This window comes from Kribbella soli, assembly GCF_004331345.1.
GTDB lineage: Bacteria > Actinomycetota > Actinomycetes > Propionibacteriales > Kribbellaceae > Kribbella > Kribbella soli.
Map to the genome: position 1 here is coordinate 672,261 of NZ_SJJZ01000001.1, position 112,500 is coordinate 784,760.

Consider the following 112,500-nt stretch of genomic DNA (forward strand, 5'->3'; position numbering starts at 1 on the left):
TCAGCTTGTCGCCGGTGAACCCGAACCGCTCGAGCAGTTGCGACGACGTCAGCTCACCGCCCCGCCCGGCGAGCGCCGCCGTACGACGGATCGCGGTGATGTGGTCGAGGACGGTGACCGAGGTGTCGATCTCCTCGAGGGTCTGCGACAGGTTGGCGATCCGGACCGTCTTGCCCTGCTTGACCAGGCCGCGGTCCGGCGCGAGCTGCCCGGTGAGGACCCTGAGGAACGTGGTCTTGCCGGCGCCGTTCGGGCCGAGCAGCCCGATCCGGTCAGCCGGACCGAGCCGGAACGTCACGTGGTCGAGCATCTTCCGGTCGCCGAAGCTCAGGCTGACGTCCTCGACGTCGAACACGTCCTTGCCGAGCCGCGCGGTCGCCAACTGCGACAGCGCGAGCTTGTCCCGCGGCGGCGGCACGTCCTCGATCAGCGCGTTCGCGGCGTCGATCCGGAACTTGGGCTTGCTGGTCCGGGCCGGAGCACCCCGGCGCAGCCAGGCGAGCTCCTTCTGCAGGAGGTTCTGCCGCTTGGCCTCGGTGACCTGCGCCGTGCGGGCCCGCTCGGCCTTGGCGAGGACGTACGCCGCGTACCCACCGTCGTACGACGTGACACGGCCGCCCTGCACCTCCCACGTGTTGGTGCAGACCGCGTCCAGGAACCAGCGGTCGTGGGTCACGACGATCAGCGCGCTCGCGTGGTCGACGACGTGCTCGGCGAGCCAGCTGACGGCCTCGATGTCGAGGTGGTTGGTGGGCTCGTCGAGAATCAGCAGGTCGACCTCGGTGAGCAGGAGTCTGGCCAAGGAGGCTCGGCGCCGCTCGCCACCGCTCAGGCTGCCGACCTGCGCCTGGTGGTCGACTTCGCCGAGAAGATGCTCCATCACCGAGCGCGCTCGCGGATCGGCCGCCCAGGTGTAGGTCTCGACATCACCGAGCACCGCGTGCAGCACGGTCTGGTCCGGGTCGAGATCGTCGCCCTGACCGAGGTACCCGAGCCGCAGGTCGCGATTGTGGGTGATCCGGCCGCTATCGGGCTCCTCACGCCGGGCCAGGACCTGCAGGAGCGTCGACTTGCCGTCGCCGTTGCGCCCGACCACGCCGATGCGCTCACCACGGCCTACGCCGAGACTGACCGAGTCGAGCAGTGTGCGGGTCCCGAAGCCCTTCGAAACAGCTTCCAGATTGACCAAGTTAGGTGCCGCCATAACGCGCCCAAGGGTAGCTGACGCGGACACCGTTCCCGGGATCGTGCCAGGATCGTCCAGGTGTTGACTCCCGCCTGGCTCGAAGGACTGTCCCTCGGCGACGCGATCGCCGCCGATCCGCTGGAAGGTGGCTACGCCAGCAAGACGTTCCGCGTCCGCACGACGCTGGGCGAATCGGTGGTCGTGAAGACGCAGGACGATCTGCCACCGGACCTGTACGCGCTGGAGGCCGACGGTCTCGACGCGCTGCGTGCACCTGGCGGGTTCGCCGTACCAGAGGTCCTTCGGGTGACGCCGGCGTTCATCGTTCTGTCCGACCTCGGTACGCCGGAACCGTCGCCGACGTACTGGGAGGACGCCGGGCGGGCGCTGGCGCTGCAGCATCAGCAGACCGCGGACAAGTTCGGGTACCACCAGGACAACTACCTGGGCACCCTCCTGCAGCGGAACCCGTGGACGAGCGACGGGCACGCGTTCTTCGCCGAGCACCGTCTGCTCCGTTACCTGGAGGAGCCGAACTGCCACAACCAGCTCCCGGAGGCTGATCGGCGCCGCCTCGAACGCGTCGCCAACCGCCTCCCCGAGCTGATCCCGCCGCAGCCTCCGTCCCTGCTCCACGGCGACCTGTGGCACGGAAACCTCCTCCCCGCCCCGGACGGCGGCCCGGCCATGATCGATCCCGCCGTCCACTACGGCTGGCCCGAGGCCGAACTGGCCACCCTCCTCATCTATGGCCACTTGTCGGAGACCTTCTTCGACGCCTACGAGGAACTCCACCCACTAGCCCCGGGTTGGCGTGACCGCCTCCCCTTGCTCCACCTCCGAGAGCTCATCTGCATCACCGCCCATTGGCCCGACCGCCCCGAAGCCGTCACCGAAATCAGCGCGATCCTCAAACAACTCGACTGAGGTTCAGGACGTACTGCTTCTCGTTGAGGGGGTTGCCGTCCGTGCGGGTCCGGCTGGGGGCTGGGCCTGGGACGGGGCTGTAGCTGTCGAAGCTGGTGGCGAGGAGTGCCTCACCTCGGCCGAGGGTGGGGAGCATCAACTCGAAGAGGTGCGTGGTGGCGGCCGGGATGGTGCCTTCGATGTGGGCCTGGGTCTCGGTGAGCGTGGTTTGGGAGACGATGCCGCGGTGTTCTGCGACGTGAGCCAAGACTCGCGAGACAGTATCGGACGGAACATCGAGCTCGAAGTGGTTCACCGGCTCCAGGACCGTCGTACCGGCCTCGGCGATCGCCTGCAGGAGGACGAGCGGCACCAACCGGCGGAAGTCGGCGGCCACGGTGACCGGGCTCCAGTACGCCGTGTGCGTCAGATCCACCCGGATGTCCGGGATCTCCCACCCGAACAGGCCCTGGTGCAACGTCTGCCGAACCGTCTCCTCGATCGCCGTGTGGAAGGCCCGCGGCAGCGCCCCGAGCTCCACCTCCAGGTTGTACTCAATGCCATCGGCAACCGGTGAGACCCGGAAGCCGACCCCCGCCGCCCACGGGCCCTCCGTGATCTCGCGGGTCGCGGCACCGACCCCGATCAACCGCTCGACATGGATCGGCGTCGTCTCGCTGAAGGTGACGCCGACGCCGTACTCCGACTCGAGCAACGACGCGATCACCTCCTTCTGCACCTCGCCGTACAGGCTCACGGTGATCTCGTCGGCCTTCCGGACCCGGATCAGCGGATCCTGCTCGGCGAGCTGCGTCAACGCCTGGAACAACTTCACCCGGTCCCGCGCACTCACCACGGTCTCCAGCGTGGGCGGCGCGAACAGCCGCCCGACCTGCGCCGTCCGGACGCCGAGCTGATCGCCGATCCGGATGCTCTTCAGTCCCCGCAACGCCACGATCTGACCGGCCTCGGCCCGATCCACCGAGTGCCGGCCGCCATCCTCGAACACGTCGATCCCGCTCGGCCGCACCTGGTACGCCGGACCGTCGACGGGATGCACCGGGACCGTCGTACGCGCAGCCAGCGTCCCGCTGACGATCCGTGCGGACGCGATCTTCTGCCCGGCCGCACCCCGCTCGACCTTGAACACCCGCGCCCGCAGCTGGTCCTCCGGTGCCGCGATTGCCCGCGGCAACCAGGTGCGGATCCCCTCGATCACCTCGGCGATTCCGACGCCGGTCATGGCGGATCCGAAGTACACCGGATACATCTCGGCCTTCGCGACCTGACGCCGCAGCTCGGCCGCCTGGTCGACCTCGGCGCCCTCGAGGTACAGCTCCAGGAACGAATCATTGCGCTCGGCAAGCATCTCGCCGACCTCGCCGCGCTGCACCGGCAGCGATACGACCGACGCCGTGCGCAGACCGAGATCCGCCACCGACTCCATCGGTACGGCGGCCGGCGTCAGCAACCGCCGGATGTCGGCGAGCAGCTCGTCGTACCGCGCGCCCACCCGGTCGATCTTGTTCACGAACAGCAACGTCGGGATCCGCAGCCGGTCCAGCGTGCGCATCAGCAACCGCGTCTGCGGCTGCACGCCCTCGACCGCGGAGATCACCAGCACCGCGCCGTCCAGTACGGACAACGCGCGCTCGACCTCGGCGATGAAGTCGGAGTGTCCCGGGGTGTCGATCAGGTTGACCGGCAGGTCACCGAGCGCGAACGACACCACCGCGGAGCGGATCGTGATGCCGCGTTTCCGCTCGAGGTCCATCGAGTCGGTCTGCGTGTTCCCGTCGTCGACCCGGCCGACCCGGTCGATGACTCCGGCGGCGAACAGCAGCCGCTCGGTCAGGCTGGTCTTACCGGCGTCGACATGCGCCACAATGCCCATCGTCAGAGAGTTCAAGAGTCCTCGCGAATGCGTCGAAACGATCAGTACCCATGGGGTGGATCGATCCGCGGCGCATCCCGGTCTCCTGTCGGTGTCGATGGGGTCTCTTCCCGGACGGTAACACCACCCGAGTCCGGGGACGAGCGATTTTCAGGCTCTTGTGATGCATGTGCGGGTGAGGAACTCGTGTCGTGAGACCTGAAATACGCATGCGACTGGGGAACCCTGCTGAACCTTCCAGGTGCATTGCATTCCCCACTTCGGCGGCTCGCTCATAAGATCTGCTACCGATTCACGATCGCCGGAAGGATCCGGGCGCCCGGGACGGGCCCCTCGGCCTGGCGGACCATGCGGCAGCGGCCGGATTCGGCGAGCTCCACGGCCAGGTCGACGGCGCTGCGGCTGTCGGCGGCGAGGAAGAGGCAGGTAGGGCCGGAGCCGGAGATCTGCGCGGCCAACGCACCCTGGTCAAGGCCGAACTGGAGCGTCTCGCCCAGCTCGGGACGCAGCGACAACGCCGCGGCCTGCAGGTCGTTGCTGAGCGCAACGGCAAGTGCGCCGGGCTGCCCGGACAGCAGCGCGGACATCAACTCCGGACGGACCTGCGGCGACTCGACGCGCCGCAGCGGACGCATCCGGTCCAGTTCGCGGTAGACGTCCGGCGTCGACAACCCGCCGTCAGCGATCGCGAACACCCAGTGAAATGTCCCGCGGGACATCACCTCGGTGACCTGCTCGCCCCGTCCCTGACCGAGCGCCGTGTGGCCGACCAGGCAGAACGGCACGTCGCTGCCGAGCTCGGCCGCATGGTGCTGAAGCTCGGTCTGGGTCAGTTGCAGGCCCCACAACCGGTTGCACGCCACCAGAGTCGCTGCCGCGTCAGTCGAGCCGCCGGCCATCCCGCCGGCCACCGGAATCGTCTTGCGGATCGTCAGGTCGACGCCCTCGTCGACGTCGTACTCCGCCTGCAGCAACTGCGCCGCCCGCACCGCGAGGTTGGTCTCGTCGGTCGGTACGTCGTCCGCGAAGTCGCCGGAGATCTCGACCGAGACCTCCCCGTCGTCGTCCCGCAGTACCGCGGTCACGTCGTCGTACAGGGCAACGGCCTGGTACACCGTGGCGACCGGGTGGAACCCGTCCGGGCGCGGCGGACCGACCGACAGACCGAGATTGATCTTGGCCGGCGCCCGCACCGTGACCTCAGCAGAAGGTGGCACGTCGCACAGGCTAGGGCATTACACAGTCCGACCTGCACCTGCGAGTGCAGCGAATTCTGTGATCCCGAGCATCTCGCCGCGCACTCTCGGGTCGATCCCGGCGGCGCTGAGCACCTCGTCGAGCCGCGCACGATCCGGCATCCAGCGGGCCAGCGCGGACCGGATCGTCTTACGGCGCTGCGAGAACGCGGCCTCGATCACCGCGAACACCTCCTCGCGGCTCGCCTCCGTCGCCGGCGGTTCGCGGCGCTCGAACGCGACCAGGCCCGAGTCCACGTTCGGAGCCGGCCAGAAGACGTTCCGTCCGATCGGCCCGGCGCGCCGCACCTCGGCGTACCACGCGGCCTTCGCCGACGGTACGCCGTACGTCCGCGAACCCGGTCCGGCCGCCAACCGGTCCGCGACCTCGGACTGCACCATCACCAAGCCGTGCCGCAGCGAGTCCGAGACCTGGAGCAGGTGCAGCAGCACAGGTACGGCGACGTTGTACGGCAGGTTCGCCACGCAGGCGGTCGGCTCGCCGATCTCCGCGGGCGTCACGTCCATCGCGTCCGCCTCGACCACGGTCAACCTGGATGCCTGGTGTGGCGCGTACGACGCGACGGTCGACGGCAGCGCCTGCGCGAGCAGCGGGTCGATCTCGACCGCAGTGACCCGGTGCCCTTCCGCGAGCAGCGCGAGCGTCAGCGACCCGAGACCCGGCCCGATCTCGAGAACCGTCTCGCTCTCCGTCAGCTCGGCGGCGCGAACGATCCGGCGCACCGTGTTCGGGTCGATGACGAAGTTCTGGCCGCGCTGCTTGGTCGGACGGACCCCGAGGGACGCGGCCAGCGAACGCACGTCCGCCGGACCGAGAAGTCTCGGTCCGGCGGACGTGGATGAATCAGACGAGGTCACCCCGTCAGTTTGGCAGGCCGAAACCTTCTCCCGCCCCACCGCCCCAGTCAGGCGCGCTTACCGCAGACAGGCCATGCGCCGTAACCACCGCGGTCGGCCTTGACCTTCTCCGCGATCGCGATCTGCTGCGCCTTCGACGCACCGTTCGCGTTGTCGGCGTACGCCGTACCGCCGTAGGCAGCCCAGGTGCCGTGGTCGAACTGCAGACCGCCGTAGTACCCGTTGCCGCTGTTGATCGACCAGTTGCCGCCCGACTCGCACTCGGCGATCCGATCCCACGCACCGACGTTGCTGCTGGTCGGCGTGTCGGTCTCGGTGGTCGTGGTGGTCGGCTCCGCCGGCTTCGGCTTGGTGCCGACGACGACCTGCTCGTCGACCGCCTTGGCCACCAGCTTCGACCCGACCACCTTGGTGGCCGACAGCTTGCCATCCAGGTAGGTGTACAGGTACGTGACGGTCTTGGAGCCGTCGGTGCCCTTGGTCGTGGTCTTCTTGGTGCCCACTTCCAGCGTCGCCGACTTGGTCTCGTCGGTGCCGTGCGCGACTGCCTCGGTCTTGGTGACGGTCTTCTGCAGGACCTGCACGAAACCGATCTTGTTCACGCCGAGCTTCAGCGGGGTCGCGGCGGCCGGGGTGATCCGGTCGTCGGAGTCCCAGCGAACCTTCGCCTCGGTCAGGGCCTGACCGACGGTGCCGGCCAGCGACTTGATGGTCACGGTCTTGCCGAGGTGCACGATCTGCACAGTCTTCGGCGTCGTGACGGTCAGCTCCAGACCCTGGCGGCCGAGCGGAGCGCTCCGGCTGGTGGACAGCTGGGCGCCGTCGTAACGGAGACCCAGATCGGCCAGCGCCTCGTTCACGCTGTCGGCGGTGGTCCAGTAGGCCTTCTTGGCGCCGTCGGCGTTGACAGTCAGCGGCCGCCCGTACTGCACGGCGATCTCCTGCCCGTCCTTGAGCTTGGCGTCCACGCCGGGCGCGACGACGTCGTGCTCACCGACCTGAACTTTCTCGGCCTTCAGGGCGTCTGCCACGGTGGAGCCGAAGGTGTGAACCTTCCGCACCTGGCCGTCGACGGAGAGACTGACCGTCTTGCTCTTCGCGGCATACGCCACGGAGCCGCCTGCGACGGCGAACGCAGCCGTCGCACCGACGGCCACGATGATGGACTTACGCACTAACGCTCCCAGGTAGGGCTACCCGGGCACGGGGTGGGACAGCACAGGCACTGGCCGCGAGCGCCAGGCTGGAGGCCTGGAGCCTGTGGTCAACGCCGAGGGGCGTGCTGTTCCCGGAACCTTCCCCGATCCCGGCCAACATCACGGGACCATAACGAAGAAGTAGCGGAAGCGCCAATCCCCTGGTCGGCGAGTCGTAAAAAGGTGTAACGGCTTCCTTACACCGTGTGATTGCCCCATTGCCCCCGATGCACCACTTCGGCGGTCGTCCGGCGCCCCCGTTTCAGCGACGGCGAACGCTTGTCCGGGGCCCGGTGACCGACCGACAGCACCCCGACCAGATCGAACCCCTCGGGTACGCCGAACTCCTTCAGCAACCGGCCCACCTTGTCCGCAGGAGGCCCGAAAAAGCAGGCTCCCAGGCCTTCGTCGACGACCGTCTGCAACATCAGCAGGACCGCCATCCCGGTGTCGACGTACCAGTACGGCGCGGTCCAGCGACCCTCGTCGCGATCGGTCCAGCCCTTGTCCGCTTCGGTGTACCGATCGAGGTACGCGTCCTTGTGCGCGAAGGCCAGAATCAGCAACGGCGCCCGGCGCAGCCCTGTGACCCATTCAACATACTTAGGATCCGGATCCTCGGCCGCGATCCGCCAGTACCGCTCCCGCTCCTCCCCCTCCAATGTCAGGAACGCCCACCCCTGGCTGAACCCACCCGAAGGCGCCCGCAACCCGTTCTCCAGAATCCGCTCCCGGACGTCGTCCGGCACCGCCCGATCCGGGTCGTAGTTCCGCACCATCCGCCGCCGCCGTACGACGTCACTGAACTCCATGACGCCCTGTTTATCAGGCGGGAATCAGCCGAGGCCGGGCGCGTGCGGCCCAGGGCGTGGCCGGGTGGCCTCTTGGCCGCGGGAGCCGTCGTCCGGTCGTGACGGCGCGTGGTCGGTGACACCCGCGCGACGCTTGGGCGCGCCGGCCGCGGGCGCCTGGGGATCGGACAGGGCCCGCAACCGTTCGAGGTCGGGCGAGAGATTCTCCTGGGCGTGGCGAACAGCTTGGTTCAGCCGCGATTCCGGACGCTGGGACTCCGGCTGAACTCGCTGCGCATTCTCGATGCGGTACTTGCGTTCGATGCGCTGGAGTTCCGTGTCCAGCCCGGCGACCGCGTTCTGAGCGGCCGTGGTGGCTTCATCGGACTTCTGCTCGCTCCCGAGCGATTCGTCGGCCTGGACCGCCTCCAGGCCGGACAGCGCATCGCGTAGGGGAGCGACCAACTGTCTCCGCACCTCGGCACGGTGCGCCTCAGGCATGAGGCCTGGCTCGGCAAGATGCTTGTCGATCACCAGGTCGACCGCGACGTTCCAGCGTTGACCGTCGTCGGCACACAGCAACTTCTGGGTGACCTCGGCGCTCGTCAGCCCGCTGCGCTCGGCCAACGCCTGGTCGAGGTGCCGGGTAGCGGGGGTGTAGGCGGGAAGGGTATCGAGATTCGGCTGTGCCAGGACCGCGTCCTCAACGTGGTCCAGCCCCGCGTCCCTGAAGACATCACTGATGACGTTGTCGAGGTTGCGCTTCGTCCAGTGCTCGGTACGACCCTCGTCGAAAGCAGTCGCAGCGCTGTCGTACGGATAGGTCTCCGGTGCCGTCTCGTCTCTGAGAGGGGCCATCAGGTGCGCGGCTTCGTGAGTCAGCGTGTCCATCGCATCGCGAACAAGCCAGGCCTCGTAGTCGGTCAACGGCCGATCGAGGTCCCGTGCCTCGCGCAACCGATCAAAGACATGCCGGACGGAAACCGAGATACTGCCGTCACTGAAGGCGCCGCCGACGTCGTCCGGGTCGGTCTCCGCCAGCACTTCCCCGTTCCACCGGGTTCGAGGACCGCCGGCGCCGCCACCGACCCGCTGCTCGACCGCGTACACCACGGCGGCCACCAGCCGGTACTCCCAGGACTGCGGTGAGATCTCGATGTCGTCTTCGTCGGTCACGATCCGCCCTCCACGCCTTCGCTTCGGAGGCGCTCGATCAGCCTGACCAGGGTGGAGTTCATTTTGAGGATCGTCATGGACTCGCGCGCAGGGGCCCGCTTCGACAATGCGGCGATCTCGGATTTCGCGCGTTCGGCGTGGGCGATCCGATCCGCCGCCGAGCCCTTGTCGTTGACTACCTGCGCGAGCAGGCCGGCAGCACGCCAATACTCCGGGCTGGTGCCAGGCTTCGGCCCGCTGATGAACTCGGGCAGCTTCTGCACCCTGATCAGCGCCAACCGGCGGGACCTCTCGTCCGCGATCTGCTCCGCCGACGCCTTCATCCGGACGGCCTCGGCAGCCACCGTGGTCTCGTCCGCACCCTGCAACGAGTCGGCGAGCTCGAGCAACCGCGCGTCGAAGGTCTCGAAATCCACGAACGCAGCGTATCCGCCCGAATGGTCAGTCGCGGGCCGTTACCAAGGCCCTCCGAACGCCCGGTTCGCGTTGTCGTTCAGGGCTGTGCAGAGTTCTGGGACCGAGATGTTGAGGACGTCAGCCATCTTCCGGACCGTGTGCGGGATCAGGTAGGACGCGTTCGGTTTGCCGCGGTACGGCGAGGGCGTCAGGTACGGGGCGTCGGTCTCGACGAGGATGCGGTCGAGGGGGGTGACGGCCAGGGCGTCGCGCAGGGACTGGGCGTTCTTGAACGTGACGACGCCGGCGAAGCTCAGGTACGCGCCGCGGTTCACGCACTCGCGGGCGAACTCGGTGTCGCCGGAGAAGCAGTGCATCACCAGCCGGTCCGGCACGCCTTCGCGATCCAGGATCCGCAGGATGTCGTCGTGCGCGTCGCGGTCGTGGATCATCAGCGTCTTGCCCAGCCGCTTCGCCAGCTCGATGTGCGCGGCGAACGACTCGTGCTGCGCGGCCTGCCCGTCCTCACCGGTGCGGTAGTAGTCGAGCCCGGTCTCACCGATCACCCGGACCTTGTCGCTGCTCGCCGCGAGCCGCTCGATCTCGGCCAGTGCACTGTCCAGCTCGCCGGCTGCTTTCAGCTTCGGCGCCTCGTTCGGGTGCAGGGCGACGCCGGCGATCAGGTTCGGGTGCTGCTCGGCGGCCTCGACCGCCCACACCGCGCCCGGCAGATCGCAACCCACCTGGACGATCCGGGTCACGCCGACAGACTTGGCCAGCCGGATCGCCTCCGCCGGACTCAGCCAGTCCCCGTCCTCGCCATCGGCGATATCAAGATGACAATGCGCATCGACCACACTCATCGGCAACGGATCAGGAACCGCCGGCCGACTCCGATCCCGCGACCGCCCGTCCTCCCCCACCGCAGCCCGCTCCCGAGTCGGCCGACCCACCTCCACACCATCACCCATACGCCCCAGATTACTGAGTCACTAGCGGGTTGCTTCACAGCTGGCGGATTGCAGCAGTTCAGCGAACCAACAACCCGCCACCGGCAGTTGTCCACAGGCGCCAAAGACGGGCGGCGGCGAGGACCGGTTCGCGGCATGTTCTCAGGCATGAATCTCAAACTGGAAGTGGCGGCTGCGGGGCGCGGTGGGTGGTTCTCGCGGCGGGACGCGATTGTTGCCGGGTACTCCGATGCAGATCTCCGCAGACACGTCGCGTCCGGGCGGTGGGTGCGGCTCACACGCGGTGCCTACGCCGAACGCGGGGCTGCCGTCGAGGAGATGCCGTCGTGGGAGCGGGCTGTCTGGCTTCATCTCCGCACGGCGCGAGCGGTCTACCACCGCCTCCACGGTCGCGCGGTCGTGAGTCATCAGTCGGCGTTGCTGCTGCACGGCGTACGGGTCTCGGAGCTGGATCTGCGCCGGGTACATGTGACCAGGTTGCTCGGAGCCGGGCGGTCCGACAGGGCAGTCTGCCAGCATGCCGCTCGGCCATCGGTCGACGTGGTGTGCGAGATGGACGGCGTACGGACGACATACGCCGCGCGGGCTGTGGTCGAGACTGTGCGAGCGACCAGTTACCCAGTGGCGGTCTCGGTTGTGGATCAGACGCTGCGGTTGCGGGTTGCCACGCCCGAGCAGCTGGCGGATGCGCTCACGCCGTTCGCCGGGCGCGGCGGGATCCGCCAGGCCACCCGCGCGGTCGAGTTCGGCGACGGCCGGGCCGAGTCGGTCGGCGAGTCATGGCTACGAGTAGCCCTGGCGGATTTCGGCTTCCCGCCACCACTACCTCAGGCGGAGATCCGCGACGAGTACGGCGTACTCGTCGCACGCGTCGACTTCCTGTTCGAGCGGTACGGCGTGATCGTCGAGTTCGACGGCGCCGTCAAGTACGGCGAAGGCGGCCGTGCTGCCCTGATCGCGGAGAAGGTCTCGCTCCGGTCCGGTGGCGGGTTATGTCACCGCTAGCGCGATGTAACCCGTCAGTGGTGAAACAACCCGCTATTCGGAGCCTTCGGCGGCGGCCTTGACCTTGGCTACGAGCATCTCCCACATGTCTTGGGAGTGTTTGGCTTCGTCTTCTGAGGAGTTGTTGTCCTGCTCGAGTTTTAGGTGGGTGTTGGCGGTCAGGGTGTAGGTGAGGGTGTGGTAGTTCTCCGGTACGTCGGGTTGGCCCGTCAGCGGACTGAAGTGGGTCAGCTGTAGTAACCGCTCCGGCTCTATGGCGAGGATCTTGCCCTTGTCCTGGTAGGGCTTGCCTTCCCATTCGCCGGTCCAGGTGATCGGGCTGCCTACCTTCCAGTCGGTCTCTACCTCGGCGCCGAACCAGAGCTGTTTCAGCTGGTCCGGGCTCGTCAGTACGTTCCACACTCGCGCGGCCGGCGCGTCGATGTCGACCTCGGCCACGGCCAGATACCCAGTCATCGTGTAACTCCTTTCCTGCCCCCGACCGTACGGTTCCCCTCCCCCATGCGCTTGTAGAAAAGCGTCAGCCGGATCGTGCAGGAAGTCAGCACTCGAGGCCATGTCCTCCGCGGTACGGCGGTTAGTACGTTGCAGCGAGGTTCCGCCCCGACCGACAGGAGCAGCCGATGTCCCGGATCAGCTCAGTTCTCGCCCTTCTCGGCCTGGTGGTGGGAACCACCGCGCTACCGGCCGAGGCCGCCGCACCGATCCCGGTGCAGATCCTCAGCCTGACCGACCTGCACGGCTACCTGTCCGAGACCGAGAACCTGACGATCGCCGGCCCGTCCGGCACCCAGCAGGTCGGCGGCGCCGGGTACCTGAAGGCGCACCTCGACCGGCTCCGGAAGCCGAACAGCTTCCTGATCGGCTCGGGTGACCAGTTCAGCGGCTGGCCCGACTACACGCAGGCGTTCGCGAACGAGCCGACCATCGAGGTGCTGAACGCGTTCGGGATGGACTTCGATGTCGCGGGCAACCACGAGTTCGACCGCGAGTTCCCGTTCCTGCGCCGGATGACGACCGGCGCCTGCTACGGCAAGCCCGGCTTCGACAGTTGCTTCAAGGACTCCACCGGCCGGAACTTCCACGGCACCGACTACGCGTACCACGCGGCGAACATCGTCGACCCGCGGACGAAGCGCCCGGTGCTCCCGCCGTACTGGATCGCGAAGGCCGGCTCGCAGCGGATCGGGTTCATCGGGCTCGGCTTCCCGGGGACCCCGACCGAGACGCTGTCGATCGAGGGGTCGGGGTTCGAGTTCCAGGGCCTCGTCGACGCGGCGAACCGGGCCGCGGCCGAGCTGAAGGCCCAAGGCGTGAACGCGATCGTGGTCAGCATGCACGAAGGCGGTCAGCAGGGCGGCCTGTACGACGAGTGCAAGAACCCGACCGGTCCGATCTTCGACGCCGCCCGGGCGATGTCCCCCGACATCGACGTGATCCTCGGCGGCCACTGGCACACCGCGTTCAACTGCATGATCCCGGACCCGAACGGCGTACCGCGGCCGGTCCTCGAGGCGAGCAACCACGGGCGGGTGCTCGGCGAGGTGAACCTGGAACTCGATCCGGCGACCGGTGACGTGATCCGCTCGAAGACCACGGCCACCAATCACGCAGTCACCAAGGACGTCACGCCGGACCCGGGGATCCAGAAGATCGTGAAGTACTGGATGGACAAGTGGACGGCCCGGCAGCAGGAACCGCTCACCAAGCTCGATCGGGACCTCGACTTCGCGCGGACCGCGGAGAGCCGCACCGGCAACCTGGTCGCGGACCTCTACAAAGCGGAGGCGGACGGCGACTTCGCGCTGGTACCAGCCGATCTCGGGATCGACGTGATCGCCGCCGGTCTGGAAGCCGGCACGGTGACGTACGGCGAGGCGTGGCCGGTCGCCGGGATCTCGCCGATCACCACGCTGTCGATGAAGGGCTCGACGGTCGAAGCGGTCCTGGAGCAGCAGTGGATCCCACCGGCGTACGGGTGCAGCAGACTGTCCGCGCTCGCGACCTCGGCCAACTTCCGCTACATCTATGACCTCGGCCGGCCGGTCGGCGACCGCGTCGATCCGGCCAAGGTCCTGATCAACGGCAAACCGCTACAGCTCGACAGGACCTACCGGGTGACGACGAGCGCGGCGATGCCCTTGCACGGCGCGCAGTACGGCTATCCGGGGTTCCAGCAGTTCACCGCTCTCGACCGGGCGCCGCGCATGGGCCAGGAGGTCTTCCTCAACTACTTGCGGACCCATCCGTTGCTCAAGGCACCCGATCTCGGCCGGGTGACCGCGATCCCGGGTACGCCGCCACCGGCCGACGGACCGTTCGGTCCGCTGACCCTGCTGCCGCAGAACGAGATGACGGCGACTGCCACGAGCCAGGGATCGTCCGCGTACAGCGCATCCGCCGCGATCGACGGCAGCTGCACGACCATGTGGCACTCGAACTGGAGTCCCCATGCCCCGCTCCCGCAGTACATCACCCTCGACCTGAAGACACCCCGTGCGATCGAAGCGCTCATCTACACGCCGCGCCAGGACGCCGACGTACCGAACGGACGCATCTCGTCGTACGACGTCCAGACGAGCACCGACGGCACCACGTTCACGTCGGTGACGAAGGGATCGTGGGACGGCACTGTCGACGCGAAGATCGCCCGGTTCCCGGCGGGTACGACGGCACGCTACGTGCGGCTCGTGGGACTGGCCGGCGGGGCGGACTACGCCGCGGCGACCGAGCTCAATATAGCTCTAGCTCCGGCTTCCTGACGGCAGCGCGATGGGCCGTCGGGGACATGCCGTACCGGCGGCCGAACTGGCGGCTCAAGTAGTGCGGGGAGTCGAACCCGACCGCCGCCGCGATCTGTACGACGGACATGTCCGTGGCACCGAGCAGCTCGGCCGCGCGCTGCAACCTGAGCGCGAGCACGACGTTCATGATCGAGTCACCGACCTGCTCCTTGAACAGATGCGCGAGGCGGGACACCGACACCTGCGCGAGCCCGGCCAGTGACGTCAGGGTGTGCGGCCTGGCCGGGTCGGCGGTGATTGCCTCGAGCACCAGGTGCACGCGGGCGTCCAACTGCTGCGTCTCCCGGCGCAGGCTCGCGACCGCGGTCAGCAGCACCTGCTCGATGCCGTTCATGGTCAGCTCGGTGGCGACGCTCTTCTCCAGCAGGTGCAGCTCGGTGTCGCCGGTCGGGGACAGCCCGGCGCGCTGCGCGTCGCGGTGCAGCCGATCGAACGCGGACACCACGCGGTCTGTCTCCGAGGATCTGGTCAACCGCACGTAGGACAGTCCGGGCATTGCCTGTGGCAACGACAACCACGAGTGCCACTCGCGCCGCGGCTGGAAGTGCGCCCACCAGGACTCCCAGTACGTCCCGACGGTCCCGTAGTCGTGCGGCGTCCCAGGACTGACCAGTACGACGTCCCCGTGCCGCAGCGTCAGCGTGTTCTGGCCGATCACGTAGCGCCCCGTACCGGACGCCGTGTAGAGCAGGTACCAGCTCCCCACCCCGTCCGGCCGTACGACGCGATAGTCGCCGCCGCTGTGGAAGTGGCCGGTCACCAACTTGCTCGGCGGCGGGATCTCGCTGTACAGCTCGATGAGCACCTGGGTAGCAAGATCGTGCTCGAAGTCAGCAGGCTCCGTCATGGTGGATCTCCTCGTAGGCACCCCAAGATTAGCGGAACGTCAGCAAGATCCTGCACCCGAGGGAAACGAGGGATCCGTGCCTTTCAGCACCGTCGCCGAGCTCGAGTACGACGCTTCCACGCTGCTCTTCGAGCATGGATGGCAGTCGTGGAGCCCGAGCGGCTGGTACCGGCTCGACGCGCATCCGCCGCGTCCGACGGCGCCGAATCATCACGTGATGGCCTACCGCCCCGGCGTCGACGCCGGCCGCTTCCAGGGCGAGGGCCTGCTCGCGGTTGCGACCGCCGACGAGGTCACGGTCATCGCGGCAACCAGTCCCGACGACGTCCCGTCGATCCGTGCCGACCTTCGCGGCGATCGGCTGGTGATCTCAGCCGATGGCGCCGTACAGCAGACAACAAGTACGCAGGCCAACCCCAATCAGGCGCTTGCCGACTGGGCCGACGCCTTCGCGGCCGGCGCGCCGCCGGTGCGCGTGTTCGGTCCGTCCTGGTGCAGCTGGTACGCGTACTGGGGCAAGGTCACCGAGCGCGACGTGATGACCGACGTACGCCAGTTCGACCAGCACGATCTGAGCGTTGATCTGGTCCTTCTCGACGAGGGGTACCAGTCCGCGATCGGCGACTGGCTGACACCGCGGGACGACTTCGGATCGACCGTCCGGCTCGCCGCCGACATCCGCTCGAGCGGTCGTCGCGCAGGCATCTGGGTCGCGCCGTTCCTCGTCGCGAGTGGCAGCGAGACAGCGCGCAAGCACCCGGAATGGCTGGTCCCCGGGATCAGCGCCGGCACCAACTGGGGCCAGGAGCAACTGGTTCTGGACGTGACGCACCCGGGCGCCGCGCACCACATCCAGGACGTCTTCACCGAGCTCTGCCGCCAGGGGTACGACCACTTCAAGCTCGACTTCGTGTACGCCGGCGCGATCGACGGACCGCGGCACGAGCAGATCGACGGCGTCGGGGCGTACCGGCTCGGAATGCGGCTGCTACGCGAGGCCGTCGGGCCCAACCGGATCCTGCACGGGTGCGGCGCTCCGATCCTCCCGAGCCTCGGACTCGTCGACTGCATGCGGATCTCGCCCGACACCGATCCGTTGGTCGACCCACCGTCCGGCGACATCAGCCAGCCCGGTCAGCGCGGTGCCCGTTCCACCTCGGTGGCGCGTGAGTTCCTGCACGGCCGCTGGTGGGCGAACGACTCCGACTGCCTGATCGTGCGGCCCGACGTCCAGGAGCGCGAGCTCTGGGCACAACACATCTCTCAAGGTCCAGGTTTGCGGATGTCGAGCGACCCGATCGGCGAGCTCGACCGGTGGGGGCTCGATCGCACCCGCGAACTGCTCGTCCCGAGCTCGCCGCGCCCGCATCCGCTGAAGGATCCTGATGCTTAGGCGAGCGCCCCGGCGTACCAGCCGGATCGGACGCGGGCGGCAGACAGCGGTGGCGTACGCCCTGCTGGCGCCTAGCCTGGTCGGCGTCCTCGGCTTCCTGCTCGCGCCGGGCGTGATCGTGCTGGTGCTCAGCCTGTTCGACTGGAAGTTGCTCTCGACCCCCGAGTTCGTTGGACTGGCCAACTACCAGAAGCTGTTCACCGACTCCGACGTCTGGCACTCGCTGCTGGTCACCGTGTACTACGTGGTGATCTGCGTGCCCGGTACGACGATCCTCTCGCTGCTCCTGGCCCTCCTGGTCGACCGCAAGCTGCGCGGGATGAAGTACTTCCGGGCGCTGCTGGTGATCCCGTGGATGGCGACGCCGGTCGCACTCGGCCTGGTCTGGAGCTGGATCTTCGACCCGGGCCGGGGTGCGCTGAACCAGTTCCTGGGCGTGTTCGGGATCGACGGTCCGGCGTGGCTGTCGTCGCCGGTGCTGGCGATGCCGAGCGTCGCGGCGGTGCACATCTGGCAGTTCGCCGGGTACAACATGCTGTTCTTCCTGGCCGGACTCCAGAACATCCCTCGGTCGTTGCGCGAGGCCTCGTCGCTGGACGGCGCGTCCCCGGTCGCGCACTTCTTCACGATCACGCTGCCGCTGCTGCGGCCGACGATGCTGTTCGTGCTGATCACCAACGTGATCGGCTCGTTCCAGGCGTTCGACACGATCTTCGTGATGACCGAGGGCGGCCCCGGTGACAGCACCGAGGTGGCGACGTACCTGATCTACGACGAGGCGTTCCGCAAGTTCGACTTCGGCTACGCGTCGACGATCTCGGTGCTGCTGTTCGCGGTGGTGCTGATCGCGACGATCTCCCAGTTCGTCTACTTCGAACGCCGTACGACCTACGAGGTGTCCGGATGAGACTGCGCATCTTCACGTACGCCGTCCTGGTGGCCGGCTGTCTGTTCGCGATCTTCCCGTACTTCCTGACTGTGCTCACCGCCTTCAAGGGCCCCGGGCAACTGTCCGAGACGATGCCGTGGGAGCCCGGTCTGCCACCGAGTACGGCGGCCTTCGAGAGGCTGTTCAGCTCGGGCTTCGGCGGCTACCTCGTCAACACCGCGCTGGTCACGGCCGGGATCACCCTCGGCCAGGTGGTGTTCGCGATCCTCGCGGCGTACGCCTTCGCGCGGCTGTCGTTCCCGGGCCGGGACGCGCTGTTCTGGGTGTATTTGTCGACACTGATGGTGCCGCCGGTGGTCACGATGATCCCGCTGTACCTGATGATGCAGAAGCTCGGCCTGGTCGACACGTGGGCCGGCCTGATGCTGCCGACGATGCTCGGTACGCCGTACGCGATCTTCCTGCTCCGCCAGTTCTTCCGCGGTATCCCCGCGGATCTCGAGGACGCGGCCCGGATCGACGGCGCCGGGCGGGTCCGGACGCTGGTGTCGATCGTGCTGCCGTTGTCGAAACCGATCCTGGTCACCGTCACCACCCTGGCCGTGGTGGCGAACTGGAACAGCTTCCTGTGGCCGCTGATCGTCACCAGCAGCGAGGACAAGCGGCTGCTCTCGGTCGGGATCGCCTTGTTCAAGGGGGAAATCGGCGTCGACTACAACGCCGTGATGGCCGGCAGCCTGATCGCGCTGGCGCCGCTGCTGGTGCTGTTCATCGTCTTCCAGCGCTTCATCGTCCGCTCGGTCGCGGTTACCGGGCTCAAGTAATGCGGAGGTTCTGATGTCTCGAAGCGTTTCCCGGCGGACATTCCTGATCGGCGCCGGCAGTGTCCTCGCCCTGGCAGGCTGCGGTTCGTCGAACGACAAGGCGAGCAGCGGCGGCGGCAAGGTCGAGCTCGTGTACCGCCTCTGGGACGAGCAGCAGGAGGTCGGCTACAAGGCGGTGTTCGCGGAGTTCACCAAGCAGAACCCGGACATCACCGTCCGGATGGAGGTGCTGCCGTGGGACCAGTACTGGACCAAGCTGACCACTGAGCTCGCCAGCGGCAAGGCGCCGGACGTGTTCTGGCTGACCGTCGACTACTTCCCGGACTTCGCGAGCAAGGGCGTTCTCGCGCCGCTCGACGACCTGATCTCGAAGGCCGGACTGAAACTCGACTCGTACCACCCGAACGTCGTGCAGTCGTACAAGTTCGAGGACAAGCAACTCGGGATGCCGAAGGACCTGGGGATCGTCGGACTGCTCTACAACAAGGACCTGGTCGCGAAGGCCGGGGTCACGATGCCGGCCGAACTGACCTGGGCGCCGGACGGCTCGGGCAGCTTCCTCGAGGTGGCTCGCAAGCTGACCGTCGGCAGCAAGCAGTGGGGCTTCTGCTCCTGGAACCACAGCCAGACCCAGTGGCTGAACTGGATCGCGTCGAACGGCGGCCACGCGATGGACAAGCCGTACGGCGCCTTCGACTTCGCCGGCCAGAAGTCGGTCGAGGCCCTGCAGTTCGCGCGGGACCTGGTCTTCAAGTGGAAGGTGTCGCCGGACGGCACCCGGACCAACCCACCGACCGGGCAGGCGACCGAGATGTTCTACCGGGGCGAGGTCGCGATGTTCCCGGCGAACAATGCACTGCTGCCGTTCGCGCTGCCGGAGGTGAAGTTCCCGATCGGCGTCGCTGCGATGCCGGCCGGCCCGGCCGGGCGGACGGTGGTGATCAACGGCCTGTCCGAGGCGATGTTCGCGAAGACGAAGCACCCCGACGAGGCCGGCAAGCTGGTCGCCTTCCTCGGCTCGGAGAAGGCGCAGAAGCTGATGGGCGACGCGGGGTACATCATCCCGGCGCTCAACAACGCGGGCGCCGGCTACCAGGCATTCTGGAAGCAGAAGGGCATCGACGTCCAGCCGTTCATCGACTCCGCCGCCGGCAGCACCGTCAACCTCCCGATCGCCGAAGGCTGGACCGCCAAGTCCCCCGAGATCAACAAAACCGTCAACGACCTCTACCTCGACAAGGTCGCGGTCCCCGATATCGCAGCGGCCATGGACAAGATCGGAAACGACAAGTGAAAGAACTGACCGACTCGCACGACGACTTCCAGGACGCCGCCGTACTGCGTGAGCGCCTGGCGGGCGACGGTTACCTGTTCTTCCGGGGGTTGCTGCCGCGGGACGTGGTCGCGGACGTTCACGAGCAGTTGGCACGGATCCTCTACGACAGTGACTGGTTGGCGCGGGATGCTGATCCGCGGGAGCTGGTCGCATCGGGGCGGGCCGTGGAGGAAGGGTCGGCAGGGTTCTTCGGGGCCTACACGGCGATCCAGAGCACCGAGGCGTTCCACCGGCTGGCGGTGCGGCCTGAGTTGCTGGAGCTCGCGGGCCGGCTGCTGGGTGAGGACGCGTTCGCGCATCCGGCGCACATCTGCCGGATCGCGCCGCCGTCGCCCGGGGCGAATCCGACCCCGATCCATCAGGACTACCGGTTCATCCAGGGGTCTGTGGACACGCTCACCACCTGGCTGCCGTTGAGTGCGGCACCGCCGGAGATCGGTGGGTTGCGGGTGCTGGCCGGGTCGCCGCGGCTCGGCGTACTGCCGGTGAAGGCGTCCGACGGACCGGGGATGATGCGGGCCGAGGCGGACGAGAACCATCCGGAGTGGCGTACGACGTCGTACCGGCCGGGGGATGTGCTGCTGTTCGGGAGTCTGACCGTGCACGGCGCGATGCCGAACCAGACGAAGCAGCTGCGCCTGTCGGCCGACTTCCGGTACCAGGCGGTGAGCGCGCCGATGGCCCGCGACCTGCTCGGCACCGGGAAGCCGCACTACCACCCGGAAGTTCCGGACTTCGCGACCCTCACCCGCGGCTGGACCTCGACGGAGTGCGTCGAGGTCCCGGCCGGGGTGCAGTTCGTGGATCGCTGGGACCCGCGCGTGGACGACGTACCGACACCGCCGTCCCGCTTCGCTTACATCTAAGGCTTCACCACGATCTTGCCGCGGGCGTGGCCGGACTCGCTCAGTTCCTGGGCCTTGGCCGCGTCCGCGAGCTCGAACGTCTGGGCGATCCGGGGCCGCAGCCGGCCGTCGGCCGCCGCCTGCAGCTGTGACTCCAGGCCGGACCGGATGGACTCCGGGTCGCCGCCACCGCCGGAGAACTCGACGCCGAGCGCCTCGGACGCCGCGTAATCCGCGATCGTGACGATCCGGTCAGTGCCGCCGCGCAGCTCGACCGACTCCGGTAGACCCCCCAGGCCAGCCACGTCGAACACCGCGTCCACACCCTCCGGAGCCGCCGTACGCACCCGCTCCAGCAGGCCGTCGCCGTACTCGACCGGGACCGCGCCGAGCGAGCGCAGGTACTCGTGGTTGGCGGGCGACGCCGTACCGACAACCGTCAGACCGGCCGTCTTGGCGAGCTGTACGGCGACCGAGCCGACCGCGCCCGCGGCGCCGTGGATCAGGATCGTCTCGCCGGACTTCACGCCGAGCTGATCGAGCACGCGCTGCGCGGTCTCGCCGGCCACCGGTACGCCGACGGCCTGCTCCCAGCTCACGCTCGCGGGCTTGCGCGCCACGTTCCCGCCGATCGCGTACTCGGCGTACGCGCCGCCGTCGGCCCAGCCGACCACCTCGTCGCCGACCGCGAACTCGGCGCCCTCACCGGCTTCGTCGACCACACCGGCCACCTCGAGCCCCGGAACGGCGGGGAACACCGGGTCGATGAAGCCCTTCGTCCAGCCGCGGCGCACCTTGAAGTCGATCGGGTTCACCCCGGCCGCGTGCACCTTGACCCGCACCTGGCCGGGACCCGCGTGCGGCTCCTCGACGTCCTGCACCTTCAGTACCTCGGGACCGCCGAACTCCTCGAACACGACCGCTCGCATAGCACTGCCTCCATGAATTGGTTGTCGCTTCAATAAATGCTGCAGGCTGCCGAGTCATTCCCGACTGGCCGATCGGACAGTTGTCCACCGTCCGAAAGACGGGCTCGGGTGGACGCGTCAACCGACGTACTCTGAGGGACATGGAGGCGGCGGAGGTACTGGCGGCGGCAGCCCAGGTGATCGACGGGCCGCCTGAGGAGCTGCTCCAGCGGCTGTCCCTCGCGACCGCGGACCTGGTCCCGCACCGCGCGGTCGCCCAGCTCGCCTCGCAGTGCGCGTCCACACCGGTGACGGCGTACGGCGATCCGGCCGTGAGCGGCGCGATCACCGGAGCCGACCTGGCCGGCCTCCTCGGTACGGTGACCGCCGGCCAGCCGTGGCAGGGCGTCATCCCGATCGCCGGTGCCCGGCATCCCGTCCTCGCGGTCTCGAGCGACCGGGCGTCGCGTGGTTCGGTGGTGGTGTTCCTCCGCACCGAAGACGCTCCGACGACCGCCGACCGGATGTTGCAGGCGTTGTGGGATCTCGTCACGGCCCACATGTATCGCCTGACCCTCGAACGTGAGCCTGGCGCATTGGCCCAGAACCGCGCGATTGCGGAAGCGCGGAACGATCTGGCGGCCGAGCTCGGGGAAGCTCACGCGGCAACGCTCGCGACAATTCTCGGCGTACTGCGGAACCAGCGGATCGACGACGCCGCAGCGCGGACGATGGCCGTCGAGATGGCGCTCAACGGCCTCGCCGATCTGCGGACCGACACGCAGCGGGATCGGGTGTGCAGCGGCGAGGAACCAGCCGGCCGCGCCTTCGACCGGCTCGCGGACTCGCTGCGGGCGCTGCTCCGGCACGGCCCGGTCGAGCTCGAACTGGATGCCCCGGGCAACGATCAGCTGATCCCGGCGGCCGTCGCGCACGCCGCCCGGGTCGCGGTCCGCTCGGTCGTACTGGCGATGCTGACCCAGGACGACGTACGCCGGATCCGCGTGGCCTGGCGCTGGGACGGGAAGGAACTGCTGTCCACGGTCCGCGACGACGGCCCCGGACGGTTGGCGAACGTCCTCGATCTCGGGCAATTGTCCGAGCGCCTCCGCCTGCACGAAGGCGACCTGGACCTCGACGCCGTACCCGGCTGGGGCCTCACGGCCCGGATCACCCTCCGCACGTCACAAGCACCACTCATCGTCACCTCCGACCCCCTGGCTGCCCTGGGCGCCCGCGAACTAGAAGTCCTCGAGCGCCTGTCCCAGGGTCACCGCAACCGCTCAATCGCCGACGCCCTCCACATCAGCGAATCAACAGTCAAGTTTCACGTAGCCAACATCCTCACCAAACTAGACGTAGCCACCCGAACCCAAGCCGCCGCCCTCTACCACGCAACAGCGGTCTAGGACTGAGCTCAGCAAGCCTGTCGATAGGGAACGCCGGGAACGTACTTCCGCCACTCGTCCTCGGTGATTCGATCACCGCCGACGGCGCAGACGAGGGCAGCGGCCCGAGTCGGGTCGGTTTCCCACATCCGCACTGTCCGGTCGGAACCACCAGTTGCCACCGTGTGCCCGTCCGGACTGAAGCCGACTGACCAGACGGCGGCACTCGACGCGGCGAGGATTGCCACGGTACTCGGATGGAGCGGGACCGCAACGTCCCACAGCCATACCTGGCCCGCTCGCGTCGTGGCCGCCAGCGTCCGGCTGTCGGGGCCGAAGGCAACAGATGAGACTGTGCCGTCCGGTCCTGTCAGCGGCTCGCCGAGCGGCTTCACCCGGTCGGGATTCGTCACGTCCCACAGCCGCACGGTTCCATCCGCGCTGCCAGTGGCCAGCGTATGGCCGTCGACGCTGAAGGCGACGGAGTACAGGAGATCCGCGGATCCCTTGATCGGCTCGAACGATATCGGCCGCCGTGGATCGGTCAGGTCCCACAGGCAGATCAGACCGTCCGCGGTCACCGCGGACAGAAGACGTCGCTCCGGGCTGAAAGCGATCATGTTGACGATATTCCCGGCATCGAGCCCAGCTGGCACGGCCCCTGGACGGCCTGTACTGGCCATTTCCCAGAGATGGACTTTGCCGGCGTCGTCGCCCGACGCGAGCAGCCGACCGTCAGCGCTGAAGGCCAGCGACTCGACGAGGGCTGTGGGCCCGGTCAGTGGTGCGCCGAGCCGACGGGGCCGCTTCCAATCCGTCACGTCCCAGGCGAGCACCGATGTCCCGAACGTGCCGGCAACCAGGATCTTGCCGTCCGGACTCAGCGTCCCGGCACCACTGATCGGATCCCCACCCGGCAGTGGCTCAAGAGCCTCCGTCTGCGGCACTGGGGCCTGGGGATCGGTGACATCCCACTGGGAGACTCGCCCGCCGAAGATCGCGAGAGAGCGGCCGTCCGGGGTGAAGGCGGTCGCGGCCACGGCTGCGGTCGCACCTGTCATCACTGGTCCGGGCGTTACCCAGAGCCGCGCCACACCGTCCGATCCACTGGTGACGAGCGTCCGCTCGTCGCGCAGGAATCTCACCGTAGAGACCGGCTCGGTGTGCGGAAGGGACGCGACGAGACGGCCGCTTGCCACTTCCCAGACCTGGGCCAAGTTGTCCGAACTGCCGACCGCCAGCATCCGGCCGTCCGGGCTGAACGACACCGCGTTGACCCAGTTGTCGGGCACCTTGATCGATGACCGGACCCGGACTGCCGTGCGAGGCTCGGTCACGTCCCACAGTTGCAGCAATCCCTTCGCACCACCGACGGCCAGGACCTTGCTGTCTGGCGCGAAGGCAAGCGTGTTGAGTTGCACCTGGCCGGTCTGTACCTGCCCGACAAGCCGGGGCCGGCGCGATTCCTTGGCGTCCCAGAGTCGAAGTACTCCGGTGGCATCGGCTGCGGCCATGACTGTGCTGTCCGGACTGAAGACGACCGATTGCACAGGGCCTGCTGCGGTGACCAGCGGCGGTCCGAGCGGCTGCGCATGCGTGGGATCAGTGACATCCCAGATCCGAAGGGTCCGATCCGCACTCCCCGCCGCCAGGCGCGCTCCGTCCGGACTGAAGGCCAGCGAATACACCGTGCTCGAAGGTCCGGACGGAACGACTCCGAGCGAGACAGGGTGCGCCGGGACAGAGATGTTCCAAAGTCGGATCGTCCGGTCCATCCCACCCGTCGCCAGTAGTCGTCCGTCGGGGCTGACTGCCAGTCCGAAGATCGGCTTGGTGTGGTCGGTCAACGGGGACCCCAGCGATCTCGGCGTCCGAGGGTCGGTGATGTCCCAGATCAAGATCGCCGTATCGCTCGGACCCGCACCGACTCCGATCATGGTGTGTCCGTCGGGAGTCAGTACGACGTTCTGTGGCCCTCTCGATGCTCTGACGATCCGCGTGGCCGACGGAGCCCCGGTCGAGTTCACCAAGCTTGACCGCGCCTCCATCGTGGGTGCTATCCGATAGGCCGACAAGGACAGCTGCGCCGCCAAGGCCGGATCCGTCGCCCGCAGTCGATCGGCCGCCCCCGCTACCTGACGGGAAAAGGCCAGGTCGCGTTCGCGGTTACTGGTCTCGCGTTTCTGGTACGAGTAGCCCGACAACGCAACGGCAACCAGGAACAAGACGGCCAGCGCGGCCACCAGTCGCTGCAGCCGCCGGGTCCGCCGCCGGCCCGACCGCTTCTCCGCCTCTTCGAGCTCGTTGCTCGCGGCAAGAAAATCCCGTTCCATCGGCGTGAGCTCGGCGTCGCGGCCCCGCTCCCGCGCCGCATCCAGCCGGCCGCCACGGTAGAGCGACCCGGGATCGCGGTCGTTGTCCTGCCACTCGCGCGCCGCGCTCGCGAGCTGACGCTGCAGCCGAAGGCCGTCACGATCCGCCTCGATCCAGCTCCGCAGCCGCGGCCAGGCGGTCAGCAGAGCCTCATGGCTGATCTCGATCGAGTCCGAGTCCGCGGTGAGCAGACGTCGTTCGACGAACCGTTCGATCACCTGTCGCCGCGCCAGATCCGGTACGCCGTCCCCGGAGTCCTCGAGTTCGGCACGGCCGACCTTCCGCCGGGTGTCGGCGGTCTCGTCCCCGAGGTTCACCAGACGGAGGAACAGCCTGCGGGCGATCACGCGCTCGGCATGCGTCAGTTCGCCGTACGCAGCATCCGCCGTACGGGCGACAGCGCCCTCGATACCGCCGGTCGACAAGTAGGAGTCAACGGTCAGCTGTCCGCGCCGGCGGCCCTCCCACGTAGCCAACAGAGCATGCGACATCAGTGGGAGCGCACCGACCTGCGAGGGGTCGTCACCCCGGGCCGCAGCCGCCGGTGCCAGGTCACGCAGTACGAGTTCGACCAGGCCGTCGGAGATGCCGAGGTTCGCCTTGTTGGCGGGCTCGACGATGGCGCGGCGCAGGTCGGGTTCACTCAACGGGCCGACGACGAACTGAGCCTCTTGCAACGTCCTGGCGAGATCGGGGTACGCCAGCGCGTGCGGGTAGAAGTCGGCTCGCATGCCGAGCACAATCACGGCCGCGACCGGCGGGCGCCAATCGAGCGCTTGCGCCGGCGATCCAGTCGCTGCCACCAGCGCCGCGATGAAGGTCGCCCGTTCCTTCTCGTCTGCGCAGAGAGTGAACAGTTCCTCGAACTGGTCCACCACGACCAGCAACCGGTCGGACTCCTCGGCCGCCGTACGGGTGCCGCGGACCATGCCTTGGACCGGATCGGACCTGAGCAATGCAGCCAGGTCGCCCGCCGACTCCGCACTGCGTGCAGTCAGCGCCACGGCTAGTTCCTGGATCGGATCGGCGCCGGGGGTCATGAGGATCAGCGGCCAGACGGGACGGCCGGGTGCCGCGTGGGTGGTCAGGGCCGGGATCACACCGGCCCGGAGCAGGGACGACTTACCCGAACCGGACGCCCCGACGACGATCTGCAGCCCGCCTCCCGCGGCGTGGAGCTCGGAAAGCTTCACCACGACTCGCTCGGTCAGGGCCTCCCGGCCGAAGAACCAGTCGGCGTCTTCAGGCTGGAAGCTGGCGAGACCACGGTACGGTTCGTGGCCACTGCGCGGGCCCGGAGCGCGCTGCACCAACTGCCAGACCTGCACCCACTCCGCGACCGCCTCGTCGCTGCCGACGCCGCACGCACGCAGTACGTTGACGAAGAGATCTCGCGAGGAGATCGCCGGCACACTCCGCCCGGCGAACCATTCCCCGATCGTGCTGGTCGCGTGCCGTGCATTGACCCTGCCGGCCAGCTCGCGGACACTCAGGCCGGCGCTCAGCCGCAGCGTTCTCAATTCGTGGGCAAAGTCGCTCCGGTTCCGCACCCGTTCCGGCAACGACAGGTCGTGCTCGTTCACCTGGCTCATCGCAGCGTCCCCCCAATAGCACGCTTCGACAGTGAGTAGTCATCACGTTACCCGTCCGAACCTAACGGCGCTGTACGTCGGCTGTACGGGCTTGTACGGACATCTCTACGTCTCTTCCCTGCACGCGCGTCACGGCCGAACTCTGGTCCTGACACAGCTCGATCACGAGCGGTGGTCCGGTCGGGGGGCCGGACCACGGATTTGGGGGAGCCATGACCAGCCGTCGTCCTACGTCATATCCGAACCGACCGAGGCGGTATCCGGCCGCTTACGTCCGAGCAGTGGAGGTCCGTCCGATCGGACTCCGTCCGACGGACCGTCCGATCCGGCTTGCCGTCGGGCCAGCACCCATCCGTCTTCTGAGGTCCATCTGGTCGATTGCCTGCCGCGTCTTCGGCATCCAGGCCGTACCGTCTCCGCAGTGCGTTCCAACTCCGAGCGGGCTGCAGCGGCCGCTCCGGCGATCGACGCGTCCGATGACTACTCGTCCGGCCGGCACACCGACACCACGGTGCCTGCACTGCAAGGTCGGCCTGACCGAGAAGCAGGCACTCACGCAAGAGCCGTACGGCCGGTGGGTGGTCTTCGGTTGCGCCACCGCGACATGTCCGGTCTGTGGCGGCGTCTGCCGGCACGAGGAGCGCGTCTTCCTGCCGATCCACTGGCAGGAAGGTCCGCCAGGCCAGATCTTTCGGATCTGACCAACGCGCGCGCCGGGTCAGGAGGATGGCGCGGCGCGCGCCGGGCGATCAGGACTCTTCGAGGCGGGGGAACAGGGGGTCGCCCTTGGTGAGGGTGGCCCCGGCGGGGAGTTGGCCCCAGGTGCCGGCGTCCTGCACTCGCTGGTCCGTCAGCGCACCCAGCTTCTGCTCGGCGCCCAGTAGCTCCCAGAGCTTGGCGGAGGCCTTGGGCATCGTCGGGTTGTGCAGTACGGCGACGGCGCGCAGGACCTCGGCGGCGGAGTAGAGGATCGTCGCCAGGCGGTCCCGCTGCGAGTCGTCCTTCGCGACCTTCCACGGCTCCTGCTCGGTGACATACCCGTTCACGGCGCCGACCAGCTCGTTGATCGCGGCCAAGGCGTCCTGGAACGCGAGCGTGTCCAGAGCCTTGTCCGCGGTCGCCACGGTCTGCGCGAGCTTGTCCGCGAGCGCCTGCTCGGCCGGTCCGTGGTCGGTCGGCTCCGGCAGCACGCCGTCGAAGTACTTGCCGACCATGGCCGCGATCCGGCTGGCCAGGTTGCCCAGGCCGTTGGCGAGCTCGGACGTGTAGACCGCGCTCAGGTGCTCCCACGAGAACGAACCGTCCGACCCGAACTGGATCGTGCGGAGGAAGTAGTACCGGAACGCGTCCGAGCCGAAGTGGTCGGTGATCTCGTGCGGCGCGATCGCGGTCAGCTTCGACTTGCTCATCTTCTCGCCGCCGACCAGCAGCCAGCCGTGCGCGAACACCTGCTTCGGTACGGCGACCTCGGCGGCCATCAGCATCGCCGGCCAGATCACCGCGTGGAACCGGAGGATGTCCTTACCGACCAGGTGTACGTCGACCGGCCACAGCTCCTCGAACCGCTCCGGGTCGGTGCCGTAGCCCGCGGCCGTCACGTAGTTGAGCAGCGCGTCGATCCAGACGTAGAGGACGTGGTCCTCGTCCCACGGGACCGGGATGCCCCAGTCGAACGTCGACCGGGTGATCGACAGGTCCTGCAGGCCCTGCTTCACGAACGCGATCACCTCGTTGCGTGCACTGGCCGGCGCCACGAAGTCCGGCTGCGACTCGTACAGCTCCAGGAGCTTGTCGCCGTACGCCGAGAGCCGGAAGAAGTAGTTGGTCTCGGAGACCGTCTCCAGCTCGGTGCCGTGGATGATGCACCGCTGGGTGCCGTCCTCGTCGGTGCGGATGTCCGCGGGGAGCTTGAACTCCTCGCAGCCCACGCAGTACAGACCTTCGTACTCGCCCTTGTAGACGTCGCCCTTGTCGTACAGCGTCTGCCAGAACTCGCGGACCCGCTCGGTGTGCCGCTGCTCGGTGGTCCGGATGAAGTCGTCGTACGCGATGTCGACGTCGACCCAGGCCGGCTTCCAGGACTCCTCGACCAGCTTGTCCGTCCACGCCTGCGGGGACATGCCCTGCGCCTCAGCGCTGCGCATCACCTTCTCGCCGTGCTCGTCGGTACCGGTCAGGTACCACTTGCGCTCGCCCCTCTGGGCGTGCCAACGGGTCAGGACGTCCCCGGCCACCGTCGTGTAGGCGCTGCCGATGTGCGGCGGAGCCGTGACGTAGTAGATCGGGGTGGTGACGTAATAGGCCTTCTCGGACATGTCAACAAGGGTAGTGGCGTGCGCCAGTGTTATTTACCGGGGTCCCGAGCAGCGAGTACGGCGTCGTACACGGTCCGTTTCGGGACGTTGAAGCGCTTCGCGACGTCGGAGATCGCCTGTTTGCGCGGCGTACCGGCCTCCTCGTCCTTGGCCACCTCCCGCGCCAGGTCCTCCGGGGTGAGGACCTTGTGCGGGTCCGCGCCGGCCACCACCAGGGTGATCTCGCCCCGGACGCCTTCCTTGGACCAGGTCACGAGCTCGTCGAGCGGGCCGCGTTTCACCTCTTCGTACGTCTTCGTGAGCTCCCGGCACACCGCCGTACGCCGGTCTGCGCCGAACGCCTCGGCCATCGCCTCGAGGGACTGCGTGAGCCGGTGCGGCGCCTCGAAGAACACCATCGTCCGCGGCTCGTCCTTGAGCTCACCGAGCCGTCGCGCGCGCTCCCCCGGCTTGCGCGGCAGGAACCCCTCGAACGTGAACCGGTCCACCGGAAGCCCGCTCAACGCGAGCGCCGTCAGCACCGCCGACGGCCCCGGTACGGCGGTCACCTCGACGTCGGCCTCGATCGCTGCCGCCACCAGCCGGTACCCCGGGTCCGACACGCTCGGCATCCCCGCGTCCGTCACCACAACGACGGTCTGCCCGTCCAGGAGCGCCTGCAGCAACTCCGGCGTACGCTCCCGCTCGTTCCCCTCGAAGTAGCTGACCACCCGCCCACTCAGCTGGATCGCCAGCCCGGACGTCAGCCGCCGCAATCGCCGCGTGTCCTCCGCGGCCACCACGTCCGCCTCCGCCAGCGCCCGCCCCAACCGCGGCGAAGCATCCGACACGTCCCCAATAGGACTCCCAGCCAACACCAGCCGCCCGCTCATCCGGTCATCATCCCAGCCGCTCGCACCGACGCGGGGAGGCGGTGGTACCAGGGCGTCCGTACGATGGCGGGCGTGGCTGCTGTGATCGAGGACGGAACGGTACGGCGGAATGACGCCGGCGCGGAGCGGGAGACGCTCGGGCGGGACGTGCTCGGGAGACGGCTGCCGCCGCTCAAGGAGCGGTTGTACCCGGCGATGCCGCGGGACTTCGACGGCGGCTGGATCGCCACGCTGGCGATCACCGTGCTGGCCGGCGTACTGCGGTTCTGGCACCTCAGCAACCCGGTGAAGTTCGTCTTCGACGAGACGTACTACGCCAAGGACGCGTACAGCCTGCTCAAGTTCGGCTACGCACGGCAGTTCATCGACCAGCCGGAGGGTGCCGCGGACAAGGCGATCCTGGCCGGCAACCTGGACGTCTTCAAGGACACCCCGAGCCTGACCGTGCACCCCGAGGTCGGCAAGTGGATGATCGCCGCCGGGGAGCAGCTGTTCGGGATGACCCCGTTCGGCTGGCGGTTCATGCCGGCGCTGTTCGGCACGCTGACCGTGCTGCTGCTGATCCGGACGGTACGCCGGATGACCCGGTCGACCCTGATCGGCTGCATCGCCGGACTGCTGCTCGCGGTCGACGGCCTGCACTTCGTGATGTCCCGGGTCGCACTGCTCGACATCTTCCTCGCGTTCTGGCTGGTCGCGGCGGTCTCCTGCCTGGTCGCTGACCGCGACTGGACCCGCCGCCGGCACGCCGAGACCCTGGACAAGCCGGTCAGCGACGGCGAGCGCCGTACGATCGGCCGCTGGCTGCTGATCCGGCCGTGGCGGATCGCCGCGGGGATCTGCTTCGGCCTGGCGCTCGGCACCAAGTGGTCGGCGGTCTGGGTGCTCGCCGCGTTCGGCGTGATGGCGTTCGCCTGGGACTTCGGGGCCCGGCGGGCGCTCGGCGTCCGGTTCGCGTTCGTGAAGTCGGCCCTGGTCGACGGCATCCCGGCGTTCGTCAGCCTGGTGCTGGTCGCGGTCGTCACGTACGTCGCGACCTGGACCGGCTGGCTGCTGCACGACAACGCCTACGACCACAACTGGGCGGCGAGCAACCCGGCGCACGGGGTGATGAAGGTCGTGCCGGACGACTTCCGGTCGCTGCTGGCGTACCACAAGGAAGTGCTCGCCTTCCACACCGGCGACTACATCAAGCACGCCACCCACCCGTACGCCTCGAACCCGGCCGGCTGGCCGATCATCGCCCGCCCGATCGGCTTCGACGCGGTCAACGACATCAAACCCGGTACGCCAGGCTGCAACGCACCGACCGGGACCAACTGTCTGCAGGTGATCTCTGCCCTCGGTACGCCGCTGTTGTGGTGGGGAGGTGCGCTCGCACTGATCGCGGCGCTGGTGCTGTGGATAGGCACGCGCGATTGGCGGCTCGGCATACCGATCGTCGGGTTCGTGACGTGCTGGGTGCCGTGGTTCGCGTTCGACGACAGGCCGATCTTCTTCTTCTACGCCGTCACGATGATCCCGTTCACAGTGATGGCGCTGGCGCTGATCCTCGGCAAGGTGCTCGGCCCGGCCCGGGCAGAGATGAGTACGGCGACCCCACGCCGGCTGATCGGCACCGCGGTGGTCGGCGCGTTCGTCGTCCTCGTGGTGCTGAACTTCGCCTACATCTGGCCGATCCTGACCGACGAGGTCCTCCCGCACCCGGACTGGCTCAGCCGCATGTGGTTCAAGTCCTGGATCTAGGACAGGTCCTAGCTAGTGGAGCTCGTGGTGGCCCTTGCCCTTGAGCTTCTTGCCGTGGCGTTTGACTGAGGACTGGCCGCCGACGCCGCCGAACAGGGCGAGGCCCTTGACCACGACGACGGGTGCGTTCGGGTCCGGGTCGTCGCTGCCGCGGGCGCCGAAGCCGCCGAAGATGCCGACGCCCTCGTTGCGAACCGTCACGCCTTCGGGGACGGTGATGTCGATGCCGCCGAACACCGCGAACGCCCAGATCGTCACCTCGCGGCCCTCGAAGACCGCGTTGGTCATGTCGAGGTCGTGCCCGCCGAACACCGCGAACGCGTTGGTACGCCGCTTCACCCGCCAGCGACCCTTCCGTTCGCCGCCGCCGAAGATCGCCACCATCGTGTCGAAGCTCTGCTCCGGGTCGGCCGGCTCCTCGATCGGCACCAGGCTGGTCGACGCGGCCGCGGCGGACTGCGCCACGGGCGTCGGCTGACCGGGTACGACAAGGTCGCGGGTGATCGGTTCGAGCTCGCCGAGGGTCTTCGCCTCCAGGGTCTGCTCGAGGCGTTCGGCGTGCTCGTCCTGCGTCAACCGGCCCGACATCAGGGCCTCCCGCAGTACGTCGACCACCTGGTCACGATCGATGTCGGACGCCCGCAGATGCGCGTGCGGGTGCGGGCGGTCGGGCAGGTTCTCCATAAGACGGAACGATATATCGTCGCGGGCTCGGTGAGGACCCCGATTAGTCCCGGAACCGACCCTGACGGACGCCGTCCTTGAGCACCCACCAACCGTTTTCGGGCGGCCCAAATGGTTGGTGGGTGCTCAAGGACGCGGTTCAGTGATGCGGAGAGCGAGGAGGACTGCGACGAGGGTGATGCCTGCGAACGTGATCGCCGTACCGGGGTAGCCGCCGAGGCCCAGGCCGAGGCCGCCGATCGCGGCGCCGAGGAACGTGCCGAGACTCATGCCGGCCGCGTTGACACTGAGCGCGGATCCACGGAGGTCACCGCTGCGACGGACCAACAGCGTGGTGACACAGGCCGCGACCGTCGCATGGCTGGCACCCATCAGAGCGGTGAGGAGCAGCGTGAGCGGGAGCGTCGGCGAGAAGTAGAACGCGGAGACCGCGAGCAGGGCGACGGTGATGCCGCCGACGAGCAGCCGTTCGGGGGTGATCCACGGGCGATCGGTGGCGAGGTACCGGCCGGAGAGGAGGTTGCCGAGGAAGAACGACGCGCCGCTGAGCGACCAGACCAGCGCGAACCAGCCCGGCGCGAGGTCGAACTTCTCGTCGTAGAACGCCGCCAGGTAAGCGAGGTAGCCCATGAAGGCAGCAGTCCGCAGCATCGCGATAGCAAGCAGCGGGAGCGCCCCAGGGATCCGACCGAGCTCGCGATACGTCGCCAGGTAGCTCATTCGCTCCCTGTTGGTGATCGGCGCCTTCCGCCCGCGCCCGCGCCAGAAGAAGGCCGCCGCCAGGACGAGCGAGATCGCTGCCGCCGCCATCAGGTTGCCTCGCCAGCCCCAGATGAGTCCCGGCCCGGCGAGGACCGGAGCGGCCAGCATCGCCATCGCCGACGTCGTCGCGGACACCAGCGTCGCCGCGCGACCCGCCGCTGCAGGCGACCTGAACCGGTCCGCGGCTGCAGCCCCGATCGACGGCGCGAGGATCGACGTCGACGCCCCGATCAGCAGGCAGAACGCGGCCAGCGCAAATACGTTGCCCACAGCCCCCAACGCCGCCGAGACACCCAGCAGTGCGAGCCCGCCCGCAGCGACCAGCTCCCGCGGTGCGCGGTCCATCAGCGGCGCCAGAACCACACCGACAGCTAGCGCCGCTAGCCCTCCGAGTCCGCGCAGTCCACCGATCTCCGCGACGCTCCCGCCGGCCGCCTCGGAGATCGGCACCAGATACATCCCGAACACCGTGAACGGGATCAGGCTCACCGTCGACGCCAGCAAGAACGGCCACAGCCGCCGGGCCATCCGAAGATCGCCCGGGACTTCCGCCGCGGGCGCGGTGAGGTTCTGCTGCGTGGTCATGTATCCGTCCTGTAGCGATAGAGGCTGCTCGGGCGGGAGCTGAACTGGGAAAAGGGAAAGGGTTCCGCGGACAGCGCGGTGACGCCGGCACCGAGGAACGCACGGGCCACCGCACTGCCGGTCTGAGCGTAGATGGCCAGCGGCTTCGATTGCTCACGGCAACGAGTCAGGAGTACGTCGAAACTGCCGTTGGACAGCGTCATACCAGTGGCTACGACCGCGTCGGCCGCGTCGATCACCTCGGTCATGTCGCGGGACACAGGCAGGCCGGAGGCGGTCTCGCGGAGGTTGAAGTCGCACGGGAGACAGCTCCCGCCGCGTTCCGTGATCGCGTCGACGAGCGGGTTCACGACCCCGATCAGCGCGACTTTGGTGCCTTCGGCAACGTCGAGCAGTCCGGCGACGGCCGCGTCACGGGCGCGGGCGCGAACGTCCGGCGTACCGGCGGGGAGGACGACTTCCTCGGCGTACGGCGCGGTGTGGTGCGGCTCGACCGCGGCCAGGTAGGCGTCGAGTGCGGCGATCCGCACGGCCAACGGGTCGTTGGAGGAGAGTACGTCGGCGAGCGTGCGGCCGGAGGTGTCGGCGCAGTACGCCGGGTCGAGCTCACCCGACTCGAAGGAGCAGGCGCCGAACACCTCTCGCACTCTCAACAGCACGTAGTAGTTCCGGTACGTGACGTCGGCGCCGGGCAGGCGGGTCGTGTGGTGCAGCCAGAACGCGCTGGTGATGTCGAGGTCGGCCGGTGACGGACCACGCGATCCGGCGAGTACCTCTGCGGTCAGATCAGCCACTGATGCGCCCATGGGAGATCGGCCAGCCTTTCGGGGTTGTACTGCAGGGCGGACAGTTCGGGGCGGCCTGTGGGCTGGAAGCAGTACAGGAGGGAGCGACGATCCGTGGCCGTCCGGTTCGGCGCGGAGCGGTGCACCATCAGGCCGGGGAACATCAGGACCGAGCCGGCCGGGGCCTCCACCGTCACCGCGCGGGCCTCGTCGACGGCCGTTGGATCCACCAGCAGTCCGGTCGGGTCCAGCGGATCACGACGTACCGGACCCTCCGAGGGACTGCCTGGGATCAGGGTCATCGCGCCGTTCGCGGCGGTGTTGTCGTCGAGCATCACGATCGCGGTCGCGATGTCGTACGCCGCCTCGCCGCAGCACCCGTACCAGTACGGGAAGTCCTGGTGCCACGCGAATTCCGACCCGACCCCGGCGCGCTTGAAGTTCAGCTTCGCCGTGAACCGCCCTGCCGTTGCCCCGATCAACGAACTCATGGGCTCGACCAACCGCGACACACTCCACAACGCTTCCAGCGCCGGATGCAGATGCGCCACCGGCGACAGACTGCGCACCGTCTTCCCAACCGCATCCGGCTCCCAGTGGACCGTTGTGCCGTGCACCGTCTCCAGTCGGTGGCCGTCCGGCCAGACGTTCACCGTCGTCTCGCCGGCTTCGGCCGCGGACACGACCTCCGCGTGCACCTGCTCGACCACGTCGCGCAGCCGATCCACCTCGGTTGCCGTGAACAACTCCGGAAGCAGCACATACCCACTCACAGGATCACATTAATGCGACGGAGTCGCAGATGGAAACTCCTCGCGCCGGACCTGCGCGGATTCCCGCCGGTCCCACGACATCGCCGACCACGGCACCGCGAGCTCGTCCAGCGAATCGATCTCCCGCGGCCGCATCGACGCCATCGGCCGCGCCTCGGCATGCCGGGCGAAAGCGGACTCGACGTACCGCGTCCCGGTGTCCGCAGCCAGGAAAACGTGTTTCCGCCCGCGGTCGCAGTTGTGCTCCCACAACGCCGACAGGTACGCCGCCCCGGCGGACAGCCCCGCGAACACGCCGGACGTGCGGAGCAGATCCACCGCCGCCGACATCGCGTAGTCGAACGAGACCCAGTGCAACCGGTCGTACAGCTCGTGCCGCACGTTCCGGAACTCGATCGAGCTCCCGATCCCGGCGATGATCATCTCCGGATCCTGCGTATGCCCGGCCCCGAACGTGATGCTCCCGAACGGCTGCACGCCGACCAGGTTCACGTCCCGTCCGCGCTCCCGCAGGTACGCCGCGATCGCGCCGGTGGAGGCGCCCGTACCGACGCCGCCGACCAGACAGAGCGGACCCGTCGGCACCAGCTCCGCGACGAGATCCGCGATCGCGCCGTACCCGAGGTAGTGGATGTCGTCGTGGTACTGCTGCATCCAGTGGTACGTCGGGTTGTCGCGGAGGATCTCGCCGATCCGGCGGACCCGGAGGTTCTGGTCGAGCTGCAGGTTGTTCGACGACGGCACCTGTTCGACGGTCGCGCCGAGGATCTCGAGCTGGATCTTCAGTGTCCGGTCGACCGTGGTCGAGCCCACGATGTGGCACTTCATCCCGTACCGGTGGCAAGCCAGCGCGAGCGCGTGCGCGTAGATCCCGCTCGAGCTGTCGATCAGCGTGTCACCGGGCCGGACCTGCCCGGTCTCCAGGAGCCGGCGGACGGCGCCGAGTGCGGAGTACACCTTCATGGTCTCGAACCGCAGGCAGATCAGGTCGTCCCCGGTGCCGGAACTGACGCGGATCGGGTCCGGGTCCTTGATGGCCTCCGCCAGGTGGTCGTGCAGTCGCGTCATCGGCGCGGTTCGCTCCTTGAGTCGGTGGTCAGCACGGGCGGAGAGTGGGGGTCGCCGATCCGGGCGGCTGTGACCAGCCGCCGGGTCAGCTCGTGGTGCGGTTCGGTCGTGATCGTCGCGGGCGGGCCTTGCTCGACCACCCGGCCGGCGTCGAGGACCAGGACCCGGTCCGCGACGGCTGCGACCAGGCGCAGGTCGTGGCCGATCCAGATCAGCGCCGTACCGCGATCCTTGAGCTCGGTCAGAAGGTCGAGGACGAGCGCCGTACCGTGGTCGTCGAGGGCAGTAGTGATCTCGTCGCAGATCAGTACGTCGGGGTTCGCCAGCACTGCGCGCGCAAGGGCGGCTCGTTGCAGCTCGCCGCCGGACAGGCGGCTCGGCGGGCGTGCGGCGGTGATCGCGGCGACACCGAGGCGCGCGAGTATGGCGACGGCTTCGGCGTGGGCCTGGTCCGGTGTGAGTCCGCGGAGGCGTTGCGCCGTACGGGCGACCTGCTGGTCGACGGGGCGGCGTTCGTCGAAGGAGCCGCGGACCTCCTGCCAGACGTACTGGACGCGGCGGTGCTGATCGCGGGTGCGCTTCCGCAGGACCGGGAGCGGTTCGTCGTCGAGCAGGATGGTGCCGGTGTAGCGCTCGTGCAGGCCGGCCAGGCAGCGGGCCAAGGTCGTCTTGCCGCTGCCGGAGCGGCCGACGACCCCGAGGCAGGCGCCGGCGCGGACAGCGAGGTCGGCCTCGTGCAGGACGACGTCGCGGCCGCGGGGACGCAGCGAGGCAGACAGGTTCATTGCCGTTAGCAACGGCTGCCCGGCGGCGGAGGTTCCCGCCGTCTCCAGGTCCGGTGCAGGTGGTAGTACGTCGGTGGCGATCACCTGACCTGCATCGAGCACGACGACGCGGGACGCGAGGGCGCGGACCAGGTCGAGATCGTGACTGAGCAACAAGATGCCGAGGCCGGTGGCGGCGAGCTCCCTGAGTTCGTGGACGAGTTGCAGCCGGGTGATCGAGTCGAGGCCGGTGCTGGGCTCGTCGAGCACGAGGACCTTCGGGCGACAGGTGAGCGTCTGCGCGAGTGCGACTCGTTGCCGCTGGCCACCGGAGAACTGATGCGGAAAACGTTTGAGGGTTGCGCGATCTCCGGGCAGCTGAGCCGCGCGGACGGCTTCGCGGGGATCGCCGTCGTGCAGCTTCGCGAGCTCCTGCAGCGTCGTACCGATGCGCCGGGCCGGATTCAGTGCACTGCCGGGATGCTGCGGCATGTAGGCAACGACTCGGCCGCGTACCGTCGACGCCGCAGCGGTCACTCCGTTGCCATCAACAACCAGTTGCCCGGCGACCTCGACCCGTCCGGCGAGTCGTACGCCGTCACCGTGTTCACCTAGCAGCGCTAGCGCCGAGGTTGTCTTCCCCGACCCGGAGACGCCGACCAGAGCGGTCACCTCCCCCGCGACGACCTCGAACGAGACCCCATCCACCAGCACCGCGTCCCCCGCGGTCGCGGACAGCCCAGTCACGCGCACCACCAGCGTCATCGCGCACTCTCCACGAGGCGGCGTGAGCGGTGGACGAGGCGGTCGGCGAGGAGGTTGAAGCCCAACGTGAACGACACGAGGAGAAGCGCCGGGGCGAGCACCGACCACGGTTGGAGGAGCAGGCCCTCGCGGTTGCGGGACACGCTGACCGCCCAGTCCGGCGCGGTCGGGCTCAGCCCGAGCCCGAGGAAGTTGACCGAGGCGACGAGGAACACCGCAAGCGTGATCCGCGTACCGAGATCCGCCGCGACCGGGCCGAGAACCGAGCGTCCGACGTACCCGAGCTGGATCGTGAGCCACGACTCCCGTTGCATCCGGAGCGCCTCGACCACCGGCCCGCTCGCCGCATCCAAGGCAGCCGCTCGGACGAGTCGTGCGACGGTCGGGACGTTCACCATCGCTACGGCGACGGTGATCGCCAGCGCGGACGCGCGCCAGCCGACGGCGACCACGCTGATCACGAGGAGGGACGGGAGCGGCAGCAGTACGTCGAGCGGCCGCATCATCCCTTCGTCCAACCACCGATGCCGGGTCGACGCGGCCGTCAGCCCGATCAGCCCGCCCACGACATACGCCAGCACCACCGCACCGATCGCCATCCCCAAGGCCGACCGCCCGCCCACGAGCAACAACCCCAGAACGTCCCGGCCCAACCCATCCGTCCCCAACACGCCCTCAGACGAGTAGGGCAGGCCGGGCCTCGCGTCGTACGGCAGGAATGGTCCCAGCACCGCAACAACCAACGGCACCGCAACCAATCCCACCGACACGCCCACCGCCGCGCCGCGCCGCATCCGCAGGCGTCGACTGCTGGCGACACCCTCACGCACGTTCATCGGAGCGCTTCCGTTCGAGGGACGAGGCGGTTGCACACGAGGTCTGCGGCGAGGTTGATGAGGAGGGCCGCGATGGCCAGCACGAGGGTCAGGCCCTGGACGGTCGGGATGTCTCGGGTTTCCACGCCGTCCACGAGGGCCGTGGCGAAGCCGGGGATGGCGAAGATGGCTTCGACGACCAGGACGCCGCCCAGGAGCGTGTCGCCGGTGCGGGCCAGTTCTTGTACGCCGGGAACTGCCGCGTTCGGGAGGACGTGACGCAGCAGGAGTTGGCGGCGCGGGACACCGAGCCGTCGAGCCTGCGTCACGTACTCGGCGTTCAGAGCAGCAACCGTCCCGGCGCGGACCTGACGCGACAACAGGCAGACGGTCCGGCCGAAGAGTACGGCGATGGGGAGGATCAACAAGGCCGGCGAGGAGAGGAGGTTGCCGCCGATCCATGTCGCCGGCAACCAGCCGAGTTTCAGCGAGAACACGGCCACCAGGACCACCGCGATCACGAAGTCCGGAATCGCCGACAACGCCAGCGTGATCGACGTGATCGTACGGTCGACGCGCCCGTTCTCACGAGTACCCATCACGATGCCGAGGGCAACGGCCAGCGGTACGACGATCGCTAGCGTTGCCAGCGTGAGTACGAGCGTCGCGCCGATCGAGTTCCGCACGATGTCGGCCACCGGTCCCCCGCTGATCAACGACGTACCCAGATCACCCGTCACGACATTGCCCAACCAGTGCACGAACCGCTCGACAGGAGGTTGGTCGAGACCGAGCTCCGCCCGAAGCGCAGCGACCTGCGACGGCGTCAGCGTCTCGGTGAACCGCAAGTCCGCCGCGTCCCCCGGCAGCAACGACGTCAGGACGAACACCAGCACCGAGAGCACAGCCAACTGAACGATCGCGAGCCCCGCGCGTTGAGCGGCGTACGACCGCATTCAGGCCAGCCACACCTTGTCGAACCGGCCCTGGTCCAACGTGTTCGGCGGCACCGCCTGCACCCCTTGCAGCTTCGACGAGACCGCGATCAGGTAATCCGGCAGACCCCACGCGAGGATCCCGCCTTCGTCTCGCACAGTCTTCTGCAGTACGCCGTACTTCGCCGACCGCTCGTCCTCGGACGTCACCGCCCGCGCCGCCGCGAACGCGGTATCGAACGCCGGCCGCCGCCAATGCGTCACGTTGAACGGCGAATGCGACAGCAACCGATCGGTGACGTACTGCGGAATCGGCATCGCCCCCGACCGATGGTTGCCAATAACACCCTTCGTCAGCAGGTCCTTCGCGTACGTCTGCGGGCTCCCGGTCGTCACCTTCAACCGCACCCCGGCCTCGGCGACCTGCTCCGCGAACAACGTCGCCGCCTCGACGAATCCGGCCGACGCGTCCGCGGTGAAGATCTCCACCTCCTTGCCCGCCAGCCCGGCCTTCTTCAGCAAGCTCCTCGCCTGGTCGACATCACGCTCCCGGGCCGGCAGATCGGCCGGGTAGTACTGATATCCCTTGCCGAACAGGTCGTTTCCCACCTCACCCCGCCCGGCGAGTACGACGTCCACCAGCCGCTGCCGGTCCGCGACCAGCTTGAACGCGAGCCGTACGTCGGGATTGTCGAACGGCGGCCGGTCGACCTTCATCACGAACGCCTGCATCGTGCTGGCCTTCGCCGCCACGATCCGCACCGTCTTCCCGGCCTCCGCGGTCCGCGCGAACGTCGCGGTCATGTCGTTGGCGTACTCCGCCTGACCACCTTGGACAGCGTTCGCCCGCGCCTCGGAATCGGCCGACAGGACGTGCAGCTCCTCGATCCGCGCGGGCCCGTCCCAGTAGCCGTCGTACCGCGAAGCGACCATCGAGCGGCCGGCCTCGAAGGACACGTACCGGAACGCGCCGGTGCCGACGGGCTTGGCCGGATCCTTGAACCCGTTCCGCACGATCTGCGTGCCGATTCCTGCCAGCAACGCGGGGAACTCCGCGTTCGCCTGGGTCAGCACCAACTCGACCGTCGCGGGCCCGATCGCCTTGCTGCGCTTGAGATCCAGCGTCGCGAGCGACGACTGCGCGACCCGCTCCGGTACGGCGGGATCCACGATCCGGGCAATGCTGTACAGCACGTCCTCAGCGACCAGTTTCGCGCCGTCGTGGAAGGTCGCGTCGCGCAGGCTGAACCGCCAGGTGGTCGCGGTCCCGTCGTGCTCCCACTTGGACGCGAGCCGCGGTACCGGCTTCAGATCCGGGCCGAGTTCGACCAGCTTCTCGTAGATCGCCTTGTGCCGCGCGATGTCCACGAACAGGCTCTGCACGTGCGGGTCGAGCACCTCCTTCGCCCCGCCACCGGCGTACACGGCACGTAACCGCCCGCCCTGCGTGGGCTGCGCGGCCGCACCCCCGTCCGCCCCACATCCGGTGATCGCCGCCAGCCCGGCAACCCCCGCCATCCCCAGAAACCCACGCCTACCCAAAGCCTCGGACACGCGCCACATCCTCACCTTTAGTGAAAACGATTGTCAAATCCAGCGCGCATCCGAACCCGACGCGATCATTCTTTCGGTCCCACTCCACCCACCGCCCGCCGTAACGGCGTGTCACCACCACACCGCACCCCGCCACCTCACCCGACCCGTCGAGGCTCCGCACGCACCGCACCACACGCACCCGGTGCGCACCGCCCAGTCCGTCCCGCCGGCCGGATGATCGGGTTGGTGGCTGCACGGCCCTCTCGGCGGTGTGATGTGCAAGCTCGACAGGTAGTGCACCGGTGAGACGGTGTACGCACCGGCACATTCACGCTCAGGTGCACTACCCGGCCATCCGACATGTCCTGTCGAGCTGCAGATCACACCAGGCCCGGCGCCGGGCGCCTCGCCGGAGTGCTGGGGCGAGTGGGCGGGCTACTCGTCGCAGTCGGGGGTGGCGCAGGTGTTGGGGAGGTTGGCCGCGATGCGGTTGAGGAGGGTGGTGAGCTGGGCCTGCTCGTCCGCGGTCAGGTGGTCGAAGAAGTAGGTGCGGACGGCGGCGACGTGGTCGGGGGCGGCGGAGTCGATCGCCTTGCGGCCGAGTGCGGTGAGGCGGATCATCGAGCCGCGCGCGTCGGAGGTGCATTCCTCACGGGTGACCAGGCCGCGCTTCTCCATCCGGCTGACCTGGTGCGACAGGCGGCTGCGTTCCCAGCCGACCGAGCGGCCGAGGTCGCGGGTGCGGAGCAGGCCGTCCTCGGCCTCGGACAGCGGGTGCAGCAGCGCGTAGTCGGCGCCGGACAGGCCCGAGTTCGTGATCATCCGCGCCTCGAGCGCCCGCATCAGTTCGCGATGCGTGTCACGGTACGACTGCCAGAGCCCCGCCTCCTGCGCCCCGAGCCACTCCGGTTCCTTCATCCATCCATTGTACGGACGGACGTTGACATGTCACCGACTCGCGTCAAGGGGTGCGCGAGAGGGCCACCGCGAGGCCGATGGTGCCGGCCATCACCGCGAGTTCTAGCACTGCTAGCTGCCGGAACGCCCCCGGGTCGCCAGTCGCCACGCGCGGGATCGTGCTGCGCCGATGCAGCCAGCCGATGAAGACCAGCAGCGCGAACGCGAGCGTCTTCCCGAGCACGAGAACGCCGTACCCGGTCGTCACCCATTGCGTGATCAGCCCCCAGCCGTCCTGCCGGCCGCCGAGGTGGATCTCCGCGGTAAGCAGCCCGGTGGTGCCTATCGTCACGGCGCAGACGAACGCGAGTGTGCTGAAGAGCTCGACGGCCTCGCGGGAGCGGGTGTAGCGCAGTACGGCACCTAGGCCGCCGATCCACGCGGTCGCCGCGACGACGTGGACGACGAGCGATGCGGTGGCGAGGACGGACCACAGGCTGGTGCGGTCGATCGCGCCGTGACCGGTGAGGAGCGGTCCGATAAGGGCAGCGATCGTGAGTACGGCGGCCAGTCGGGCGGTCCGCAATGTCTTGGTGCCGCTGAGAATCACGGCGAGTACGGCGGTGAGCACCACGGCGACTGCCAGCGCGCGGACCTGGCTCAGTTGGCCGGCCGGTTCGGCGTGCTCGGCAAGGTGTGAGAGCGGGATGCCGAGGATCACGGTGGCGGTCGCAATCAGTCCGCCGATGCTCGCGACCGCCCAGATCCCGGCGGCCAGGGCGGCATCCTGACAGGCGCGGATCGCTTTGTTACCGAGCTTTCCGTCCTTCGCGGGCAGGAACAGTACGACTGCCAGCACGGCTCCACCGGTTGCCACCGCGGCCGCATCCGCGAGGATCCGCAGTACCGGAACCGCCCAGGAAACAGCGAGACCGGCGCCGAGCAGGCCGTCCGCCGCCCGCTTCGGCGCACCGCCGGCGGCGAGCAGCGCGACCACCATCACAACGATGCCGGTAGCAACTATCCCCAGGGCACGCTTCATGACGCTGGACGGCGGCGGACGATCACCACGGCCAACGCGACGACCACGAGCATCACCAGGCACATCGCGACGATCGTCACCGTGTTCGAGTTGCCCTCGGGCTGCGCCGGAGCATCGGCCGGTTGGGTGGCGGGATGACCGGCGTGGGTGACCGTGAAGGCGCCACTGACCGTGATCGGGTGGCCGTCGGCCGAGACCACGCGGGCCTCGACCGTGTACTTGCCTGCCTCGATCATCGCGCCGACCGGCTGGGTGACCGTGTTGTCGACCACCTGGACGTCACCGTTCGCAACGTTCGTACCGCTCGGCGACTTCACCTGCACCTGCGTCCCGTTGGACCCGACCGGCTCGTTGAAGGTCAGGACCACCTTCGTCGGCGGCGCGGCCATCGACGAACCGTCGGTCGGCGTCATCGACTCGAGCTTGGCGTGCGCCGCTGCCACGCCGGCGGAAACCACCAGCGTGAACAGCGACGCGACCAGTACTGCGATCAATCGGCGCACGGCTACTGCTTCTCCGCAGAAACCGCCGGAACCGCCGGAACCGCCGCGGCGCGACGTGGCCGCAGCCCGAAGGCCAGACCGAGCAGCCCGACCAGCAGACCGCCACCGCCGAGCCAGCGCGCCAACGTGTCGGAGGAATCGGTGGACGCTGCGACTGGGGTGACTGCCGCCGCCAGCTTCAACGTGGGAGCCGGGTGTTCGGCCTCAGCACCGTCCGTGGCGACGTCGGCCCACTTCACCACCTCACCGTCGCTGTAGGTCTGATCCGCAGGAAAGCTCAACGCATCCACGCCCTCGGGCAGTTTCCCGACCGACAGCGAGAACTCGTCGAAGTCGTTCGGCGGGATCCCGGCCGCGGTCGCGGTCCAGGTGATGGTGGTGATCGCCTTGGTCAGCGTGACGTCACCGACCTTCACCGCGGCCGGCAGCTTCTCTTCCTTCTTCTCCACCTTCCATCCGTCCTTCACCTGCGCACCCACGTGCGCGAACGGATGGTCCTTGGGCAACGAGACAACGAGCTTCGTGGTGCTGGTGTTGTCCGACTCGGTCGGCACGCGGAACACCAGCTTGGCGTACCCACCGGGCTTGGCGTCCGGCGACGACACCGTGACGTGCGCCGACGCCGAGCTCGCGGCGCCGATCACGACGAGCGCGGAGGCCGCGACGATCGCGCCGGCGCGCAGGACGAATCTCTTGGGCATGAGAGAAACCTTTCAAGGCATACGAGTAGTCCGGCACGATCGGCCGGCTCAGAAAGCTGCAGGTACTCGTACGCCGGGAGGTCCGCGCCCGGAGACGCTCGTGCCGAGCCGGGATCCGGTCGGGGTCCACGACGTGAAGAAGCCGGGGGCTGCGGGGACGAGCAGCACAGGACGCAGTACCGGCAACTCCGGAAGCAGTCGCGCGAACACCCGCCGTACCCGATGGACCCAGCGATGCGCCTGCCCGATCGCGAGGACGCCCGCCAGCAACGCGCCCAGGTGGGTCGCCGTCATCATCAGGCTGCTGCCGATCGACATCCCGTGATGCATGGTGACCGAGTCCAACGTGACATGCACGAACAGCTGTACCCCGGCCAGCACCAGCCCCGTCAGCAACAGCTCCCCCGCCAGGTACTCGCCGAGCAGCCAGCAGACGCCGGCCAACGCAACCAGCGGAGGTACGAGGCCGAGCGGCACGCCGCCACCCCCGACGAGCGCGTGACCGACCACCGCCACCGCGACGCTCAGCGCCGCGACCGCGGACGTCGTCCTGCTCTCGGTCACGGGAAAAAGTGTGCCGTAGTCATGCAACCATTCATGCAGCCCACCACGTTTCACTCGGCATGACTGGGGAGGGCCGCGCGTGAGACCCGAGACGGAGCAGGACTACGTCGAGTTCGTCACGCATCATGCCAACTCTCTGTGCCGGACCGCTTACCTTCTGTGCGGGGACTGGCGGCGCGCCGAGGACGCGACCCAAGAGGCCTTGATCCGGCTCTACCGGGTCTGGGGCCGGATCCAGCGCAAGGGCGCGGTCGGTGCGTACGCGCGGAAGGTCGTCGTCTCCACCACGCTCGACGCGCTCCGCCGGAAATCCAGCCAGGAGGTCGTCGGCGGTGACGAGTACTTCGCCAACGAAGCCGAGGCCGACGTGTTGGGCGTCCTCGAGAACCGCATGGTGATCACCAAGGCCCTCGCCGAGCTACCGCCCCGCCAGCGCGCGTGCGTCGTACTGCGGTACTTCGACGAACTGTCCGTCGACGAGACCGCGATCGCCCTCGACTGCCGCCCCGGAACCGTGAAGAGCCAGACGCTGCGCGCCCTGGAGAAGCTGCGCACCCATCCGTCCCTGGCCGAGCTCTCCGACCTGGTGGGAATCAAATGACGGGCGAACTGAAGACCCTGATGGACCAGGCCACCGAGCGCGGTACGTCGTTCGCGCCCGACGTGACCGAACTGGTTGCGGCCGGCCGGCACCGGACCCGGCGCCGCCGCGTGATGCTGAGCGCAGCCACCGCCGTCGGCACCGCGACTGCCGTGGTCGCCGTACTGCTGGTGGGCCGGATCGGCGCGACACGGACCGAACCGCTGCCGGCCGCTACCGCCGCGGATCGGCCTGCCGCGATCACCGATCTGTGCGCGAAGTCCGACGACTTCTTCCGGACCGCGAACGACGACGCCTGGCGACGGCAGGTGGTCACCAACTGGACGGACAAGGTCGTCGAGGTGACCGATGCCGACGGCGCGATGACAGTCCGCCGGTCGCCGGACGGGTCGCAGTACGCGTACTGCGTGGCGGGGGTGCCGATCCAAGGGCAACCGCTGGGTGGGTTCGGCTCGGCGCTGCTCAACGTCGGCATCGTCACCCGCGGGTACCAGATCCAGCGCTACTGGAGCCTGGCGTGCGGCAACGCACCGGTGGAGAGGAGCTACAAGCAGAGCAGCTGTAGGGGTGTGCGGTACAGCTACGCGGGCCGGGTGCCGGAGGGAGTCACCCGGATCGCGTTCACCGGCCTCGGGCAGCGTGCCGACGCCGCCATCAAGGACGGGTACTGGGTGCATCGCGTCTACACCGACGACATCAGGAACTCGGACCCCGACCCGATCTACATCTCCATGTACGACGCCTCTGGAAAGCAGGTCTTCAAGGAGCGGTACTGACGTCCTGCGATGATGTGCGGATGGACGTAGCGGTGCTGGAGATCGGGGGAAGCCACGTCACGGCGGCTGTGGTGGCGCCCGGCACGTGGGACGTGACCGAGGTGGACCGGGCGAAGCTGGAGTCCCAGCAGGCGGCCGAGGTGGTGGTCGAGCAGCTCGCGGAGACGGCCCGGAAGTTGCCGCTGGCAAACGGTCTGGCGGTCGCACTGCCGGGGCCGTTCGACTTCGCCACCGGGGTCGCGTGGTACCGCGGGCAGGGCAAGTTCGACCAGCTGTACGGGTTCAACCTCGGCGCCGCGCTGAGCAGCGAACTCGGGATCGACCGGTTGCTGTTCATGAACGACGCGGAGGCGTTCACGGTCGGCGAGTGGACCGCGGGCGAGGTCCGCGGCGTCGAACGCTGCGTCGGCGTCACGATCGGCACCGGCATCGGTACGGCGTTCCTCGCCGACGGCCGTGTGGTCCGCGAGGGCGACATGGTCCCGCCGGGCGGTGAGCTCTACAAGACGACGTACGCCGGGAAACCGCTGGAGGACTCGATCTCCGCACGCGCGATCCTCCGCCGGTACGCCGAGAGCACCGGAACCGAAGCCCCCGGCGTCAAGGAGATCGCCGACCATGCCCGCACCGGCGACACCGCCGCGCAGGAGGTCCTGGCAGCGTGCTTCACCGACCTGGCCGCCGCACTGAACCCTTGGCTGGAGCGCTTCGGCGTAACGCAGACGGTCCTCGGCGGCTCGATCTCCGGAGCCTTCGACCTGGTCGAGTCAGTCCTGGACTTCCCCGCCTCCGCCACGCACGACACCGAGCACTCGGCTCTCGTCGGGGCGGCCGCCCACTACCTGCGGAGCGAATGACGGACCGCCAGGCCATCACAATCGCCCGAATCCGGCGACGCCCCGCGGGCGGCCGCTCCAACGCCGCAATTGTGATGGCCTGGGCGTCCGGCTGTTGTCGGTGGACGCCGCTAGGTTGACGCCATGCCATCCCGGAAACCCGCCCCGATCGCGGCGCCACGACTACGCGCCGAGCTCGAGTCCAGCCTTCCTGACGAGATCGAGGACGAGGAGCGGTTGCTCGATCTGGGGCTGGAGGACGTGGATCTGAGTGATCTGGAGGCCGAGCACGTCGAGATCAGCGGCTGCCGGTTCACCCGGAGCAAGCTGGCCGGGTCCGATCTGGAGAAGCTGATCCTGGTCGACACCGAGCTCGCCCAGTGCGACCTCGCGAACTCCCGCTGGTCCGACGCCGCCCTGACCCGGGTCGCGATCACCGGCTCCCGGATGATCGGGTTCGCCGGCCCGGGCGCGAACCTCCAGCACGTCACGGTCCAGGACACCGTGCTCGACTTCGCGTCGTTCCGGTTCGCGAAGTTCTTCAAGGTCGAGCTGACCGACTGCCGGCTGCAGAGCGCCGACTTCGTCTCGGCCGACCTGACCGGTGCCGTGTTCCGGCGCTGCGACCTGTCCGGCGTGGAGTTCTCCCAGGTCAAGGCGGCCAAGGCGGTGTTCGTGGACTGCACCTGGGACGGCGCCAAGGGCCTCGCCTCGCTGTCCGGTGCGACCGTGGCGGCATCCTCCCCGATCGACACGCTGGCGTTCACCAGCGCGGTCACCATCGCGGCCGGCATCACGCTGGCGCATCCCGACGACCTCGGGTGAGCGTGATCCGGCCCACGTAGGAGTACGACGTACGCCGGATAAGGTGGGCCCGTGACTGACTCGACGATCATCTACACCCACACCGACGAGGCTCCGGCGCTCGCCACGTACTCGTTCCTCCCTGTCGTCCAGGCGTACGCCGGCCAGGCCGGTGTCGGCGTGGAGACCCGGGACATCTCACTGGCCGGCCGGATCCTGGCGCTCTTCCCGGAGCACCTGAAGGACGATCAGCGGGTCGCCGACGCGCTCGCGGAGCTCGGTGAGCTGACGCACCACGCCGAGGCCAACATCATCAAGTTGCCGAACGTCTCGGCCTCGGTCCCGCAGCTGAAGGCCGCGATCGCCGAGCTGCAGTCCCAGGGCTACGCGCTGCCGGAGTACCCGGACGAGCCGAAGACCGACGAGGAGCGGGAGATCCAGGCCCGCTACGACAAGGTCAAGGGCTCCGCGGTGAACCCGGTGCTGCGCGAGGGCAACTCGGACCGCCGCGCCCCGGCCTCGGTGAAGAACTACGCCAAGACCCACCCGCACCGGATGGGCGCCTGGACCGCCGACTCGAAGACCAACGTCGCGACGATGGAGAACGACGACTTCCGCGCGACCGAGAAGTCGGCCGTGATCGAGTCCGCGGACTCGCTGCGGATCGAGCTGGCCGGTGACGACGGCACGACGACGGTGCTGCGCGAGTCGATCCCGGTCCTGGCGGGCGAGGTCGTCGACGCGTCCGTCCTGCACGTGGCGGCGCTGCGCGAGTTCCTGACCGCCCAGGTCGCCCGGGCGAAGGCCGAGGACGTGCTGTTCTCGGTGCACCTGAAGGCCACCATGATGAAGGTGTCGGACCCGATCGTCTTCGGTCACGTCGTCCGCGCCTTCTTCCCGAAGACGTTCGCGCAGTACGGCGACGTCCTCGCGAAGGCCGGCCTGACCCCGAACGACGGCCTCGGCGGCATCCTGCACGGGATCGCGAGCCTGCCGGAGGGCGCCGAGATCAAGGCCTCCTTCGACGCCGAGCTGGCCGACGGCCCGAAGCTCGCGATGGTCGACTCGGACAAGGGCATCACCAACCTGCACGTCCCGTCCGACGTCATCGTCGACGCGTCGATGCCGGCCATGGTCCGTACGTCGGGGCACATGTGGGGCCCGGACGGCGAGGAGCACGACACCCTCGCCGTACTGCCGGACCACAGCTACTCCGGCATCTACCAGGTCGTCCTCGACGACTGCCGCGCGAACGGCGCGTTCGACCCGGCCACCATGGGCTCGGTGCCGAACGTCGGCCTGATGGCGCAGAAGGCCGAGGAATACGGCTCGCACGACAAGACCTTCGAGATCCAGACCACCGGCACCGTCCGGCTGGTGAACGAGGCCGGCGACGTCGTGCTCGAGCAGGCGGTCTCGGCCGGTGACATCTTCCGCGCCTGCCAGACCAAGGACGCCCCGATCCAGGACTGGGTCAAGCTGGCCGTCAACCGGGCCCGCGCCACCGGCGACCCGGCGGTGTTCTGGCTGGACGAGACCCGTGCCCACGACGCGCAGATCATCACGAAGGTCCAGAAGTACCTGTTCGACCACGACACCGAGGGTCTGGACATCCGGATCCTGGCGCCCGTCGACGCGATCAAGTTCTCGCTGGAGCGGATCCGCCGCGGCGAGAACACCATCTCGGTGACCGGCAACGTGCTGCGTGACTACCTGACCGACCTGTTCCCGATCCTCGAGCTGGGCACCAGCGCGAAGATGCTGTCGGTCGTCCCGTTGATGGCCGGCGGCGGCCTGTTCGAGACCGGTGCGGGCGGTTCGGCGCCGAAGCACGTGCAGCAGCTGGTCAAGGAGAACTACCTGCGCTGGGACAGCCTGGGCGAGTTCTTCGCGCTGGCCGCGAGCTTCGAGCACCTGGCCCAGGCGACCGGCAACGCGCGGGCTCAGGTTCTGGCCGACACCCTGGACCGGGCGACCGCCACGTTCCTGAACGAGGACAAGTCCCCGACCCGTCGCGTCGGCGGTATCGACAACCGCGGCAGCCACTTCTACCTGTCGCTGTACTGGGCGCAGGAGCTGGCCGCCCAGACCGACGACGCGGACCTGGCCAAGGCCTTCGCGCCGCTCGCCGAGACCCTCGCGGCGAACGAGCAGACCATCGTCGCCGAGCTGATCGCGGTCCAGGGCAGCCCGGCCGACATCGGCGGCTACTACCAGCCAGACCCGGCCAAGGCAGCAGCCATCATGCGCCCGTCAAAGACCTGGAACGACGCCCTCGCCACGCTCTGAACTTAAGGCGAGGTAATGATGCCGTAGGTGGTGTTGCCGCCACTCTCCGTTCGCTCGGAGAGTGGCGGCAACTCACATCTGGAGGGCATCGTGGACACACGACGAGTCGTCAGCAACATCTTCAAAGGGTCACTGGGCAATCTGGTCGAGTGGTACGACTGGTACGTCTACACCGCCTTCGCGCTGTACTTCGCGCCGGTCTTCTTCCCCAAAGGCAGCGACACCAGCCAACTGCTCAACACCGCCGGCGTCTTCGCCGTCGGGTTCCTGATGCGCCCGGTCGGCAGCTTCCTGCTAGGCCGGTACGCCGACCGCTACGGTCGCCGCGCCGCGCTCACGCTCTCAGTGACCCTGATGGCCACCGGTTCCCTGGTGATCGCGCTGACACCGGGCCACGCGACGATCGGCCTCGCGGCGCCCGTGCTGCTGGTGACAGCACGGCTGCTGCAGGGCCTGTCCGTCGGCGGTGAGTACGGTACGTCGGCGACGTACATGAGCGAGGTCGCGACCGAGGGCCGGCGGGGCTTCTTCTCGAGCTTCCAGTACGTGACGCTCGCGTCCGGGCAGCTGGTCGCGCTCGCCGTACAGATCCTGCTGCAGCAGACGTTGTCGAAGCAGGCGCTGGCCGAGTGGGGCTGGCGGATCCCGTTCGCGATCGGTGCGGTCGCCGCGGTGATCGTGTTCTGGTTGCGGCGGACGATGGACGAGTCGGAGGCATTCGAGGCGCAGCCGGCCAACCGGCGGTTCAAGCAGGGGTCGATGCGGGAGCTCGCGAAGCATCCGGCCGCGATCCTCACGGTCGTCGGTCTGACGCTGGGCGGAACGGTCGCGTTCTACACGTTCACGACGTACCTGCAGAAGTTCATGGTCAACACGACCGGGTTGCCGAAGACGACGGTGACCTGGATCAACTTCCTGGCACTGCTGGTTTTCGTGCTGCTGCAGCCGTTGGGTGGCTGGCTGTCGGACCGGATCGGGCGGCGGCCGTTGCTGATCTTCTTCGGGATCGGCACCACGCTGCTCACCGTTCCGTTGCTCACGGCCCTGGAACACGCGACCGTGGTGGGCGCGTTCCTGCTGATGCTCGCCGGCCTGGTCCTGGTGACCGGGTACACGTCGATCAACGCGATCGTGAAGGCCGAGCTGTTCCCGACCCAGATCCGCGCGCTCGGCGTCGGGATGCCGTACGGCGTCACGGTCGCGATCTTCGGCGGTACGGCGGAGTACGTCGCCCTGTGGCTCAAGAACGCCGGGCACGAGGCGACCTTCTACTACTACGTCAGCGGGTGTGCGCTGGTCAGCCTGATCGTCTACCTGACCATGGCCGAGACCCGCGGCCGTGCGCTGCACGCGAAGACCGGCCAGCGGCCGGTCGGGGCCACGAGCGGCAAGCGGCGCGTTCCGACGGCACAATGACCCAATGCGCACTCTCATCGCCGAGGACGACGAGCTCGTCGGTCGGGCGTTGCGAGACGTACTGAGCGCCAACGGGTACGACGTCACACTCGTGACTCGCGGTGCCGATGTCCTGCTCCGGCACGGGGACGCCCAGGTCGTACTGCTCGACCTGGGCCTCCCTGACCTCGACGGGCTGGATGTGCTGCGCAAGCTCCGCCGGGTCGACGACGTGGTGGTCATCGTGCTGACCGCGCGTGACGACGAGCGGTCGGTCGTCCACGCGCTGCGGCTGGGCGCGGACGACTACCTGACCAAACCGGTCCGGCTGCCCGAGCTGCTGGCCCGGATCGAGGCGTCGGCGCGGCGGTACCGCAGGTCGTCTCCGGACGGTACGACGTACGACGCCGGCGGACTGCGCATCGACTTCGGGCTGCGGCAGGTGCATGTGGCGGGCGAGCTGGTCCATCTCACCCCGCTGGAGTTCGACCTGCTCGCCGTACTCGCGCGGCGAGCGGGTACGGCGGTGAGCCGGGAGGTGATTCTCGACGAGGTCTGGGGTGACGCGTACCTGACCAAGTCGAAGGCGCTGCACGTCCATCTGCACCAGTTGCGGATGAAGCTCGGGAAGCAGTTCATCGCGACGATCCGCGGCTACGGGTACCGGCTCGAGTCATGAGGACCCGGTTGATGAGCGTCCTCGCGCTGGTGTCGCTCGTGCTGATGGCTGCGCTGGTGATCCCGTTCCTGCTGGCGGTGTCGGACTCCCAAGCGCAGCGGTTGCAGTTGACGCGGAGCGCGGCGCTGGATCGGTTCGCAGGGCTGGCTGGGCGGTCCGCAGCGGAGGGTGACTACAGCGGGGTGCGACTGGAGGCGCAGCGGCATCAGGAGTTGTACGGCGAGTCCGTACTGGTGACGGACTCGGCGGGGCAGGTGATGGTGTCGACGGGTTGGCTGACGAAGGCGTCGCCGGGTGTCGGGCAGGTGGCCGATCTGGCGGCGCGGGACCTGCCGCAGTTGTCGATCGACCCCTTGCTGCCTTGGAGTTCGCCGCGGACGTTGATCGCCACACCGGTCGGATCCCCGCACGAGCCGGAGGGCGCGGTGGTGCTCGCCGTCGACGCGTCGTCCGCGATCGGTCAGGTACGGCGGCTGTGGGCGATCATCTGCGCCGCCGCAGTCGTGGCCGAGCTGTTGCTGCTGTTCCTGGCCGCGCAGACGAGTCGCTGGGTGATCCGCCCGGTGAAGCGGCTCGAGGACTCGGTCGTCGAGCTCGGCCGGTCGGCCACGTGGAACCAGCCCCTGGAGGCCGGCGGGCCGCCCGAACTGCGGAGGCTGTCCCGCGCGGTCGAGGAGATGGGCGCGACGATCCAGCGCTCGATCGACGTCCAGCGCCAGATGGTCGCGGACTCGTCCCACCAGCTCCGCAATCCGCTCGCGTCGCTCCGCCTGCGCATCGACGGGCTGGCCGCCGAGCTCCGCGACCCGGCGAGCCCTGGTTTCGCCCACGTCCAGCACGACCTGGAACGCCTGGAGGACGTCCTGGCCGACCTCCTCACGCTCGCCGCCCTCGAATCCCGCCTCACCGACCGCACACCTGCTGAACCTCAGGACTGCCTCCTGGACGCGGTGATCCACGATGCCGTCGAGACCTGGCTCCCCGCTGCGGACGCGGCCGGCATCACCATCCACGTGGAGACCACCGAGGGCCTGATCGCGGCCGCCTCGGAACACGACTTGCGACAACTGCTCGGCGCCCTCCTCGACAACGCCATCAAGTACGCCGGACAAGGCGCTCGCGTCACCCTCACAGCCCATCCGGGTGTCGTCGTCACCGTTTCTGATGACGGCCCGGGACTGTCGGAGGAAGAGCTGCGGTCCGCGACCAACCGGTTCTGGCGAGGCAGCGCGGCGGCGATGGGCACCGGGCTCGGACTGGCGATCGCCGAACAGACCGCACTCGCGGTGGGCGGCAGTCTCGAGCTCACCAGGACCGACCCGCACGGTCTCACCGCGGTCGTCCGGCTGCAGGAGGTGCCGTGAAACGCCGTACCTTGCTGGTCGCCGCTTTGGGGCTGACCGGGTGTTCCGGACGTGGGCCTGCTGTCGACCGGCTGACGATCGCGGCCGGGGAACCTGGTGGGTTCTACCTGGAGTTCGCGCAGTTGCTGGCGGGGCAACTGGTCGCGAGCGGGGTGGCTCGGGAGACTCAGGTGAAGTCGACCGGGGGAAGCGCTGACAACTTGAGGCTGTTGGCGAAGGGCGAGACGGATCTGGCGCTGAGCCTCGCGGATGCTGTGACCGCGGGTCCAGGCGTGCGGGCCATCGGGCGGGTTTATGAGAACTACTTGCAGTGCGTGGTGCGCGCGGACAGCTCGTACAAGTCGCTACGAGATCTTGGCGGTGCGACGATCTCGGCGGGGGCAGCAGGATCGGGTGCGGCGCTGACCGCGTCGCGGTTGCTCGTTTCCGCCAAGGTCGACGCGACCACCAGTCACCTTCCGCTGGCCCAGGCGGCGGACGCGCTCGCGAGCGGATCGATCGACGCGATGTTCTGGTCCGGCGGCGTCCCGACCGCGACGCTCGACAAGCTGAGCAAGCAGACGCCGATCCGGCTGCTGCCGTTGGACAGTTCGCTCGGCGCGCTTCGACGTACGTATGGCGCCGTGTACCAGGACGTTCGCGTGCCGACCGGCGTGTACGGCGCGACGGCGCCGGTGAGCGTGATCGGGATTCCGAACCTCCTGCTCTGCCGTCCGGAGCTGTCCGCGGACGTTGCCCGCGGCGTCGCGAAAACGCTTTCTCGCCAGGCGGTTCATCTCGTCCCGCCGTCCGCCGTCGGAGCGCAGTTCCTGAATCTCCAGTCGCTGGTCGTCACTGCGCCGATCCCACTGCACGACGGCGCGACCGAGGAGTACCGCCGCCTGTACGGCTAGAAATGCGTGGCAGTGCCTACGATCTCGTTCCTAGACTGGCAGGCATGACAGCGACCCGATCCGTGCTTGCCGCGCAGGCGACGGACTTTCCCCGATGGTTCCAGGACGTGATTTCCAAGGCCGAGCTCGCTGACAACGGGCCGGTGCGGGGGACCATGGTCGTGCGACCGTACGGGTACGGGATCTGGGAACTGTTGCAGGAGGCAATGAATCGCCGGATCAAGGCGACCGGAGCGCAGAACGCGTACTTTCCGCTGCTGATTCCGGAGAGCTACCTGCAGCGCGAGGCCGAGCACGTCGAGGGTTTCAGCCCGGAGCTCGCGGTCGTGACACATGCCGGCGGAAAGCAACTCGAGGAGCCCGCGGTCATCCGGCCGACATCGGAAACCGTTGTCGGCGAGTATCTGGCGAAATGGATCCAGAGCTACCGCGACCTCCCGCTGCTACTGAACCAATGGGCGAACGTCGTCCGCTGGGAGCTACGCCCGCGGCTGTTCCTGCGCACCACCGAATTCCTTTGGCAGGAAGGCCACACCGCGCACGCCTCCGCCGAGGACGCCCGCGCCTTCGCGACGAAGATCCTGTACGACGTCTATCGCCAGGTCATGGTCGACGTCCTCGCGATCCCGGTCGTGGTCGGCCGCAAGACGCGGCGGGAACGGTTCGCGGGCGCGGTGAACACGATGACGCTCGAAGCGATGACGGGTGACGGCAAGGCCCTGCAGATGGGTACGTCGCACGAGCTCGGGCAGAACTTCGCGCGTGCGTTCGACATCGGATACCTGTCGAGCGAGGGACGGCGTGAGCTCGCGTGGACCACGTCCTGGGGCAGCAGCACCCGGATGGTCGGCGGCCTGATCATGGTGCACGGCGACGACAACGGCCTCCGCGTCCCGCCTGCGGTCGCGCCGGTGCAGGTCGTCGTGCTCGCCGTGAAGGACGAGGCGATCACCGCGGCTCACGCCATCGCCGACGAGCTGACCGCGGAAGGTCTGCGCGTCACCGTCGACGACCGGGCCGACCAGCCGTTCGGGCGCCGCGCGGTGAACTGGGAGCTGAAGGGCGTCCCGATCCGCATTGAGGTCGGCCCCCGCGACCTGGCCGCCAACAACGCAACCGTCGTACGACGCCTCCGCGATTCGGCCAAGACCGCCGTCAACCTGACCGAACTCACCGCACACGTCGTCAATGCGATCGAGGCGGACCAGACACATCTGCTGGCCGAGGCGACCGCACGCCAGACCGCCCGCATCACCACCGTGTCCACCGTTGACGAGGCGGTTGACGCCGCAGCCACCGGGTGGGCGCGCATCCCGTACGACGCCGTCGGCGAACAGGGCGAGGACCGCCTGGGCGAGTCCGGCATCACGGTCCGCTGCCTACAACGCCCGGACGGCGGGCTGCCGGTGGAGGACAACGAGCCGGACCTGACGGCGTACGTCGCGCGCTCCTACTGAATGTCGTGCATGAAGGTGGTCACCACGCAGACCACCTTCCCCTCGGCATCCCGGCCGAGCCAGAACGGGTACATGCCATCGCCGGCACCCGAGTTCGTCACGGCGATGGCATGCCCGCTCACCGGATCGGTGACAACCGCCGGCACCGCCTTCCAGTCGTCGCACGCGCCCGCCAGGCGGTCCCAGGCTCCGTCCCCGAACGCCTCGTTCGCCGCCGCGTCCACGATGCACGCGAGGCCCGTGTCGACCGGGTAGCCGTACTGCTTGTCCGGGTCCTGCCCGTCCAGCATCGCCACCTCCCACGCGACCACCGGGGTGTCCCGGACCTCGACGCGCAACGCCGCGATCTCGGACCAGTTGAGCCCCGGATCACTCGTGTACGCCGTGGTGAGCCGAGCCGCCGAGGCCGGATAGGACCCTGGCTCCACCTGCTCGGCCAGCGTCGGCAGGTCGGAGTCCCCGACCATCGACGGGTCGCACACCACGAAGCGCCCGCTGGGCATCGGCAGCTCACCGAGCGACTCGACGGTGAGCGTCTGCTGGAAGTCGTACGGATCGCCGATGATCGTCGTACCGATGTCGCGGTAGGTACGGCCGTGGGTGAAGTAGCGGGAGAGGTCAGGTGCCTCGAGGGGCATACGCGCTCCAAGGTCGGGGAGCTGGTGACCTTAGCGGCCTAGCGGGCCAGGTATCTGCGGACGTCGTCGGCAACCTGGGAGCGGTACCGGAAGCCGTATTTGCGGAGGATCGCGCTGAGGTGGGTCTTGACGGTGTTGAGGCTGACACCGAGCTCCGCCGCCAGCTGGTCGTTGTCGAGACCGTCGGTCAGCAGGACGGCGACGGTCTGCTGCGCCTTCGTCAGGCTGGTGAACCGGCGCTCAGGGCCCTCGTCGGTCTCCATCAGCATCTCGATCAGCTCGGACTGGATGTGCTCGGCGGCGTCGACGATCCGCCCCAGATGCGTGTGTACGGCGGTACTCACGTCCGGCTCGTCCAGCGCCTCGGCCGCGATCTCCCGGATCGAGGCGACCCGGTGCGTCAGGTACTCCATCACGTGGTCGGACGTCAGCAGGTTCGGGCCGACGTCCCCCGCGGGCAGCCGGCGCAACGACTCCCGGTCCTCGCCCTCACGGGTCAGTACGCGCTCGACCACCTCGCACAGCCACTCGAACGCCCGTACCGCATTGTCGTCGTACGACCCGGATTCGTAGCTCTGCATCGAGAGCATCCCGAACAGCTGATCGGGCCCGTCCTTGGCCGGCCGGAAGATCGGCACGGTCACCGCGTCCTCGGACCGCCGCCGCAGGTCCCCCACCGGTACGCCGGCGTGCAGGGTGGAACCGTTGTCGTAGGCGAACCGGTACGTGTGCCGGTGCTTGAGCAGCCAGGCCGTCTGCCCGTTCGGCCCGAAGATGTGGGTGTCCGGGTTCGCGTACTCACCGTCGTCGTACCCGTACGGGAACCGCACCCGGCTGCTGCCCTGCAAGAACCCGACGTAGAAGGCGTCGACGCGCGCGATCTTCCCGGCCACCACCCGGACGTAGTCGTACAGGCTGTAATGGTCGGACCGGAACAACGCCTCGATCTTGTGGTACGCCTCGCGCAGGATGATCGCGGTCTCCGCGTCAACCCTCAGCGGGGCGACCTTGTCTGCCTCCACAACGTCGGCTCCCCACACATACCTCTGCTGTACCGATCACTCGACTATCGCGCTGTACCCAGCGACTTGCCAAGTGATGCAGTGGACATGTGGTGAAAAGACGATCGTGGGTGGTGCCTGCAGGCTCCCGAGTCGCCCTCCCAAGCCTCGGCCGAACCTCTGCACCACCCACGACCATGAGCAGGACACCAGTGACTGCTGAGCACCCGCGTCGATCGGTCCCGCCGCCCCCGGCGTGACCCCGACCCCCCGACGGATGGTTCGGTGCCCTTCCTCCCCCTGTTGCCTACACCGTGCCACCGATCGCCCAGCGTGACCATCGCCCGGCGCATGATCTTGCCGGGCTCGGAGCCTCACCCCGGGGATGAGGGCACTGCAGTCGATTACAGCCAGCTGGTGTCGAGCGGCTTGCCCTCGGCGTACCCGGCGGCCGTCTGCAGTCCGACGACGGCGCGCTCGTGGTACTCGGTCAGGTTGGCTGCGCCGACGTACGTGCAGGAGCTACGGATGCCCGAGACGATCGAGTCCAGCAGGTCCTCGACGCTCGGGTTCTCCGGGTCCAGGTACATCCGGGCGGTCGAGATGCCCTCCTCGAAGATGCTCTTCCGGGCCCGCTGGAACGGCGAGTCCTCGACGGTCCGGGACCGGACGGCGCGGGCCGACGCCATCCCGAAGCTCTCCTTGTAGATCCGGCCCTGGCTGTCCCGGTGCGGATCGCCGGGCGACTCGTACGTACCGGCGAACCAGGACCCGATCATCACGCTCGACGCCCCCGCGGCCAGCGCGAGCGCGACATCACGCGGATGCCGTACGCCGCCGTCCGCCCAGACGTACTTGCCGAGCTCACGCGCCCTGGTCGCGCACTCCAGCACGGCGGAGAACTGCGGACGCCCGACGGCGGTCTGCATCCGGGTCGTGCACATCGCACCCGGGCCGACGCCGACCTTCACGATGTCCGCGCCGGCGTTCACCAGGTCCGTGACACCTTCGGCGGTGACGACGTTCCCGGCCACGATCGGCACCCGCGGGCCAAGAGCCCGAACCCGTTCGACCACCTCGAGCATCCGCTCCTGGTGACCGTGTGCGGTGTCGATGACGAGGACGTCCACGCCGACGTCCAGCAACGCCTTCGCCTTCTGCTCGGCGTCGCCGTTGATCCCGATCGCGGCGGCGACGCGGAGCTTGCCGCCGGCGTCGAGGGCCGGTTCGTACAGCGTGGCGCGGAGAGCGCGCTGGCGGGTGAGGATGCCGACGATCCGGCCGTCCGCGTCGACGACCGGCGCGAGCCGGTGCCGGCCGTCGTGCAGCTGGTCGAACGCCGTCTCGGGGTCGATGCCGTGGGGAACCGTCAGCAGCTCGCGGGACATGATCGCGTCCAGCTGGGTGAACCGGTCGACGCCGGAGCAGTCGGCCTCCGTCACCACGCCGACCGGCCGGCCCTGGTCGACCACGATCACCGCGCCGTGGTTGCGCTTCGGCAGCAGGTTGAGCGCCTCGCCGACGGTCCCGGTCGGCGGCAGCGTCAGGGCGGTGTCGTGGACCGGATCCCGTTCCTTGATCCAGGCAACCACGTCGGCGACCACGTCGACCGGGATGTCCTGCGGAATCACCGCGAGGCCACCACAACGCGCGATCGTCTCGGCCATCCGCCGTCCCGACACCGCGGTCATGTTCGCCGCAACCACCGGAATCGACGCACCGGTCCCGTCCGCGGTCGCCAGGTCCACATCCAGCCGGGACGCCACCCTCGACCGATTGGGCACCAGAAACACGTCGCTGAAGGTCAGATCTCCCGCCGGCTCCCGATCATGGTGAAACCGCATGCCAGACCCCTTCCGCCCGTGTCCAAACCCAGCCAGCCTGCCACGCACCCGACCAGAATGAAAGCATTCTGAAGGTACGGCCCGCTGTACTGCGGTGGACAGGCAACGTCTACCGATCGGGACGAAATGACTCGAGGTCTGCAACCGAGGGTGGACCCTTGGCATCCCAGACTCTGGCATAGGCTCCTGCAACGAGCGGCCAGATCTGATGCAGGCCGTCTTCGACCGACTCGATCTCATCAGCCAAGTCTCCGGACACGACGAACTCGTGCGGGATGACGCGACCAGCCGAATCCTTCCGCCCCAACGGGTCGGGAAAGCGCAGAGCGACCTTCCCGGCTGTACGGCGCCACGTCGTCGGCTCGTCCTCGAGACCCGCGAAGCTACGTTCGTAGTCCAAAAGTGGGTCGGACCCCCCTCCGTTGAGGAGGAACCGAAACCCCCAGGAACGCCCTCGAGTGGCCCAGATGAGGTTCTTGAACGGGTTCCCAGGGCTCACTTGAGACTCCTGATGAGCAGCTTGTCCTTGACGCCTTGGTCCAGGTCCAACTTGAACTGCGTGAGCGTCGCGGTCAGGAAGTCGTGGTGGTCCCGGGCCTGGGCATTGATCTCCCTGAGTTGCGACCCGGCCATCTTGGCCGCTGCAGTCAGGACAGGGAGCGCGGCCAAGCTCGCGAGGGGGCCGACCTTCGGCAGGATCGCAACCAGCTTGTCGACACCAAGAGACTTCCCGCCCATCAGGACCGCAGCCAGGGTCTCGGCGCCGTCCGCCAGGGTGTCCAGCACCTGCCTCGGGATCTCCATCCGCTCGTTCCACTGCACTCGGCGCTCGAGGGGAAGTATTGAGGCGACCGGCAGGATGAGGTTGAGCCCGACCCGTTGGGTCACATCAATCTCCAACGGCTCCCGACCAGCCGCGGAGAGCTCGAACTTGGCCGAGGAGAGCAGCATGAAGTCCTCGCCCACCGATAGCGCGTCAGGCGTGTCCACGAGGTCCTTGAGCGTCGAGCGCAGGTCGTCGAGGTGACTGGCGGCCTTCTCGATCACGAGGTCCCGGAAGGAGTAGACGTCCCAGTCCGGGAAGAGATCCGCCTTGGACAAAGCCATGATCCAGATGCGCGGGAACTCGACCAGGCGGTCCTCGTCGTCCAGCAGGTCGTCCTTGAGTCGCAGCACGCCCTGGCGGAAGTTCGTCAGGAGCGACTTGAGGTACCGCTCCTCCTCGCCCTTGTAGTCCAGCAACTTCTGGCCATCCACCAGCAGGAACGCGACATCGGAACGCAGCAGCGACCGGAAGGTGTCGACACGGCGATTGGCCTCTTCCTCGCTGCTCGGAGACTCCTCGAACCACTCCCCCGGGTAGTCGTGCCATGCGAGTCGCAGGGCATCGAAAGGCCGCTTCTTCGCTGCGGCGTTGTCCCCGCCCTTGAGCTTCACCGAGAAGTAGTAGGTCGTGGCCTCGAACCGCGTAGGCATCGGCGCCCTCGCGCGGTCCCTCATGCCGAGGTAGTTCTGGTAGAGCCGGTTGCCCTGGCCGGTGTCGTCTGCGACGAGGTCCCAGAGATCATTCGAATACGAGCCCTCCTGCGTCGGGCCGAAGAACGAGGAAACAAGCACCGTCTTCCCGGAGCCGCTCTCTCCGAAAACCGCGATGTGCTGCTCGCGGGTCCTGGGGTATTTCGCCATGGCGCGAACGTACCTCAAACCCTCGACTCACACGCGGACAGGGAAGGTACAGCGCAAGGCCCTGTCCACCGGCGCTTCCCGGCCGTCGATACGGACGCCCAGGCCATCACAAGTGCCGCACACGACGCCCGCGCACGCTCACCCCGCGCGCCACGCCGCAATTGTGAGGGCCTGGACGTCCCACCCGGCCTCCGGGCCGCTTGCCGTCGTCAGCGGTCGAGGCTGTGGTTCTGTCGTGGTGGGAAGTTTGCGCGATGGTGTCCGGCTCCGGACGTCACCAATCGGCGCGAAGTTGCCAACGGCACCTGGCCGGAGAAGGCGTGCGCAATCGCGCGGTTGGCATCGAGTTCGGCCTGACGTTGGGCCTGGTTCTGTTTGAGGCTGGGCCGCGACCATGCATACAGCCGGAGGGCCGGCCCTCCGGCTGGTGTTTCGCGACGTCGGGTCGAGTTGGGGAGGTTTTCTTCCCGAATCGGGAGGGAAATCCTCCCCAACCCCTGCGCGGGCCGGTAGCAAAAGGTGCCGATAGGTCGGCGGACATGCGAACAGACTCCCCCTTGTGGGGGAGCCTGTTCAGGTTTGTCAGCGGTGGAGGTCGAAGCGGTCGAGTTCCATGACCTTGTGCCACGCGGTGACGAACTCGTCGACGAACTTCTGCTTGGCGTCGTCGCTGGCGTAGACCTCGGCGAGGGCGCGGAGTTCGGAGTTCGAGCCGAAGACCAGGTCGGCGCGGGTGCCGGTCCACTTGACCTCACCGTTGACGGTGGCCTCGAACGTCTCCTCGCTCTCGTCGGCGGCGTGCCACTCGGTGCCGAGGTCGAGCAGGTTCACGAAGTAGTCGTTCGTGAGCGTGCCGGGGTTTTCGGTCAGTACGCCGTACTTCGAACCGTCGTAGTTCGCACCGAGAACGCGGAGACCGCCGACCAGGACCGTCAGCTCCGGAGCGCTCAGCTTGAGCAGGTTCGCGCGGTCGAGCAGCAGGTACTCGGCCGGGAGCCGGTTGCCCTTGCCGTTGTAGTTGCGGAACCCGTCCGCGACCGGCTCGAGCGCGGCGAACGAGTCGGCGTCGGTCTGCTCCGCGGTCGCGTCCACGCGGCCGGGCGTGAACGGTACGACGACGTCGTACCCGGCGTTCTTCGCCGCGACCTCCACACCGACACCGCCGGCGAGGACGATCACGTCGGCCAGCGAGACCGGCTTCGCGAAGGACTGCTGGATGCCCTCGAGCGTCCGCAGTACCTGCGCGAGCTCGTCGGGGTTGTTGACCTCCCAGCCGCTCTGCGGCTGCAGGCGGATGCGGGCACCGTTGGCGCCACCGCGCTTGTCACTGCCACGGAACGTCGACGCCGACGCCCACGCGGTCGAGACCAGCTGCGCCACCGACAGACCGGACGCTGCGATCGCGGCCTTCAGTGCGGTCACGTCGTCGGCGTTGATCAGCTCGTGGTCCACGGCCGGCAGCGGGTCCTGCCAGATCAGCACCTCGCTCGGGACCTCGGAGCCGAGGTACCGGACGACCGGGCCCATGTCGCGGTGGGTCAGCTTGTACCAAGCACGCGCGAACGCGTCCGCGAACGCGTCCGGGTCCTCCTTGAACCGTCGCGAGATCGGCTCGTAGATCGGGTCGAACCGCAGCGACAGGTCCGTGGTCAGCATCGTCGGCAGCTTCTTCGGGCCGTCGTACGCGTCCGGGATGATCGCCTCGGCGTCCTTCGCGACCCACTGGTTCGCGCCGGCCGGGCTCTGCGACAGCTCCCACTCGTGGCCGAACAGGATGTCGAAGAAGTCGCTCGACCACTGCGTCGGCTTCGTGGTCCAGGTGACCTCGAGGCCGCTGGTGATCGCGTCCTTGCCCTTGCCGGTGTTGTACGTGCTCTTCCAGCCCAGGCCCTGCTGCTCGATCGACGCGGCCTCCGGCTCGGCGCCGACGTTCTCCGCCGGGCCGGCGCCGTGGGTCTTGCCGAACGTGTGACCACCGGCGATCAGCGCGACGGTCTCCTCGTCGTTCATCGCCATCCGGCCGAACGTCTCGCGGATGTCGCGGGCCGCCGCGATCGGGTCCGGGTTGCCGTTCGGGCCTTCCGGGTTCACGTAGATCAGGCCCATCTGGACCGCACCGAGCGGACGCTCGAGGTCGCGGTCACCGGAGTACCGCTTGTCGTCGAGCCAGGTGGTCTCCGGACCCCAGTACACGTCGGTCTCCGGCTCCCACACGTCCTCGCGACCACCGGCGTACCCGAAGGTCTTGAAGCCCATGGTCTCCAGCGCGACGTTGCCGGTGAGGACCATCAGGTCGGCCCAGGAGATCTTCTGGCCGTACTTCTTCTTCACCGGCCACAGCAGCCGGCGAGCCTTGTCCAGGTTGCCGTTGTCCGGCCAGCTGTTCAGCGGCGCGAACCGCTGCTGACCGGCGCCCGCGCCACCGCGGCCGTCGTGGATCCGGTACGTGCCGGCGCTGTGCCAGGCCATCCGGATCATCAGCGGGCCGTAGTTCCCGAAGTCGGCCGGCCACCAGTCCTGAGAGGTGGTCAGCACCTCGGCGATGTCCGCCTTCACGGCGGCCAGGTCCAGGGTCTCGAACTCCGCGGCGTAGTCGAACTCCTCGCCGAGCGGGTTCGCGACGGCCGGGTTCTTGGCCAGGATCTTCAGGTTCAGCTGGTTCGGCCACCATTCGCGGTTGGCGTTCCCGCTGGTCGGGTGCACGCCCTGACCGTGGTTCACCGGGCAGCCACCGGTCTCGCCGCTGGTCTCGCCGCGGCTCTCCGCGGTGGCCTCGCCGGGCAGGGGCTCATGGTTCTCGGACATCAGATTCCTTCCAGGACTGGACGTTTTCAAAGGAAGTCAGGTACGTCGTGCGCAGTCCGCGCACAGGCCCCAATAGATGACCTCGGCCTCGTCGATGACGAACCCGTGGTCGTCGGACGCGGTCAGGCAGGGCGCGTGCCCGACCGCACAGTCGACGTCGGCGATGGCACCGCACGATCGGCAGACAACGTGATGATGGTTGTCACCCACGCGCGATTCGTACCGCGCCACCGACCCCAACGGCTGGATCCGCCGCACCAGGCCCGCCGCTGTCAACGTGTGCAGCGAGTCGTACACCGCCTGGTGCGACGCCTGGGGCAATTCGTTGCGCACGGCACCGATAATCGAATCGGTATCCGCATGCGGATGCCCGTACACCGCGGCCAGCACTGCCAGCCGCGGCCGAGTCACCCGCAGCGAAACCCCACGCAACAGCCCCTGAAGCTCCTCCATCGTCGGCACGTTCCAGAGTCTTCCGCGGTTTCTGGAATGAGTCAAGATTAGCTGACGCGTTTCTCAACCTGAGACATCAGCGGGCACGGCCCCTACAGTGATTTCATGCCTGTGGTTGGGCGGCTCAGGGGTTGGAGGCTCACGACCGGCGTCGGCGTACTCGCTCTCGCCGCCGTCCTCGTCGCGCTGATCCTCACCCGAGGTCCGGACGCTCCACAGACCTTCGGCCCGTGGTATCCCCTCACCAACCAGGCCGGCGCCCGCGCGTCCGCGGACTTCGAGAACCACGTCCCCTGCAGTATCGACAATCCCCCCGTGGCCGACTGCCAACGAGTCAAGCTGGGCATCGTCCTCTACGGCACCCCCGCCGCGCCGTCGACGTACCTCATCTCCATCATCCGGGTAGGCACCGGCGACAACACCAGGGAAACCCACGAAGGCACCTGGACCGTCACTCGAGGCACTGCCCTCGACCCCGCAGCAACCGTCTACCAACTAGACGCCTTCGCCCCCGCACACCTCCGAGCCTTCTGGCCCGTGAGCACCGAGATCCTCTACCTCCTGGACCAAACCCGCATGCCCCGCCCCGGCACCGCCGCGTACGGCTACGCCCTCACCAACATCCCCATCGGCCAAACGGTCCAGCCCCCGGGCTGACAGCTACCGCGGATGGCTCCCCGGCTCGTTCCCCCCGAGCCACATCAAGCATCGAGCGGGGGTAAAGCTCAGTCAACGGCCTTAGGGAGCGACCTGGGTCTCTCTACGCCCGGGCCCCTGGCCGACGCCGGCGTTCAGGGCTTCTCGTGAGCTCAGGCCGCTGCTTTCGCTGGTATCGATGACGCCGAGCGTAAAGGCGACCACGGCGTCCGCGAACAGACTGGCGTCGTCCGAGCTGTACGCCTCCATCTGTTCGTCCTGTACGCGCGAGCGCAGCAGGAACCCGTCCAGCATCGACTGGATGGTCAGTCCGTAGCGCTCGATGGTCCAACCGGGTCGCATCCTGACACCGAACGCGGCGAACAGTTGCCCGTAGCCCTCGTACCACGGCGCCAACGCCTGCAGCATGTCCTCGACGATCGCGGCCTTGAGTTTCGGATGCTGCTCCAGCAGGGGCCCGATATGCAGCAGCAGGAACGACCGCGGGTACGACAGCAGACTCGCAAGCATCGCGTCACAGAATTGTGCAATCGCTTGAGCGACGTTGTCGGCCTCCACCAGACTCGCCATGTCGGCCAGCTGCAAGGACGGATTGGCGTTCGGCGCGTCGCGGTACAGCATCGTGTGAATCACCGCGTCGTTGACGAAGTCCTCCTTGGACTCCCACCGATTGTCGAACGACTTCCGGCTCACCCCCGGCTGCCCGCCGTCCCGGGCCAGCCGAACCACGTCCTCCTTCCGCAGCCACTCCAAGGTCGCCGGAAAGTCGATCGAACTCAACCGCCGCGGTCGCTCCTCCGGCGATGTCACGAACATCGCATCGATCAACTGAGCGGCGGCATCAAGAAACTGCTTTGCACTCGCATCATCAGTAACGGCTTTAGGTCGTGGCACCACAAACCCCCTCCCGCAGACTTCAGGACCACTACACCGCCCTCACTCCGCGCTGTCCATCATCCGAAGGATGGCTGCTTCGCCTGACGCGCAGAGCAGCCCGTCGGGGCGGATCAGGAGAGCGTCGTGTTCGCCGTCGGGTTTGACCTGTACGACGTTCACGCGCGAGGACCGGGCGGTTGGCCAGGTGCGGGCGCCGAAGTCGAGAAGGAGAGCGCGGCCGGGGTACAGCAGGGTGGAGAGCCAGGTCGGGCCGTCGTCGGTGATCAGCTCGAGGTCGGGGATTCGGTTCGGTGCGTCGAGACCGGACATCATGCCGGCGAGGTACCGGTTCGTGTCGGGCAACCGCATCAGGTCCGTGAAGATCTCGCGCAGCTCGACGACGTCCTCACTCGCGCCCGGGAGGGCGAAGACCCGTTGCGCGGCGGTGTGGCGCAGTACGCGCGCAGCCATCGGATGCCGCTCGGTCTGGTAAGTGTCCAGCAGGTCAGCCGTGCCATGGACCGCGGCGGCGAGCTTCCAGCCGAGGTTGAACGCGTCCTGTACGCCGAGGTTCAGGCCCTGCCCACCGAACGGTGGATGAATGTGCGCCGCATCCCCGGCGAAGAAGATCCGCCCGTACCGGTAGGACTCCAGCTGCCTCGTGGCATCACCGAACTCCGACGAGTTGAGCACCTCCGCAAGCCTGGTTTCCTCGCCGTACAAAGCGGTCAGCGCATCCTGCGTCTCATCCGGCGACGCGACTCCGTCCCGCCCGAAGGTGAACCGGTACTTCCGCTCGCCGACCGGCACGAGCATGCCCCAGTAGTCGTCTCCCTGCTTCGTCAACGTACTGAAGTGCCCAGCGGTCACCGGCACCTGATCGGACGCCGACGACAGCCGTACGTCGGTGAGCACCGCGCGGAACGTTCCGGGTCGGCCGGGGAACGGTACGTCGAGAAGCTTGCGAACCGTACTGTGCGCACCGTCGCACGCCACCAGGTACCGCGCCCGCACTGTGTCTCCTCCGGCGGTGACAGTCACGCCGTCGTCGTCCTGTTCGACCGCGCTGACCTCCACGCCTCGGCGTACGACGGCTCCTTGTCCGACAGCGGCGTACTCGAGCTCTTCCTCGACGATCCACTGCGGCACGGAGATCGGGTACTGATGCCGGGTGTTCCACGGCGATGCGTCGAGCGGGACCGGAAGTCCGGCGAAGTGCCCGCCGACCTGCTCGCGCGGCAGTTCGCGCGCCTGGATCGGGCCGAGCAGCCCGCGCATGTCCAGCACCTCGGCGGTGCGGGCCTGCAGCGCGCCGCCTTTTGTTTGCTCGAGCCGCGCGTCCAGCCGTTCGAGGACGGTCACGTCGACTCCGGCGAGCGCCAACTCGTACGCCAGCATCAGTCCGGTCGGGCCCGCGCCCGCGATCACCACGTCCATGAGAACTCCCCTCAGTGCAAAAGTAGACTAAGTGCAGAGTAGCACTGAGTGCTAAAGTCGCCTCATGACGTTGCGCGAGCGGAAGAAGCTGCGGACCCGGGCGGCGATCTCGGAGGCGGCCATCTCGCTGTTCATCGAGCACGGGTTCGACCAGGTGTCGATCACTCAGGTCGCGGAGGCCGCGGACGTCTCGCGGCGGACCCTGTTCGCGTACTTCCCGACCAAGGAGGACCTGGTCGTCCACCGGTTCGCCGACCACGAGGACGAGCCCGCGCGCGTGGTGCGCGCCCGTCCGGCCGGCCAGTCACCTCTGACCGCTTTACGCGAGCACTACCTGGACGCCCTCCATGCACAGGATCCGATGACCGGCCTCACCGACGTGCCGGAAGTGCTCCACCTGTACGACCTGCTGCGATCCACACCGCAGCTGATGGCCCGCATGCTGCAGTTCAACGAGACTTCCGAGACTCAACTGGCGGCGGCCCTGCACGAGACCGCGGACACCGCCGAACTCCCCGCCCGCCTGGCCGCCGCCCAGATCGTTTCGGTCCAGTGGACTCTCTCGATCGCCAACTACGACCGCGCCCTCGCAGGCGCCCGTGCCGACGACGCATACCCGGCCGCCGCCGCAGCCGCCAACCAGGCCTTCGATCTCCTGGCCGGCGGGCTGGGCGGCCTCTGGCCCAGCACCCCGTTGCCGTAAGCAACTAGTCGATGTTCTCCAGGTCCTCGAGCAGGCTCGGGTGCTGGGGGTGCCAGTTGAGTGCCTGGCGGGTGTGGGCGCTGGAGGACGGCTGGTCGGTTGCGAAGATCGGGCCGAGCGGACCGTACGTCGCCTCCGGGACAGACTCGACCGGCAGGCCGAGGCGCCGGCCGATGACCGCAGCGATGTCGCGTACGGCGTCACCCTCGTCATCCACTGCATGCCAGGCGGTTCCTGCCGGCGCGTTCTCCAGCACCCGCCGGAACAGGACCGCTGCATCGAGTGCGTGTACGGCGGGCCAGCGCTGCGTGCCGTCACCGGGATACCCGGACACACCGGTCTGGCGCGCGATCTGCGTGAGCAGGCCGGCGAATCCGCCATCACCCTGATTGTGGACGGTGCGCGGCATCCGCACAGCCGCACTCCGGACACCGCGCGACGCCAGGTCCAGCGTCGCCATGACGGAGCGGCTACGGCCGCCGACCGGTCCGTCGGTCGGCAGCGGGTCGGCTTCCGTAGACGTCCGGCCAGGCACCCACGGCGTACCCGACACCGTGACGAGCGGACGATCACTTCCCACCAACTCGTCCCCCAAGGTCCGGAGCGCGGCGCCTTCCTCGGCGATCCCCGCCGCCAGTGCCTCTGGGCTGCTGAAGTCGTTGCTGAAGGCAAGGTGAATCACGCCGTCGGACTTGGCCGCGCCGGTACGCAGGACATCCAGGTCGACAAGGCCGCCGCGAACGGTCGCAGCACCTGCCTCGCGAAGGACCGCCTCGGACGAGTCGGAACGGGCGAGCGCAAGCACGGAGTGGCCGTTGTCGAGCAACTCGCGAACGACGGCCGAGCCGATCAGCCCGGTACCGCCGGTGATGAAGACCTGCATGGGACGCTCCTCATAGGTGATGGGACCTTTGTCTCATCACCGTAGCACTCGACGGGACAAAGGTCCCATCACCTAGAATGGGTCTCATGGCTCGATGGCAACCCGGTGCGCGCGATCGGCTGGTCCTGGCCGCGGTCGACCTGTTCGCCGACCAGGGGTACGACGCCACGACCGTCGCCCAGATCGCCGAACGCGCCGGCGTCACCAAGAGCACGTTCTTCCGCCACTTCCCCGACAAGCGAGAGCTCCTGGTGGCAGGCCAGGAAACCCTGTGCCGCCTCTTGGTCGAAGGCATCACCACAGCCCCCGAATCGGCCACCCCACTAGAAGCAGTAGCAGCCGGCCTGGAACGCGCCTCGAACGCCATGGGCCCCCTGAACCGAGAGCTGGCCCCTCGCCTGAAAGCAGCCATAGCCGCCAGCACCGAACTCCAAGAACGCGACGCCCTGAAAACCGTAGGCCTAGCCAAAGCCATGTCAGACGCCCTGAAAACAAGAGGCGTCGCCGACCCCATCGCCCACCTAGCAGCAGAACTAGGAGTCCTGGCCTTCAAACAGGGCTACGCCACCTGGACAGCCCTAGAACAAGACGAAGCAGGCCTAGCCCCCCACGTCGCAGCAGCCCTAAAAGACCTAAGAACAGCAACCACAGCCCTCGGCTAAAGCAAACCCGACCCAACCCCAGCAGCCGAGCCAACCGCGAAACCCAACCACCGCGGCCGAGGTGACTGCCCAACCCGACCACGGAGCCGAGCGAAGCGAAGGCGCAAGGGGGTGCGGGTGGCGGAGCCCCCGCTGGCGGCAAGCGCAGCGCAGCCGCACAAAATGACGAAGGCGAGGCGGTCAGCGCAGGAACTGCGCGACACACCTCGCCTATCGGCTTCGTGGAGCTGAGGGGATTCGAACCCCTGGCCTCTTCGTTGCGAACGAAGCGCGCTACCAACTGCGCCACAGCCCCAAAGCTGGTCGCCTGGTTTCCCTGGCGACCGCGAAACTCTAACACGTAGAGGCCCGCAGACTAAAACCGGATATCAGTCGCCGACGGCCCGCTTGACCTCGATCTCTTCGGCCGGCTGAGGGGTCGGCGCTTCGGCGGCTGCGGGCTTCTCGGACGGGTCCGTCGTACGGGCGCTGGAGAAGACTTCGTCGTCGGTGAGGGAGATGGTCCGGACCGTGCGGTCGGGTGCCTTTTCCTTCATGACGTACGTCGGAAGCGTGACCGGCACCGGGTCCCACAGGCCCTCGGCGGCCGGCTTCTCCTCCTTCGCCGCGGCAGGCTTCGGAGCGGGCTCGGCGGGGAGCTTGACCTCGATGGTCATCTCTTCGTCGGGCGACGGCGCCGGCTTGCCGGCCGGGCCGCGGTCGTGGCGAGACTGCGCGCGAGCACGACGTTCGGCCGCGGTCTGCGTCCGCGTACGGGCCTGCCGCCGCAGCTGCACCCGGGTGAGTACGACGAAGCCGGCGATCAACGTGCCCGGGATCGCCACCGTCCACCACGGCAGCATCGCCAGACCGGCGAGCGCCACGACGGACAGCAGTGAAAGGGTCAGGATCGACAGCACCCGCCGACGGCGCATGGCGGCCACCCGGCGGGCTCGGTTGGGGACGTACCGCTTGGGTGGCGACGAGTCGTCGGCGGCGACGGTTCCGGCCGGGCGTACGACGTACCGGGTCCGCGACGAGTCGCGGGACAGCACGCGCGCCTCGTCGGACGACGGCACGACCGGACGGCGCCGCGCTTCTTCGCCCCGCTTCAGCCACATCGGGACGAGGTAGGCGGCCCACGCGGCGACGATCGCCACATAGATCAGCCCTGTCGTCCCCATGCGACGACGCTAAGGTGCGGATAGGGCCAGATGAGGTACGTGGGACGGTGTGTCGCAAGAAGACTCGTGTGACTGATGTGAATAGCACGCACCGTAGTCAGCCCAATCGCGAAATAAGACCGGGCCCGACCTCTTCGACATTGAGCGCGAAGATGCGGTGATCGCGCCAGTCGCCGTCGATGTGCAGGAACCGCGGCCGCTCGCCTTCGAACCGGAAGCCGAGCTTCTCGACCACGCGCAGACTTGCCTTGTTCTCCGGGCGGATCGCCACTTCGATCCTATGCAGGCCAAGGGTGAACCAGCAGTGGTCGGCAGCCATCGCGACTGCCGTGGGCACGATGCCACGACCCGCGTACTGCTCGTCGACCCAGTAGCCGAGGTTCGCCCAGCGCGCCGATCCGTAGGTGATCCCGGACACGGTGAGCTGTCCGACCAGCGGCCATTTCGATCGCGCGCCGGCGCCCGCCGCACCGCCGTACGTGATGACGAACGGCAGCATCCGTCCGTACCGTGCTTGCCGGTTCCAGTCGCGTGCCATCGCGCGGAACGTTCGCGCGCCGTCGTCCGCACCGGGTGGCTGGGTCGCGTCCCAAGGCCGCAGCCAACTGACGTTCCGTTGGCGCGCGGCGGCCCACTCGCTGCCATCGCCGGCTCGCAACGGCCGCAACCCGACCTGCCCGTGCTTCAGCTCCACAGGCCATTGCACGACCGCCATCAGTCGACGTCCGTCCGCACATGGTCCCCACCGTGCACTTGCTCGACCGCATGTCGCAGCAGTGGCTCCAGTACAGCGAGACCGTCCTTCACACCGCCCCGCGAACCAGGCAGGTTGACGATGACCGTAGTACCCGCGACGCCTGCCAGCCCACGTGACAAGGCAGCCGTCGGTACGCCGTTCGCCACGCCGTACGCCCGGATGGCTTCAGCAATCCCCGGCACCACCTTCGACAGCACACCAGCCGTCTGCTCGGGCGTCTCATCAGTGGGCGAGATCCCCGTACCACCTGTCGTCAGCACTACGTCGTACGACGCCTCGACCGCCGCACGTAGCGCCTCCCCGACCGGCGCACCGTCCGGGACCACGTCAGGCCCCGACACCTCGAAACCCCATTCCGCCAACCGCGCCGCGATCAGCGGACCTGTGGTGTCGGTGTAGACCCCAGCGGCCGCTCGATTGGAGACGCTGACGACGAGAGCCCTCACGGCCGCTCCCAGTGCCCGGTCTTGCCGCCTTCTTTCAGCTCCACCCGCACGTCAGTCAGCACCGCAGCCGGATCCAGCGCCTTCACCATGTCGATCACGGCGAGCCCGGCGACGGCGACCGCGGTCAACGCCTCCATCTCGACACCGGTCCGGTCGGTGGTCTTCACCTGAGCCTGGATCAGTACGGCGTCGTCCGCGACCTCCAGATCGACCTTGGCCCCGGTGATCGCGATGGGATGGCACAGCGGAACCAGGTCCGGCGTCCGCTTCGCGCCCATGATCCCGGCGATCCGGGCGACACCGAGCGCGTCCCCCTTCGGTACTCCATCACCGCGCAGCGCCGCCACCACCTCGGCGGAAACCAGAACCTTGCCGCTGGCAACGGCTCGCCGGACCGTGGTGTCCTTCGCGGACACGTCGACCATCCGCGCGGCCCCGGCCTCGTCGACGTGAGTCAGCCCACCGGCTCCCGGCGTACCGGAGCCGGCGGTCGTCGCGCCGGGGTCCTGCGTCATCCGGTCTCCTTATCCAGAAGCATCAGCTCGACCTGGTCGCCGGCGCGGACCGAGGTCACGTCCTCGGGCACCACGATCAGTGCGTTCGCCCGGCTCAACCCGCCGAGCAGGTGCGAGCCGTGCCCGCCGACTGTACTGGCCATCCAGCCCTCGTCGCCGGACGTGGCCGCAGCGCGGACGAACTGCCGCCGCCCCGCGGGCGAGCTGAACCCGTCCAGCGTCACGCCGGGCACCAGGACCCGCCGGTACGGCATCTGCCCCATCATCTTGCGCAGCGCCGGCCGCACGAAGACCTCGAACGAGATGTACGCCGAGACCGGGTTGCCGGGCAGCGTGAAGATCGGCACCTCGTCCTCACCGATCACGCCGAAACCCTGCGGCTTGCCCGGCTGCATCGCGACCTGCGGGAAGTCCACCGTGCCGAGCTTGGAGAGCTCCTCCTTCACGATGTCGTACGCACCCATGCTGACGCCGCCGGTGGTGATGACCAGGTCAGCACGCACCAACTGGTCGGACAGCGTGTCCATGATCCGCTTGGGGTCGTCGTCGACGATGCCGACGCGGTACACCACCGCCCCGGCGTCCCGCGCGCACGCCGCCAGGGTGTAGCTGTTCGAGTCGTAGATCTGCCCGTCGCCCAGCCGGCTCCCCGGCTCCCGCAGCTCGGCCCCGGTTGAGATCACCACGACCCGTGGTCGCGGACGCGCCCTCACCCGGGCCCGCCCGACCGCTGCGAGTACGGCGATCTGCCGCGGACCGAGGACGGTGTCGCGGTCGAGCACCTGTGTCCCGGCCGTCACGTCCTCACCCGCGCGCCGCACCGAGCCACCGAGCGGTGGCTGCTGCGTGATCCGCACGGTGACCGTCCCGCCGTCGGTCCACTCGACCGGCACGACACTGTCCGCCCCACGCGGCATCGGCGCACCGGTCATGATCCGCACACAGGTCCCGGGGGTCACGACGATCGGCTCACTGCGCCCGGCCCGGAACTCCCCGACCACCGGAAGGCCGATCGGGTTCTCGTCCGAGGCCCCGGCCAGGTCACCCGCCTGAACGGCGTACCCGTCCATGGCGGAGTTGTCGAACCCCGGAAGGCTCACCCCCGAGACGATGTCCTCGCAGAGCACCAGCCCGACCGCGTCCATCAACGGCTGGTCGAACGCCGGCAGGGCCGCCACCCGTCCGAGTACGACCTCTAGATGCTCATCCACACTCCGTCTCACGAGCTCGACCCTAATCCACCCATCCGCTGTTTCAGCGCCAAGTTCCGGACGGGTGCGCGAAGAAGTCCGGTTGAGGTCTAGGTGGGTTCCGATTCCGGGTGATTGCCCCAGACCATGCGGACGTCCGGGGCGCGTTCCTCGTTCGCCGAGCCGTCGGTACGGCGTACCTCACGGAAGTCGTGCCGCCGGTAGAAGGTCTGCGCGCGCGTGTTGGTCTGGAAGGTCCACAACGCCAGACCGCCGGGGCGAAGATCTTTGGCGAGGTCGACGAGCGCGGAGCCGATGCCCTGGCCGGCCGCGTCCGGGGCGACGTACAACTGGTCGAGGTCGTCACCGTCGAGGGTGAGGACCGCGACGATCCGGCCGTCGTCGAGGGCGACCCAGGTCTGCGCGTCCGGGAGCAGTACGTCGGCGAACCACGTGGCGACCTGCTCCGCGGTGTGGATCGCGGGCGGCAGCTGGGAGTCCTCTGTGTGCCGTGAGCGCCACCAGACCGCAGCGGCCTCGTCGGTGTCGTAGGGCTCCAGCGGGCGGACGAGCAGGTCGCCCACGCTCAACGCAGTTCGGTCCCGTCCGGAATCACCCGGCGCTCACCGTCGGGCGCTGTCACCTCGACGTCCCCGATCACCACCACATCTTTGCCGAAGGCAACATCGCCGCGGACCTCCAGCCGGTCGGCCCGGACCAGCGACGGCGACCCGGCCGGGAAGCGGGCGTCGAAGTCGGCGAGGATCTTGAAGTACTTCGGGTCCAGGTCGACGTACGGCTCGTCGCCCTCGTGCGTCGTGGTCAGGTCGCCGGTCTCGTCGAGCTCGTACACGTCCGAGCGCAGCACCAGCAGGTCGTTCGTCGTCTTCACCGGCTTGAACCGGCTGCGGTCCACGATCACCGCCTGCGACCCGTCGAAGGTCTCGATCGCGGTCCCCATCCCGGTCTCCAGCTGGATCACCTTCGGCGAGGACGGGTCGGCCGGGTCGACGGTCTTGCGGTTCACGAGGATCGGCAGCCCGAGAATCCCGTCGTGCCCGTCCATCAGCTCGGCGAGCCGGTCAAGATCGATCCACAGGTTGTTGGTGTTGAACATCCGGTGCCGGGTGACGTCCTGGAAGTACTGCGTGTCCTCGTCGGCCACCTGCGCGCTGTCCCGCAGGATCAGCCGCCCGTCGGACTTCCGCACCGCGACGTGCCCGCCCTTGCGGTCGGACCGCGTCCGCCGGCAGACCTCCATCCCGAACGGTACGTCGTGCTCCGCCATCCAGGCCGCGATCCGCGGGTCCGGGGTGGCACCGAGGTTGTCCGCGTTCGAGATGAACGCGTGCCGGAAACCGTGATCCCGCAGCGCGTCGAGGGTGCCCGAGGCAACCAACGCGGTGAACAGGTCGCCGTGCCCGGGCGGGCACCAGGCGAGCTCCGGGTCCGGCTCCCACTCGGCCGGCGTCAGGTCGTCGGCGAGCAGCTTCGGCTCCATGTTCTGCAGGAAGTCGAGCGGCAGGCCGTCCACCGCGAGCCCGTCGTACTCGCTGAGGATCTGCAGCGACTCGGTCTTGGTGCGGAACGAGTTCATCAGCACCAGCGGCAGCGGTACGTCGTACGCGCGCCGGGTACTCAGGATCTGGCGGGCGATGATGTCCAGGAAGCTCAGCCCGTCCTTGACCGGCAGCGCGGACTTCGGGCCGGTGACGCCCATCGACGTACCGAGGCCGCCGTTGAGCTTGATGACCACCGTCTCGGCCAGGGCGGCGCGGAGCGCCTCCGGGTCGGTGTCCAGGTGGTCCAAGTGCGGCAGGTCGCCCACCGGCTCGATGTCGTCCTCGCGGATCTTTCCCTGTTGTCCGGACTCGAGCAGCCGGTAGTAGTGCGTGAAGACACGTATCGCGACGTCGGCAGCACCGGCCGCGCGCATCTTCTCCTGCGCTTGTCTGAGACCCACCTCACCCATGCACCAACCCTAGGGGACGGCAGGCAATCCCAGTGTTGCGCGCGTCACGCTCCTACGATCAGAACGTGTTTCAGACGAAGGCCGCGGCGCGGCAGCACTTCCTGGAGGCGCGGAGGCTGCGGCCTCACGCGGCAGGACTGCTGGCGAGCGCCCAACAGGTGCTGCCCGAGGTGTACCGCGTCGCTCTCTACGTGTCCATGGGACCTGAGCCGCAGACCGGTGCGCTGATCGACTGGCTGCTCGCGACCAACCGCGAGGTGCTGTTGCCGATCCTGTACGCCGACAACGACCTGGGCTGGGGTGTTGCACCCGGTGCAGCCGACCTGGTGCCCGGTCGGCTCGGCCTGTCCGAGCCGCCGACCGACCTGGGCTCCGACGCGATCGCTACCGCCGATCTGGTCATCTGCCCGGCCGTGGCTGTCACCCATGACGGCGTACGCCTCGGCCGCGGCGGCGGCTCGTACGACCGTGCGCTCGCCCGCGTCCGCCCTGGTACGCCGGTCTGGGCCGCCGTGTACGACACGGAGATCGTCGACGCCCTGCCGTCCGACGCCCACGACAGGCCGGTGGACGCAGCGCTCACACCAAATCGCTTGATCCCACTGCGAGGATCGGGGGATGACTGAGACGGCGGTCCAAGCCGCAGCCACAGCCGCACGCACCCTCGGCCTCACGGTCACTGACCCGACTGTCCTCTACGAGGCGTTCTCGACGGTCGTGCACCTGCTGCCTTCACCAGTGGTCGCACGGGTACCGATGAACCTCCCAGGCGGCTTACAGGAACCAGAGCCCGCCGTACGACGCCAGCAGCGCGAGCTGGACGCGGTGAGCTGGCTGGCGGGACAAGGGCTTCCCGTGGTGCCGCCGAGTCCGCTGGTGCCGCTGGAGCCGGCGGAGCAGGACGGACTGTCCATGACCTTCTGGACGTACGTCGAGGTGGACAAGGCTGCTGAACCGGACTACGTCGGGGCAACCGCCCGCGTCGCCGAGTTGCACGCCCAACTCGCGAAGTATCCAGGAGAGCTGCCCTGGATGACTCCCCTGCGGCTGATCAGCCCGGGTCTGGCAGCCGCCGAGGCAGTACCGGGTCTGCTCGAGCAGGAGGACGTGGACCGGGCGAGAGCCGAGTGGAAGGTGTTGGAGCCGATCCTGACCAGCAGGGCCGGGTTCGAGGCGGTCTTCCCGTCTGCGACCGTGCAGCCGCTGCACGGCGACGCCCCGTCGTGGAACCTGATCACCACCGTCGACGGCCCGCTGTGGGCCGACTTCGAGGACGTGACGATCGGCCCACTCGAGTGGGACCTCGCTGGCTTCGGCCCCGACCTGTGCCACGCGTACGACGAGGGCGCGCGCTCCCGCGGCCTCCCGACGCTGGACCCGCAGGTCCAGCAGGTGATGGACCTGGCACGCGCACTGCAGGTCCTGGTGTGCACTCCCCTGGTCCCACAGTTCCCAGCCCTGGCCGACGGCATCCGCATGTTCGCCGCACAGTGGCGGGACATGCCGTTCGCGGGTGGCTGCTAGCTGCCCGGCTTGGTGAACGTCAGGGAGTGTTTGCGGGTCGCCTCCACGGCGCCCTTGGTGTAGGCCCACTGGAGGGTTTCGCCCTTGACCCACAGGTCGGTCTGATCGGTGTAGTTCGACGAGAACGCGTGGCCGGACACACCGGTCAGGTTGACCCAGCGGGACTTGTCGAAGTCCGACAGGTCGACGACCATCCGCATCGACGGGGTCGCCGTCACGTCGTACCCCTCCGCCGCGTCCCAGCCGGTGGCGTCCACGATCGACGTACCGCCGCCCAGTTCGTACGGCCCACGGTTGAAGATCTTCTCGACCGCTCCGATACCGGACTTGCCCAGTGTCTGGTTGGTCAGCGTCAGCCTGTGCAGCCGGCCCCACTGCCAGTTGGCCGGCTCCCGCGCCATCTTCTGGGTGATCTCGGTCCGCGCGTTGATCAGGGCCTCACGAAGGATGTCGTCCCGGCTCTCCCGTTGCGGCGTCCCGATGTTGTCCCACCAGCCGCTGTTCTGCTGCCCGATCAGCGTGTGGACCACCTCGAACCAGCGTGAGCCGCCGTCCGGCCAGGTGCCTTCGGGGAGCTGGTCGTGGAACGTCAGCGCGAGCAGGTTGCGCCAGACCACGTTGAAGTACGCCGCGGCCGCCGAGTCCGGCGGCTGGGTGAAGTCCCAGTTCCGCAGGACGTCCTGGCCCTGTTTGTCGAACGCGTCGTCGATGCTGATCCGCAACAGGTACGGCACCAGCATCTCGGCGGCCTTGCTCTTGGTGTCCAGCTGGATCGACGCCATCGCGTTCGCGTCCAGCTTCCCGGCCGCCTTGATCCGGTCGAGGATCTGCTGCGAGCGGTAGCCGTAGTCCCAGGAGTTGGTCAGGTAGTACGTGTACGTGTTCGGAACGACCGCCTGGTTCGCGGTGACGATGATGCCGTCCGGTGGGTCGAACTCACTCGGCAACGCGTCGAACGGGACGTACCCCTTCCAGGAGTACTTCGGGTCCCAGCCAGGGACGGGCCAGTCACCGCGGCCGGTGGCGCGGATCGGGATCAGTCCGGGCGCCTGGTAGCCGATGTGGCCGTCGGTGTCGGCGTACACCAGGTTCTGCGAGGGCACCTGGAACTGCTGCGCGGCGGCGCGGAACTGGCTCCAGTTCTGCGCGGTGTTGATCGCGAACAGCGCGTCCGCGGTCCGGCCCGGGTTCAGCGCGGTCCATTGCAGCGCGACGCCGTACGCGGTCGGGTACTTCGCCTGCGTCGCAGCCGACTCACCCAGCTTGCGTTCGTCCTCGTCGACGTCCGAGATGAGCGGACCGTGCCTGGTCTCGCGGACGGTGATCTTCACCGGCTCGTCCTGGCCGGCCACCTTGAACGTCTCCTCGCGGGTGGACATCGCGCGCCACTTGTTGTTGTAGAGGACGTTGTTGCCCTCGATCCGCTCCAGGTACAGGTCCTGGACGTCCGGGTCGAGGTTGGTGAAGCCCCAGGAGATCGCGTTGTTGTGGCCGATCACCACACCGGGCAGACCGGAGAAGCTGAAGCCGGAGACGTCGAACGGGCACGCCTCGCCGACGTTGTTGCAGTGCAGGCCGACCTGCGTCCAGATACCCGGCATGGTCGCGCCGAGGTGCGGGTCGTTGGCCAGCAGCGGCTTGCCGGTGGTGGTGTGGTCACCGGACACCACCCACGAGTTCGACCCGACGCCGTCACCCTGACCGAGCAGCTCGGGCAGACCCTTGGCGACCTTCTGCACCGAGTCCAGCGACTTGAGCAGGTCCTGGGTGAGCATGCTCCGCCGGACCTCGTTGCTGACCGGAGCGGTGGTGAACTTGCCGTCCCTGCCGATCGAGCCGGCGGACATGATCGGCTGGTTCCGGTCGTACGGGTACTGCGGGTAGAGGCTCTCGACGTTGCGCGCCGGCATCGCGGCCAGCAGCTTCGTCCGGGTGACCTCCTCGTCCAGGTTGCCGCCCAGGTCCCACGCCATCGCCTTCAGCCAGGACAGCGAGTCGGCAGCGGTCCACGGCTCCGGCGTGTAGTTCTTCGGCCCGCCGGGCTGGAGAGACAGCACGCCGTACTCCAGGCTGAGGCCGGAGCCGCTGTGCGAGGAGAGGTACGCGTTGACGCCTCGGGCGTAGTCGTCGAGGTACTGCCGGGTGGTCGGGCTGAGCAGCGGCAGCTCTTTCTCCGCCACCCGCCGCCAGCCGAGCGTCCGGACGAACTTGTCGGTCTCGAGCGCGGTCTCGCCGAACAGCTCGCTCAACCGGCCGGACGTGACGTGCCGGCGGAAGTCCATCTCGAAGAACCGGTCCTGCGCGTGCACGTAGCCCTGTGCCGCGAACAGGTCGGCCGGGGTGTCGGCGTAGATCTGGGGGATTCCGTTGGTGTCCCGGACCACGCTGACCTCGGCGTCCAGGCCGTTCAGCTCGATCGTTCCGTCGTACGTCGGGAACGAGTGGCGGACGACGAAGACGACGGTACCGGCGATCACCAGGAGGACCGTGGCGAGGGCGATTCCGCTGATGACGACGACTCGAAGCAGGCGTGGCACGGACCAACCGTAGAGAATCCCCCCGCCCTCCCCAAATGGGGTCCCTCACAACTTTGCGTTGCTCTGCGTCGGCTGGACAGGGACGCAGAGTTGAGGTAGGCAAGGGCGGGTTTGGAATACTTCGGTCGCCTGGCGCATTATTAGCAGTCGGGTAGTAGGAGTGCCAGCGGCTTGAAGGGAACCGACCGTGCCGACGTACCAGTACCAGTGCACCGACTGTGGTGAAGCGCTCGAGGTGCGCCAGAGCTTCTCGGACGATGCTCTGACCGTGTGCCCGAACTGCCAGGGAAACCTGCGCAAGGTCTTCAACGCCGTGGGCGTCGTGTTCAAGGGTTCCGGCTTCTACCGGACCGACAGCCGGTCGTCCGGCAAGAGCTCGGTGCCGGCGAAGTCCGAGTCCTCGTCCGGGTCGTCCTCCTCCGGATCGTCCTCGTCGGGCTCCACGTCCTCCGGGTCGTCGTCGAACGGCTCGTCCGGGTCGTCGTCCTCGGGTTCCTCGTCGTCCGGTTCGTCCTCGAGCAGCTCGTCCTCGGGCACCAGCGCGGCCTGACCGCACCCCCTGTGGATAACTGAAGGGCGGCGGCCGGCGAAACTCGTATCTTCTCCGGCATGAAAATCCCTTCCCTGCTTCGTGATCTGCTCCGTGCCGCCCGGTGGCACCGTCGGCTCCTCGCCGGCATCGCCGCCGCGGCCGCCCTGTACTTCGGACTTCTCGCCCTCTCCCCCGCGCCGCCACCGACGGTCGCGGTGCTGGCCGCCGCGCGCGACCTCACCGGCGGCGTCGCGCCGACACGCGACGACCTGCGGACCGTCGACCTGCCACCCGGCTCCGTGCCGGCCGGTGCGCTCAGACCCGGCAGCGAACTGACCACGCGCGTGCTCAGCGGACCGGTCAGAGCCGGCGAACCACTCACCGACGCCAGATTCCTGGCACCACCCGCCGTGCCGCCCGGCTCACTCGCCTACCCGTTCCGCGTCGACGACGCCGACATCACCGCGCTCCTCCGGGTCGGCGACCGCATCAATCTGTACGCCGCCGACAGCACGACCGCAGGCGCCGCGAGCCAACTCGCCCGCGCCGTGCCCGTGGTCGCCCTGCCGACGCCTCGATCGACGACGTCCGGAGCACTGATCGTCGTCGCGACCACACCGGAAATCGCCACCCGACTGGCCCAGGCCAGTTCGAACTCACGCATCACCGTGGCACTGACGCGCGACACGAGCTGATCACTCTTCGGGATTGTGTCGGCACGATGTGTCGCGTTCCGGCGCGGTCGCTCGCCCTGACGGGAGTGCAGCCCTACGTTGTCCGGGTACAACCACCCGCTTCGTGGAGGCACCACATGCTCAAGGGCTTCAAGGAATTCATCATGCGCGGCAACGTCGTCGACCTCGCGGTCGCCGTCGTCATCGGCGCAGCGTTCACCAAGATCATCGGTGCGGTCGTCGACGGGCTGATCAATCCGCTGATCGCGGCGATCTTCGGCAAGGCGGACCTCACCGGCGTCGCGAACTTCACGATCAACGGCGCTCAGTTCTCGATCGGCCTGATCCTGGACGCGGCATTGGGCTTCCTGTTCGTCGCCGCGGCCGTCTACTTCTTCATCGTGATGCCGCTGAACAAGCTGGCCGAGCGCCGCGCGCGTGGTCAGGAGCCCGAGCCGGACCCGCTGACCGCCGACCAGGAGCTGCTGACCGAGATCCGGGACCTGCTGCGCGCCCGCCAGTCGTAACCGCAGCAGGTGGGCGCACATCCTCAGCCCCTGAGCTCGCCGGCGCCCACCTGCTCACCGGCATAACGCATCCAGCGGTACGGGACCGGCTGGCCGTCGTTCCACTCCTCCATCAAGGCGGCGGGGACGTCGACGAAGCCACTGCCGTGATAGGCCCGGATCGCCGGAGCGTTCTCCGGACGGACCCTCACGAACACCTCCGAGTACCCGGCATCCAGCGCCGGCCCGAGCAGTGCCCGCACGAGTTCGCCACCGACCCCACGACCACGGACCTTCGGGTCCACGATGATCCGGGCGAGTTCGACCTCGTCCTCCTCGTCGTCGAGCCAGACCTCGCCGTACCCGACCGGCCGATCGCCGTCGAACAGCAGATAGGAGTGGATGTCCGAGTCGGCCGTCCGCCAGCTCGTCCGTAGTTCCTCCGGGAACGGGTAGGTCACCCGCCCGGACAGCAATGCCACTTCCTTCGCGTTCGCGGCCCACCCCGCGACCTGCACGCCGTACCCGTCGTCGAACCCCCGAAGCTCCACGCTCATCCCCTCAGTTGACGAACTCCACGATCGTTCGCAGCAGCTGATCCAGGTACGGCGGGTCGTTCTTCGTACGGAAGGCAGGTGTCGGCGGTTCGGGACACCCGGCCAGCTCACGACTCCCCCGGATCGATCGCAGCAAGGCGTCGACCGTCTTCCGCTGATGCGACGGATTCTCCGGTACCGACGGCAGGACCGCCACCCGAATTCGTGTCAGCGAAGCCACCTCCGCATCCGCTACGCCACGCAGGATGCCGCCCGCGAGCAGTTCGTCCGCGGCCGCCGGCGGGCACCCACGCTTCACCATTCCGGCGTGAGCGCGCTCGTTCGCGGCGGCGTCGTCGCCGGTTGCGGGCCACGCCAGGAGGAGGCGATCGACCAGCTCCGGAAACCTCAACGCCAGCCGCACCGCGACGGTACATCCATTGGAGGCTCCAACGATTCTTACCGGTCCGGAACGTTTCGCCAACTGTTCACCCAGCGCCGCGACCTCGATGTCCCACGCGCTGGCTCGCTGCGGCCGGTCGGGCGCCAGCACCTCCATGTCCTCCGGCGCGAGCGCCGCGGACAGTCCGTCGGTGATGCCCGTCGTACCCCAGAACGCTTCGGCGTCCATGGCGTCCCAGAGGCCGCCGTGGACGAGGAACGCCGACGCGGTCACCCGTGGTGCGGGGGGACCTCGTTCAGGATGCGCTCGTCGTCGTCGCTGCCGAAGTCGTTGTCACCCCAGGTCCGCGGGTCGTCGTCGCGGGTCTGCTCCGGCAACAGCGGCTCGTCGTCTTCGTACGGGCTCGTCATACCTCCAGATTACCGACTCGGCGCGGCCCTCCGGGATCGGCGCCGGTACATCGGCACCCGCAACGGAGGTGCGGCCGACCAGTGCGCGCACGTTACAGCTGTGCCACGGTTGGGGCTCGATCCCGCGGCGTGACCGGAAAGACGCGCCGCCGTGATGTTCCGGCACGCGCGGTGTGACCCCGTTCCACCATCATGGTGGACCTTGCCAACCCGGAAGGACCGAGTCGTGAGTGCACAACGGACACGGGGCCTGATCGGTGCGACGCTTGTCGTGGTTGTACTCGGAGTTGCCGCCGCCTGCGGCACCGAGGATGCCTCGTCCCCGCCCGCCGCCCAGCCCACCCAATCGTCGACCACCCCGTCGCCGAGCCCGTCAGCCAGCCCCAGTGGTACGCCGAGCACGGACTGCCCCGAGACCATCACGGCCGTCCGCACCGCCACCGACAAGGCGGTGTGGGGCCAGGGCGCGGCCACGTCGAAGTTCAACCCCGTCAGCGTGACGATCTGCCAGTACGACGCACAGGCGACCGGGCAGAACTACGCGACGATCACCACCAAGCGCATGGGCAAGCAGGCGACCGACCTGTTCGCCCTGGTCAACGCGGCGAAACCCGTCGCGAAGAAGCCGAGCATGTGCACCAAGGAGCTAGGCCCCACGTATGTGCTGCGGTTCACTGACAACGACCGCGGCGTCCTGTCGTTCACCGCTGAGTCCTTCGGCTGCCACCGTCTGGTGGCGACCTCGCTGGAAGGTCAGGGCAAGCCCGGCACGCTGCCGGCGCCGCGCCAGGTGACCGCCGAGCTGACGAAGTCGCTCGGCCTGCGCTGACCCTGCGCCGGACGCGCACCCCGAAGCCGTCCGAAGTGGGGTCTACCCGCGCCTGCCTTGCGGGTCCCTTTCGAGGTCGACCCGCGAGGCAGGTTGCGGCGGCCGCCGCGTGTGCCGCACCCTCGCACTGAGGGAGGGCGCATGCGAACGATCCGGCTGCTCTGCGCGCTCGCTCTCGCCTGCACCGCCTGCTCGGCTCCGGCAGCGGAGAACAAACCCTGTACGCCGGGCTTCACCTGCACGACGCTGCACGTCCCACTCGAGCGGCAACGCTCGGACGGCCCGTCGCTCGACCTCGCTGTCATCGCCGCCGACAACGTCGCCGCGTCTCGCGGCGTCCTCCTGCTACTCACCGGCGGCCCGGGCCAGCCCGGCGTACCGCTCCTGCCCAACCTGCGTCGCAACGTGCACCCCGATGTGCTGCGCGAGTACCGACTCGTCATGTTCGACCAGCGCGGCACAGGTCCTGACGGCATCAATTGCCCTTCTCTGCAAGAGACTGTGGGCGGTTCGGACTTCCTGACCCCACCGGCCACGGCTGTCGACGAGTGCGCCCAGCACATCGGGTCCGGCGCCGGGTACTACGGAACGCCTGACACCGTCGACGACATCGAGCAGCTGCGCCAGTTCCTCAAGGTCGACCGGCTCACGATCGACGGGACGTCGTACGGCAGCTTCACTGCAGCGCAGTACGGGCTGAAGTACCCCGGCCACGTGCAGGCGCTCGTGCTGGACTCCGTCGTACCGCACCAGGGATTCGACCCGATGGGCGTGGATCTGATGGCCGCGAGCGCTGGGGTGCTCGAGGCCGCCTGCCGCCAGGACCCCGCGTGCACGACGGATCCGGTTGCGGACGTGGCATGGCTGGTGCAGCACGGCGTCAGCGGCACCGACCTGATGGAGTCGTTGGCAGTCGCGAGCCTGAACTCGGTCAACCCGTCCCTCAAGGGCATTCCAGCCATCCTGCACTCCGCACGCAACGGCGACGACACCGGTCTGAAGGAGCTGTTCCAGCGGACCACCAGCAAGGGCCTTCCCTACGGCACGCTGTCCGCAGGCCTGCACATGGCCACGCTCTGCTCGGACCTCCGCTTTCCCTGGTCCGGCAAGCCCGACCGCAAGACCGCCCTCGACGACGCGGTACGGCGCCTGGACCCGAAGCAGGTGTACCCGTACGACGTGGCGACCGCACGCGACCAGCTGATGATCCAGGGCTGTCTGCGCTGGCCGGCCGACCGCGTGTCGACGTACCCGGCCGGACAGGAACTGACGCCGCGCACGCTGATCCTGCACGGGACCAACGACCTGTTCTGCCCGCTCGACTGGGCCAGGTGGGAGAAGGCGCATGCACGGGACGCCGAGTTGGTCGTCGTACCGGGAAGCGGTCACAGCGTGCAGCGGGACCCGCGTGGGAAGGCGGCGGTGCGGGAGTTCCTGCTGGACTAGAGATCGAACTGTGCGCGAACGGTTGCAGCACGTGGGCGACTGGATGCGTCTAATAGGTGTGAGGAGTTGTACGCCCAGCCAGGGAGTGGCGAGTGGAGTTCGAGGAGTACGTGTCCGCCCGTGGACAGGAACTGGTGCGGCTCGGGTTCACGGTCTCCGGCGACTACCAGCGTGCGGAGGACCTGGCGCAGATCGCGCTGATGCAGGCGTTCCGCTCCTGGCGGAAGGTGCGCAACGCGGACGATCCGCATCACTACGTCCGGCGGATCCTGGTGAACGAGTACTTGTCCATGACGCGCCGGCGCTCCTTCACCGAAGCGCCGACGGCCGACCTCGACCCGCAGCGCACCGTGCCCGACCACGCAACGCACGTCGCCAACTCCGACGACCTGTGGCGCGCGCTGGCGACGCTGTCCGCCCGGGAACGGGTCGTTCTGGTCCTGCGCTACTACCAGGACCTGGACGACCAGACGATCGCCGACGTGCTCGGCATCAAACCGTCCTCCGTGCGCGCGACCGCGAGCCGGGCGCTCGCATCGCTCCGGCGGCGGCCGGCCTATTCAGGGGCCGGCGAGTCCAACCATGTTGATGAGAGGTTGTCGTGAGCAACACCGATCTCGAGGATGACCTGCGAGGGACCTTCGAACGCGCCGCGGCCTCGGTGCCGCAGGCCGTGGACCTGACCGAGCGCGCCACCACGGGCGCCCGTCGCGCGCAGCGGCGTACCTGGATCGTCTCCGGCGCTGCCGCCGTCGCGGTGGCCGCGATCGCCGTCGCCGGGTTCGGGCTGGCCGGCTCGCGGAACCAGCCGACACAACCGCAGGTCGCATCCGGGCAGGCATCGGCCTCGGCCGTGCCGACACCGCAGGTGGTCTCGGCCCAGACCGTGGCCGGCACCTGGCGACCGGTGCAGATGGTCGGCGCCAAGACGCTCCAGGCCGCGCGCCCGGACGACCCGGTGCTGGTGTTCAAGGCGGACGGGACGTGGACGGGCTCCGACGGCTGCAACGGGCTGCAGGGGACGTACAGCATCGGTCAGCGTGGTGCGTTCAGCGCGACTTCCGGTCCGCAACACCTGGTCGGTTGCGAGAACGTGCCGCACACCGGCGTACTGCACGCCGCCAAGCGGATCGCGATCAGCGCCGACACGCTGCAGTTCTTCGGCGCCGACGGGCGTCAACTTGCGAGTTACGCTCGCGCACGGTAGTCAAATCTGTTCGCGGACGGTGACCAGGTCTTGACGGAACGGAGTCCTTGAACGGACCATCTAGTGGTTTGGTCCACCAATCTGGGGAGCTTTGTGCGACTCTCTGTCACCGTCCCGCTGGTCACACTCGGCTCCATCTCACTCTTCGCAGTCGCCCTCACCGCACCCTCCTCGGGCGCGGTGACGGGTGCCGCGGCGTGCTCCCACGCGCAACCGAGTGTGAGCTCGACCGAGGCGACACGGCTCGCGCAGCCGACGTCCGCGTCCGATGCGCGACCGCTCGGTGAGTCGCTCGGTGACGGCATCTCCGCCGCGGTCCGTTCCCTCGAACCGCTCGATGCGACCGGCCGCCCGACGTCCGGTCTGCCGTACGGGCTGAGCCAGGGCGTCATCGGCGTGGTCGGCTCGGCCACGACCGGCTACAAGGTGGTCGTGGACTCCGCGAAGCTGGACGCGAAGAAGTACGAGTCCGCGATGAGCCGCAACCTGCCCGCGGCCGGCAAGCCACTGGTGAAGGTGGAACGCAGCTGTCGCTCGGCCCAGTCGATCGCCGACGCCTGGAACGCAGTCGGCGACCGCTCATGGTCCTCAGACGCGTCGCGTACGACGTACGCCGCCGATCTCGACCCGGTGAGTGAGAACGTCGTCGTCGAGTACGACCAGGCGACGACCTCCCCCGCTTCGTTGGCCGGTCTCCGCGACCTGTCCGGCGTACAGCTCGTCGCCGGCTCACTCGCACGCACGTCCCGGCTGAGCGACACCCCGAAGGGCGGCCACTGGGGCGGTGCACGGATCACGTCCGCGCTCAAGAACTGCACCGCCGGTTTCTCCGTCGTACGGCGCTCCAACGGCCAGCGCGGATCGGTCACCGCAGGCCACTGCGGCGGCCCCGGCACGGTGTGGAAGTCGGGCACCAACTACTACGGCACCACGACGGTGCGCACGAACTACCCGGACTACGACCAGTCCCTGGTCACCGGCAGCGCGTACGGCGCCAAGATCTGGACCGACGGCCCCGGCGACACCGTCAACACGCGCACCGTCACCGGCGGCGGCGACCCCGGCGTCGGCACGGTGATCTGCCAGTCCGGCAGCTTCAGTACGTCGCTCTGCAGTCTCACGGTCCGCTCGACGTCGGCGAAGTACTGCGACACCGACGGCTGCACGACGTACGTCATCCGCGCCACCCGAGGCGGTCTGGTCGCGATCGTCGGCGGCGACTCCGGCGGCCCGGTCTACTCCCGCCGCGGCACCAGCTCTGCCACCGTCCGCGGCATCGCCTTCGCCGGCGCCGGCTGCGCCGCCTCCCGCTGCACCACGCTCTACGCCGAACGCTACAACTCCATCACCGGCCACCTCGGCGTCACCGCCCTGACCGGCTGAACCACCCCTCACGTCCGCTAAGCTGTCCCCGCGTGCGCCCCCGTAGCTCAGGGGATAGAGCGTCGGTTTCCTAAACCGTGCGTCGCAGGTTCGAATCCTGCCGGGGGCACCTGTCGCTTGCACCGCAGCACATGTCTGACGAACCAGGCCGGATGCCAAATGTCTGTCGGGCTGTCTGCTCAGTGGCTGTCGGGGGAGGAGATGCCGGTCATCGGCAGGGCACCGCCCTCAGCGGCCTCACGCTCCTCCTTGTCGGGGAGCCCGCGCACGGCTCCGATGATCGCCACGGCGATGGCGGCCCCGATCACCGGACCTGCGACATAGACCCACCAGCCCGTGTAATCGTTGCCGACGATGTCGGGCCCGAGGGTGCGGGCCGGGTTCATGGACGCGCCGCTGATCGGGCTGGCGAACAAGCCGAGCAGCGCCACTGTCGAACCGACCGCTATAGCCGCGTTGTGGCCGATGCTGCGGGCCCCGGTCGCAGTGTTGAGGATGATGCTGACCAAGATCGCGGTCAGGACGGTTTCCATCACCAGCGACTTCCACTCCCCGCCGGGAGTGTTGATCGGGTAGTTCCCGCCCGTGCTGACGTCGCCGAACATCAACTCCAGGAACAGCGCGGCACAGATGGTCCCGGCGAACTGGACCACCCAGTACGGCACCACCCACTTGGAGGGAAACACTCCCCGGGCGAAGAACGCGAAAGTCACCGCGGGGTTGATGTGCAGTCCCGACAGCGGGCCCCACGCGTAGATCATGGCCATCACCACCGCCCCAGGCGCGATCACCGCCGAGGTCCTGCTGATCGGGTCGTTGCCGACGTAATGATTGATCACACCCGATCCGGCCGCCACCGTCACCAGGACGAAGGTGCCCAGAAACTCGATGATCAACCGGATCCACAACGGCCGTTGCCGCAAGGTGTCTTCCTCGAACCGGACGAAGTACCGGCGCCCGAGTGACGCCCTGCGCTCAGCATCCGGATCGATGGCAGGCTCTACCATGGCGCGCTTCCCTTTCCTTCTCGGCCGTCCGGGCTGGACCGCCAGGTTCGGTTTCAGATGTCGGTGGTCGCTTCGGCTCTGCCGTCATTGACGGCACTCTGGAGCGCGGCGTAGTCGCGTTCGTTCTGGTCGGCGTAGGTTCGGCGAACTCGGCGATTGCCTGGTCGAAGGCGTCCGAGCCGCCGAGGTAGGCGACGCGGTCGCGGATCGCGCGTGGGCGCGGGCCAGGGTCGATCCGCACACGCGGGACCGCCATCGGCAGCGCAGCCTCCCGGTAGAACGTGAACGCCGACACCGGCATCCGCCCGTGCCGGATCGGCACCAGCTCCGGCACCCGCGACTTCGACTGCTCCAGCAACAGCCCCACCCGGATCCCGCGCCACACCAGGCTGGAACTCCGCATGCGACTCCCGCGGCGTGACCCTCCGGGCATCCTTCCCCAAGGCGACCCGGTCCGCCCGGCTCCACTGCCCGAGTGTCCCGGCCAGCTTCGAATCTCTACGCAACGACCGCGCGGCGGGGCTCGCCAATCTGCCATCCCCAGTCTTCACAGTCATAGCTCCCCCTTCCGCCCCACGCCATCGAGAGTGCCGAAGCAGATCCAGCGGATCGTGGGACTCTTGGACCAACCAGAGCATCGGGCACGTATCGCGCCCCAGGACCGGGAACCGCGGGGCAGCATCGTTCCCTGGACCGCGCCCCCCACCCTGATACCGAGAGGGGCAGCACGGCATCACCCCTGCAGGGTGACGAGAGGCAGAACTGGTGATGGCTGGCTACGCCTGGAGAGGCGTATGTGAGTGGGCGCGTCGGTTTCCTAAACCGATCACGGCCATGACCTCAACCGAGTTCGAGCATGAGCAGGCAAGGTCGCAGCGCCTGATCGGCCCGTGCCACGCCGGGTCGGCCCCACGCTCATCCGTCGTGGATGACGCGCAATGGTGACGCGCGCACCAGTGTGGGGCGCAGGCAAATGGATTCCTCCTGTCAGTACTCACGGACCGCTACCCGAGATGACTTTGCGGCTTTGAGCGGGTGCTAAGGAGAGGAGAGGGAGAGTGGAGCATGGCAATCGGGCCAGTACAGCTCATTGTGCTGGGGTTCCAGCACCCTGACTTCCACGGTGAGATCATCACCGAACTCGAACGACTCCGGGCGAGCGACACCATCCGCGTGATCGACTCGTTGGCGATCTACAAAAGCGCGGACGGCGACCTGGAGGCGGAGCATCTCAGCAACCTGTCCGAGCAGGAAGCGATCGAGCTGGGCAGCAAAATCGGGGCGCTGATCGGCCTGGGCTTCGAGGGCGAGGAGGGCATGGTGGCCGGCGCGGAAGCCGGCGCCGAGGCGGTTGCCGAGCAGGGCGGTGTGGGCGTATTCACCGCGGACGAGGCCTGGGATGTGCTTGAGGACATCCCGAACGACTCCGCCGCGGCGCTCATCCTGCTGGAGCACCACTGGGCTGTGCCGCTCCGAGACGCCATTGCCCGGGCCGGGGGGTTCCGAATCAGCGACGGCTTCATCAGCCCTCTTGACCTCATCGAGATCGGGCTGGTGTCGGCTGAGGAAGCCAAGGAACTGCACGAGATGGAAACAGCAGGCGCCGCCCGCTGACAGGGTGGCCGGCGTTGGCCACCGCACAGGGAGGAGGAACCCGATGCTTGGATCACGCAGGGTCGCGCGCCGAACCGCCCGCCGCACCGCGCGGCGTGTCTCCCGCCGGAGGTAACGGCTCACAACGCGTGGCCCGCATCGAGCGGGGACCGCTGTCCCACGCGCCCGGGCGAACTACCCGGGCTGTACCCGCCTGCAACGGTTCGTACCATGCACCGTGTGATGTCTGAAGTCGTCGGCGGCAGGTGGACCCCACGATTCGTGGGTTACCTGTTTCTCCTTGGTGGGTTGGTGGTCGCGGGCGGGTCGGGCCTGGCTGGATGAGCGCCTCACGAACGGTGCGGGCAGCTAGGCATCGCTGCCTGGACGGGCCCTTGGCTGTCGGCGTCGATCATCCAGCCTGGACGATGCGGTCGGCGACCGCGCCGAGCGCCTGCACTGGTGATCAACGATGCCTTCCGACGCCGAGGCCGCACCTCCGCCCCGACGCTCGATCACCAGGCGGCGAGCCATGACCGCGGTTCAGCGGCCGCCCGAGGAATCGCGGTCCTGGTCGCCCGCATCATCGGCGGCCTGACGTACCTGGACGCACAACTCCTCTGTTAGATGTCGGGTGTCCATCAACTGCGCCGGCGCGGCCTGCGCCGCGGTGTCGGGCTACTCTCGCGACATCATCGCGACGGCCTCGCGCTCGAGGTCGACGTAGGGGTCGCCGCTGACATCGACGGCTACACGCTTGATCGTCCCGCCGGTGAAGCGGTGCGGCGCTTCGCCGGGGTAGTCCTGGGTTACCGGGTCGCTGCTGTCGCGTCCGACGCACAGGCCGTCGCCGGCGAGCGAGAACTTGCCGGGCTGGGTCTTGATCCGGCCCTCGCCGACCTTGACGTCGCCGTGGAACAGCGACAGCGTTCCGACTGCGACGCCGGGCGGGTCCTCGCCGTCCTTCTCGAAGGCGGCGGACAGGATCAGCTCCTCCCCCGTCGGCAGTTGCTCGTCCGCGACGATCTTCTGTTCCAAGCTGCCCACGAAGCTGTAGACGTAGTGCAACCGGTTGTCCTTGACGTAGAGGGTGTGGCCGCCGAAACGCGAGCCGTGCGCGAACAGCACACCCTGAGCCCCGGACGCCGGGATTTCAACGACGGCTGCGATCGCGTAGGAGCGGTTGCGTATGCTGACCGCCTGCGACTCCGGCACGTCGGCGACGCCCGGGTAGTAGATGTAGCGGTTGCGCGCCGGCGAGAGCACCGGTCGCGGCGTCGTGATGAGCTCCAGGGGGCCGCGATCGTCGAGCGGGAAGGCGTCGTTGGCTCCGGCCTCGGCGTACCAGAGGTTGATCAGATCGCGGAGGCGCTCGGGTTCCTGGGCGGCGAGGTCGTGCAGCTCGGAGCGATCGACATCGGTGTGGTAGAGCTCCCAGGTGTCGTTGCCGAAGTTGCTCCAGCCGCTAATGGTCGGGTGGGTTGTGACGGCCTTCCAGCCCTGATGCCAGATGCTGCGTGAGCCGAGCATCGAGTAGAACTGCGTCTGCCGTGCACTGGGCAGCGGCGCGCTGTCGAAGCTGTAGCGCATGCTGACGCCGTCGAAGCGGCTCTGCTGGTGGCCGCCGATGGTGGCGGGCGGCTCGACCCCGAGCGCGTCGAGGATCGTCGGGACGATATCGATGGCGTGGTGATACTGCTCGCGCAGTTCACCCTTGGCCGCGACACCCCGCGGCCAGGAGATGATGCACGGGTCTGAGGTGCCGCCCTCGAACTCGTAGCGTTTCCACATCTTGAATGGTGTGTTGAACGCCATCGCCCAGCCGTTGGGGTAGTGGTTGTAGGTCGCCGGGCTGCCGAGCTCGTCGAGCTTGGCGAGATTCTCCTGGAGGTCGTCCGGGATCCCGTTGCACAGCTTGTTCTCGTTGACCGACCCGTTGGGTCCGCCCTCGCCACTGGCACCGTTGTCGGAGACCACGATGATCATCGTGTTCTCGCTCTGGCCGGTCTCCTCGAGGTAGTCCAGCAGCCGGCCGATCTGCGCGTCGGCGTGCGCCAGGAAGCCGGCATACACCTCCGCCATCCGGCTGAACAGCCGTTGCTCCTCACCCGACAGCGAGTCCCACGGCCGCGTGTAGTCCAGGGCCGGGTAGGGCTGACCGTTCGGGCCGGTGCGGCTCTCGGGCGTCCCGATCGGGTTCAGCGGCGGCAGGTTCGTGTCGGCTGGGACGATGCCCATCTCCTTCTGACGAGCCAGCGTCTGCTCCCGCAGGACCTCATAGCCCATGTCGAAGCGTCCCCTGAAGCGATCGATCCACTCCTTGGGCGCGTGGTGTGGAGCGTGACAGGCGCCCGGGGCGTAGTAGAGGAAGAACGGCTTCTCCGGGGCCATCACCTTGGCGTCCGTGATGAACTCCAGCGCCCGGTCGGTGAGATCCTCAGTGAGGTGGTAGCCCTCCTCGGGCGAGCTCGGCGGGTCGACGGGGTGGTTGTCGTACACCAGGTCCGGATACCACTGGTTCGTCTCGGCCCCGAGGAACCCGTACCACCGTTCGAAGCCCCGGCCACTCGGCCAGTTGCGCCGCGAGGAGGCCAGATTCATCTCGGCCTCCGGGCACAGGTGCCACTTGCCGACCATGTACGTGTTCCACCCGTGGGCTCCGAGGATCTCCTGGATCTGGCCGTTCTCGGGCGGGATCACCCCGTTGGCGTTGGGGAACCCGCTGGCGCACTCGGTGATACACGCCATGCCGTTACGGGTGTGGTTGCGGCCCGTCAGCAAGCACGAGCGCGTCGGCGAACACAGCGCCGTCGTGTGCCACTGCGTATACCGCACCCCGGCGCCGGCGATTCGTTCGATGTTCGGCGTCTCGACGGGACCGCCATAGCAACCCATGGCCGAGAACCCCACATCGTCGAGCACGATGTACACCACGCTCGCCGCTCCCTCGGGCGCCTTCGGCGGCTCAAAAGGCGACCAGTCGGGCACCGAGTCACGGATGTCGGTGTTCACAACGCCCCTGAACGACTTGCCCATGATCGGCTCCCTTGGGTGGACGGGCCCCTCGGCGTGCACATCGCATCGCCCAGGCTGCCTCACCGAGACTGTTCGATCCGACACTGCCGCGCCTCACCCTCAGCGGATGACTGGCGGGCCGCAGAGCATCTGATCGGGCGACAGGCGACCCGCAGGTGGTCTGGAGGCATGCCGGGCGGTCGGCCACAGACCGGCTCTCGGCGTCGAGTGACGACTCAAGCGACCTGCGATCGGCAGCGCCGGACGCCGATCCCAGTCGCGGCGACGGGGGCCGTACGTAGGTGAGGTGCGTCGGTTCCTCAACCGTGCGTCGCAGGTTCGAATCCTGCCGGGGGCACCCAGATGCTGTCATCGGAACGTCGGGCGGCAGGCGGCGGCAGCGCTGCGTCGACCCCGGTGGAGACGTACGCTGGAATGCATGTCTGCGTCGCCGTATCCTGATCTGCCGTCCGTTGCCGACGTTGCTGCTGACATCGCCGGTGTGGTCGAGCGATTCACGCACGGTGAGACCCATGCGTTCGCTTTCGGCGACGGTGGTGTCCCCGAGGCGGTGATCGCGAGCTACGACCAGTACGACGAGCTTGGCGGCGACGACACCCTCGGGAAGTACCGGACCGTGGTCGCTCCCGAGGTGCTCGGCCGGCAACTGCCGGAGATGGTCGAGGCGATCCGCCGCGGAACCTTCGGTCCTCCGGTGCTCGTGGGCACAGGCACCGACCCCGTGCTGGTGGTGATGTCGACCCAGCAGTACCGCACCATGCGCGGCGACGACGAGCCGCCGCCAGGCGTGATCGACGATCCGACCGTCCGGACCTACGACTCGTCGCCGACTCCGGGCAGCACCCCGTTCAGCGTGGACGAGTGGGCGAAGGACGACCCGTTCACCCAGCAGATGCTGGAAGAGATCCGGCAGGAACGCGGGACGGGCGATGGCTGAGAACCAGCCAGAACGGCCGTTCCAGGTCCTGCTCAGCGAGGGCGCCGTTCAGGACCTCAACCGAATGCGCGACGCGGCTGCCGCGGAAGCCAAGCAGTATCCCAATGACAAGTCGCCTGCGAACAACGCGAACCGCACGCTCTACAAGGGCGTCCTCCGGGAGCTGCAGGATCTCGAGAGCGGATCGTCCAAGGGGCACCATGTGCTCGGCGCGCACAAAGGCCTCGGTGACGGCCGGGACATTGTCGTGTCCAAGATCGGGGACGGCACCGGGAAACCCAACCATCGCCTGACGTTCCGCGAGATTCCCGGACGGAACGCCGGCGGGAAGGATGCACGCGACGTCATCGCGATCGGTCCTCGTCACGCCAGCGAGAACAACGCCTACCAGCAGACGGCGATGCGCCTCGGGCGGTCGGCCGACCAGAGCCTTCCGCACCTTGACCGGTTCGGTGAGGCGCAGGTCGGCAGTGGCGGCAAGGCGCATCAGCGCAACCCCGTCCTGGACGCGAACCGCGCCATCGCGCACGCCTTCGACGGCCAGACACCCCTGTCCGGTTCGCGGCCGCTCAGCGAGAGCGGGTTCGGGAGCCGGGGATCTTCGGGCGGCGCCAAACAAGCCGGCAAGCAGGCCGGCCGTCAGACCAACCCCAACCCACAGCGCGGCGAGTAACGCCCGCTGGGGGAGAATTGGCTTGTGAAGAAGCCTGAGGCTCAGCCTGTTGTTGCGCGGAATCGGAAGGCTGCGCATGACTACCACCTGGGTGAGGCCTGGGAGGCGGGGCTTGTTCTGCAGGGGCCGGAGGTCAAGGCGCTCCGGGCTGGGCGGGCTTCGCTGGTTGGCGGGTTCGCTGTTGTCGAGGAGCGGGAGATCTGGTTGCACGGTGTGCATATCCCGCAGTACTCGCAGTCTCGCTGGTTCAACGGCGGCTCGCGGCGTAAGCGGAAGTTGCTGCTGCACCGGGCCCAGATCGACAAGATCGAGCGCAAGGTCAACGAGGGTGGGCTGACGATCGTCCCGGTGAGCCTCTATTTCAAAGACGGTCGCGCCAAGGTGGAGATCGTCCTGGCGCGCGGTAAGAAGACCTGGGACAAGCGGCACGCGCTCGCCGAACGCGAGGCGACCCGGGAGGTCGAGCGCGCGGTCAGCCGACGACTGAAAGGCCGTTCGGACTAGGGGAGCATCGCTTCCAAGCCTCCAACCCAGCGTCTGGCGAGCCACCTTGGCCTTAGTGGCGGTGGGATAGACTGGCAGTATTCCGGAGCGATGGCATACCAGGCGGCGTGTCGGGAACCCGTGGCCCTTATGAGGCGATGCCGATGTCGATTTCGATACGGCCAACTCACGTCCTGGCCGATGTCGGCCGCCGGTCAGTCATGAACGACGATCTCTCGCACCTGTTCGCGGAGGTCGTGTCCGCCCGCGCCGCCGAGCGGCTGGCGCGCGTCGGACCGCGGCGTCAGGGCGAGAACGCCCGCAGCGAGACCGGCCGACTGGCGACGTCGCTGCGTGCCTACGCGAGGGCCCTGGAGAAGTACCGGATGCCGGTGCCGCCCGTGATCCGCGACGAGCTTCGCCTGCGCAGCGGGCTGCCGTCCTGACAGACCCTGCGCCCCCGGGATCAGCAAGACTGAGGCCCTCATCGAGTCGAAGGGGGCAGGCGTGCAGGTTGTCGTCGGAGCTGGGGCCGTGGGGAGTGTGGTCGCCCGGCTGTTGCTGGCACGGGGTGAGCAGGTCCGAGTGATCACGAGGTCCGGGAGCGGACCGGACGGGGCGGAGCGGATCGCCGCGGACGCCAAGAACGGGTTGACGGACTACGTCGCGGGTGCGACGGCGATCTACTCGTGCGCAGGTCCGGCGTACTACAAGTGGGCTGCTGAGTGGCCGCGGCTTGGTGCGGCTCTGCTTGCGGCGGCCGAGGCGTCCGGAGCGGTGCTGGTGAGCACCGGGAACCTTTACGGGTACGGCGCGGTGGACGGCCCGATGACGGAGGACCTTCCGTTGCTGCCGAACACCGTGAAGGGGCAGGTACGGGCGAAGGTCTGGGCCGCCGCCCTGGCTGCGCATCAGGCAGGGCGGATCCGGACCGCGGAGGTACGCGGGTCCGACTACCTGGGTGCGGGAGCAGTGTCACCGTTCAGTGTGACGGTGTTGCCGAAGGTAATTGCCGGGAAGCGCGGGATGATGCCGGGTGATCTCGACGCACCGCACAGCTGGACGTACGCCGGTGATGTCGCGCGACTACTGATCGCGGTCGCCGACGACGAGAGCGCGTGGGGACGGGCCTGGCACGTTCCGACGCCGGAACCGCTGTCGGTGCGCCAACTGGCGACCCGAGCCGCCGAGCTGGCGGGTGCGCCGCCGGCGAAGGTTGCGTCGATGCCTACCTTGGTACTGCGGCTTGCGGGACTCGTCGACCCGTCCGCGCGGGAGATGGTGGAGATGCTGTACCAGTGGCAGCGGCCGTTCGTGGTCGACTCGACCGCCGCGACTGTTGCCTTCGGCATCAAAGCGACCCCGGCCGCCGACGCGCTCCGGGAAATGATCGGAAAGGGCAGGAATGAGCTCTAGGAGACCGCGCCGGTGGTTGCGCCGCCTCGTTGTCACGCTGGTGGTGCTGGCGGTCCTGGCGATCGTCGTCGACCGCGCCGCCGCGTACGTGGCCGAGAACCAGCTCGCGTCGATGGCCGAGAAGGAGGCCAAGCAGTACGACGTACGCTCGGCCGGCACCTCGGTGAAGATCGGGGGCTTCGGGTTCCTGCCGCAGCTGGTCAACGAGGACTTCTCCAAGGTCACGCTGACGATGGAGAAGCCGACGTTCTCCGGCGTACCGGGTGAGGATCTGAAGGTCGAGCTGCGGAACGTACACGTGCCGCGGTCGCTGCTGACGCAGCAGTCCGGCGCGGTGACCGTCGACGCGACCGATCTGCGGCTGCAGTTGTCGCCGCGGGAGCTCGCTCGCCTCGCGGTGCGGAGTACCGGGCTCGAGGGGCTGTCGATGTCGGTCGTCAACGGTCAACTGCAGGCGAAGGCGACGGTGCGCGGTATCAGCATCGACGTACCGATCACGCCGCAGGTCAAGGACGGGCGGGTCGCGCTGACGCTCGGGCAGCTGTCCGATTCGATCCCGTCGTACGTGCAGAGCGCGATCCGCAGCCAGCTCGCCAGCGGCATCACGATCCCCGAACTGCCCTTCGGCGCCCAGCTCACCGGGATCAGCGTCGTCGACAACTCCGTCGTCCTGACCGCCGTGGTGAAGGACCTGAAGTTCAACGCGTGAGTCTCTTGGGTTGCGATGGTTCGCGATATATCGTCGAACTATCGCAATCACTTTCGTGAGGGACGGGTGGTCCAGATGACCGGATCGGCATACGCCGCGGGCTGGCCTTGGGCGCAGTTCGCGCGGCACTGTTCAACCTTCGACGACATCAAGGACGAGTTGCGCGCGGCGATGAGCGGCCACCGCGGGCACCGGGGACACGGTCCCCAGCAGCACTTCGGGCCGCCGTGGGCGATGTTCGGCGGCGGGCAGATGTTCGGTCCGCCGTGGGGACCGCCGCCGCGCTGGCGGGGCCCGAAGGCCCGGCGCGGCGACGTACGGGCAGCGATTCTCGCCGTACTCGCCGAGCAGCCGATGAACGGCTACGGCATCATCCAGGAGATCGCCGAGCGCAGCGGCGGCATGTGGAAGCCGAGCCCGGGCTCGATCTACCCGACGCTGCAGCAGCTCGAGGACGAGGGGCTGGTGACGGCGGACGCGGAGGTCGGGCGGCGGACGTTCCGGCTGACCGACGAGGGTCGCACGTACGTCGCCGAGCACCAGGACGAGGTGTCCGCGCCGTGGGCCGCGATGAGCGCGCCGGCGGATGAGGACGAGAACGGGTTCAAGCCACTCTTCGGGCAGGTTGCGACGGCGATGTGGCAGATCCTCGCGAGCGGTACGCCGGAGCAGCAGGCGAAGGCGCGCGACGCGGTCGCCGACCTGCGCCGGAAGCTGTACGGCATCCTCGCCGAGGAAGACGACGGCACGGACCAGCAGGATCGTTCATGAGCTCCGCCGACCGAGACCGCCGACGCCGAGGCGGTCCCGGCAGGCGGCAGGGCTGGAACGGCCCGGGATGGAGTGGTCCGGGCTGGTACGACGAGTCCGCCGGAGACTGGCGCGGTCGCACGTGGAACCAGGCCGGCTGGGATCAGCCACCGGAGTCCCAGCGGGTCGACGTACCTCGGAAGCGGGTGCGGATCGGTGACGCGGAGCGGGACCAGGCCGTTGCGTTGCTGAGTGAGCACTTCGTGGCCGGGCGGTTGACGCAGGCCGAGTTCGAGGAGCGGAGCGAGGTGGTGACGCGGGCACGGTACGGGGATGATCTCGAGCCGTTGTTCGACGATCTGCCGAGCTCGAGGGAACTGCAGGTCGTGCCAGGCCCGGCCAACCTCCGTCGGCGGCCCGGTCCGCCGCCGCCGTTCATGATGCTCGCGCCGTTCCTGATGATCGGTCTGGTGATCACCTCGGTCGCACTCACCGCCCCGTGGCTGCTCTGGGGCATGTTCTGGATCGTCATGATCAGCGGCGTGTCCCGCCGTCGCTGGCACCACCACCGCTGAACTCCAACCGCTGAACTACCGCCGCTCGCGAGCCCGCGGGATCTCCTCCGCGAACTCGACGACGAACCCGTCCGGGTCGGCGACGTGGACCGTCCGGTGTCCCCACGGACGGTCCGCCGGCCCGCTCAGTACCGGTACGCCGGCCGCCCGCAGTCGCTCGGCGTACGCATCCACGTCCGCCACCATCACCACCACTTCCCCACCGGCGCCCGGCGTCACCGCCCGCCCGGTCAACCACTCCGCCCGCCGCCGCTCGTACAACGCGAACCGCACCCCACCCGCGTCGAACTCCGCATACCCCGCATCCGTGAACTTGTACGCAAGCCCCACCACATCCCGGTAGAACCCCACCGACACCCCCAGATCCCCGACATACAAGATGACGTACCCGATCTCCATACCCGCAATTGTCGGTGCCGCCGCGTACGGTCGCCTGCGTGTATGACGGTGTGTTGATTCTTGAGAGTCTCAAGGTGGGGACCGTGTTGGACGGGATCCCGCTGACCGTGACGAAGGTCAGTCGGGTGGCTGTTGGGGGTACGTCGGCTGATCAACCTGCGGTGTGGTCGTTGCTGGAGTTCACCGTCGAGCGTGGTGAGGAGTTGGCCGACGTACTGGCGGGGGTTCTCGACGGACCTGGGTGGTACGCCGACTTTCATGACGAGCACGAGATCTTCGTGATCTTCCCGGGGCGCGTGTTCCGGTACCGGCGGGGCGACGACGCGGCGCGGGAAGAGGCGAAGGAGTTCGGCCGGGGCCTGGCGATCCCCGAGGCGCAGCTGGACTGGACGCGATGATTGGATGAGCAGATGGTGACCGTTCTCCGCTACGCGGCTTTCACGTCCGATCCGGCCGGGGGCAATCCGGCCGGTGTGGTGCTCGACGCCCGCGGGCTCGACGACGCCGCAATGCAGTCGATCGCGGCCGAGGTCGGGTACTCCGAGACCGCGTTCACCGACGGACCGGACGCGAGCGGTGTGCGCCCGGTGCGGTACTTCTCCCCCAAGGCCGAGGTTCCGTTCTGCGGTCACGCCACCGTCGCGACCGCCGTTGCTCTGGCGGAGCGCAACGGCCCGGGCGAGATCGTCTTCGGAACGCAGGCCGGCCACGTCCCGGTCACGGTCGACGACGCCCTGCGCGCAACTCTCACCAGCGTCGAGCCGTCTGTAGAAGAAGCCGGCGACCTGAGCGACGTACTCGACATCCTCAGGTGGTCACCGGACGACCTCAACCCCGCCTTGCCGCCGAGGATCGCGTACGCCGGGGCGCGGCATCTCGTCCTGAGTACGGCGACCCGGCAACGACTCGCCGCGCTCGACTACGACTTCGACCGCCTGCTCGCGTACATGCTCGAGCGCGACCTCACCACGCTGCAACTCGTCTGGCAGGAATCGCCGACCGTCTTCCACGTGCGCGACCCGTTCCCCGTGGGCGGTGTCGTCGAGGACCCGGCGACCGGTGCCGCCGCAGCCGCGTTCGGCGCGTACCTGCGGGAGCTCGGGCTCGCACAACCCACGATCACCCTGCATCAGGGCGACGACCTCGGACGGCCCAGCCTCATCACGGTCGAGCTCCGGCCGGACGACAACCGCGTGCGGGTGAGCGGCAACGCCGTACCGATCACGGCACCCGCGTAAGCCACTCCTCGGTGCCGAACTTCGCCGCGACCCGCTCCTCGGCCAGCGCGACGGTGTCCGGCGAGATCGTGCCGTCCAACAGCCCGTAACGGTTCCGGAACGTGCCGGCCATCCGCGAGATCACGTCCGCGCGGTCGAGACCGGTCTGGCTGCGCAACGGGTCGACGCGCTTGTTCGCGCTCTTCGTGCCCTTGTCGGACAGCTTCTCCCGGCCGATCCGCAGTACCTGGACCATCTTGTCCGCGTCCATGTCGTAGGCCATCGTCACGTGATGCAGGACGGCGCCGCCGGCGAACCGCTTCTGCGCGGCGCCCGCGATCTTGCCGGCCGGCGACGTGATGTCGTTGATCGGCTGGTACGTCGCCGCGATCCCGAGATCGTTGAGCGCACCAATGACCCAGTCGTCGAGGAACGCGTACGACTCGATGAACGACAGGCCGGAGACGAGCGATTCCGGGACGTACAGCGAGTACGTGATCGTGTTGCCCGGCTCGACGAACATCGCGCCGCCGCCACTGATCCGCCGTACGACGGTGACGTCGTGACGGGTCGCGCCGTCCAGGTCGACCTCGTTCCGCAACGACTGGAAGCTGCCGATGATGACCGCGTTGGACGCCCACTCCCACACCCGCAGCGTCGGCGGGCGCTCTCCTGATCCGACCTGCTCGGTCAGCACCTCGTCGAGCGCCATCTGCAGCGCAGGCTCCCGCGGTACGTCGTGCACGAACTCCCACTCGTGGTCACGCCAACCGGTCGCGCCGGTCAACGCACGCCGTACGGCGACAGCCACCGCCTCGGGCGAGAACCCGAGCATCTCGACGCCGTCGCCGAGCGCACCTCGCACCCGCGCAGCGATCTGAGCCGCGGACGTGGCCACCTGCAGACCAGCCAGGGCCCCGTTGATCCGCTCCAGGGCGTCGTCCGGTTCGAGGAAGAAGTCGCCCGAGATCTGGGCGTTCCGGACATGCTCGTCGACGACATCGAGGTCGGCCACGACGAGCTTTCCGCCCGGGACCTTGTACTCACCATGCATATTCACGATCAACTTGCTCTGGTCAACGGTTGTTCCCGGACGCATACTCCGGGCCATGGGGGAAATGAGTATGAACAAGGCGATCCATGCGGCCGTTCGACGGGACCTGGGTCGATTCCTGGATGCACTGGAGCAGTTCCCGGACGGGGACCGCACGCGCGCGGCGCAGTTGGGCGCGGCCTGGCAGAACTTCGACAGCCAGCTCACGCGGCACCACGAGGGTGAGCACGAGATCGCGTGGCCGGCGTTGCAGAAGCTCGGCGTGAGCGCGGAGCTGTTGGCACAACTGGATGCCGAGCACGACACGATGGCGGGCGCGCTGGCGGCATCGCGGACCGCGCTGGGTGCGCTGCAGAACTCCGCGAGCGCGGCGGACGCGGCGACCGCACGCGCTGCGATCCAGGAGCTGCAACGGGTCACCGTCGAGCATCTCGACCATGAGGAGGCGGAGATCGAGCCCGTCTACCAGGCCAACGTCGGCACGCCCGAGCTGAAGGCGATGGGCCGCGAGTTCGCCAAGGTCGGCCCGGCGCAGGGCGGCACGTTCTTCGCCTGGGCCCTCGACGGCGCCACACCCGCGGAGTCCGCAGCCATCACCAGCACCGTCCCCAAGCCCGTCCTCACCGTGATCCTCGGAATCTTCGGCCGCTCCTACCGAAAGTCAGTCGCCCCCACCTGGCGAACGCTCAACCGGTAAGCGAGCGACCGGACCTCAGGCACTCATCAACTGGCGCCGCCCGCGTGAGTTTGCGCTCACACGAGCGGCGCATCGTGTCTCCGACGGAGGTTAGTGAGTGGTGGCGGTCCGCATCCGCATCATGCCGACGGAGTAGCGGTGGGCGGAGTCCCAGTCGGCGGAGTGCCAGTAGGCGGCGTGCCGCCCGGGCCGCCGGGGGTTTGGAACGAGTCGTCGGCGCCGACCGCGGTGTCGGACAGGTCGAGGGCGATCGCGAAGGCCGCCTCGTAGCCGTCGGAGGTTCGCGTCGGAGTGAGCAGCATCTGGTCGCCGATGTCCGCGTAGTGCATGTCGGTGTCGTTGGTCGTGTCCGGAGTGCCCTTGGCGGCGTACGGCGCCTGCGCTAGGTAGGCGGTCTTGAACTGCTCGGTGAAGTAGAGCTGCGACGTGAACTCGTAGGCGTTCCCGTCCGTGCCGGTGGTGCGGATCTTCACGTGCGTGTGGACGGTCCGGCCCTGGTACCAGCCCGGCAGGATCGTGGTGAACTTGACGATCCCGCCACGGTTCGACACCTGGTAACCGCGCAGGTAGTTCTTGCCCGTCGTCCCTTCGGCCGCGATGTCGGAGTACACGCCGGCCGCGTCACAGTGCCAGATGTCGACAGTTGCCCCAGGCAAAGGCTTGCACTGGGACCCGGCCAGCTGCAGGACGTGCAGGACCAGGTGGAACTTCGCGCCGGCCACGACGGAGCCGTCCGACGTGTCCACCCGGAGGTCCGAGCGGTTGAGCCCTTCGTCCACGAAATAGGGGCCCTCGGTCATTTCCGGCTTCGCGACACAACTCGGCGTCGTCGTCGTTTCCGCTGCCGCGTCGGCGTTGGTCGCCACTGCGGTACCAACTGCCGTGAACGTCACCCCGGCGGCGCCGAACACCGCCAGCGCGCGGCGCCGGCTCAGGATCCGGCCGACCGGCTTGTCGTCGTCTTCCACTGCGATCCCCTTCGTTCGTACCGAAGGCTCGACCGTAGGAATCCCCGCTGGGAAAGCCGTCCGGCTTTCCTGGCAGTACGCAGTGAACTACGCGGCGGGTTTGAGCTGTACGGCGACCTGCCAGACGCGGGCGCGGACCGTGTCGATGTCGTCCGATGCGTCGACCTCGTGGTGGATGCCGCGGCCGGAGTAGAAGTGGATCAGTGGCGCGGTCTGCTCGTGGTAGACCTCGAAGCGGCGGCGGATGACTTCCTCGGTGTCGTCCGAGCGGTGCTCGATCTCAGCGCGCCGGAGCAGCCGGTCGACGAGGGCGTCGGCCTCGACCTGCAGGACCAGGGCCGCGTCCAGCCCGCGCCCTTGCGCACCGAGGATCTCGTCCAGGACGCCGGCCTGGTCGAGGGTGCGCGGGTACCCGTCCAGGACGAATCCCGGACGGGCGTCGGCGTCCGCGAGCCGGTCGCGGACCATCGCGTTGGTGACCTCGTCGGGCACGTACTCGCCCGCGTCCAGGTAGCCCTGCGCCGTCTTGCCGAGCTCGGTGCCGTCCGCGATGTTGCGGCGGAACAGGTCACCGGTGGAGATGACGGGCACACCGAGATGGGCGGCCAGGTGACCCGCGTGCGTACCCTTACCGGCCCCAGGAGGGCCCATCAGCAAGACAGTGGTCACGGCACACTCCTGACTCTCGGTAAGTCCCACAGAATAAAGGAGCCTCCGCTCCGGCGGTACGGCGTACGTCACTCCGGATCGCCGGGTGGATCACAGTCGCTCGTTACTGTCCGGAATCGCCCTCAGAACTCCATTTCCGGGCGGAGCTCGATGACGTCACCGGGGCCGGCGAACTTCGCGGCGAGCTCCTCGGCCCGCTCACGGGTGGCGCAGTCGAGGACGAAGAACCCGGCGAGCTGCTCCTTGGACTCGGCGTACGGTCCGTCGGTGCTGACCGGGCGCTTGCCCTCCCAGCGATAGGTCCGGGCGGTTGATGGTGCGTCCAACGCCAGGCCGCTGACCAGTTCGCCGGACGCGGACAGCTCGGCGAGCATCTCGTCGAACTCCTTGCCCATCGCGGCCCGCTCGTCCGCCGGAATCGCACGGCCGACCTCGGTGAAGTCGATCGTCGGGTGGCCCCACGGCTGCATGTGGGAGTGGATCAGGACCACGTACTTCATGAGAGAACCTCCTGTGTCGTGCCGGTACGCCGTACTGCGCCCGTGCACCCCGGACGTCGGAGGCGCCGACAGGCCCTCGACATTTTGCCTGAATGTATTCCAGCTCACATTCGGTCACACTCACCCACCCGGGCTCCGTCAGCGCTGCAGAGACCATGACGAGAACGGAGAAGTTCGATGAGCACGATCCTGGTGACAGGCGGTACGGGAACGATCGGCCGTCTGGTGGTTCCGCTGCTCCAGGCGGCCGGCAGCAAGGTCCGTGTCCTCAGCCGGCACGCGGGCGATCGCGGCGACGGCGTCGAGTACCTGGCCGTCGATCTCCTGAACGGCGAGGGTCTGGACCGGGCCGTGGACGGCGTGGACGTGATCCTGCACCTGGCCGGCGGCCCGAAGGGTGACGACCTCGGCACCCACAACCTGGTCAAGGCGGCCGAGCAGGCGAAGGTCGGCCACCTGGTGCACATCTCGGTGACCGCGGTCGACCAGCTGCCGCTGACGTACTTCAAGTCGAAGCTCGGCGCCGAGCAGGCCGTCCGCGGGTCGTCGGTGCCCTGGACGGTACTGCGGGTCGCCCAGCTCCACGACTTCGTCTGGAACACAGTGCGGGCGATGGCGAAACTGCCCGTCCTGCCGACGCCCGGCGGCCTCCGGTTCCAGCCCGTCGACGGCCGGGACGTGGCCGAACGGCTCGCCGAACTCGCGCTCGGTGAACCGCAGGGCCTCGTCCCCGACCTGGTCGGCCCTAAGGTTTACAGCCTGTCAGAGCTGGCTCGCGACTACCTGCGGGCCACCGGCAAGCACCGGTTGTCGCTGCCGATCCGTGTTCCTGGCAAGGCGGGCAAGGTGTACCGCGCGGGCGGCAACCTCACCCTCACCGGCGCCGACGTCGGCACTCACACCTGGGACGAGTTCGTCGCCGCACAGGTGTAGGGCTCCAGCAGCTCAACCAAGTCCGGCGTACGGCGGCGCGCGATGCCGGCCAGGAAGTCGGCCACCTGCACCCGCGGATCGTGCTTGGAGTCGACCTGGACGAACGACTGCAACGGCGCCGGCTCCACGCGGGAGGCGAGGAACGCGCCCAGCCGCGCCACTCGGCCCGGCGTCAACGCACTCTGCTCGTCGTGCACCACGGCGACCGAACGACCGCCGGCGCTCCAATACAGCACCGTTTCGGCGAGCGCCGGCACCAGCGGCTCCAACGGCGGCGGGAGCTCCGGATCCTCGTCGATCAACCGCTGCATCACCTCTTCGACCCGAGCCCGCGTCACCGGACGCAACGCAGGTACATCGGCCGGCATCGTCGCGAAGAACCGGTCCACCGCGTCGTGATCCATCAACCGCACGCGCTTCGTCCGGGCCAGATCCACGAACGCCGCCAGGAACCCGGTCCGATGCCGCAGCGCCGCGGCCACCTCCGCGTGGTCCGTGCCGAGGCTGGTGCCGGCGCCGTACGACGGCTCCTCGGTGAACAGCTCGAACACCCGGGCAGCGACGTACGCGGTCTTGTCGATGGAGAGGACGTGCGCATGCCCGCGCAGGGTGGTGAGCAGCCACTCGAGCGCGGGCCGCTGCTCGGGTCGCAGCAACTGGTTGGACTTGTACTCCGTCCGGCGGCGCAGACGGGCTCGCAGTACGTCGATCACGTCGGCGGCTGCGGGTACGGCGAGATCGACGCTGGCATGGGTGATGACGGGTGAGGCGGGGTCGAGCAGGTTGGTTCCGGAGAACCCCGACTCGTCACACGCGACCTCGACCCAAGGCGACTCAGAAGTCATGGGAAGGCTGGCTCCAAGGCTGAAGGACTGCACGCTGCGGGGCCCGTCCTCGGGACGGGCTTGATCGGACGCGCCAGGAGTCATCGGGGCGCGGTGACGATCAGTAAGCGGCAGCAGCCTGAGCAGACATGCGACCCATGATGGTCCGGCCAGCCGCCGGACACCAGTGAATTCCTACGGCTTGCGGGCGAGGGCGACCAGGAGGAGCTGGCCGGCGCCGGTCAGGTTGAGCTTCTGCTCGTCCTCCGGCCACCAGGACGTCAGGTCGACGAGCCCTGGCGCGACCAGCTCGAGCCCCGCGACCAGCTCTGCGATCTCGTCCCGGGTCCGGAACTGCATGTGCGGGAACGCGTCCTGCAGCTTCTCCTCGATCGTGGTCGAGAACTCGGCCAGCCGGCCGCCGTCCCGCGGGTTGAGCGGATGCGTGAGCGCCAGGTAGGAGCCGGACGGCACGGCGGCCAGGTAGTCCGCGACGACCGGCACCGGGTCCGGCGTCGAGTGCAGGACCAGGCCGAGCAGGATCCCGACCGGGCGACTCAGGTCGAGCGCCCCGGTCACGGACGGATGCGCGAGAACGGCGGCCGGGTCGTTGAGGTCCGCGTCGGCGAAGAAGCTGTGCTGGTCGTCGGCGAGCAGTGCCTGGCCGTGGGAGATCGCGGTCAGGTCGTTGTCGACGTACACGACGGTTGCGGCCGGGTTGGCCCGGAGGGCGATGTCGTGGGTGTTCTGCGCGGTGGGGAGCCCGGCGCCGAGGTCGAGGAACTGGTCGATCCGGCCCTCGGTGCTCATCCGGTTGATCGCGTCGGCCACCCAGCGGCGGTTCTGCCGGGTCAGTTCGGAGATCTCGGGGGCGATCTTCAGCAGTTCCTGGACGAACTGCCGGTCGACCTCGAAGTTGTTCTTGCCGCCGAGCAGCAGGTCGTACACCCGGGCCTGCGAGGCCCGTTCGAGGTCGATGGTGGCCGGCTCGTCGGCACGCAGCGGGCGGTGCGCGTCATCGTGTTCCGGCATCGCCGTACCGCACCTCGCTCCGTCATGCGAAAAGCTGAATTGCCGGAAGAGTATCCAGGCAGCCACCGGCAGCACGCACCGGGGCAGCCGGCGATGAGTTTCCCCCGCTTCGTTCGTCTCAACACCAACCGAACGAGGAGGAACGACCATGGCGAAGGTGCTGTACTCGGTGACGCTGTCGGTGGACGGCTTCATCACCGGCCCGGACGGCGACATGCAGTGGATGCGCCCGTACCTCGGCCCCAATCCGGAGGTCGACGACCTGCTCCCCCGGATCGGGTCGCTGCTGATCGGCCGCCGGTCGCACGACGGCGACGACCCGCACAAGGGCGAGCCCGGGGAGGGCGAGGCGTTCGGCGGCGGCTGGAGCGGACCGGCGTACGTCGTCACGCACCGCCCACCGTCCGACCCGGAGGCCGGGGTCACGTACGTCGCCGACTTCACGAAGGCACTCGCTCAGGCCAAGGAGGCGGCCGGCGACAAGTACGTGAACGTGATCGGCGCGAACATCGCCAAACAGTGCATCGAGGCCGGCCAACTCGACGAGGTCCTCCTCTTCTACGCCCCGGTCATGCTCGGCGACGGCACCCGCCTGTTCGCCCACCCCGACGGCCGGACCGTCCCGCTCGAGCGAATAAGCGTCACCGAAACCCCACTGGCCACCAGCCTCTGGTTCAAAGTCGTCTAGAAATCGACGGCGGCGGGATGCATGACCGCCCGGATCTCGACCGAGCGGCCGGCGGCTTGGGCGTCCGGGAGGAGGCGCGCGAGCTCGACGGCGCGGTCGCGGTTCTCCACGTCGATCACGTAGTACCCGTCGATCTGGGTCGGCTCGCGGTCGGGCAGCCGGACGGACAGTTGGGCGTCCGCGAGCAGCTCCCCGCCGACCAGTTCACCGGCGTCGTGGGCGACTCGCTCGAACTCGTCGCGCTGCAGACGTGCCTCACCGTCACCCTGCAGGATCAGTAGAAACTTCATCGGCGCTCTCCTCTCACAGGTACGACGGAGCCGAGCGCGCAGTCTTGACATGATGTCCGGATGTTCGCCCGCACCGACCGCCTGACCCTGCGCCGTTTCAAGCCCACGGACGCCGAGCAGTTCGCCGCGTACCGCTCAGATCCGCAGGTCGCCCGCTTCCAGTCCTGGGATGCGCCGGTGCCGCTCGCCGAGGCGCAGCGGACGGTCGAACGGTTCGCGGAAGGCGATCCGGAAGCGCCCGGCTGGTTCCAGTACGCCGTCGACCTGGACGGCGTACTCATCGGAGACCTCGGCCTGAATCTGCACGAGAACCTGATGCAGGCCGACCTCGGCTTCACCCTCGCGTCGGAGTACCAGGGCCATGGATATGCGTCCGAGGCCGTGCGTGGACTGCTCCACCACCTGTTCGTCGACCGCGAGCTGCACCGGGTCTCGGCCGAATGCGATGCCCGCAACACCGCGTCAGCCCGGCTGCTCGAACGCGTCGGCTTCACCCGCGAGGGTGAGCGGCCGGCGAACACCTGGTTCAAGGGCGAGTGGACCGACGACTTGGTGTTCGGGCTGCTCCGGGAGGACTACCTCAGCCGACGGCCGCCCACGCCCGGGCCGTGAGGCTGATCGAGCCGTCCGGCTTGATCGGCAGCCGCGCCTGTACGGCGTCCCGCAGCGCCTCCTGGTCTGCGGGGTCCAGGCTGCGCAGGTACGCCGGCGCCACGCCCTGCCCGCCCAGGAACGGCCGCCAGTAGTCGTCGAACGACTCGAACTCGGTCGGTACGACGATCTCGCGCGTCCGCACCTCGGTGAACCCGGCCTCGCGGAACAGCCCCTCGAGGCCTTCCGGCGTACAGAACGGGAAGCGCCGGCCTTCGTCGTGGTCCCGGTCCTGCGGGCGTACGTCGGCCATCGCGTCGAAGAAGTACCGCATCAGCTGCATGCCGCCGGCGTAGTCCCACACGTAGACCGCGACCGTCGTACCGATCTCGCGCATCCGGCGCAGCGCCTCGACCCGCTCGGGGATGAAGTTGAGCACCAGCCCGGCGACGACCACGTCGTACGGACCGTCCGGGAGCTCGGCCGCAGACCGGACCTCGAAGGCTGCCCGCTCATCTTTGACAGCCTGTCGTGCATAGCCGATGAAGCCCTCCGACGGGTCGACACCGAGCACGGACGCCGGATCCGCCGTACGAAGGATCGTGCCGGTCAAAGCGCCCGTACCGCAGCCGACGTCGAGCCAGCGCAGTCCGGCCGGCTGCTCCAGCCAGCCGACGAACTCCGGCGCGACGAGGCGGCTCCAGCGGCCTACGTACGACTCGTAGATTCCCCCACTCGACCACTCGCTCACTTGCGCAGGATAGACGGCAACGAGACCCCCGTCAGTCCTTCGGAGACTGTCCACAGCCGAGCGCTGGTCTCAGCATCGAGGGCAGCCTTGGGCGGCTTGGCCAAAGCGGTGGGGCCGACGAGGCCGAACCGTCCGGACGGGCCGTAGTACGCACCGTGCTCGGCCGCGGGGTCCGCCGCGGCGAACAACAGCGGTTCGGTTCCGGTCTCGACGCCCTGCGAAGGGAGCGGCGCGAGGCGGTACAGCAGTCGCGTCGCCAGCGGCATCCGGTCGCGGCCGAGGCTCGCGCCGGTCGTTTGCAGGTTGGTGTTCGTGAAGCCGGGATGGGCCGCGACGCTGCGCAGGCCCCAGCCGTGCTCGGTCGACAGCCGGGCGAGTTCGTTGCTCAGCATCAGGTCGGCGAGCTTCGACTGCGAGTACGCCGCCGTCGACCGATAGCGGCGCTCCCACTGCAGGTCGTCGAAGTGGATCCGGCCGAAGTTCGCCGCACCGCTGGCCATGGTCGCGACCCGCGGCGCCGGAGCGGCCAGGATCAGCGGCAGCAGCCGGACGGTGAGCGCGAACGGGCCGAGATAGTTCGAGCCGAACTGCAGCTCGAAGCCGTCCTTGGTGACCATTCGGTCCGGCGGGTTCATCACGCCGGCGTTGTTCACCAGCAGATCCAGATGCGGCTCGTCGGCGGTGAGCTGCTCAGCGAACTCCTGGACCGAGGCGAGGTCGGCGAGGTCGATCCGCCGTACCTCGAGCTGGGCGCCCGGGTGCGCGGCGAGGATCTCGGCCTTCGCCGCCTCGCCCTTGGCGGGAGTCCGGACCGCCAGCACGACCCTCGCACCCGCGGCTGCGAGCCGCTTGGCGGCCTCCTTGCCGGTCCCACTGTTGGCGCCGGTGATGACGGCGAGCTTGCCGGTCTGGTCGGGGACGTCGTACATGTTCCACTCTCCATTAAAAGACTGGTGGTCTGTTACGACTTCGACGTTATCAGACCAGCGGTCCGATAACAACAGACCGCTGGTCTGTAGACTGGGTCCATGACTTTCCAGCGCGCGCGCAGACCGGAGCAGCGGGCCGAGCGGCGGCGGGCGATCCTCGCGACCGCGGCCGCGATGCTGACCGAGATGCCGGTCGCGGACGTCAGCCTGAACGAGCTGAGTCGTCGCGTCGGCCTGGCGAAGTCGAACGTGCTGAACTACTTCGACTCCCGCGAGGCCGTCCTGCTCGAGTTGTCGAGCAGCGAGCTGTCGGCCTGGGTGCAGGACCTGGCGACCGCCTTGCCGGACCGGTCACCTGAGGCGACCGACGAGCGGGCCGACCGGCTGATCGCGGCGATCGTCGGCACGCTGGCGAAGCGGCCGGTGCTCTGCGACCTGATCAGTACGCAGGCAGCGGTGCTGGAGCGAAACATCACGACCGAAACGGCGCTCACGTTCAAACGCGCGGCTGTAGTCGCGTACGAACAGCTGATCGCGGTGGTCGTCGGCGTACTGCCGGAGCTCGGCCCGGAAGGAGCCGGCCAGTTCATCGCCACCGCCAGCCTGCTGGCAGGCGCGATCTGGACCCACGCCCATCCGGTGCCGGCGATCCTCGCGGCCTACGAGACCGACCCGGCGCTGAGCGCGATCCGGATGGAGTTCGAGCCGGCGCTGACCGATGCCCTGCGCACCTTGCTGTACGGCGCTCTGCCGCGCGTCACGGAGTGAGCTGGTCGGCCGGATCAACGGGTGATCCGGCCGACGGCTGCGCTTAGGGCAGGTAGTAGTTCGGGTTCGGGAGCTTGAAGGTGCGGTCGGCAAAACCACCCTTCAGGTCGGAGAACTGGTCGCCGAAGTTCGCGACGATGTCGTAGCCGAGGGACTCGATGTGCGCGCGGGTGGCCGACTTGTAGTGGATCGTCGTACACGATCCGTTCGGGTCTGCCGCGCAGGCCTTCTTCAGGTAGTCCGGGTAGTCGGCGACAGCCGGCTTGGTGAACAGGCCGTCCTCGCCGTTGCTCAGCGCGGTCGGCTTCGGATACCCGGCGTCGACGCCGACACCGTCCGCGGTCAGGTTGCCCAGCGTCGCCGCTTCCTGCGCGGCGCCACGGCCGGTCAGGAAGAAGATCGCGTAGCCCTCACGCTCGGCCGTCTTCACCAGGTCGACCATGCCGGGAACGGCCGGGAACTTCTGGTTCAGCACGAAGTCCGCGTTGGTGGTCGGGTTGTAGGCCCAGTTGCTGGCGATCTCGTAGTTCCAGGTGGCCAGCGACGTGTCGTCGACGTCGAGCAGGATCGCTTTGGTCTTGGTGGTGTGGTGCGGCAGCGAGATCCAGCGGGTCCCCGCGGCGGCGGCCTTCTGCGCTTCCTTCGCGTAGTTGCTGTCCGCCGCGAAGTTGCCGGAGCCGAGCGGGTCGCCGTAGTAGTTGCGCAACTGCTGCCGCAGTACGTCGATGTTGGTGACCTGCTTCTCGCTGTGCGGTGTCGACGTCTGGATCGCCGGCTGCTGCGTCGCGGCGCCGGCCGAGTACGCGACTCCGCCGACGACCGATGTCATCGCGACCGCGGCGACGCTGGTCAGAACCATGCGGCGGGACGGCCGGCGCCAGGAACGGAATGCCATGGTGACCCCTTCAAGAACAGGAATGCTTGCGAAAGGCACGCTAACTCCATCCGCTGCCGATGTATCTGCCGCACGCCGCAACTTGAGGGGAATCCTGCGTTCGCTAGACCTGCTTCAGGTAGCGATGGCACGGGATCGGCAACGTTCCGCGTTCGACCGACGCCGGATAGTCGAAGGGGCCGCCGTCGGTCCAGCCGCTGCGTTCGTAGAACCGGCGGGCCCGCGCGTTGCCGGTCGCCACGGCCAGCCAGGCTTCCTGGTGACCGCCTGCCTTCACCTGCCGCTCGGCTTCGGTGAGCAGCGTCCTGGCGACGCCCGATCCGCGGTGGTCGCGCCCGACGTACACCTGCTCGACCTCGGCGCCCACCACCATGACGAAGCCGGCGATCTCGTCATCGACG

At 68.3% G+C, this 112,500-nt stretch carries 114 protein-coding genes and 2 tRNA genes (2 of these 116 running past the window's edge); 51 read left to right on the forward strand and 65 right to left on the reverse strand.

Annotated elements, in window-relative coordinates; all coding sequences use genetic code 11:
- Positions 1-1,204, reverse strand: the 5' portion of a protein-coding gene (locus E0H45_RS03390) for an ABC-F family ATP-binding cassette domain-containing protein (RefSeq protein ID WP_131334797.1). 617 nt of this gene lie to the left of the window's left edge; only the first 1,204 of its 1,821 coding nucleotides appear in the window; the start codon lies at positions 1,202-1,204; the stop codon falls past the left edge of the window.
- 60 nt (positions 1,205-1,264) lie between these two features.
- On the opposite strand from E0H45_RS03390, the gene E0H45_RS03395 reads away from it, so the two are divergent.
- Positions 1,265-2,113: a fructosamine kinase family protein gene (locus E0H45_RS03395; protein WP_165546348.1), complete on the forward strand. Its 849-nt coding sequence runs from the start codon at positions 1,265-1,267 to the stop codon at positions 2,111-2,113.
- Here the strand turns inward: E0H45_RS03395 and E0H45_RS03400 are convergent.
- The 8 genes from E0H45_RS03400 to E0H45_RS03435 all read right to left on the reverse strand — a co-directional run bounded on the left by E0H45_RS03400 (position 2,097) and on the right by E0H45_RS03435 (position 10,630).
- The gene (locus E0H45_RS03400) at positions 2,097-3,986 is read right to left on the reverse strand and encodes an elongation factor G (protein ID WP_202872182.1); all 1,890 of its coding nucleotides are present in this window, start codon (positions 3,984-3,986) and stop codon (positions 2,097-2,099) included. The two genes, E0H45_RS03395 and E0H45_RS03400, sit on opposite strands and share 17 nt — an antisense overlap.
- A 284-nt stretch (positions 3,987-4,270) precedes the next feature.
- Positions 4,271-5,203, reverse strand: coding sequence for a 4-(cytidine 5'-diphospho)-2-C-methyl-D-erythritol kinase (locus tag E0H45_RS03405; RefSeq protein ID WP_202872183.1), 933 nt, complete (start codon positions 5,201-5,203; stop codon positions 4,271-4,273).
- Positions 5,204-5,221: 18 nt separating this feature from the next.
- Positions 5,222-6,100, reverse strand: a complete 879-nt coding sequence (gene rsmA, locus E0H45_RS03410; protein ID WP_131334801.1) for a 16S rRNA (adenine(1518)-N(6)/adenine(1519)-N(6))-dimethyltransferase RsmA — start codon at positions 6,098-6,100, stop codon at positions 5,222-5,224.
- A gap of 47 nt (positions 6,101-6,147) precedes the next feature.
- The gene (locus tag E0H45_RS43570) at positions 6,148-7,275 is read right to left on the reverse strand and encodes a resuscitation-promoting factor (RefSeq protein ID WP_131334802.1); all 1,128 of its coding nucleotides are present in this window, start codon (positions 7,273-7,275) and stop codon (positions 6,148-6,150) included.
- 218 nt (positions 7,276-7,493) lie between these two features.
- Positions 7,494-8,108 (reverse strand): nitroreductase family protein, encoded by a 615-nt coding sequence (locus tag E0H45_RS03420; protein ID WP_131334803.1) that lies wholly within the window; start codon positions 8,106-8,108, stop codon positions 7,494-7,496.
- 24 nt (positions 8,109-8,132) lie between these two features.
- Positions 8,133-9,263: a hypothetical protein gene (locus E0H45_RS03425; RefSeq protein WP_131334804.1), complete on the reverse strand. Its 1,131-nt coding sequence runs from the start codon at positions 9,261-9,263 to the stop codon at positions 8,133-8,135.
- Positions 9,260-9,679, reverse strand: coding sequence for a hypothetical protein (locus tag E0H45_RS03430; protein ID WP_131334805.1), 420 nt, complete (start codon positions 9,677-9,679; stop codon positions 9,260-9,262). The genes E0H45_RS03425 and E0H45_RS03430 overlap by 4 nt, the downstream gene beginning before the upstream one ends.
- 39 nt (positions 9,680-9,718) lie before the next feature.
- Positions 9,719-10,630, reverse strand: coding sequence for a TatD family hydrolase (locus E0H45_RS03435; RefSeq protein WP_131334806.1), 912 nt, complete (start codon positions 10,628-10,630; stop codon positions 9,719-9,721).
- Between the two features lie 147 nt (positions 10,631-10,777).
- Here E0H45_RS03435 and E0H45_RS03440 point away from each other — a divergent pair, with 147 nt between their 5' ends.
- On the forward strand, positions 10,778-11,635 hold the full coding sequence (locus E0H45_RS03440; RefSeq protein ID WP_131334807.1) for a type IV toxin-antitoxin system AbiEi family antitoxin domain-containing protein: 858 nt from the start codon (positions 10,778-10,780) through the stop codon (positions 11,633-11,635).
- 33 nt (positions 11,636-11,668) lie between these two features.
- Here the strand turns inward: E0H45_RS03440 and E0H45_RS03445 are convergent, their stop codons facing one another.
- Complete coding sequence (locus E0H45_RS03445; protein ID WP_131334808.1) at positions 11,669-12,091, reverse strand: SRPBCC family protein; 423 nt, start codon at positions 12,089-12,091, stop codon at positions 11,669-11,671.
- Positions 12,092-12,258: 167 nt separating this feature from the next.
- Between E0H45_RS03445 and E0H45_RS03450 the strand changes: the two genes are divergently transcribed.
- Positions 12,259-14,397 (forward strand): discoidin domain-containing protein, encoded by a 2,139-nt coding sequence (locus tag E0H45_RS03450; protein ID WP_131334809.1) that lies wholly within the window; start codon positions 12,259-12,261, stop codon positions 14,395-14,397.
- Here the strand turns inward: E0H45_RS03450 and E0H45_RS03455 are convergent.
- Positions 14,369-15,286: a helix-turn-helix domain-containing protein gene (locus E0H45_RS03455; protein WP_131334810.1), complete on the reverse strand. Its 918-nt coding sequence runs from the start codon at positions 15,284-15,286 to the stop codon at positions 14,369-14,371. The two genes, E0H45_RS03450 and E0H45_RS03455, sit on opposite strands and share 29 nt — an antisense overlap.
- A 76-nt stretch (positions 15,287-15,362) precedes the next feature.
- Between E0H45_RS03455 and E0H45_RS03460 the strand changes: the two genes are divergently transcribed.
- Genes E0H45_RS03460 through E0H45_RS03480 form a run of 5 tightly spaced genes read left to right on the forward strand, consistent with a single transcriptional unit; the run spans position 15,363 to position 20,594 of the window.
- Positions 15,363-16,679 carry a glycoside hydrolase family 36 protein gene (locus E0H45_RS03460; RefSeq protein WP_202872184.1) on the forward strand — a complete coding sequence of 439 codons (1,317 nt, stop codon included), beginning with the start codon at positions 15,363-15,365 and terminating at the stop codon, positions 16,677-16,679.
- Positions 16,672-17,586 carry a carbohydrate ABC transporter permease gene (locus E0H45_RS03465; protein ID WP_238154775.1) on the forward strand — a complete coding sequence of 305 codons (915 nt, stop codon included), beginning with the start codon at positions 16,672-16,674 and terminating at the stop codon, positions 17,584-17,586. The genes E0H45_RS03460 and E0H45_RS03465 overlap by 8 nt, the downstream gene beginning before the upstream one ends.
- Positions 17,583-18,392: a carbohydrate ABC transporter permease gene (locus tag E0H45_RS03470; RefSeq protein ID WP_131334812.1), complete on the forward strand. Its 810-nt coding sequence runs from the start codon at positions 17,583-17,585 to the stop codon at positions 18,390-18,392. The genes E0H45_RS03465 and E0H45_RS03470 overlap by 4 nt, the downstream gene beginning before the upstream one ends.
- A 13-nt stretch (positions 18,393-18,405) precedes the next feature.
- On the forward strand, positions 18,406-19,686 hold the full coding sequence (locus E0H45_RS03475; protein ID WP_131334813.1) for an ABC transporter substrate-binding protein: 1,281 nt from the start codon (positions 18,406-18,408) through the stop codon (positions 19,684-19,686).
- Positions 19,683-20,594, forward strand: a complete 912-nt coding sequence (locus E0H45_RS03480; protein ID WP_131334814.1) for a phytanoyl-CoA dioxygenase family protein — start codon at positions 19,683-19,685, stop codon at positions 20,592-20,594. Before E0H45_RS03475 ends, E0H45_RS03480 begins: the two co-directional genes overlap by 4 nt.
- Here the strand turns inward: E0H45_RS03480 and E0H45_RS03485 are convergent.
- Positions 20,591-21,502 (reverse strand): NADP-dependent oxidoreductase, encoded by a 912-nt coding sequence (locus E0H45_RS03485; protein WP_131334815.1) that lies wholly within the window; start codon positions 21,500-21,502, stop codon positions 20,591-20,593. The genes E0H45_RS03480 and E0H45_RS03485 overlap by 4 nt on opposite strands.
- A gap of 140 nt (positions 21,503-21,642) precedes the next feature.
- Between E0H45_RS03485 and E0H45_RS43115 the strand changes: the two genes are divergently transcribed.
- On the forward strand, positions 21,643-22,890 hold the full coding sequence (locus tag E0H45_RS43115) for a helix-turn-helix transcriptional regulator (protein ID WP_131334816.1): 1,248 nt from the start codon (positions 21,643-21,645) through the stop codon (positions 22,888-22,890).
- Between the two features lie 8 nt (positions 22,891-22,898).
- Here E0H45_RS43115 and E0H45_RS03495 read toward each other — a convergent pair whose 3' ends face one another.
- Positions 22,899-26,834: an nSTAND1 domain-containing NTPase gene (locus tag E0H45_RS03495; RefSeq protein ID WP_131334817.1), complete on the reverse strand. Its 3,936-nt coding sequence runs from the start codon at positions 26,832-26,834 to the stop codon at positions 22,899-22,901.
- A gap of 476 nt (positions 26,835-27,310) precedes the next feature.
- Between E0H45_RS03495 and E0H45_RS03500 the strand changes: the two genes are divergently transcribed.
- Positions 27,311-27,535 (forward strand): hypothetical protein, encoded by a 225-nt coding sequence (locus E0H45_RS03500; protein ID WP_131334818.1) that lies wholly within the window; start codon positions 27,311-27,313, stop codon positions 27,533-27,535.
- A gap of 48 nt (positions 27,536-27,583) precedes the next feature.
- Here E0H45_RS03500 and metG read toward each other — a convergent pair whose 3' ends face one another.
- The gene (gene metG, locus E0H45_RS03505; RefSeq protein ID WP_131334819.1) at positions 27,584-29,149 is read right to left on the reverse strand and encodes a methionine--tRNA ligase; all 1,566 of its coding nucleotides are present in this window, start codon (positions 29,147-29,149) and stop codon (positions 27,584-27,586) included.
- 29 nt (positions 29,150-29,178) lie between these two features.
- Positions 29,179-30,021: a 16S rRNA (cytidine(1402)-2'-O)-methyltransferase gene (gene rsmI, locus E0H45_RS03510; protein WP_131334820.1), complete on the reverse strand. Its 843-nt coding sequence runs from the start codon at positions 30,019-30,021 to the stop codon at positions 29,179-29,181.
- Between the two features lie 195 nt (positions 30,022-30,216).
- On the opposite strand from rsmI, the gene E0H45_RS03515 reads away from it, so the two are divergent.
- Entirely contained in the window at positions 30,217-31,767 is a 1,551-nt protein-coding gene (locus tag E0H45_RS03515; RefSeq protein WP_337590407.1) for a dolichyl-phosphate-mannose--protein mannosyltransferase, read from the forward strand.
- Between the two features lie 12 nt (positions 31,768-31,779).
- Here the strand turns inward: E0H45_RS03515 and E0H45_RS03520 are convergent, their stop codons facing one another.
- From E0H45_RS03520 to E0H45_RS03585, 14 genes are all read right to left on the reverse strand, one after another.
- Positions 31,780-32,451, reverse strand: a complete 672-nt coding sequence (locus tag E0H45_RS03520; RefSeq protein WP_131334822.1) for a DUF1707 SHOCT-like domain-containing protein — start codon at positions 32,449-32,451, stop codon at positions 31,780-31,782.
- Positions 32,452-32,577: 126 nt separating this feature from the next.
- The gene (locus E0H45_RS03525) at positions 32,578-33,798 is read right to left on the reverse strand and encodes an MFS transporter (protein ID WP_238154776.1); all 1,221 of its coding nucleotides are present in this window, start codon (positions 33,796-33,798) and stop codon (positions 32,578-32,580) included.
- Positions 33,795-34,592, reverse strand: a complete 798-nt coding sequence (locus E0H45_RS03530) for a Rossmann-like domain-containing protein (protein ID WP_238154777.1) — start codon at positions 34,590-34,592, stop codon at positions 33,795-33,797. The genes E0H45_RS03525 and E0H45_RS03530 overlap by 4 nt, the downstream gene beginning before the upstream one ends.
- A complete protein-coding gene (locus E0H45_RS03535) occupies positions 34,580-35,356 on the reverse strand; it encodes a phytanoyl-CoA dioxygenase family protein (protein WP_131334824.1) in 777 nt (258 codons plus the stop codon). Before E0H45_RS03535 ends, E0H45_RS03530 begins: the two co-directional genes overlap by 13 nt.
- A 9-nt stretch (positions 35,357-35,365) precedes the next feature.
- Positions 35,366-36,424 carry a pyridoxal-phosphate dependent enzyme gene (locus E0H45_RS03540; RefSeq protein WP_202872185.1) on the reverse strand — a complete coding sequence of 353 codons (1,059 nt, stop codon included), beginning with the start codon at positions 36,422-36,424 and terminating at the stop codon, positions 35,366-35,368.
- Positions 36,421-37,953 (reverse strand): ABC transporter ATP-binding protein, encoded by a 1,533-nt coding sequence (locus tag E0H45_RS03545; protein WP_131334825.1) that lies wholly within the window; start codon positions 37,951-37,953, stop codon positions 36,421-36,423. The genes E0H45_RS03540 and E0H45_RS03545 overlap by 4 nt, the downstream gene beginning before the upstream one ends.
- Complete coding sequence (locus E0H45_RS03550; RefSeq protein ID WP_238154778.1) at positions 37,950-38,789, reverse strand: ABC transporter permease; 840 nt, start codon at positions 38,787-38,789, stop codon at positions 37,950-37,952. Before E0H45_RS03550 ends, E0H45_RS03545 begins: the two co-directional genes overlap by 4 nt.
- Complete coding sequence (locus E0H45_RS03555; RefSeq protein ID WP_131334826.1) at positions 38,786-39,724, reverse strand: ABC transporter permease; 939 nt, start codon at positions 39,722-39,724, stop codon at positions 38,786-38,788. Before E0H45_RS03555 ends, E0H45_RS03550 begins: the two co-directional genes overlap by 4 nt.
- Positions 39,725-41,221 (reverse strand): ABC transporter substrate-binding protein, encoded by a 1,497-nt coding sequence (locus E0H45_RS03560; protein WP_238154779.1) that lies wholly within the window; start codon positions 41,219-41,221, stop codon positions 39,725-39,727.
- 453 nt (positions 41,222-41,674) lie between these two features.
- Positions 41,675-42,157: a MarR family winged helix-turn-helix transcriptional regulator gene (locus E0H45_RS03565; protein WP_131334828.1), complete on the reverse strand. Its 483-nt coding sequence runs from the start codon at positions 42,155-42,157 to the stop codon at positions 41,675-41,677.
- 43 nt (positions 42,158-42,200) lie between these two features.
- On the reverse strand, positions 42,201-43,178 hold the full coding sequence (locus E0H45_RS03570) for a copper resistance D family protein (RefSeq protein ID WP_131334829.1): 978 nt from the start codon (positions 43,176-43,178) through the stop codon (positions 42,201-42,203).
- Positions 43,175-43,681 (reverse strand): copper resistance CopC family protein, encoded by a 507-nt coding sequence (locus E0H45_RS03575; RefSeq protein WP_131334830.1) that lies wholly within the window; start codon positions 43,679-43,681, stop codon positions 43,175-43,177. Before E0H45_RS03575 ends, E0H45_RS03570 begins: the two co-directional genes overlap by 4 nt.
- 2 nt (positions 43,682-43,683) lie before the next feature.
- Complete coding sequence (locus E0H45_RS03580) at positions 43,684-44,382, reverse strand: YcnI family copper-binding membrane protein (RefSeq protein ID WP_131334831.1); 699 nt, start codon at positions 44,380-44,382, stop codon at positions 43,684-43,686.
- Between the two features lie 48 nt (positions 44,383-44,430).
- The gene (locus E0H45_RS03585) at positions 44,431-44,946 is read right to left on the reverse strand and encodes a hypothetical protein (RefSeq protein ID WP_131334832.1); all 516 of its coding nucleotides are present in this window, start codon (positions 44,944-44,946) and stop codon (positions 44,431-44,433) included.
- A gap of 79 nt (positions 44,947-45,025) precedes the next feature.
- Between E0H45_RS03585 and E0H45_RS03590 the strand changes: the two genes are divergently transcribed.
- The 10 genes from E0H45_RS03590 (at position 45,026) to proS (ending at position 56,040) form a co-directional block, all read left to right on the forward strand.
- Positions 45,026-45,547: a SigE family RNA polymerase sigma factor gene (locus tag E0H45_RS03590; RefSeq protein WP_131334833.1), complete on the forward strand. Its 522-nt coding sequence runs from the start codon at positions 45,026-45,028 to the stop codon at positions 45,545-45,547.
- Entirely contained in the window at positions 45,544-46,323 is a 780-nt protein-coding gene (locus tag E0H45_RS03595) for a hypothetical protein (protein WP_131334834.1), read from the forward strand. Before E0H45_RS03590 ends, E0H45_RS03595 begins: the two co-directional genes overlap by 4 nt.
- 20 nt (positions 46,324-46,343) lie before the next feature.
- Positions 46,344-47,180: an ROK family protein gene (locus E0H45_RS03600; protein WP_131334835.1), complete on the forward strand. Its 837-nt coding sequence runs from the start codon at positions 46,344-46,346 to the stop codon at positions 47,178-47,180.
- 123 nt (positions 47,181-47,303) lie between these two features.
- Positions 47,304-47,984, forward strand: coding sequence for a pentapeptide repeat-containing protein (locus tag E0H45_RS03605; protein WP_131334836.1), 681 nt, complete (start codon positions 47,304-47,306; stop codon positions 47,982-47,984).
- Positions 47,985-48,035: 51 nt separating this feature from the next.
- Entirely contained in the window at positions 48,036-50,252 is a 2,217-nt protein-coding gene (locus E0H45_RS03610; protein WP_131334837.1) for an NADP-dependent isocitrate dehydrogenase, read from the forward strand.
- Between the two features lie 90 nt (positions 50,253-50,342).
- Complete coding sequence (locus tag E0H45_RS03615) at positions 50,343-51,668, forward strand: MFS transporter (RefSeq protein WP_238154780.1); 1,326 nt, start codon at positions 50,343-50,345, stop codon at positions 51,666-51,668.
- A gap of 4 nt (positions 51,669-51,672) precedes the next feature.
- Complete coding sequence (locus E0H45_RS03620) at positions 51,673-52,326, forward strand: response regulator transcription factor (protein ID WP_131334838.1); 654 nt, start codon at positions 51,673-51,675, stop codon at positions 52,324-52,326.
- An 11-nt stretch (positions 52,327-52,337) separates the two neighbouring features.
- On the forward strand, positions 52,338-53,690 hold the full coding sequence (locus tag E0H45_RS03625) for a sensor histidine kinase (protein WP_165546349.1): 1,353 nt from the start codon (positions 52,338-52,340) through the stop codon (positions 53,688-53,690).
- On the forward strand, positions 53,687-54,583 hold the full coding sequence (locus tag E0H45_RS03630; protein ID WP_131334840.1) for a TAXI family TRAP transporter solute-binding subunit: 897 nt from the start codon (positions 53,687-53,689) through the stop codon (positions 54,581-54,583). The genes E0H45_RS03625 and E0H45_RS03630 overlap by 4 nt, the downstream gene beginning before the upstream one ends.
- Before the next feature lie 44 nt (positions 54,584-54,627).
- A complete protein-coding gene (gene proS / locus E0H45_RS03635) occupies positions 54,628-56,040 on the forward strand; it encodes a proline--tRNA ligase (RefSeq protein WP_131334841.1) in 1,413 nt (470 codons plus the stop codon).
- Here proS and E0H45_RS03640 read toward each other — a convergent pair.
- From E0H45_RS03640 to E0H45_RS03670, 6 genes are all read right to left on the reverse strand, one after another.
- Positions 56,034-56,678, reverse strand: coding sequence for a DUF4241 domain-containing protein (locus E0H45_RS03640; protein ID WP_131334842.1), 645 nt, complete (start codon positions 56,676-56,678; stop codon positions 56,034-56,036). The two genes, proS and E0H45_RS03640, sit on opposite strands and share 7 nt — an antisense overlap.
- A 38-nt stretch (positions 56,679-56,716) precedes the next feature.
- Positions 56,717-57,700: a helix-turn-helix transcriptional regulator gene (locus tag E0H45_RS03645; protein ID WP_131334843.1), complete on the reverse strand. Its 984-nt coding sequence runs from the start codon at positions 57,698-57,700 to the stop codon at positions 56,717-56,719.
- Between the two features lie 383 nt (positions 57,701-58,083).
- The gene (locus tag E0H45_RS03650) at positions 58,084-59,523 is read right to left on the reverse strand and encodes a GuaB1 family IMP dehydrogenase-related protein (RefSeq protein ID WP_131334844.1); all 1,440 of its coding nucleotides are present in this window, start codon (positions 59,521-59,523) and stop codon (positions 58,084-58,086) included.
- A 495-nt stretch (positions 59,524-60,018) separates the two neighbouring features.
- Complete coding sequence (locus E0H45_RS03660; protein WP_131334846.1) at positions 60,019-61,209, reverse strand: TRAFAC clade GTPase domain-containing protein; 1,191 nt, start codon at positions 61,207-61,209, stop codon at positions 60,019-60,021.
- Positions 61,210-61,791: 582 nt separating this feature from the next.
- Positions 61,792-64,014, reverse strand: a complete 2,223-nt coding sequence (gene katG / locus E0H45_RS03665; RefSeq protein ID WP_131334847.1) for a catalase/peroxidase HPI — start codon at positions 64,012-64,014, stop codon at positions 61,792-61,794.
- 36 nt (positions 64,015-64,050) lie between these two features.
- Positions 64,051-64,467, reverse strand: a complete 417-nt coding sequence (locus tag E0H45_RS03670) for a Fur family transcriptional regulator (protein WP_131334848.1) — start codon at positions 64,465-64,467, stop codon at positions 64,051-64,053.
- 105 nt (positions 64,468-64,572) lie between these two features.
- Here E0H45_RS03670 and E0H45_RS03675 point away from each other — a divergent pair, with 105 nt between their 5' ends.
- Positions 64,573-65,124 carry a hypothetical protein gene (locus E0H45_RS03675; protein WP_131334849.1) on the forward strand — a complete coding sequence of 184 codons (552 nt, stop codon included), beginning with the start codon at positions 64,573-64,575 and terminating at the stop codon, positions 65,122-65,124.
- 81 nt (positions 65,125-65,205) lie between these two features.
- Here the strand turns inward: E0H45_RS03675 and E0H45_RS03680 are convergent, their stop codons facing one another.
- Together E0H45_RS03680 and E0H45_RS03685 are read right to left on the reverse strand one after the other, a co-directional pair.
- A complete protein-coding gene (locus E0H45_RS03680; RefSeq protein ID WP_131334850.1) occupies positions 65,206-65,940 on the reverse strand; it encodes a hypothetical protein in 735 nt (244 codons plus the stop codon).
- A gap of 120 nt (positions 65,941-66,060) precedes the next feature.
- Positions 66,061-67,437 (reverse strand): FAD-dependent oxidoreductase, encoded by a 1,377-nt coding sequence (locus E0H45_RS03685; protein WP_131334851.1) that lies wholly within the window; start codon positions 67,435-67,437, stop codon positions 66,061-66,063.
- Between the two features lie 64 nt (positions 67,438-67,501).
- Here E0H45_RS03685 and E0H45_RS03690 point away from each other — a divergent pair, with 64 nt between their 5' ends.
- Positions 67,502-68,140, forward strand: coding sequence for a TetR/AcrR family transcriptional regulator (locus tag E0H45_RS03690; RefSeq protein WP_131334852.1), 639 nt, complete (start codon positions 67,502-67,504; stop codon positions 68,138-68,140).
- A gap of 4 nt (positions 68,141-68,144) precedes the next feature.
- Here E0H45_RS03690 and E0H45_RS03695 read toward each other — a convergent pair whose 3' ends face one another.
- The gene (locus tag E0H45_RS03695) at positions 68,145-69,023 is read right to left on the reverse strand and encodes an SDR family oxidoreductase (protein WP_131334853.1); all 879 of its coding nucleotides are present in this window, start codon (positions 69,021-69,023) and stop codon (positions 68,145-68,147) included.
- A gap of 86 nt (positions 69,024-69,109) precedes the next feature.
- Between E0H45_RS03695 and E0H45_RS03700 the strand changes: the two genes are divergently transcribed.
- Positions 69,110-69,685, forward strand: coding sequence for a TetR/AcrR family transcriptional regulator (locus E0H45_RS03700; protein WP_131334854.1), 576 nt, complete (start codon positions 69,110-69,112; stop codon positions 69,683-69,685).
- 222 nt (positions 69,686-69,907) lie between these two features.
- Here the strand turns inward: E0H45_RS03700 and E0H45_RS03705 are convergent.
- From E0H45_RS03705 to E0H45_RS03740, 8 genes are all read right to left on the reverse strand, one after another.
- Positions 69,908-69,980: transfer RNA gene (locus E0H45_RS03705), tRNA-Ala, on the reverse strand.
- Positions 69,981-70,053: 73 nt separating this feature from the next.
- Positions 70,054-70,848 carry a divisome protein SepX/GlpR gene (gene sepX, locus E0H45_RS03710; protein WP_131334855.1) on the reverse strand — a complete coding sequence of 265 codons (795 nt, stop codon included), beginning with the start codon at positions 70,846-70,848 and terminating at the stop codon, positions 70,054-70,056.
- 97 nt (positions 70,849-70,945) lie between these two features.
- Positions 70,946-71,563, reverse strand: a complete 618-nt coding sequence (locus tag E0H45_RS03715; RefSeq protein ID WP_131334856.1) for a GNAT family N-acetyltransferase — start codon at positions 71,561-71,563, stop codon at positions 70,946-70,948.
- Complete coding sequence (locus E0H45_RS03720) at positions 71,563-72,051, reverse strand: MogA/MoaB family molybdenum cofactor biosynthesis protein (RefSeq protein ID WP_131334857.1); 489 nt, start codon at positions 72,049-72,051, stop codon at positions 71,563-71,565. The genes E0H45_RS03715 and E0H45_RS03720 overlap by 1 nt, the downstream gene beginning before the upstream one ends.
- A complete protein-coding gene (gene moaC / locus E0H45_RS03725; protein WP_131334858.1) occupies positions 72,048-72,566 on the reverse strand; it encodes a cyclic pyranopterin monophosphate synthase MoaC in 519 nt (172 codons plus the stop codon). Before moaC ends, E0H45_RS03720 begins: the two co-directional genes overlap by 4 nt.
- The gene (gene glp / locus E0H45_RS03730; RefSeq protein WP_131334859.1) at positions 72,563-73,789 is read right to left on the reverse strand and encodes a molybdotransferase-like divisome protein Glp; all 1,227 of its coding nucleotides are present in this window, start codon (positions 73,787-73,789) and stop codon (positions 72,563-72,565) included. Before glp ends, moaC begins: the two co-directional genes overlap by 4 nt.
- Positions 73,790-73,866: 77 nt before the next feature.
- Complete coding sequence (locus tag E0H45_RS03735) at positions 73,867-74,340, reverse strand: GNAT family N-acetyltransferase (RefSeq protein ID WP_131334860.1); 474 nt, start codon at positions 74,338-74,340, stop codon at positions 73,867-73,869.
- 2 nt (positions 74,341-74,342) lie between these two features.
- Entirely contained in the window at positions 74,343-75,728 is a 1,386-nt protein-coding gene (locus E0H45_RS03740; protein WP_131334861.1) for a UTP--glucose-1-phosphate uridylyltransferase, read from the reverse strand.
- A gap of 65 nt (positions 75,729-75,793) precedes the next feature.
- On the opposite strand from E0H45_RS03740, the gene E0H45_RS03745 reads away from it, so the two are divergent.
- Positions 75,794-76,354: a 5-formyltetrahydrofolate cyclo-ligase gene (locus E0H45_RS03745; RefSeq protein ID WP_131334862.1), complete on the forward strand. Its 561-nt coding sequence runs from the start codon at positions 75,794-75,796 to the stop codon at positions 76,352-76,354.
- Complete coding sequence (locus tag E0H45_RS03750) at positions 76,347-77,252, forward strand: phosphotransferase (RefSeq protein ID WP_131334863.1); 906 nt, start codon at positions 76,347-76,349, stop codon at positions 77,250-77,252. Before E0H45_RS03745 ends, E0H45_RS03750 begins: the two co-directional genes overlap by 8 nt.
- Here E0H45_RS03750 and E0H45_RS03755 read toward each other — a convergent pair.
- Positions 77,249-79,789, reverse strand: a complete 2,541-nt coding sequence (locus E0H45_RS03755; RefSeq protein WP_131334864.1) for a penicillin acylase family protein — start codon at positions 79,787-79,789, stop codon at positions 77,249-77,251. The two genes, E0H45_RS03750 and E0H45_RS03755, sit on opposite strands and share 4 nt — an antisense overlap.
- A gap of 187 nt (positions 79,790-79,976) precedes the next feature.
- On the opposite strand from E0H45_RS03755, the gene E0H45_RS03760 reads away from it, so the two are divergent.
- The 3 genes from E0H45_RS03760 to mscL all read left to right on the forward strand — a co-directional run bounded on the left by E0H45_RS03760 (position 79,977) and on the right by mscL (position 81,522).
- Positions 79,977-80,339, forward strand: coding sequence for an FmdB family zinc ribbon protein (locus E0H45_RS03760; RefSeq protein WP_131334865.1), 363 nt, complete (start codon positions 79,977-79,979; stop codon positions 80,337-80,339).
- 59 nt (positions 80,340-80,398) lie between these two features.
- Positions 80,399-81,016, forward strand: coding sequence for an SAF domain-containing protein (locus tag E0H45_RS03765; protein ID WP_238154781.1), 618 nt, complete (start codon positions 80,399-80,401; stop codon positions 81,014-81,016).
- 116 nt (positions 81,017-81,132) lie between these two features.
- Entirely contained in the window at positions 81,133-81,522 is a 390-nt protein-coding gene (gene mscL, locus E0H45_RS03770; RefSeq protein ID WP_131334866.1) for a large conductance mechanosensitive channel protein MscL, read from the forward strand.
- 23 nt (positions 81,523-81,545) lie between these two features.
- Here mscL and E0H45_RS03775 read toward each other — a convergent pair whose 3' ends face one another.
- The 3 genes from E0H45_RS03775 to E0H45_RS42345 are packed head-to-tail and all read right to left on the reverse strand — an operon-like array spanning position 81,546 to position 82,850.
- On the reverse strand, positions 81,546-82,052 hold the full coding sequence (locus E0H45_RS03775; protein WP_131337626.1) for a GNAT family N-acetyltransferase: 507 nt from the start codon (positions 82,050-82,052) through the stop codon (positions 81,546-81,548).
- 10 nt (positions 82,053-82,062) lie between these two features.
- Positions 82,063-82,713 carry an alpha/beta fold hydrolase gene (locus tag E0H45_RS03780; RefSeq protein WP_202872187.1) on the reverse strand — a complete coding sequence of 217 codons (651 nt, stop codon included), beginning with the start codon at positions 82,711-82,713 and terminating at the stop codon, positions 82,063-82,065.
- Entirely contained in the window at positions 82,710-82,850 is a 141-nt protein-coding gene (locus tag E0H45_RS42345) for a hypothetical protein (RefSeq protein ID WP_165546350.1), read from the reverse strand. Before E0H45_RS42345 ends, E0H45_RS03780 begins: the two co-directional genes overlap by 4 nt.
- A gap of 226 nt (positions 82,851-83,076) precedes the next feature.
- Between E0H45_RS42345 and E0H45_RS03785 the strand changes: the two genes are divergently transcribed.
- From E0H45_RS03785 to E0H45_RS03810, 6 genes are all read left to right on the forward strand, one after another.
- Positions 83,077-83,679, forward strand: a complete 603-nt coding sequence (locus E0H45_RS03785) for a hypothetical protein (protein WP_238154782.1) — start codon at positions 83,077-83,079, stop codon at positions 83,677-83,679.
- Between the two features lie 141 nt (positions 83,680-83,820).
- A complete protein-coding gene (locus E0H45_RS03790) occupies positions 83,821-85,125 on the forward strand; it encodes an alpha/beta hydrolase (RefSeq protein ID WP_131334867.1) in 1,305 nt (434 codons plus the stop codon).
- A 92-nt stretch (positions 85,126-85,217) separates the two neighbouring features.
- Positions 85,218-85,730 (forward strand): SigE family RNA polymerase sigma factor, encoded by a 513-nt coding sequence (locus E0H45_RS03795; RefSeq protein WP_131334868.1) that lies wholly within the window; start codon positions 85,218-85,220, stop codon positions 85,728-85,730.
- Complete coding sequence (locus E0H45_RS03800; protein ID WP_131334869.1) at positions 85,727-86,332, forward strand: META domain-containing protein; 606 nt, start codon at positions 85,727-85,729, stop codon at positions 86,330-86,332. The genes E0H45_RS03795 and E0H45_RS03800 overlap by 4 nt, the downstream gene beginning before the upstream one ends.
- 93 nt (positions 86,333-86,425) lie before the next feature.
- Positions 86,426-87,715: a S1 family peptidase gene (locus E0H45_RS03805; protein WP_238154783.1), complete on the forward strand. Its 1,290-nt coding sequence runs from the start codon at positions 86,426-86,428 to the stop codon at positions 87,713-87,715.
- A 36-nt stretch (positions 87,716-87,751) separates the two neighbouring features.
- Positions 87,752-87,824: transfer RNA gene (locus E0H45_RS03810), tRNA-Arg, on the forward strand.
- 70 nt (positions 87,825-87,894) lie between these two features.
- Here the strand turns inward: E0H45_RS03810 and E0H45_RS03815 are convergent.
- Complete coding sequence (locus E0H45_RS03815; protein WP_131334870.1) at positions 87,895-88,722, reverse strand: MIP/aquaporin family protein; 828 nt, start codon at positions 88,720-88,722, stop codon at positions 87,895-87,897.
- On the reverse strand, positions 88,691-89,125 hold the full coding sequence (locus E0H45_RS42800; protein WP_202872188.1) for a DUF2252 family protein: 435 nt from the start codon (positions 89,123-89,125) through the stop codon (positions 88,691-88,693). The genes E0H45_RS03815 and E0H45_RS42800 overlap by 32 nt, the downstream gene beginning before the upstream one ends.
- Before the next feature lie 662 nt (positions 89,126-89,787).
- On the opposite strand from E0H45_RS42800, the gene E0H45_RS03830 reads away from it, so the two are divergent.
- On the forward strand, positions 89,788-90,336 hold the full coding sequence (locus E0H45_RS03830) for a hypothetical protein (RefSeq protein ID WP_131334871.1): 549 nt from the start codon (positions 89,788-89,790) through the stop codon (positions 90,334-90,336).
- Between the two features lie 657 nt (positions 90,337-90,993).
- Here the strand turns inward: E0H45_RS03830 and E0H45_RS03835 are convergent.
- Positions 90,994-93,351 carry an arylsulfatase gene (locus E0H45_RS03835; protein WP_131334872.1) on the reverse strand — a complete coding sequence of 786 codons (2,358 nt, stop codon included), beginning with the start codon at positions 93,349-93,351 and terminating at the stop codon, positions 90,994-90,996.
- A gap of 418 nt (positions 93,352-93,769) precedes the next feature.
- Between E0H45_RS03835 and E0H45_RS03840 the strand changes: the two genes are divergently transcribed.
- The 8 genes from E0H45_RS03840 to E0H45_RS03875 all read left to right on the forward strand — a co-directional run bounded on the left by E0H45_RS03840 (position 93,770) and on the right by E0H45_RS03875 (position 98,894).
- Positions 93,770-94,288 (forward strand): hypothetical protein, encoded by a 519-nt coding sequence (locus E0H45_RS03840; RefSeq protein ID WP_131334873.1) that lies wholly within the window; start codon positions 93,770-93,772, stop codon positions 94,286-94,288.
- Positions 94,281-94,961, forward strand: coding sequence for a hypothetical protein (locus E0H45_RS03845; protein ID WP_131334874.1), 681 nt, complete (start codon positions 94,281-94,283; stop codon positions 94,959-94,961). Before E0H45_RS03840 ends, E0H45_RS03845 begins: the two co-directional genes overlap by 8 nt.
- Before the next feature lie 24 nt (positions 94,962-94,985).
- On the forward strand, positions 94,986-95,465 hold the full coding sequence (gene smpB / locus E0H45_RS03850; RefSeq protein WP_131334875.1) for an SsrA-binding protein SmpB: 480 nt from the start codon (positions 94,986-94,988) through the stop codon (positions 95,463-95,465).
- 143 nt (positions 95,466-95,608) lie between these two features.
- Positions 95,609-95,890 carry a hypothetical protein gene (locus tag E0H45_RS03855; protein WP_165546351.1) on the forward strand — a complete coding sequence of 94 codons (282 nt, stop codon included), beginning with the start codon at positions 95,609-95,611 and terminating at the stop codon, positions 95,888-95,890.
- Between the two features lie 61 nt (positions 95,891-95,951).
- Complete coding sequence (locus E0H45_RS03860) at positions 95,952-96,860, forward strand: NAD-dependent epimerase/dehydratase family protein (protein ID WP_131334877.1); 909 nt, start codon at positions 95,952-95,954, stop codon at positions 96,858-96,860.
- The gene (locus tag E0H45_RS03865) at positions 96,850-97,569 is read left to right on the forward strand and encodes an LmeA family phospholipid-binding protein (RefSeq protein WP_131334878.1); all 720 of its coding nucleotides are present in this window, start codon (positions 96,850-96,852) and stop codon (positions 97,567-97,569) included. The genes E0H45_RS03860 and E0H45_RS03865 overlap by 11 nt, the downstream gene beginning before the upstream one ends.
- Positions 97,570-97,644: 75 nt before the next feature.
- Positions 97,645-98,340 carry a PadR family transcriptional regulator gene (locus E0H45_RS03870; RefSeq protein ID WP_131334879.1) on the forward strand — a complete coding sequence of 232 codons (696 nt, stop codon included), beginning with the start codon at positions 97,645-97,647 and terminating at the stop codon, positions 98,338-98,340.
- Entirely contained in the window at positions 98,337-98,894 is a 558-nt protein-coding gene (locus E0H45_RS03875; RefSeq protein WP_131334880.1) for a DUF1707 SHOCT-like domain-containing protein, read from the forward strand. Before E0H45_RS03870 ends, E0H45_RS03875 begins: the two co-directional genes overlap by 4 nt.
- Positions 98,895-98,909: 15 nt before the next feature.
- On the opposite strand, the gene E0H45_RS03880 is transcribed toward E0H45_RS03875, so the two are convergent.
- Complete coding sequence (locus E0H45_RS03880) at positions 98,910-99,293, reverse strand: VOC family protein (RefSeq protein ID WP_131334881.1); 384 nt, start codon at positions 99,291-99,293, stop codon at positions 98,910-98,912.
- A gap of 74 nt (positions 99,294-99,367) precedes the next feature.
- On the opposite strand from E0H45_RS03880, the gene E0H45_RS03885 reads away from it, so the two are divergent.
- Both E0H45_RS03885 and E0H45_RS03890 read left to right on the forward strand, forming a co-directional pair.
- Positions 99,368-99,691 (forward strand): hypothetical protein, encoded by a 324-nt coding sequence (locus E0H45_RS03885; protein WP_238154784.1) that lies wholly within the window; start codon positions 99,368-99,370, stop codon positions 99,689-99,691.
- A gap of 12 nt (positions 99,692-99,703) precedes the next feature.
- Positions 99,704-100,531, forward strand: coding sequence for a PhzF family phenazine biosynthesis protein (locus E0H45_RS03890; protein WP_131334883.1), 828 nt, complete (start codon positions 99,704-99,706; stop codon positions 100,529-100,531).
- On the opposite strand, the gene E0H45_RS03895 is transcribed toward E0H45_RS03890, so the two are convergent.
- On the reverse strand, positions 100,515-101,564 hold the full coding sequence (locus E0H45_RS03895) for a lipoate-protein ligase LplAB (RefSeq protein WP_131337630.1): 1,050 nt from the start codon (positions 101,562-101,564) through the stop codon (positions 100,515-100,517). The two genes, E0H45_RS03890 and E0H45_RS03895, sit on opposite strands and share 17 nt — an antisense overlap.
- Before the next feature lie 55 nt (positions 101,565-101,619).
- Between E0H45_RS03895 and E0H45_RS03900 the strand changes: the two genes are divergently transcribed.
- Positions 101,620-102,261 carry a hemerythrin domain-containing protein gene (locus E0H45_RS03900; protein ID WP_131334884.1) on the forward strand — a complete coding sequence of 214 codons (642 nt, stop codon included), beginning with the start codon at positions 101,620-101,622 and terminating at the stop codon, positions 102,259-102,261.
- Between the two features lie 119 nt (positions 102,262-102,380).
- On the opposite strand, the gene E0H45_RS03905 is transcribed toward E0H45_RS03900, so the two are convergent.
- From E0H45_RS03905 to E0H45_RS03915, 3 genes are all read right to left on the reverse strand, one after another.
- Complete coding sequence (locus tag E0H45_RS03905) at positions 102,381-103,229, reverse strand: dioxygenase family protein (protein ID WP_131334885.1); 849 nt, start codon at positions 103,227-103,229, stop codon at positions 102,381-102,383.
- Between the two features lie 87 nt (positions 103,230-103,316).
- The gene (locus tag E0H45_RS03910) at positions 103,317-103,898 is read right to left on the reverse strand and encodes an adenylate kinase (protein WP_131334886.1); all 582 of its coding nucleotides are present in this window, start codon (positions 103,896-103,898) and stop codon (positions 103,317-103,319) included.
- 122 nt (positions 103,899-104,020) lie between these two features.
- The gene (locus E0H45_RS03915; RefSeq protein ID WP_131334887.1) at positions 104,021-104,398 is read right to left on the reverse strand and encodes a YciI family protein; all 378 of its coding nucleotides are present in this window, start codon (positions 104,396-104,398) and stop codon (positions 104,021-104,023) included.
- A gap of 177 nt (positions 104,399-104,575) precedes the next feature.
- On the opposite strand from E0H45_RS03915, the gene E0H45_RS03920 reads away from it, so the two are divergent.
- Positions 104,576-105,331 carry an SDR family oxidoreductase gene (locus E0H45_RS03920; protein WP_131334888.1) on the forward strand — a complete coding sequence of 252 codons (756 nt, stop codon included), beginning with the start codon at positions 104,576-104,578 and terminating at the stop codon, positions 105,329-105,331.
- On the opposite strand, the gene E0H45_RS03925 is transcribed toward E0H45_RS03920, so the two are convergent.
- Positions 105,295-106,176, reverse strand: a complete 882-nt coding sequence (locus E0H45_RS03925) for a DUF3800 domain-containing protein (RefSeq protein WP_131334889.1) — start codon at positions 106,174-106,176, stop codon at positions 105,295-105,297. The two genes, E0H45_RS03920 and E0H45_RS03925, sit on opposite strands and share 37 nt — an antisense overlap.
- 174 nt (positions 106,177-106,350) lie before the next feature.
- Complete coding sequence (locus tag E0H45_RS03930; RefSeq protein ID WP_131334890.1) at positions 106,351-107,187, reverse strand: SAM-dependent methyltransferase; 837 nt, start codon at positions 107,185-107,187, stop codon at positions 106,351-106,353.
- Positions 107,188-107,335: 148 nt separating this feature from the next.
- On the opposite strand from E0H45_RS03930, the gene E0H45_RS03935 reads away from it, so the two are divergent.
- Positions 107,336-107,875: a dihydrofolate reductase family protein gene (locus E0H45_RS03935; RefSeq protein WP_131334891.1), complete on the forward strand. Its 540-nt coding sequence runs from the start codon at positions 107,336-107,338 to the stop codon at positions 107,873-107,875.
- Here the strand turns inward: E0H45_RS03935 and E0H45_RS03940 are convergent.
- Positions 107,872-108,165 (reverse strand): YciI family protein, encoded by a 294-nt coding sequence (locus E0H45_RS03940; protein WP_131334892.1) that lies wholly within the window; start codon positions 108,163-108,165, stop codon positions 107,872-107,874. The genes E0H45_RS03935 and E0H45_RS03940 overlap by 4 nt on opposite strands.
- A gap of 60 nt (positions 108,166-108,225) precedes the next feature.
- On the opposite strand from E0H45_RS03940, the gene E0H45_RS03945 reads away from it, so the two are divergent.
- Positions 108,226-108,777, forward strand: a complete 552-nt coding sequence (locus E0H45_RS03945) for a GNAT family N-acetyltransferase (protein WP_131334893.1) — start codon at positions 108,226-108,228, stop codon at positions 108,775-108,777.
- Here E0H45_RS03945 and E0H45_RS03950 read toward each other — a convergent pair.
- Positions 108,746-109,507 (reverse strand): class I SAM-dependent methyltransferase, encoded by a 762-nt coding sequence (locus E0H45_RS03950; protein WP_131334894.1) that lies wholly within the window; start codon positions 109,505-109,507, stop codon positions 108,746-108,748. The genes E0H45_RS03945 and E0H45_RS03950 overlap by 32 nt on opposite strands.
- A complete protein-coding gene (locus E0H45_RS03955; RefSeq protein ID WP_131334895.1) occupies positions 109,504-110,436 on the reverse strand; it encodes an SDR family oxidoreductase in 933 nt (310 codons plus the stop codon). Before E0H45_RS03955 ends, E0H45_RS03950 begins: the two co-directional genes overlap by 4 nt.
- Before the next feature lie 99 nt (positions 110,437-110,535).
- Here E0H45_RS03955 and E0H45_RS03960 point away from each other — a divergent pair, with 99 nt between their 5' ends.
- The gene (locus E0H45_RS03960; protein WP_131334896.1) at positions 110,536-111,204 is read left to right on the forward strand and encodes a TetR/AcrR family transcriptional regulator; all 669 of its coding nucleotides are present in this window, start codon (positions 110,536-110,538) and stop codon (positions 111,202-111,204) included.
- A gap of 43 nt (positions 111,205-111,247) precedes the next feature.
- Here the strand turns inward: E0H45_RS03960 and E0H45_RS03965 are convergent, their stop codons facing one another.
- Both E0H45_RS03965 and E0H45_RS03970 read right to left on the reverse strand, forming a co-directional pair.
- Positions 111,248-112,099, reverse strand: a complete 852-nt coding sequence (locus tag E0H45_RS03965; protein WP_131334897.1) for an HAD family acid phosphatase — start codon at positions 112,097-112,099, stop codon at positions 111,248-111,250.
- Between the two features lie 103 nt (positions 112,100-112,202).
- Positions 112,203-112,500, reverse strand: the 3' portion of a protein-coding gene (locus tag E0H45_RS03970; RefSeq protein ID WP_131334898.1) for a GNAT family N-acetyltransferase. Its footprint extends 173 nt past the window's final position; 298 of the gene's 471 nt are visible here — the last part of the coding sequence; its start codon lies beyond the right edge, outside the window; its stop codon occupies positions 112,203-112,205.

Coding starts and splice junctions, on each gene's coding strand:
- E0H45_RS03400 (WP_202872182.1), bottom strand. CDS start 3,986: ATGGGCATTGTGGCGCATGTCGACGCCGGTAAGACCAGCCTGACCGAG.
- E0H45_RS03420 (WP_131334803.1), bottom strand. CDS start 8,108: ATGGAGTTCAGTGACGTCGTACGGCGGCGGCGGATGGTGCGGAACTAC.
- E0H45_RS03435 (WP_131334806.1), bottom strand. CDS start 10,630: ATGGGTGATGGTGTGGAGGTGGGTCGGCCGACTCGGGAGCGGGCTGCG.
- E0H45_RS03440 (WP_131334807.1), top strand. CDS start 10,778: ATGAATCTCAAACTGGAAGTGGCGGCTGCGGGGCGCGGTGGGTGGTTC.
- E0H45_RS03445 (WP_131334808.1), bottom strand. CDS start 12,091: ATGACTGGGTATCTGGCCGTGGCCGAGGTCGACATCGACGCGCCGGCC.
- E0H45_RS03450 (WP_131334809.1), top strand. CDS start 12,259: ATGTCCCGGATCAGCTCAGTTCTCGCCCTTCTCGGCCTGGTGGTGGGA.
- E0H45_RS03455 (WP_131334810.1), bottom strand. CDS start 15,286: ATGACGGAGCCTGCTGACTTCGAGCACGATCTTGCTACCCAGGTGCTC.
- E0H45_RS03465 (WP_238154775.1), top strand. CDS start 16,672: ATGCTTAGGCGAGCGCCCCGGCGTACCAGCCGGATCGGACGCGGGCGG.
- E0H45_RS03470 (WP_131334812.1), top strand. CDS start 17,583: ATGAGACTGCGCATCTTCACGTACGCCGTCCTGGTGGCCGGCTGTCTG.
- E0H45_RS03475 (WP_131334813.1), top strand. CDS start 18,406: ATGTCTCGAAGCGTTTCCCGGCGGACATTCCTGATCGGCGCCGGCAGT.
- E0H45_RS03485 (WP_131334815.1), bottom strand. CDS start 21,502: ATGCGAGCGGTCGTGTTCGAGGAGTTCGGCGGTCCCGAGGTACTGAAG.
- E0H45_RS43115 (WP_131334816.1), top strand. CDS start 21,643: ATGGAGGCGGCGGAGGTACTGGCGGCGGCAGCCCAGGTGATCGACGGG.
- E0H45_RS03495 (WP_131334817.1), bottom strand. CDS start 26,834: ATGAGCCAGGTGAACGAGCACGACCTGTCGTTGCCGGAACGGGTGCGG.
- E0H45_RS03500 (WP_131334818.1), top strand. CDS start 27,311: ATGACTACTCGTCCGGCCGGCACACCGACACCACGGTGCCTGCACTGC.
- metG (WP_131334819.1), bottom strand. CDS start 29,149: ATGTCCGAGAAGGCCTATTACGTCACCACCCCGATCTACTACGTCACG.
- rsmI (WP_131334820.1), bottom strand. CDS start 30,021: ATGAGCGGGCGGCTGGTGTTGGCTGGGAGTCCTATTGGGGACGTGTCG.
- E0H45_RS03515 (WP_337590407.1), top strand. CDS start 30,217: ATGCCGCGGGACTTCGACGGCGGCTGGATCGCCACGCTGGCGATCACC.
- E0H45_RS03520 (WP_131334822.1), bottom strand. CDS start 32,451: ATGGAGAACCTGCCCGACCGCCCGCACCCGCACGCGCATCTGCGGGCG.
- E0H45_RS03525 (WP_238154776.1), bottom strand. CDS start 33,798: ATGACCACGCAGCAGAACCTCACCGCGCCCGCGGCGGAAGTCCCGGGC.
- E0H45_RS03540 (WP_202872185.1), bottom strand. CDS start 36,424: ATGACGCGACTGCACGACCACCTGGCGGAGGCCATCAAGGACCCGGAC.
- E0H45_RS03545 (WP_131334825.1), bottom strand. CDS start 37,953: ATGACGCTGGTGGTGCGCGTGACTGGGCTGTCCGCGACCGCGGGGGAC.
- E0H45_RS03550 (WP_238154778.1), bottom strand. CDS start 38,789: ATGAACGTGCGTGAGGGTGTCGCCAGCAGTCGACGCCTGCGGATGCGG.
- E0H45_RS03555 (WP_131334826.1), bottom strand. CDS start 39,724: ATGCGGTCGTACGCCGCTCAACGCGCGGGGCTCGCGATCGTTCAGTTG.
- E0H45_RS03560 (WP_238154779.1), bottom strand. CDS start 41,221: ATGGCGGGGGTTGCCGGGCTGGCGGCGATCACCGGATGTGGGGCGGAC.
- E0H45_RS03565 (WP_131334828.1), bottom strand. CDS start 42,157: ATGAAGGAACCGGAGTGGCTCGGGGCGCAGGAGGCGGGGCTCTGGCAG.
- E0H45_RS03570 (WP_131334829.1), bottom strand. CDS start 43,178: ATGAAGCGTGCCCTGGGGATAGTTGCTACCGGCATCGTTGTGATGGTG.
- E0H45_RS03580 (WP_131334831.1), bottom strand. CDS start 44,382: ATGCCCAAGAGATTCGTCCTGCGCGCCGGCGCGATCGTCGCGGCCTCC.
- E0H45_RS03595 (WP_131334834.1), top strand. CDS start 45,544: ATGACGGGCGAACTGAAGACCCTGATGGACCAGGCCACCGAGCGCGGT.
- E0H45_RS03600 (WP_131334835.1), top strand. CDS start 46,344: ATGGACGTAGCGGTGCTGGAGATCGGGGGAAGCCACGTCACGGCGGCT.
- E0H45_RS03605 (WP_131334836.1), top strand. CDS start 47,304: ATGCCATCCCGGAAACCCGCCCCGATCGCGGCGCCACGACTACGCGCC.
- E0H45_RS03620 (WP_131334838.1), top strand. CDS start 51,673: ATGCGCACTCTCATCGCCGAGGACGACGAGCTCGTCGGTCGGGCGTTG.
- E0H45_RS03625 (WP_165546349.1), top strand. CDS start 52,338: ATGAGCGTCCTCGCGCTGGTGTCGCTCGTGCTGATGGCTGCGCTGGTG.
- proS (WP_131334841.1), top strand. CDS start 54,628: ATGACAGCGACCCGATCCGTGCTTGCCGCGCAGGCGACGGACTTTCCC.
- E0H45_RS03640 (WP_131334842.1), bottom strand. CDS start 56,678: ATGCCCCTCGAGGCACCTGACCTCTCCCGCTACTTCACCCACGGCCGT.
- E0H45_RS03650 (WP_131334844.1), bottom strand. CDS start 59,523: ATGCGGTTTCACCATGATCGGGAGCCGGCGGGAGATCTGACCTTCAGC.
- E0H45_RS03660 (WP_131334846.1), bottom strand. CDS start 61,209: ATGGCGAAATACCCCAGGACCCGCGAGCAGCACATCGCGGTTTTCGGA.
- katG (WP_131334847.1), bottom strand. CDS start 64,014: ATGTCCGAGAACCATGAGCCCCTGCCCGGCGAGGCCACCGCGGAGAGC.
- E0H45_RS03670 (WP_131334848.1), bottom strand. CDS start 64,467: ATGGAGGAGCTTCAGGGGCTGTTGCGTGGGGTTTCGCTGCGGGTGACT.
- E0H45_RS03675 (WP_131334849.1), top strand. CDS start 64,573: ATGCCTGTGGTTGGGCGGCTCAGGGGTTGGAGGCTCACGACCGGCGTC.
- E0H45_RS03680 (WP_131334850.1), bottom strand. CDS start 65,940: ATGTTCGTGACATCGCCGGAGGAGCGACCGCGGCGGTTGAGTTCGATC.
- E0H45_RS03685 (WP_131334851.1), bottom strand. CDS start 67,437: ATGGACGTGGTGATCGCGGGCGCGGGCCCGACCGGACTGATGCTGGCG.
- E0H45_RS03690 (WP_131334852.1), top strand. CDS start 67,502: ATGACGTTGCGCGAGCGGAAGAAGCTGCGGACCCGGGCGGCGATCTCG.
- E0H45_RS03695 (WP_131334853.1), bottom strand. CDS start 69,023: ATGCAGGTCTTCATCACCGGCGGTACCGGGCTGATCGGCTCGGCCGTC.
- E0H45_RS03700 (WP_131334854.1), top strand. CDS start 69,110: ATGGCTCGATGGCAACCCGGTGCGCGCGATCGGCTGGTCCTGGCCGCG.
- sepX (WP_131334855.1), bottom strand. CDS start 70,848: ATGGGGACGACAGGGCTGATCTATGTGGCGATCGTCGCCGCGTGGGCC.
- E0H45_RS03715 (WP_131334856.1), bottom strand. CDS start 71,563: ATGGCGGTCGTGCAATGGCCTGTGGAGCTGAAGCACGGGCAGGTCGGG.
- moaC (WP_131334858.1), bottom strand. CDS start 72,566: ATGACGCAGGACCCCGGCGCGACGACCGCCGGCTCCGGTACGCCGGGA.
- E0H45_RS03740 (WP_131334861.1), bottom strand. CDS start 75,728: ATGGGTGAGGTGGGTCTCAGACAAGCGCAGGAGAAGATGCGCGCGGCC.
- E0H45_RS03750 (WP_131334863.1), top strand. CDS start 76,347: ATGACTGAGACGGCGGTCCAAGCCGCAGCCACAGCCGCACGCACCCTC.
- E0H45_RS03765 (WP_238154781.1), top strand. CDS start 80,399: ATGAAAATCCCTTCCCTGCTTCGTGATCTGCTCCGTGCCGCCCGGTGG.
- mscL (WP_131334866.1), top strand. CDS start 81,133: ATGCTCAAGGGCTTCAAGGAATTCATCATGCGCGGCAACGTCGTCGAC.
- E0H45_RS42345 (WP_165546350.1), bottom strand. CDS start 82,850: ATGACGAGCCCGTACGAAGACGACGAGCCGCTGTTGCCGGAGCAGACC.
- E0H45_RS03790 (WP_131334867.1), top strand. CDS start 83,821: ATGCGAACGATCCGGCTGCTCTGCGCGCTCGCTCTCGCCTGCACCGCC.
- E0H45_RS03815 (WP_131334870.1), bottom strand. CDS start 88,722: ATGGTAGAGCCTGCCATCGATCCGGATGCTGAGCGCAGGGCGTCACTC.
- E0H45_RS42800 (WP_202872188.1), bottom strand. CDS start 89,125: ATGCGGAGTTCCAGCCTGGTGTGGCGCGGGATCCGGGTGGGGCTGTTG.
- E0H45_RS03830 (WP_131334871.1), top strand. CDS start 89,788: ATGGCAATCGGGCCAGTACAGCTCATTGTGCTGGGGTTCCAGCACCCT.
- E0H45_RS03835 (WP_131334872.1), bottom strand. CDS start 93,351: ATGGGCAAGTCGTTCAGGGGCGTTGTGAACACCGACATCCGTGACTCG.
- E0H45_RS03840 (WP_131334873.1), top strand. CDS start 93,770: ATGTCTGCGTCGCCGTATCCTGATCTGCCGTCCGTTGCCGACGTTGCT.
- E0H45_RS03845 (WP_131334874.1), top strand. CDS start 94,281: ATGGCTGAGAACCAGCCAGAACGGCCGTTCCAGGTCCTGCTCAGCGAG.
- E0H45_RS03855 (WP_165546351.1), top strand. CDS start 95,609: ATGTCGATTTCGATACGGCCAACTCACGTCCTGGCCGATGTCGGCCGC.
- E0H45_RS03865 (WP_131334878.1), top strand. CDS start 96,850: ATGAGCTCTAGGAGACCGCGCCGGTGGTTGCGCCGCCTCGTTGTCACG.
- E0H45_RS03870 (WP_131334879.1), top strand. CDS start 97,645: ATGACCGGATCGGCATACGCCGCGGGCTGGCCTTGGGCGCAGTTCGCG.
- E0H45_RS03875 (WP_131334880.1), top strand. CDS start 98,337: ATGAGCTCCGCCGACCGAGACCGCCGACGCCGAGGCGGTCCCGGCAGG.
- E0H45_RS03880 (WP_131334881.1), bottom strand. CDS start 99,293: ATGGAGATCGGGTACGTCATCTTGTATGTCGGGGATCTGGGGGTGTCG.
- E0H45_RS03890 (WP_131334883.1), top strand. CDS start 99,704: ATGGTGACCGTTCTCCGCTACGCGGCTTTCACGTCCGATCCGGCCGGG.
- E0H45_RS03895 (WP_131337630.1), bottom strand. CDS start 101,564: ATGCATGGTGAGTACAAGGTCCCGGGCGGAAAGCTCGTCGTGGCCGAC.
- E0H45_RS03900 (WP_131334884.1), top strand. CDS start 101,620: ATGGGGGAAATGAGTATGAACAAGGCGATCCATGCGGCCGTTCGACGG.
- E0H45_RS03915 (WP_131334887.1), bottom strand. CDS start 104,398: ATGAAGTACGTGGTCCTGATCCACTCCCACATGCAGCCGTGGGGCCAC.
- E0H45_RS03920 (WP_131334888.1), top strand. CDS start 104,576: ATGAGCACGATCCTGGTGACAGGCGGTACGGGAACGATCGGCCGTCTG.
- E0H45_RS03925 (WP_131334889.1), bottom strand. CDS start 106,176: ATGACTTCTGAGTCGCCTTGGGTCGAGGTCGCGTGTGACGAGTCGGGG.
- E0H45_RS03930 (WP_131334890.1), bottom strand. CDS start 107,187: ATGCCGGAACACGATGACGCGCACCGCCCGCTGCGTGCCGACGAGCCG.
- E0H45_RS03935 (WP_131334891.1), top strand. CDS start 107,336: ATGGCGAAGGTGCTGTACTCGGTGACGCTGTCGGTGGACGGCTTCATC.
- E0H45_RS03940 (WP_131334892.1), bottom strand. CDS start 108,165: ATGAAGTTTCTACTGATCCTGCAGGGTGACGGTGAGGCACGTCTGCAG.
- E0H45_RS03945 (WP_131334893.1), top strand. CDS start 108,226: ATGTTCGCCCGCACCGACCGCCTGACCCTGCGCCGTTTCAAGCCCACG.
- E0H45_RS03955 (WP_131334895.1), bottom strand. CDS start 110,436: ATGTACGACGTCCCCGACCAGACCGGCAAGCTCGCCGTCATCACCGGC.
- E0H45_RS03960 (WP_131334896.1), top strand. CDS start 110,536: ATGACTTTCCAGCGCGCGCGCAGACCGGAGCAGCGGGCCGAGCGGCGG.
- E0H45_RS03965 (WP_131334897.1), bottom strand. CDS start 112,099: ATGGCATTCCGTTCCTGGCGCCGGCCGTCCCGCCGCATGGTTCTGACC.